Raw genomic sequence first — 112755 nt, forward strand, 5'->3', positions numbered from 1 at the left:
ACGTCAGACATCTCCACTAAGCCCGGAGGTCCTCCCTTCTCACAGCCGAATCGTCAACAACGTCCCTGCCGGGTACAACTAGCGGCGGGCCGGGTCCTTGTGCGCCTTGATCGGCGCCGCGCTCGGCGGCAACTTGAGCAGGTTGCCCCGCAGGCTGCCCCGCGCGGTGCGAACCGTCACCAGCAGCCAGGTGAACAGCAGCCCCGCGTAGGCGATGGCCGCCGCCAGCCTGAATGCCGGCAGATGGGTGTGCCCGGCGAGCTGGGAGGTCCCGGTCACGAAGGTCCCGACCGGGAAGGTCAGGCTCCACCAGGTCAGGGCGAACGGCATCCCCCGGCGCAGCGTGCGAACCGTCAACGCGGTGGCAAGCGCGATCCACAACACCGCGAAACCCCACACCGGCACCCCGTAGAGGATCGCGAACGCGTTCAGGTCCTCGGCCAGTTCCGGGTCGACGGCCAAGGCCGCGTTGGCTCCCAAAAGCCCCGCGGCCGTAATGGATTGGCCAAGCGGGCCCAACACGATCCACAGCGTCGGCACCCGCGCGGTACCCGAGGTGCCGTACAGGGTCAGGCGGCTCCAGATCATGGCGATGATGTTCAACGAGGCCACCAACGACAACCCGAACATCGCGTAGCAGCCGTACAGCATGGTCGCCCGCCCGGCGCCGGCCGAGATATGCGGAAGCAGTAGCGCCCCCGTCGCCGCGGTCACCATAGGCGGAACGACCGGCATCAGCCATCCACCGAACGCCGCGTCCGGCTCGACGTCGTGCTGGGTGAACATGAGGAACGGGATGCTGACGGCGGTGAACAGCCCGCCGAGCGTGCCGGCGGTCCACAGCACCCAATCCAGGTCGACGGCGATGCGCTCGCCGAGCAGGTCTCTGCCGACCAGCACGGCTCCCCCACCGACGGTCATCAGGGCCATCGGGGCGGCGCCGTAGAAGTGCGCCATCTGCGGATTGCGGGCGTGGGTGCGCGCCACGGTCGGATGGCGCAACCAATGGCCACCCACCAGCACGATCAGCGCCACCAGCAGCGCGGCCGCGATCACCCAAACCACTTGGGCGAACGCCCGCAACCCCACGATGTGGACGGGCAGGGTTGCGCCGGCGGTCGCGACGATCCCGGTGCCCATCACCGAGGCGAACCAGTTGGGTCCGATGTTGCCGAGTACCTCGACACGCGTGTGCACGGGGGATCGGTCGTGCGGGAGTGCGGTGGCCACAGCTGAAGAACCCTACTGCGCCGCGCGCCAAAATCGCTGGATCAGCCGCATACACTCCAACCGTGATACTTCCGGCGCAACAACGGTCGGCGCTGCACTGGATCCCGCTATTGGTCGGCATTGCCGTCGTGCTGCTGGCCATCCTCGCTATACCCATCAAGCAACGATGTGGTGCGCCGGGCTTTTCGTGCGCATCGACGGTGGACACCGGCGGCAACATCCACTACTACTACGAAGTCGAGCCGGTCGGCGTCTACCTCGCTGAGGTCGTCACCGGCACCAACATCACGCTCTTTTACACCTCGGGCGAGGACCTGGTCAGAGCCCGATAGCCGACGATGGTGGTTTGCTGGCCGATTTGATGCGGTGACGGCCCGCCGGGCCGTATCCGCCCGATAACAAGTTCGGCTCGATCCGGGCGGCGGTGCGGCCGGCCCGAGACCTGACGGAGACCATTGCGGGCGACACAGGGAAAAACATGCTGGTAGAGCACGGATGGCATGCAAGATTAGTGTGTGGTCGGTCCCGCGAATACGCTCCCACCGACCGTGTGACGGGTGCTCTCGATTGGGGGCTTCACAGCAAGCTAACGCATACTTGTCACCATGCTTGAAGCGACATCGCCGCAAAGCACCGTTGCGGTGCCTGGTGATGTGCTGGGCGTGGGCAGAGGTTTGTGATGGCCCGCTCGGGCGGCGCGCATCGCCGTCATCGAGCCGTCCGTCAACCCTCCCGTTTCCGTAAGGGGCTGACGCGCACCCTGGGCGCGCTCGTCTCCGTGGCCGCTGTGGGCCTGACCGGGGCGGGCTACTACGTCGCGCACGGCGCGCTGGGCGGCATAACCGTGTCGAACGCCTTGCAGCCCGACGATCCACGGTCCAGCGGCGACAACATGAACATCCTGCTGATCGGGCTGGATTCGCGGAAGGATCAGGACGGCAACGACCTGCCCAACTCGATCCTGAAGCATCTGCACGCCGGCGATTCCGACGACGGTGGCTACAACACCAACACGATGATCCTGGTGCACGTCAGCGCCGACAACAAAGTCGTCGCCTTCTCGATCCCCCGCGACGACTGGGTGCCCTTCACCGGGGTCCCGGGATACAACCACATCAAGATCAAAGAGGCCTACGGCCTGACCAAACAGTACGTCGCCCAAAAGCTGGCCAACCAGGGCAACAGCACTCAAAAGGAACTCGAGACCAAGGGCCGCGAAGCCGGCCGGGCGGCGACGCTGCGGGCGGTGCGAAGCCTGACCGGTGTTCCCATCGACTACTTCGCCGAGGTCAATCTGGCGGGTTTCTTCGACCTGGCGCAGACCCTCGGAGGCGTCGACGTGTGCCTCAATCACGCCGTCTACGACTCGTATTCCGGCGCCGACTTCCCGGCCGGCCGCCAGCGGCTGGACGCGTCGGAGGCGCTGTCGTTCGTCAGGCAGCGGCACGGCCTGGAGAACGGGGACCTGGACCGCACCCACCGGCAACAGGCGTTCATCTCGTCGGTCATGCAGGAGCTGCAGGCCTCGGGCACCTTCACCAACATCGACAAGCTCAAGAACCTGATGGCGGTGGCGCGCAAGGACGTGGTGCTCTCGGCGGGCTGGAACGACGACATGATCCAGCGGCTCGGCGGCCTGGCCGGCGGCAATGTCGAGTTCCGGACGCTGCCGGTGGTGCGCTACGACACCATCGACGGCCAGGACGTCAACATCGTCGATCCGGCAGCCATCAAGTCCGAGGTGGCGCAGGCCATCGGCTCGGACACACCGACGACCGCGCCGACCACCACCGCCGTGAAGCCCGATCCGTCCACGGTGGTCGACGTTGTGAATTCCGGCAGCATGAGCGGTCTGGCCACCGAGGTGTCGCGCGCGCTCAAGAAGAAGGGCTACACCCCGGGTCAGGTCCGCGACCGCGAATCCGGCGACCCGACGACCACCTCGGTGGAGTATGGCGCCGGCGCACAAACCGATGCGCTCAACCTGGCCAACCTGCTCGGCGTGGACGCGCCCAAGCAGCCCAGCGCCAGCGTCGCGGCCGGGCACATCCGGGTCACCGTGGACACCAATTTCACGATGCCCACAACCGACGAGACCCAGATGGACGACACGACGAGCACCAGCTCCAGCACCACGTCGACCAAGGCCAAGAGCTACTACTACAACGGCACGACGACGACCTACCCGACACCCGATCAGGGCAAGCCGATCGACGGCGGCGGCGTGCCCTGCGTCAACTAGCCATCAAGCGCAGCGGGTCGCCGCCATCAAGCGTGCGTGCCGCCGTCCATCCGAATTTCAGTGCCCGTGATCCAGGCGCCATCGTCGGAGACCAGCATGGCGATCACACCGGCGACCGCCTCGGGCCCGGCCATTCCCGCGCCGCTGGATTCCGTCGTGGTCGGCAGGATCGGCATCAGCCGGGGAAACAGCGACCAGTCGGCGTCCTTGGGGATGTATCCGCCGGTGGCATCGGTGATCCCGGACTTGATGCTGCCCGGGGCGACGCACGCGGCGCGCAGACCCTCCTTGGCGTATTCGAGCGCCAGCGAGTGGGTGAAGGCCTGGATGCCGCCCTTGCTGGCGGCGTAGGCGGCCATATAGGGATGGGCGAACGAGGCCGACGTGGAGCTGAAGTTCACGATCGCGCTGCGGGGATTGGTCAGCAGCGACGGTAGCGCTTCCCGGACCACCAGGAAGGTGCCGGTCAGGTTGACGGCGATGATCCGATTCCACTGCTCGAGGGTGGTCTCGTGGGTGTGCCAGGCGCGCAGGATGCCCGCCGCGTTGACCAGCGAATCCAGACCGCCGAGCTTCTCGACGGCCGAGCCCACGCCGTCGATCACCGAGTCCTCGTTGCCGACGTCCATCGGCAACGTGGTGAGCCGGTCGGCGGTACCGGCCTCGTCGGCATGGCGTTGCGTGGTGCTCAGACCGTCAGTCGATACGTCGGCGGCCACCACACCGGCGCCCTCGCTCAATAACCGCAATGCGGTGGCCTGCCCGATCCCCGACGCGGCGCCGGTGACCAGGATCCGTTTGCCCTCAAGCCTTTTCATCTACTTCTCCCCGGATCAGACCACTCCGCGTAGCGCGTCGGCACCGAAGGCCGGTTCCAGCATCGCCGAGAAATCCGGGCCGCGACGCAACAGCACCCCGCCGTCGACGTTGATGATCTGCCCGGTCACATAGCTGGAAGCATCGCTGAGCAGAAACATCGCCACATTCGCGATGTCTTCGACCTCGCCGGGTCGGGGCAGCGGCGTGATGGCGCGGTAGTCCGCGCTCAGCTCGGGCGAATCGAGGATGGGAGCAACCAGCTCGGTGCGGATCAGGCCGGGACGAATGCTGTTGACCCGCACCCAGGACGCTCCGAGTTCGTCGGCGGCCAGCTGCATCAAGTGGTCCAGCGCCGATTTGCCGACGCCGTAGGCGCCGAACCAGCGGTGGGTGTTGCTGGCCGCGATCGATGAGATGCCGACGAACGATCCGCCGCCGCCGCGCACCATTTCGCGCGCGGAGTGCTTGAGCACGTACATGGTTCCGTTGACGTTGAGGTCGATGGTCCGACGCCACAACTCCGAGTCGATCTGGGTGATCGGTCCGATGGTCTCCGACCCGCCGGCGCAGTGCACCACCCCGTGCAGCCGGCCATGCCAGGCCGTCACGGCGTCGACGGCGCGCGCCGCCTCGTCTTCGTTGGTGATGTCGGCGGGCTCGTAACGAATCGAGCCGTCGCCGGGGAGGGCTTCGATCTCCTTGACGGCGTCGGCGAGCCGATCGGCGTTGCGGCCGACAATCATGACGGAGGCGCCGGCCGCGACCAGCCCGGCGGCCACGCCCTTGCCGATCCCGCTGCCGCCGCCGGTGATCAGATAGGTCCGGTCTTCGAACGAAAGCTGCACGCGAGACCCTTTCAAACTGGAACAAGTTCTAGCTATAGAAGCATGTCCCCTCGGGGTGAATATCGCTACCCCCGGTCTCGTTAGGCCCGCTGCTGCGCGGCCTACGGGGTGTCGCGGCGCGCCACCTTTGTCGGCTTCGCGTCGCGCCAATCCTCGACGTGCGGAGGCTGGCCGACCGGCCACCGGTTCTCGTTGAACGCCGCCCAGTGGGCATGCCCCAGCAGGTGCACGTGGAACGCGTGCCGCAGCGCCTCGGTGTAACCCATCGCGTCGGAGGCGGCGTTGACCGAATCCTTGATCAGCAGCGACGCCATCGTGGGCCGTTCGGCGATGCGTCGCGCGAATTCGAGTGTCTTTTCTTCTAATTCGTCGACAGCGAAGACCTTGGACACCATCCCCAGCCGATGCGCCTCGTCCGCGTCGATCGAATCCCCGGTCAACAAAAGCTCTTTGGCCTTACGCGGCCCGAATTCCCAAGGGTGCGCATAGTATTCGACGCCCGGCATGCCCAGCCGAACCGCGACGACGTCGCTGAACTTCGCGTTGTCGGCCGCGACGATCAGGTCGCACGCCCAGATCAGCATCAGACCGGCCGAGATCGCGTTCCCCTGCACCTGGGCGATGGTGATCTTGCGCAGATCGCGCCAGCGGCAGGTGTTTTCGAAGAAATAGTGCCACTCCTGGTGGTACAGCTTCTCCATGATCGGTTCGAGCGTCGCCCCGCGTGAGCGGAAGCTCGGATGCTGCCCGGGCCCCGGTGCGCGCTCGGCCAGGGCCTGCTCGGAACCCAGGTCGTGGCCGGCGGAGAAGTTCCTACCGCGCGCCGCGAGGATCACCACGCGGACCGCGTCGTCGGCCTCGGCCCGGCCGAAGGCCTCGTCGAGCTGGACCAGCAGGCCGCGGCTCTGCGCGTTGTGGGCTTCGGGCCGGTTCAGCCAGATGCGGGCGATGCGGCCCTCGTCGAGGGTTTCGTAAGCCACCAGCTCCGGGGAGTTGGCGTCGGCCGCCCCGGCGTCGGCTTGCTGGGAGACTGTCATTCCGCCTACCTCGTTCGTCGTTGAATTGGCCTTCTTTACAGATTACGGCCAGTGTGTAACCGGGTCCGCGCTGGGGTGATCGGCCGCCCGACGGGTCCTCACCCGGCGTTCTCGGGCCGCCGGCCCAGCGGCAGCAGCCGATGGTCGCGGGTGAACACCAGCCGGATGATGCCCAGCGCGACGACCACGGTGGTGGCCGCGACCGAACCCAGGATCAAGAACATCACCACGGCCTGCACCAACACCGCCTGCAACGGCGGCACCCCGGCGAGGATGAGGCCGGTCATGGCGCCCGGCAGGAACACCAGCCCGGTGGCTTTGGTCGTCTCAATCTGTGGAGATATCGCCGAGCGCAAGGCGATTCGCAGATACGGCGACGCGGCCTGCCGCGACGGTTGCCCCAGGGCGAGACGGGCTTCGACCTCGTCCCGCTTGTCGCGCAGCTCGTCGACCAACCGCCGAGCCACCAGCACCATGGCGGTCATCGAGTTGCCGATCATCATCCCGGCGACGGGAACCAGGGTGCGCCCCTGCAACGGGAACACCCGCAGGCCGAAGATCACCCCCAGCGTCACCACCGCCGCGCCGGCGAACGCGGCCACGGCCAGCGGTGCAAACCGCGGCACCTCCGGCGCCCTGCGGCGTGCGACATCCCCGGCGTAGGCCACCATCCCGGCGACCCACGCCCACGACCACCACAGCGACCGGCCCGGCTCGAAGAGCAGAGTCAGCGCACCCCCCACGAGCAGCAACTGCACCAGCGCGCGGGCCGCGGCCCACAGCAGCTGCCGCTCCAGACCCAATCGCCGCCACAGCGAGATCCCGGCCGCGAACGCCACCAAAATCAGCGACGTCGCCAGGCCCGCCCAGCCGACTTGACCGTGCATCATGCCCCCGGGCCGTCGCCGGGCTGGGCGCCGACCGGGCCCAGCCCCAGGCTGCGGCCGCACTCCAGGCGCAGGACCCGGTCGGCGGCCCTCTCCACCTGCGCCGAGTCGTGGGTGACCCACAGGGCGGGGGTGCCGTCGGCGGCCAGGTCGCGCACCGCGCGCTCGATGACTTCGGCCGCCTTGGTGTCGACGGCGGAGGTGGGTTCGTCCAGCAGCAGCACCTGAGGCTGGGCCATCAGGGTGCGGGCCAGGCACACGCGCTGCGCCTCGCCACCCGAAAGCCCGGCCACGTCGCGGTCCAACCACGATCCGGTCAGCGCCACCCGGGCCAGCGTTTCCCGCATCCGCGCGTCGGACGCGTCCGGGTCCGCGGCGCGCAAGTTGTCGGCGACCGTGCCCGGAAATGGCGTCGGACGCTGGAAGCACATGCCCACCCTGCGCCGCAGCCACAGCGGATCGAGGCCGGCGATGTCCGACCCATGGAAGGTCGCCCGCCCGCTGGTCGGCAGCTCCAGGCGGTTGCACAACCGAAGCAGGGTCGATTTGCCCGAGCCCGACGGTCCGAACACCGCCGTCACACCGTGACCCGGAATGGCGGCCGTCAGCCCGTCCAGGGCCCGCCTTCCTTGCCGCTCGACGACGACATCGAAGAACTCGAACACCGTCTCGTCGGCGTTCTCATCGACCACCTGCTTATCCTGCACCACCGTGTCGACGGGCGATCGCGTCTTCGCGAGCGGCGCGGCGAACCGCTGCAAACCAGCCATAAATGCGGTCGGCACCCGTTAGCTGGTGAGACGGCCTGCGAGCGGTCACGAACGTCGCCTACAGTTAAGTCATGCCTACGAAATCTGATCCTGGCGAAATCGGCGACGTCGAGCCGGTGGCGGACAGCACCGCGAGCCAGGCCAGGCGGGTCGTCGCGGCGTACGCGAACGACGCCGACGAATGCCGGGTGTTTCTGTCCATGCTGGGTATTGGGCCGGCGAAACTCGACGCGTAAATGTCTCCCGGGGGAGGGCGCAGCTCGAAGGCAGCCAAGTACGGGAACTCCGACTTCGTCGTAGTCGCCAACCGGCTGCCGGTGGACCAGGAGCAGCTTCCCGACGGCACCACGGCGTGGAAGCGCAGCCCCGGGGGACTGGTCACGGCCCTCGAGCCACTGCTGCGCCGCCGCCGCGGCGCGTGGGTGGGCTGGCCCGGGGTCGTCGCCGAGGACACCGACGGCGAGGACGAGCCCATCCTCCAGGATGATTTGGAGATTCGGCCGGTCAGGCTGAGCGCCGACGACGTCGCCGAATACTACGAGGGCTTTTCCAACGCCACGCTGTGGCCGCTGTACCACGACGTCATCGTCAAACCGATGTACCACCGCGAATGGTGGGACCGGTACGTCGACGTCAACCGCCGCTTCGCCGAAGCCACCTCCCGTGCCGCCGCAAAAGGCGCGACGGTCTGGGTGCAGGACTACCAGCTGCAGCTGGTCCCCAAAATGCTGCGCGAACTGCGCCCCGACCTGACCATCGGCTTCTTCCTGCACATCCCGTTCCCGCCCGTCGAGCTGTTCATGCAGATGCCGTGGCGGACCGAGATCGTCGAGGGCCTGCTCGGTGCCGACCTCGTCGGCTTCCATCTGGCCGGCGGTGCGCAGAACTTCCTGTTCCTGGCCCGGCGGCTGACCGGTGCCAACACCTCGCGCGGCGCGGTGGGCGTGCGGTCGCGCTACGGCGAGGTAGAGCTCGACTCCCGCGTCGTCCGGGTGGGTGCGTTTCCGATCTCCATCGACTCCAGCTCGCTGGACCAGGCGGCCCGCCACCGCGACATCAAGCGCCGCGCCCGCGAGATCCGCGCCGAGCTGGGCAACCCCCGCAAGGTGCTGCTCGGCGTCGACCGGCTCGACTACACCAAGGGCATCGACGTTCGGCTGAAAGCCTTTTCGGAGCTGTTGGCCGAGGGCCGCGCCAAGCGCGACGACACGGTGCTGGTCCAGCTCGCGACACCGAGCCGCGAACGGGTGGACAGTTATCAGCAGCTGCGCAACGACATCGAACGCCAGGTCGGCCACATCAACGGTGAATACGGCGAAGTCGGGCATCCGGTGGTGCACTACCTGCACCGGCCGGTCCCCCGCAACGAGCTCATCGCGTTCTTCGTGGCCGCCGACGTCATGCTGGTCACCCCGCTGCGCGACGGGATGAACCTGGTCGCCAAGGAGTACGTCGCGTGCCGCAGCGATCTCGGCGGCGCGCTCGTCCTGTCCGAATTCACCGGCGCCGCCGCCGAACTCCGGCAGGCGTATCTGGTCAACCCGCACGACCTCGAAGGCGTCAAGGACACGATCGAGGCCGCGCTGAACCAATCCGTCGACGAGGGCCGCCGCCGGATGCGGTCCCTGCGCCGCCAGGTACTCGCCCACGACGTCGACCGCTGGGCGAGGTCGTTCCTCGATGCGCTCGCCGAATCCCGGCCCGGTGACGCCGATTAGCGCGCACGCGCACGACCCCATGGTGTTGGCGCCCGAACGCTGTGATACTCAGATGCAGCGTCGAACGTGAAGGAGGGGAACCGGATGAAGCTCCGTCACGGCATGGCCGCGGGTGCCGGCATAGTCACGGCCGTCGCGGTGGGGATCGCGCTGCAATCCGGTGAACCGGCCAAGGCCGTCGGGCCACCGGCGGACGGAACGTACAACTTCAACGAGGCGGGCGTCTCCGGGGTCACCTGGACCATCTCGGCGCTGTGCGATCAGCCCTCGGGCACCCGGAACATGAACGACTATTCCGACCCGATCGTGTTCGCGATGAACTGCGCGCTGAACATCGTGAGTTCGACGCCCGAGCAGATCAGCGCCGCGGACAAGCAGCAGAACTTCAGTGGCCGAGCCCGGATGTCCAGCATGCTGTGGACTTTCAAAGTCGACAAGCCCGACGGTGTGGCCTGCCCGGGCGGCGGCAGCGCGCCGTCGACGGACACCTTCGCGTTCAGCGACGAGACGATGAGCGGCACCCACACCACGTTGCACGGCGCCGTGTGTGGGATGCAGCCGGGAATGAAGAAGGAACCGTTCTCGCTGGCGATGACGGGGCCGCCGCCCAGCCCGATAAATCGTTACCCGTTGTACTGCAACGGCATTGCGATGTGCTACTGACCTAACGGTCGATGCCGGCGGGCTAGATCGGCGTGATGTAGGCGATCAGCCACTGCTTGCCGATCTTTTTGAAGTCCACCCGCAACCGGCTGCCGTCATACAGCGGCTGGCGCGACTTGTCGGTCACGGTCCGGTTCATGAAGACCATCACCGATGCCGATTCCCGCTTGGCCGACATCACCCCTACGCCAACGACATTGGCCTGCACCACGACTTCGCGCTTCTTGGCCTCGGGGATGATCTGGTTGTTTGCGCTCTTCTGGAACTCCGCGCGATAGTCGGGGGTCAACAGCGGATACGCCGCCGACAGGCTCCGCTCGACGGTTTGGTAGTCGTACGCGAAAACCTCGGGAACCTCCTTGGCCGCCAACCCCGGCAACACCGCACGCGCCGCCTGCTCGCCGCGGGTCTGCACCCTGTCCCAGTACATCCAGCCGGCCACCGCGGACAGCCCGACGAACGCCACGGCCAGGAGGTAACCCGCGACGATCAGCAGCCAACGCCGCCATCGCATCAATTGCCTCCGTCGGGATATTTCAGGTCGTAGCCGGTCATCTTCCCCGCGTCGTCCTCGTGCACGATGACACGCAGGCGATAGGGCATGGACGGCTTGTTGACCCCGTCGATGTCGGCGACCGTGACGCGCACCGACACCAGCACCGACGCGTTATCGGTAACGGCGTCAATGCCTTCCAGCGCGGCGCCGTTGATGACGGCCTCCGACGTCGCATTGGTGGAGCGGAACAGGCCCTTGAGGTTCTCGACGTTGTTGTTGGCGCCGAGCATGCCGCGCAGCGGGCCGCTGGTGCCGTTGACGAACCGGTTCACGCTTTCGTCGATGTTGTCCTGCTTGTAGCTGAACATGTTGACCACCGTCTGCGTGGCGGTGTCGACGAAACGCTGATCGCGCGCCTGGGTGGCGGTGGCGTGGCGCTGCGAAACGAGCAGCGCCGCCACACAACCGGCCAGCGCCCCAACCGCCAACAGTGCGGCCGCGAAGGAAATCCACGCGACCCGCACGCGGTGCGGCTGCCGTCGTGGCGGCGGCTTGATGGACTTGAGGGTCTTGACGGGTTTGGCCGGGCGCTGCGGCGCGGCCGGAACATCGGTCTGGACAGTGACGTCCCGGGGCGGCTCCCCCTTGGCCGGACCCGCCGCGCGCGAGGCTCGCCGACGAACGCGCGGCGTGATTGTCGGTTCGTCTGCCACGGCAGGTTCCATTACATCGGCCTTGGATCAAGCATGAGGTCCACCCAGTTCTCGGCGCCGGATGTGCCAGTGGCGCCGGCCGCGAAGATACCAGTGCCACCGGCCGGATCAACAAACGCGCCGGTCTTCTGGTCATAGGTGGCGTAGGCCGGGCCGCTGGCCTGCGGCTGCCCTCCGGGCGGCGGACCCCACGGCTTCTCCGGTCCCGGGCCCGCCGGCGGAGGATTGATCCCCTCCGGCGGTGCCGGCGGGGGCAGCCACTTCGGGTAGGGAAGCTGGGGCGGCACCGGCGGTACGCCGGGCGGCTGCCACGACGTGAACGGCGGCGGCGGCCCGTTGTCATTGGGCGGCGGCGGATCGAACGCCGGCTGCTTGTTGGGCAGCGGCCCCGGCCCGGGCACCACGCCCGGGGGCGGCGGGCCGACGATGGGTGTACCCGGATCGGGCTCGGCGCCCGGCGGAATGTACGGGAAGTGGTTGGGCGGCAACACGTTCAGGCCGTTGGTCACCGGGGTGTCGTACGGCACCGGCGGGCCGCGCCACGGGTTGCGCCCGATCGGCACATAGCCCTTCGGGTCGCGACACAATTGGATCGTCGGGGCGCGCTTTCCGGGGAACTCCTGGCACGGGTAGTTGCGGGCGCCGCGCACGGTGCTGGGGTCGTTTTGCGCGGTCTTGCAGTACATGTCCTTCGGCAGCTCACGCACCGTCTCGTCGGCCGGGGTGCGCATCAACGGCGGCGGCAGGAAGCCGACCGCGCACGGCGGCGGGTCGTTGAGGTCGAGCTTGAAGTCCAGCTTGGCGCCCTCGTCTTGCGGCCCACCCCCCGCGGCGGTGGTGATCGCGGCGAACAACGCCGGCAGGACGACCAGCAGCTGCTCGATCGACTTGTGGTAGATCACGCCGACCCGCCCGAGGTTGGCCAGGCTGGCGGCCAGGGCCGGGAAAGAGGGACGGATGCCGGAGAACGCGGTGCTCGCCTCGTCGGTGGCGCCGGGGGCGGTGGCCAGGGTGTCGCGCAGCTGCGGATCGGCCTGCCGCACCTCGGAGGTGAACCGCGCCAGCCCGTCGGACAACGACTTGATGTCACCGCCGGCGCGAATCTGCGCCTGCAGGAACGGGCCGGCCTGGTCGATCAATTGCGAGACTTGCGGATAGTTCGCGTTGGCCTCGTCCACCAGCAGCCGCGCGGACTCGAACAGCCGGGCCAGCTCGGGCCCGGAACCGTTTGCCGCGAGGAACGTCTCGTGCAGCAGCTCACGCAGCCGGGTATCGCCCAGGCTGTTGACCAACGTCTCCGAGCGCTTCAACAGGTCGGCGACGTCCTGGCCGATCCGGGTGTTCTTCCGCTCGATGCGAGATCCGTTGCTCAACTTGGTCGATGCCGGCGAGCTCGGCGGAACCAAATCTATGTACTGCTCGCCGACCGCCGACACACTCTTGACGGTGGCGGTGACGTTCGACGGGATGGCGGTCCCGCTGTTGAGCCGCATGCCGGCGATGACCCCGTTGGGGCTCAGCCCCACCGACTCGACGCGGCCGACGGCGACACCGCGGTAGGTGACGTTGGCGTTCTTGTACAGCCCGCCGCCGGCAACGAAATCGGCACTCACGCCGTAGGTTCCGATACCGAACGTCGCGGGCAGCCGCAGGTAGAAGATCGCCATCACGGTCAGGGTGATGGCAGTGATCACGGCGAAGATCCACAGCTGGATCTTGGTCAGTCTGTCATGCATGCGTCCGCCCCCTACTGTCCCGAAGCTGTGCCGGGCGGAATCTTGAACGGATCCGCGGCCTGTCCGGACAGGTTGGCCATCTCGCCGGTCAAGAAGTCCGGCGGGTTGAGGATCTCGTTCATGTGGGCCATGTTCGGGTCGAAATAGGCCGTGGTGAAGAACGTTTCACCGAGGCGGCGCAGGGTGAGGTCGAAGGTGGTGAACACGTTGAGGTAGTCGCCGCGCACCGCCTGCTTGATACCGAAGTTGGGGAACGGGAACGTCAGCAACAGCTGCAGCGAGGTGACGAAGTTCCGCCGGTTGTCGTTGAGCGCCTTGACGACCGAGTACAGGTCCTTCATGTCGGCGGCGAAGTCCACCTTGGTCTTGGAAAGGATGTGCGAGGTGACATTCGCCAGCTTGTGCAGCGCGGCGAAGGCCTCGACGATGTGCCCGCGGTTCTTGTTGAGCACCCCAATCGCCTCGGGCAGCGTGTCCAGCGCTCGGCCCAGGTTGTCCTTGTCGTGCGCCAGGGTCGCCGAGAACCGGTTCAGTCCGTCGACGGCATCGATGATGTCGTTGACCTGCCGGTTGAGTCCCGACGTGAGCTCGGCGAGCCTGGGGATCAGGTCGACGAACTGGTCCTGCCGGCCGGCGACGGCCCGGTAGGTCTCGTCGGTGATCTCTTCCAGGGCACCGACATTGCCCTTGTTGACCACCACGCCGAGCGCCGAAAGCACTTCTTCGGTGGTGGGGTAGCGACCCGTGTTGGCCTCCGCGATCTTCGACCCGTCCTTGAGCTTGCCGACGGCCGGCTTGTCCTTCGGGCGGGCCAAGTCGATGTGCATCGAGCCGAGCAGCGACGTCTGGGCGACCGTCGCGGTCGAGTTGGCGGGCAGCAAGACGTTGCGGTCCAACGCCAATTTCACTGCGGCATAGAACGATCCGTCGGCCCGTTGTTCGGCCGTGATGCCGGCGACACTGCCGACGGTGACGTCGTCGACCATGACCGGGGAGTTCTGCGGCAGGGTCGCGACGTCGGGCAGCTCGACGGTGATCGAGTAGGCGCCGCTGCCGTGACCGGCGGTGCCGGGCATCGCCACCGAGTTCAGCCCGTTGAATTGGCAGCCGGCCAGCAGCATGCCGCCCGTCGCCAATCCGCCGGCGCGCAACCACAATCGGTTCATCCGCCACCGCCCAGGTCGGCCGTCAGCCCGCCGGGCGCCTGGCCGGGAGGCGGCCCCGGCAGCGGACCGAACGCACTTCCGGGAGCGGGACCCGGTGCGGGGGCGGCGCCGGCCGGCGCCGGGCCCGGTGCGGGACCGGCCTGCGGTGCCGTCGGGACCAGCAGCGCCTGCAGATCCGCCGGGTTCTGCGCGGCGGGCGGCGTTTGGGCGCCCTTGGCCGGGATCCAGGTCAGCTGCGGCACCGGGGTGGCCGACTTGGCCTGGGTTTCCGGGGTGTCGTAGATGATCTGGCCCTTGTACGCCGTAATCGTGTTGAGCGGGTGGAACATCAGCGGCGGATAGTTCACGGTGAGCCGGCGCAGCACCGGGCCCAGCCGCTCACGGCAGAGTTCGGCGCGCTTGAAGTAATCCGGCGCCCGGGGTCCGCCGGCGGTTTCGAAGGATCCGCCGCAGATGAACTGCACGGGGTTGGCGAATTCCGGTATCGACAGCAGACCGTTGAGCGTGCCCTGCGCCGGGTCGTAGATGTTGTAGAAGTTGGCGATACCCGGACCCGCCACGTGCAGCACCTGCTCGATGTTGTCGCTCTGGTCGCTCAACGTCTTCGCGAAATCGTTGAGGTTGTTGACCGTGTCGACGATCGTCGAGTTGTTCTCGTGCAGGAACCCACGGATGTCGGACAGTGCTTTGTTCAGGGTGCCCAGCGTGGTGTCCAGGTGGCGCGAGCTGTCGGCGAGCACCTGCGACACCGAGGCGACGTTCCCGGCGAACTGGACGATCTGCTCGTTGCTCGACGACAACGCGTTGACCAATACCTGCAGGTTCTTCACCGTGCCGAAGATGTCGCCGCGCGAATCCCCCAGTCGCCCAGCGGCTTGCGAGAGCTCACGCAAGGCGTTGTGGAAGGACTCACCCTTGCCGTCGAAGGTGTCCGCGGCCTGGTTGATCGCCGCGCCCAGCGGTCCCTGCATCGATCCGGCCGTCGGGCCGAGTTGGACGGCCAGCTGGGTCAGCGACTCCTTGACCTCGTCCCATTCCACCGGAACGGCGGTGCGGCCCGGGCCGATGCTGGCGCCGTCGGCCATCTCCGGCCCGCCGGTGTACGCTGGCGTCAACTGAATGAACCTGGCCGCCACCAGGTTTGGCGACATGATGATGGCCTTGGCGTCCTTCGGGATCTTCACGTCCTTGGACACCGACATGGTGATCTTGACGTCGGACGGGCGCGGGTCGATCGTGTCGATGGTGCCGACCGGGACACCGAGGATGCGCACCTGATCACCGGGATACAGTCCGACCGCAGAGGTGAAATAGCCGACGATCTTTTTGTTATTCGCTTGCGACGAAAGAACATACACGCCACCCACCAACACCGCGACCAGCGCGATGACGGTGGCGTAGCGCAGCCCCCTGCTGCCACGGATCCGCTGCATCATGGTGACTTCGGCCTGATGATCCAGCGTTCCTGAATCAGCCCGCGCAGGTAGTCGGCGAGGCTGGCAGGCATCTTGCCGGGCTGGTAGAAGAAGTCGAACATGGTGGCCAGCAGGGGCGCCGGGATCACGCCGTAGACGTTGACGTTGAAGCCCGGACCGGAACCGACCACCTCACCGAGCTCGGTGGCGTAGGTGGGCAGGCGCTTGAGGGCCTCGGTGATGTAGTCGCGGCGCTCGTTGAGGTTGGACAGCACGTCGTTGAGCTTGTTCAGGGCCGGACCGAATTCCTTGCGGTTGTCCGCGACAAAGCCGGAAATCTGCGAAGAGAGGTCCTGAATCCCCGAGATCAGCTGGGCCAGGGCGCCGCGCCGTTCGTCGAGGGCGGCGAACAACTCGTTACCGTCGTCGACCAGTTTGTTGACCTGATCGGCCCGCTGCGACAGCACACCGGTGACCGACTTCGCATGCGCCAGCAGGCTTTGCAGCGCCTCGTCGCGGCGGTCCAGGGTGCGCGACAGCGACGTCACGCCGTCCAGCGCGCCGCGCAGCTGCGGGTTGGCGTCGTGCAGGGTGTCGGTGAGCACGTTCAACGCCTTCTCGAACTGAGGCTTGTCCAGGTTGTTGGCGTTCTGACCCAAATCCTCGAGCGCGCCGGCGAGCGTGTACGGCGTCGTCGTACGGCTGAGCGGGATGGTGGTCGCCTTGCCGCCACCGGCCGGGGTCACCGAGATGGAACGCTCACCGAGGATGGTGTCGGTGCGGATCGCGGCCAGCGACTGGTCCCCGACGCCGACGTGGCGGTCGACGCTGAAGCTGATCTTGGCGCTGTCGCCGGCCAGCCCCACCGAGGTCACCTTGCCGACCTTGAAACCCGAAACGTAAACGGCGTTACCGGGATTGATGCCTCCGGCGTCGGTGAAGTAGGCGTCGTAGATCTTGCCCTGCGGCCAGAACGGCAATCCGGCGTAGCCGAACGCGATGAGCACGACACACACCACCAGCACCACGCCGAAGATTCCGGTGCGCAGTGGATCGCGCTCACGCCTTGCGTTACTTGGCAAAAGCGCACCTCCCCTTGCTGGGATCCACCTGGCCACCGAGCGGCAGCAGGATGTCGCTACCGGCCGGGCCGTTGATCTTGATCGTCACGGAGCAGAAGTAGATGTTGAAGAACGAGCCGTAGGCGCCGAGCGCGGCCAGCCGCAGGTAGTCCTCGCCCAGCTGCTCGACGTCGTTGTTCACCTCGGCCTTGCGGTTGTCCAGCTCGGTGGCCAGCGGCCGGGTGTTCTCCAGGATGCCCTGCAGCGGACGGCGCGAATTCTTCAGCAGCTGAGTCAAATCCGTCGTCGTCGACGCCAGCGGCGGGATGGCACCGGCGATGTCGTCCTTGTGCTCGGCAAGCCCGGTGATGAGCTGCTGCAACTGGTCGACGCTGGCCGAAAACTGTGCGCTGCGTTGATCCACGGTGGTGAGCACCGTGTTGAGGTTGTTGATCACGTCGCCGATGAGCTGGTCACGCTGACCCAGCGCCGAGGAGAACGCGCTGGTGTCGGCCAGCACGTTCGACAACGCTCCGCCCTGGCCCTGCAGCAGCTGGATGACCGCGCTGCTGATCGTGTTGACCTTGTCGGCGTCAAGGCCCTTGAGGACCGGTCGCAGTCCGCCCAGCAGGGCGTCGAGATCCAGTGCGGGCTGGGTGTGTTGGCTGTTGATCGTCGCGCCGGCCGGCAGCTTGCGCAGCTCACCGGGGCCCGAGGTGATCTCCAGGTATCGGTCACCGACCAGGTTTTCGTAGCGGATCACCGCGCGCGTGGACGAATAGAGCGTGTAGCGCTTGTCCACCCCGAACTTCACGTCGATGGTGTTGTCGGGGTTGAGCTTGATGCCCGACACCGCGCCGACCGGCACCCCGGCGATGCGCACCTTCTGTCCCGACTTCAGCCGGGACACGTTGGTAAACGTTGCGTGGTAGGTGCTTTCGGGACCGAACCGGAAGTCACCGAAGACCACCACCAGCCCCGCCGACACCAGCAGCATGACCACCGCGAAGATGCTGACCTTGATCATCATCTCCCGGTGCGACGGCATTCCCGAACTCTCCGGCATCAGAAGTCGTCCCGTTCCGCGAAGGCGCCGTGGAACAGGAACTGCAGCGTCGAGGGCGCATCGAACTGCAGTTCGGTGAACGGCTCGTACGGGATGTTGGCGTTGTCGGTCACCAGGAACGGGGACCGGAAGAACGATCCGCCGGTCTGCTTGGTCGGGATGTCCGGCAATCCACGGCAGTTCGGGCCGCCGGAGGCATTCACGATCGGCAGCGATTCCGGATAGGTGTACGACGGCGCACCCAGCACGAAGCTCGACGACGTGAACAAGCCCGCCTTGCGAACACCGAGCAGCGGGGCGAATTCCTTGATACCGCGCTCGACGCCGGCGAACAGGCAGCCGAGCTCCGGCGAATAATCGGCGGCCACCTTCAGCGGGGCCCGCAACCGGTTGATGGTGTCGATGAAGTCCTGTTCGGCCGGCGCCAACGTTTCGTAGGCGTTGTTCGACAGGCCGATGGTGGCCAGCAGCGTGTCGTTCAGGTTCTTCTGCTGGTCCACGACCGTCTTGTTGATCGTCGGCAGGTTGTCGATCACCGTGGTCAGGTCGGGCGCGGCGTCGGCGTAGGTGTTGGCGACGACGGCGGTTTTGCGGAAGTCCTCCTGCAGCGCGGGCAGCTTTGGGTTTGCCTGGCGCGTCAGCGTATTCAAGCCGGACAGGATGCCGCCCAGGTCGTCGCCGTGACCGCGCAGGCCTTCCGCGAACGCGCTGAGCGTCCCGTTGAGTTCGACGGGGTCGATCTTGTGCAGCAGGTCCATCAGCGACTGGAACAAGGTATTGACTTCCAGCTGCACCGAAGAGGCCGCGACGTGCGCGTCGGGACGTAGGGACGTGGGCGAAGGCGCTTGCGGGGGAATGAATTCCACCGCCTTGGCACCGAAAATGGTGTTGCCCGCGATGTGCACCGTCGCATTGGACGGGATGAAATGCATGTCGTCGCTGTTGATGCCCAGGGTCAGCCGGGCCTGGTCGCCGGAATAGTCGATGGCCTCGACCTTGCCGATCTGGATGCCCCGGTACTTGACCTTGGCGCCCTGCTCCATCACCAGCCCCGCCCGCGGCGCCGACACCGTGACGGTGTCGATCGATGCGAAGGCCGCCGTGTAGGAAAGATAGGTCAGCACAGCGAAAGCCACCATCAGGCTGGCCAGCACTGCTGCTGCCAGCCGGACGGTGGTGCGTCGCGAGTCTGTTTCTGCCATGTCCCTTTTAAGCGATCCTCTTATCCGGAGAGGTTGAAGTTACCGGACGCCCCGTACACCGCGAGCGAGATGAACAAAGTGATGACGACCACGACGATCAGCGAGGTCCGCACGGCCTGGCCGACCGCGATGCCGACCCCGACCGGACCGCCGTGGGCGTTGTAGCCGTAATAGGTATGGACGAGCATCACCGCGATCGACATCACGATCGCCTGAAGGAACGACCACAGCAGGTCGGACGGAATCAGGAACGTGTTGAAGTAGTGGTCGTAGAGACCCTTTGACTGCCCATTGATGTACACCGTGGTGAAGCGGGCGGCGAAGAACGCGGCCAGCACCGACAGCGAGTACAGCGGGATGATCGCGATGAGGCCGGCGATGAGGCGGGTCGATACCAGGTAGGACACCGAGTGCACCGCCATACATTCGACGGCGTCGATCTCCTCGGACACCCGCATTGCTCCCAATTGGGCGGTCGCGCCGGCACCGATGGTGGCCGCCAGTGCGATGCCGGCGATCACCGGCGCGACGACCCGGACATTCAGGAACGCCGACAGGAACCCCGTCAGCGCCTCGATGCCGATGTTGCCCAGCGACGAATACCCCTGCACGGCAATGACACCGCCGGAGGCCAGGGTCAAAAAGGCCGCCACCCCGACCGTGCCGCCGATCATGACGAGGGCTCCCGCGCCCATCGTCATCTCGGCGATCAGCCGGACCGTCTCCTTGCGGTAGCGGGTGAGCGCGTTGGGGACGTAGCGCATGGTCTGCCCGTAGAACAGCGCCTGCTCGCCGAAGTCGTCGACCGGCTCCTGCAGCCGGGAGAAGAGCCGACGGAATCGCAGTGTGGCGTCGTAACTCATCGCGTGCTCACCCGTCCCGTCACTTCGCCGAGATTCGCACGCCGATGGCCGTCATGACCACGTTGATCACGAACAGACAGATGAAGGCGTAGACCACGGTTTCGTTGACGGCGTTGCCGACGCCCTTGGGCCCGCCCTTGACGGTCAGGCCGCGATAGCAGCCCACCATGCCGGCCATCACGCCGAACAGCAGCGCCTTGACTTCGGCCAACACCAGCTCGCGCAGCCCGGTCAGCACCGTCAGGCCGTTGATGAACGCGCCGGGGTTGACTCCCTGCAAAAAGACGGAGAACACGTAGCCGCCGGAAAGGCCGATGGCGCAGACCAATCCGTTGAGCAGCAGGGCCACCACCGTGGATGCCAGCACGCGGGGCACGACGAGCCGCTGGATCGGGTCGATGCCGAGCACCCGCATCGCGTCGATCTCCTCGCGGATGGTGCGGGCGCCGAGGTCGGCACAGATCGCGGTGGCGCCGGCGCCCGCGACGACGAGCACGGTCACCACCGGACCCAGCTGCGTGATGGTGCCGAAGGCCGTCCCGGCACCGGACAAGTCGGCGGCACCGATCTCACGCAACAGGATGTTGAGGGTGAAGGCCACCAGGACGGTGAAGGGGATGGACACCAGCAGCGTAGGGACCAGCGACACGCGCGCGATCATCCACGTCTGATCGAGAAACTCCCCGAATTGAAACGGCCGGCGAAATGCTGCCCGGCCGGTGTCCATCATCATTTCGAAAAATCCGCCGACGGCGCGGGCGGGGACCGCAAGTTGCTCAATCAACTCCGGTTCCCCCCTCGATTGGTCTCGGCGAAGTCTATGTCTGGCCTTTACGTCGTCTAAGGTCGCACGGGGCTCGGTGTGAGCCGGATCATATTAACCCAGAACAACTTCACCATGTCAATGAACAGCACTTCTTTATCCAAACCGTTAATTCGGCAGGTCAGAAGCACTTGGCACGTGTCAAACTGACACACGTTCTACCTGGCGATTTCCCCCTAATCAACCAGCCGTCAGTGGCTATTGCTCCATCAGTGCGCCAGCCGAAAAATTGTGCTCAGGATCACGGCCAGCAAAGTAATCCTGGAGCGTTGAACTCAGCTGTGCAGGGTCCCAAGCGGCACCCTCGGCGCTGAATTTGTGCTCCACGGTCGGCGCAGCGACCAACGTCACCTGTGGACCGTAGACGATGAACACCTGACCGTTCACCTCGGCGGCCGCCGGCGACGCCAGGAACTTGACCAGATTGACCACATGCTCGGGCGACAGCGGGTCGACGCCACCCGCCTCGACCTCCGGTGCCTCGCCGAAAACGTCGGCCGTCATGGCGGTGCGGGCGCGGGGGCAAATGGCGTTGGCGCACACGCCGTACCGGCCCAGCGCCCGTGCGGCCGTCAGGGTCAGCGAGATGATGCCCGCCTTGGCCGCGCCGTAGTTGGCCTGCCCGACCGGACCGACCAGGCCGGCCTCCGATGCGGTGTTGACGATCCGACCGAAGATCTGGCCGCCGGCGTCCTTGGCCTTAGAGCGCCAGTAGGTCGCCGCGTTGCGGGTCAGCAGGAAATGTCCGCGCAGGTGCACGGCGATGACCAGATCCCATTCCTCGTCGGACATGTTGAACAGCATCCGGTCGCGGGTGATCCCGGCGTTGTTGACCACGACGTCGAGGCCACCCAGCGAGTCGGCCTGGGCAACCAATTCGTCGGCGGTGGCGCGTTCGCTGATGTCGCCGGCCACGGCGACGGCCTTCGAGCCGGCGGAGTTGATTTCGTCGATGACGTCGGAGGCATCCAACGCCGCGGCGATGTCGTTGACGACGACGGTTGCGCCTTGGCGCGCCAGGCCGAGCGCCTCGGCGCGTCCCAGGCCCGCGGCCGCACCGGTCACCACCGCGACCTTTCCGGAGAGATCGGTCGCGTTCGTGCTGCTAGTCAATTTATGAATACCTCTAGTTTCGGGTTACGCGCTCGGGGCTCGGATTAGTCGCCGCGCAGGAGTGCGGCGCGCGGGCACTCGGCGATCGCCTGCTCGGCCAACTGCTCCTGATCGGCGGGAATCGGGTCGAGCTTCACCACCGCGTAGTCCTCGTCGTCCAGGTCGAAGATATCTGGGGCAATTCCCAAGCACACTGCGTTACCTTCGCACCGGTCACGGTCCACGATCACCCGCACAGCACCCTCCTTGAACCTGGCCTTCAGCTGAGTACACGCCTCATCAGTATGTAGGTCCACCATAGGACCCTGACACCTCTGGGGAAACGGTCGCTGGATTCCCAGACTAGAACGTGTTACAACCGGGAAGACGAACGGGTAGCCGTTGGTCGAGCTGCAGCCTGTGACGAGGCTGGTTCCTCCAAACGTCGTTAACTTCAAGGACGGCCGAAATGCGCATCAGTTACACCCCGGAACAAGAGGAGCTGCGTCGCGAGCTGCGGTCGTACTTCACCGCGCTGATGACCCCGGAGCGCCGCGAGGCGCTGACCTCGTCGGGCGGCGGCGAGGTCGGGACGGGCACCGCGTACCGCGACACCGTCGCGCAGATGGGCAAGGACGGGTGGCTCACCCTGAACTGGCCCAAGGAGTACGGCGGCCAGGACCGCTCCCCGATGGACTCGCTGATCTTCACCGACGAGGCCGCCATCGCCGGCGTGCCGGTGCCGTTCCTGACCATCAACAGCGTGGCGCCGACCATCATGGCGTTCGGCACCGAGGAACAGAAGAAGTTCTTCCTGCCCAAGATCGCGGCCGGTGAACTGCACTTCTCCATCGGCTATTCGGAGCCCGGCGCCGGCACCGACCTGGCGAACCTGCGCACCACCGCGGTCCGCGACGGTGACGACTACGTCATCAACGGGCAGAAGATGTGGACCAGCCTGATCGCCTACGCGGACTGGGTCTGGCTGGCGGTGCGCACCAACCCCGAGGCCAAGAAGCACCGCGGCATCTCGATGCTGGCCGTGCCGACCACGGCCGAGGGCTTCTCCTGGACGCCGGTGCACACCATGGCCGGGGTGGACACCAGCGCCACCTATTACTCCGACGTGCGCGTGCCGGTGACCAACCTGGTCGGCGAGGAGAACGGCGGCTGGAAACTGGTGACCAACCAGCTCAACCATGAGCGGGTCGCCCTGGTCTCGCCGCAACCGATCTTCCTGGCCCTGCGCGAGGTTCGCGAATGGGCGCAAAACACCAAGGATGCCGGCGGCGCCCGGCTGATCGATTCCGAGTGGGTGCAGATCAACCTGGCCCGAGTGCACGCCAAGGCCGAGGTTCTCAAGCTGATCAACTGGGAGTTGGCGTCGGCGGCGAACGAAGCCCTGTCGCCGGCCGACGCGTCGGCGGCCAAGGTGTACGGCACCGAACTGGCCACCGAGGCCTACCGGCTGCTGATGGAGGTGCTGGGTACCGCGGCGACGGTGCGTCAGAACTCGCCGGGCTCGTTGCTGCGCGGCCGGGTCGAGCGGATGCACCGGGCCTGCCTGATCCTCACCTTCGGCGGCGGCACCAACGAGGTGCAGCGCGACATCATCGGCATGGTCGCCCTCGGCCTGCCCCGAAACCGCTGAGCCGCTACGGAATAGAAGGACGGACGTTCATGGATTTCACCACAACCGAAGCGGCGCACGACCTCGGCAACCTGGTCGACACCATCGTGGACTCGGTATGCACCCCCGAACACCAACGTGAGCTCGACGGGCTCGATCAGCGGTTCGACCGCGACCTGTGGCGCAAGCTGATCGACGCGGGCATCCTGTCCAGCGCGTCGGCTTCGTCGCTGGGCGGCGACGGCTTCGGCGCGCTCGAGCAGATCGCGATCCTGGTCGCGCTGGGGCACCAGCTCGCCGCGGTGCCCTACCTGGAGTCGGTGGTGCTGGGCGCCGGAGCGCTGGCCCGGTTCGGTTCCGAAGAGCTGCAACAGAGTTGGGGCGTGCCGGCGGTCAACGGCGAGAAGACGCTGAGCGTCGCCCTCGACGGTGAGATGGGCGAGGGCCCGGTGCAGGCGACCGCCGCCGGCTCCGGCTACCGGCTGACCGGAACCCGCACCCAGGTCGGGTTCGGCCCAGTGGCCGACGCGTTCCTGGTCCCCGCCGAAACGGATTCCGGCACCGCGGTTTTCCTGGTCGCCGCCGACGCGCCCGGCGTCACGGTGACCGCACTGGAAACCACCGGCCTGGGCAGCATCGGGCACCTCGCACTGGAGGGGACCGAGGTGGACGACAGCCGCAAGGTCGGCGGCGCCGAGGTCGTGGCGTGGCTCGGCACGCTCGGCACCTTGGGCCGCAGCGCTTTCCAGCTCGGGGTGCTCGAGCGGGGTCTGCAGATGACGGCCGAATACGCGCGCGAACGTGAGCAGTTCGACCGTCCGATCGGCAGCTTTCAAGCGGTGTCGCAGCGACTGGCCGACGGCTACATCGACGTCAAGGGGCTGCGGCTCACGCTCACCCAGGCGGCCTGGCGAGTCTCGGAGGACATTCCGGCCGAAATCGACGTCGCCAGTGCGGCGTTCTGGGCGGCGGATGCCGGTCACCGGGTGGCGCACACCATCGTGCACGTGCACGGCGGCGTCGGCGTCGACACCGATCACCCCGCGCACCGCTACTTCCTGGCCGCCAAAGAGATCGAGTTCGCCCTCGGCGGCGCCACCGGACAGCTGCGCCGGATCGGCCGGGAGCTGGCCGAGACACCCGCTTAGGCGCAATGGAACTCACCGATGACCTGACGGTCACCAGGCTGCTGGAGCCGCTGACCGAGATCGACGATCGGGGTGTCTACTTCGAGGACTCGTTCACCAGCTGGCGCGAGCACCTGCGGCATGGTGCCGCGATCGCCGCGGCGCTGCGTGCGCGGCTCGACCCCGCCCGGCCGCCGCACGTCGGCGTGCTGTTGGAGAACACTCCCTTCTTCTCGGCGATGCTGGTGGCGGCGGGAATGTCGGGCATCGTGCCGGTGGGGCTGAACCCGGTACGCCGCGGTGAGGCGCTGCAGCGCGACATCGCCCACGCCGATTGCCAATTGGTGCTGGCGGATTCGAAATCGTGTGAGCCGCTGGGCGACATCGAGCATCTGAACGCCGACTCCCCGGAATGGGCCGCCGAGGTCGCCGCGCACCGCGACGCGCCGCTGTCTTTTCAATCCGCCTCGCCGGCGGATCTGTTCATGTTGATCTTCACGTCGGGCACCAGCGGTGAGCCCAAGGCGGTCAAGTGCAGCCACGGCAAGGTCGCGATCGCGGGCGTGACGATGTCACAGCGCTTCGGCCTCGGCAGCGGCGACGTCTGCTACGTGTCGATGCCGCTGTTCCATTCCAACGCGGTGCTGGTCGGCTGGGCGGTGGCGGCGGCCTGCGAGGGCTCAATGGTCCTGCGGCGCAAGTTCTCCGCCTCGAATTTCATCGTCGATGTGCGTCGGTACGGCGCCACCTACGCGAATTACGTGGGCAAGCCGCTGTCGTACGTGCTGGCCACGCCGGAGCAGCCCGACGATGCGGACAACCCGCTGCGGGCGGTCTACGGCAACGAGGGCGTGCCCGACGACATCGAGCGGTTCGCACGCAGGTTCGGATGCGTCGTGCAGGACGGGTTCGGTTCCACCGAGGGTGGCGTGGCCATCGCGCGCACCCCCGAGACACCGGCAGGTTCGTTGGGCCCGCTCCCGCAGGGAATCGACATCATCGATCCCGACACCGGCGCGTCATGCCCGCCGGGCGCGGTCGGCGAACTGGTCAACACCGCGGGGCCGGGCCGCTTCGAGGGTTACTACAACGACGAGGCCGCCGAAGCCGAACGGATGGCCGGCGGGGTGTATCACAGCGGCGATCTCGCCTACCGCGATGACGCCGGCTTCGCGTACTTCGCTGGGCGGCTGGGCGATTGGATGCGGGTCGACGGCGAAAACCTGGGCGCCGCGCCGATCGAGCGGGTGTTGCTGCGCCACCCCGACGTCGCCGAGGTCGCGGTATACCCGGTGCCGGACGCGATCGTCGGCGACCAGGTGATGGCGGCGTTGGTGCTGGCCCCGGGCACCGAATTCGACGACGAGGAGTTCCGCGCCTTCCTTTCCGAGCAACCGGACCTGGGACCCAAGCAGTGGCCGTCGTACGTGCGGATCAGCGCCGAGCTCCCGCGGACGGTGACCTTCAAAGTGCTGAAACGACAGTTGGCCGCTCAGGGTGTCGACTGCGGCGACCCGGTCTGGAAGATCCGCCGCTAGCCCGCCCCGGGCGGTCGTTGCCGCCGGATGCGCCGTCGTAGCAGTAAACTCGGCGCTTGATGAAAATCCGTGAAGTGATCGCCGGCTCGATCCTGGTCGGGTCGCTGGGTGGCGGCGCGCTCGGGCTGGGCGCCGGATTCGCCGCCGCCGAGCCGGCCCCGCCGCCTCCGCCTCCGCCGCCTCCACCGCCGCCGCCGCTGGTGTGGTCACCGCCGACGCCGGATACCCAACCGTGGGAAGCGCCGCCCCCGCAGGACCCGGGGTTGCCGCTGCCACCGCTCCCGCCGTCGGGCTGATGATTTTGCCCGGCACACGTTTTGGCTACCCGAACGCAAGGAGACGCGATGCTTGATGCGCCGGTCGCCCACTTCGGCGCCATCGTCACGCGCGCCGACGGCGAGACCGGCGCATGACCGCACGGCCTCTCGAACTCGCGCTGGAAGCGAGCTTTGACCAGCTCGCCGCCGCCGTCCCGGCCAACATCGGCGTCGCGATCGCCCGGCCGGACAGGACGTTCTCCCTGGGCAGCTGGTGGTCGGGCGTGGCATGGTCGACGATCAAGGTGCCGTTGGCGATTGCGGCATTGCGCAGCGATTGGCTGGGCGCACGCGATCTCGTCGTGAAAGCCATCACCGAATCCGACAATCGAGCGTCCGAACAGTTGTGGTCGCAACTGGGCGAGCCGGTGGAAGCGGCGCGGCGGGTTCAGGTCGTGGTGGCCGAGGGCGGTGACACCGCGACCGTGGTCGAGTCACGCCGGCTTCGGCGTGGTTTCACCGCTTTCGGTCAAACCGAGTGGAGTCTGCAGCGCCAGGCAAGGTTCGCCGCAGAGCTGTCGACAATCCCCGACGCCGTCGAAGTGATTGACCTGATGCAGCGGCTGGTCGCCGGTGACCAGTGGGGGCTTGCCGCCAAAGGCCTTGCGGCGAAGGGTGGTTGGGGGCCCGGTGTGCGCGGCGAGTACCTGGTCCGCCAATTCGGCATCGTCCCCACGCCCTCCGGGCAGTGGGGTGTGGCACTGGCGGCGGATGCGAACGACGGCGCGTTCGAAACGGGCGTCGACGTGATCAATACGCTGACGGACTGGCTGCTGAGCCGGCTGCCGACCCTAGCCCGTTATTGACGGCACCACGGCTTCGATCAAATGCGGCCCGGCTTCGGCGAACGCCGCGCGCAGCGCATCGACCAGTTCCTCGGCCGTGGTCACGCGCCGGGCGGGCACTCCCATGCCCTCGCTGATCTTGACGAAATCCATTGCCGGATCGGATAAATCGAGCAGGGAGAGCGCTTCGGGGCCGGGCGTCGACCCGGCACCGACGCGTTGCAGCTCAATCCGGAGGATGTCGTAGGCGCTGTTGTTGTACAGCACGGTGGTCACGTTGAGGTTCTCCCGCGCCTGGGTCCACAATCCCGAGATCGTGTACATCGCCGAGCCATCGGATTCCAGACACAGCACCGGACGATTCGGGGCGGCCACCGCGGCGCCGACGGCCGCCGGGATGCCGTAGCCGATCGCCCCACCGGTCAGGGTCAGCCAGTCGTGCGCCGGCGCCCCGGCGGTTGCCTGGGCGAGCAGCACGCCCGAGGTGTTCGACTCGTCGACCACGATCGCCCCCTCGGGCAGCAGCGCCCCGATCACGTCGGCGGCCGACGCGGAGGTCAGCGCACCCGTCGGCAGCGCAGGACGCGATGCGGCCGCCACCGGCGCCTCGGTGCCGGGCGCCACCCGATCGGCCAGGGCGATCAAAGCGTCTGCCGCACCGCTGTATTCGGCGAGCACATGCACCTCGCAGCCGGCCGGTACCAGGTCGCTGGGCATGCCGGGGTAGGCGAAGAACGACACCGGCGACTTAGCGCCGGCCAGCACCAGATGCTTGGCGCCGTCCAACTGAGCGGTGGCGGCTTCGGCGAAATATGCGAGCCGGTCGACCGCGGGGACGCCGGCGCCTCGCTCCAGCCGGGTGGGGAACGTTTCGCACAGCACGCGGGCGCCCGTCGCCGCCGCGATGCGGGTGGCCGCCGCCAGCCCGGCATGGCAGGTGGCGTCGCCGCCCACCATGATCACGGTCGGCTCTCCGGACTCGAGCACCTCGAGCACCTCGGGCGCCAGCAGCGGATCGGCACCGGCCGGTTGTGCCTCCAGGTTGGAGAACAGCTGGGCGCCGTCGGACCAGGACACGTCGGCGGGCAGGATCAATGTCGAGATCTGCGAACCCCATCGGCTGGCCGCGATGCCCTCGACGGCGTCGGCCGAAACCTGGGAGGCGTCACCGGTTCGCCGCACCCATCCCGAGACGGTGCCGGCGAGCGCGTCGATGTCGGATTCCAGTGGGGCGTCGTACTTTTTGTGGTACGTGGCGTGGTCGCCGACCACCACCACCATCGGCACCCGCGCGCGGCGCGCGTTGTGCAGGTTGGCCAGGCCGTTGCCCAGCCCGGGCCCCAGGTGCAGCAGCACGGCCGCCGGGCGATCGGCGATGCGGGCATAACCGTCGGCCGCGCCCGTGGCGACGCCCTCGAACAACGCCAGCACGCCGCGCATCCGCGGGACGGTGTCCAACGCCGCGACGAAATGCATCTCCGACGTGCCCGGGTTGGCGAAACACACGTCGACGCCGCCGTCGACCAGGGTGTTGATCAGGGCCTGGGCACCGTTCACTGCACTGCCTCCAGTCGGAAAACTCGCTTTGCGTTGCCGCGCAGGAAATCTCGGCGAGCCTCTTCGGACAGCCCGAGTTCGTCCAGCCCCGCCAACGCGTGCTCGTGGGTGATCATCGGATAATTGGTGCCGAACAACACCTTTCGCTGCCCGGTACCGGTCTTCATGAATCTGACGAGTTCTTCCGGCAACCGCTGGATCGTGTACGCCGAGGTGTCGATGTAGACGTTCTCATGCTTGCGCGCCACCGCGACCATCTCTTCGGTCCACGGGTAGCCGACGTGGCCGCAGACGATCACCAGCTCCGGGAAATCGAGCGCCACCTGATCGATGTAGGGAATCGGCCGGCCGGTCTCCGAGGGGCGCAACGGGCCGGTATGACCGACCTGGGTGCAGAACGGCACCCCGGACTCCACGCACTGCGCGAACAGCGGATAGTAGCGGCGATCGGTGGGCGGGGCATTCCAGAGCCACGGCACCACCCGCAGGCCGACGAATCCGCCGTCGGTTACCCGGCGCCGCAGCTCCCGGACGGCCTCCATCGGGCGATCCAGGTCGACGGCGGCCAGGGCGGCGAGCCGGTTCGGGTGTGCGGCAACCCATTGCGCCACCTCGTCGTTGGAGACCAGGTCCACGCCACCCGGCCCGCACCAGGCGCTGAGCAAACCCAATTCGACGCCGGCGGCGTCCATCGACGCCAGGGTCGCCTCGATCGGGATGTCGGTGTCGGGGATGGACCCGCCCGTCCACCGGCGCAGGGATGCCAGCATGTCGCTGCGCAGGAACCGCACAGTCGGATGCTGCATCCACACATCGATCGTCATGCGATTCGACTCTAGACCGGGGCCGGTTGCCCGCCGAGGTCAGCTGCTCAGCGCGGCGCGGGCACAGGCGTGCGTCTGCTGCGCGTATCCGCTGCCGAACAGGACGACGTGCGCCAGCAGCGGAAAGAGCTGATGCAGGCCGGTACGGTCGCGCCAGCCGGGCCGTAGCGGCCGCACCCGCTGGTAGCCGTCGATCACGGCGTCGTAGTGCGGACAACCGAACAGCGCGAGCATCGCCAGATCGGTCTCGCGGTGACCGGCGTGCGCGGCCGGGTCGATCAGCACCACACCGCCGGGCGTCCACATCACGTTCCCGCTCCACAAATCGCCGTGCAACCGCGCCGGCCGATCGTCGTCGTCGAAATCGCCCGCGCGGCAACGAGCCGCGACGGAGTCGACGGCGTCGCGCGTGGCGGCATCGAGCCGCGGGGCCGCGAGATCGGCCATCGGGACCAGCCGTTCCTCGGCGTAGAACTCCCCCAGCGCCGGTGCCGCCGCAGCGACATCGGCAAGGGCTGCGACAGCGGCCCGAAAAAGCCGGGCCCGTCCCAGCCGTCCGGCCCCGCGCCGAATGCCGGGGCGCCGGCGTCATGCGTGATCGCCAGTCGGCCGCCGAACTCGCGCGCCGCCTCGGGGGTCGGGCTCACCGATTCGAGGCGCCGCAGGGTCAGGGCAGCCTCGTCGACGGAGACGACCTCCGCACACGGCACGCCACCGTCGACGGCGGAAAGCCATTGCAGCCCCGCGGCTTCGGCCGCGAAGAAACCGGCGGGCGCGCCCGCCCGGTGCTTGACGAAGTCGGTCACACCGCGCGCGGCTAGCGCTGGAAACGCATCAGGCGGTCGCGTGTGCCGCGTGCACGTCGTCGGCCGGGCGGGCCTCGGTCTGCTCCTTGGCCCAGCGGTAGTCGGGTTTCCCCGCGGGCGACCGCTTCACCTCGTCGACCAACCACAGGCTGCGCGGCACCTTGTATCCCGCGATCTCGGAGCGCACGAAGCTGTCCAGCTCCGACAGCGCGGGCCGGGTTCCCGGACGGGGCTGTACGACGGCGGCGACGTGCTGGCCGTACCGGGCGTCCGGCACACCGACCACCAGGGCGTCGAAGACGTCGGGGTGACCCTTGAGCGCGGCCTCGACCTCCTCGGGGTAGATCTTCTCGCCGCCGCTGTTGATCGACACCGAGCCACGGCCCAGCATCGTGACGGTGCCGTCCTCCTCGACCGTCGCGTAGTCGCCGGGGATCGCGTAGCGCACGCCGTTGATGGTCTTGAACGTCTCGGCGGTCTTCTTCTCGTCCTTGTAGTAGCCGACCGGGATGTTGCCCTTCTTCGCGATGAAGCCGCGCACCCCGGAGCCGGGCTTGACCTCGTTGCCCTCCTCGTCGAGGACGACGGTGCGGTGGTCGATGGTCACGCGCGGGCCGCCGCTGTGCGGCGCGTCCTTGGCGACGATGCTGGTGCCCCCGAATCCGGTCTCCGAGGAGCCGATGGAGTCGGTGATCACCCGGTTGGGCAGCAGCTCGAGAAACTTCTCCTTGATGCTCGGCGAGAACAGCGCCGCGGTGGAGGCGAGCAGGAACAGCGACGACAGGTCGTACTCGTTGCCCTGCTCCTGCGCGGCCAGCAGCGCGTCCAGCAGCGGCCGCGCCATCGCGTCACCGGTGAAGAACAGCAGGTTCACCTTGTGCTCGTGAATCGTGCGCCACACCTCGTCGGCGTTGAATTCCGGTGCGAGCACGGTGGTTTGGCCCGAGAAGAGCGACATCCAGGTGGCCGACTGGGTGGCGCCGTGGATCATCGGCGGAATCGGGTGGCGGACCATCGGCGGGTTCTCCGCGGCGGCCTTGGCCAGGTCGTGCTCGTCCTTGACGAATTCGCCTGTGGCGAAGTCGGTTCCGCCGAATAGCACCCGGTAGATGTCCTCGTGGCGCCACATCACGCCCTTCGGGAACCCGGTGGTGCCGCCGGTGTACAGCAGGTAGATGTCGTCGGCGCTCCGCTCGCCGAAGTCGCGTTCGGGTGAGCTGTTCGCGATCGCCGAGTAGAACTCGACGCCGCCGTAGCGGCCGAAGTCGTTGTCGCTGCCGTCCTCGACGACCAGGATCGTCTTGACGTTGGGCGTCTCGGGCAGCACGTTGGCCACCCGGTCGGAGTACTGGCGTTCATGTACCAGCGCGACCATGTCGGAGTTGTCGAACAAGTAGCGCAGCTCGCCCTCGACGTAGCGGTAGTTGACGTTCACCAGGATGGCGCCCGCCTTGATGATGCCGAGCATCGCGATGACGATCTCGATGCGATTGCGGCAGTACAGCCCGACCTTGTCGTCCTTTTTCACCCCCTGCTCAATCAGGTAGTGAGCCAGGCGATTGGCCTTCTCCTCTAGCTGGGCATAGGTCAACTTCTCGTCGCCGCAGATCAGGGCGACACGCTCGGGCACAGCGTCGATGGCGTGCTCTGCAAGGTCGGCAATATTCAAGGCCACGGCCACCAAATTAGAACGTGTTACATTTCGAGGCAAGCTCGTGCCCATTGTCGAGGGAAAGGCGGTAGCCGTGACCGTGGAGAATGCCGGAACCCCAGCAAACACCGAGAACGGGGAAACCGGCCCCACTGAAGCCGACGCGCTGATCGAACAGCGTGGTCACACTCTCATCGTGACCATGAACCGGCCGCACCGCCGCAACGCGTTGAGCACGGAAATGATGGAAATCATGGTCCAAGCCTGGGACCGCGTCGACAACGACGACGACATCCGCTGCTGCATCCTGACCGGTGCTGGTGGCTACTTCTGCGCGGGCATGGACCTCAAGACAGCAACCCAGAAGCCGCCGGGTGAGTCCTTCAAGGACGGCAGCTACGACCCGTCGCGAATCGATGCCTTGCTCAAGGGCCGCCGGCTCAAAAAGCCGCTGATCGCCGCCGTCGAGGGCCCGGCGATCGCCGGGGGCACCGAGATCCTGCAGGGCACCGACATCCGGGTCGCCGGTGAGAGCGCCAAATTCGGCATCTCCGAGGCCAAGTGGAGCCTGTACCCGATGGGCGGATCCGCGGTCCGGCTGGTGCGCCAGATTCCCTACACCGTGGCCTGCGACCTGCTGCTGACCGGGCGGCACATCACCGCCGCCGAGGCCAAGGAGATCGGCCTGATCGGCCACGTCGTTCCCGACGGGCAGGCGCTGACGAAGGCGCTCGAGATCGCGGAGGTCATCGAGAACAACGGGCCATTGGCCGTGCAGGCGATCCTCAAGACGATCCGCGAGACCGAGGGCATGCACGAGGAAGAGGCCTTCAAGCCCGACACCGCCAACGGCATCCCGGTGTTCCTCTCCGAGGACTCCAAGGAAGGCCCCCGGGCGTTCGCCGAGAAGCGCAAGCCCAACTTCAAGAACCGCTAGGCGTCTTTTTCGGCGAGCGTAAGCCCACTGCGAAATCTTCCGCGATTTTCCGCAGTGGGCTTACGCTCGCGAACGCTCGGCGCAACGCTCGCGCCCGGGCGCACGAATCAGCCGAGCAGCGGTGCGCTCGGGGTGAACACCACCGGCATCGCCTCCAGGCCGCTGACGAAGTTCGCCGGCCGCAACGGCAGGGTCGAGTCATCCTCGGCCAGCCGGAGATCCGGCAGCCGCTTGAGCACCCGCTCGGTCATCATCGACAGCTCCAGCCGGGCGAGCTGGTTCCCCAGGCAGAAATGCGTCCCGAAGCCGAAAGCCATGTGGCTGTTGGGGTTACGTCGGATGTCGAACGTGTCCGGCTCATCGAACACCGACTCGTCGAAGTTGCCCGACTCGAACAGCAGCATGATCTTCTCGCCCTCACGCAGCGAGGTGCCGTGGAATTCGTTGTCGGCCGTCAAGATTCGGCACATGTTCTTCACCGGCGAGGTCCAGCGCAGCATCTCCTCGATGGCGCCCGGCAGCAACGAGGGGTCGCGCACCAGGGCGTCCCACTGGTCACGGTGGCGCACCAGCTGCTCGGTACCGCCGCTGAGCGTGTGCCTCGTGGTTTCGTCGCCGCCGATGAGGATGAGCAGCGTCTCCATGACGATCTCGTCGTCCGACATCCGCTGGCCCTCCACCTCGGCGTTCACCAGGATGGAGAACAGGTCGTCGTTGGGCTCGGCGCGCCGCTTGGCGATGATGTCCATGGTGAACGCGGTGTAGGCGGCGAAAGCGTTCATCACGCTCTGGGCGACCTCCGATTCCGGGTCGATGTGCGAGCTCAGCCCGCACACCAGGTCGTCGGACCACTTCAGCAGCATGCCGCGTTCGGAGGGCAGCACGCCCAGCATGTCGCCGATCACGGCCATCGGCAGCGGGGCGGCGATGTCGCGGACGAAGTCACACTCGCCGCGCTCACACACCGCGTCGATCAGGGTGTCGCACAGCTTGGCGATGGACGGCTCCTTCTCCTTCACCCGCTTGCGGGTGAAGCCGGCGTTGACCAGCTTGCGCCGCACCAGGTGTGCCGGATCGTCCATGTCGATCATGTAGGGCATGCCGGGCTGATCGGGACGGATGCCGCCCGTGCTGGAGAACAGTTCCGGGTTGCGCTCGGCGTCGAGGATGGCTTGATAGGTGGTGGCACCGGCCAATCCATTGCGATCACGAAACACCGGCTGGTTGGCCCGCATCCAGCGGTAGGCCTCGCGCGACGTGTGACGGTCGGCGTAGAAGTTGCCGTCGGTCAGGTCGATGTTCGAGATTGCTTCCGGGATGGTCGAAGTCATCTACAGCCTCCATATGTTGACGAACGGATTACAGTAACCGGCATGCCTGAGTCACAACACGTAGTTGCGGGGACAGTCCTCACCATGCCGGTGCGGATACGAAAAGCCGATGTGCACACCGCGATGTTTTCGGTGGATGCGCAAGCCGCACAACGCCTTATCGACTACAGCGGCCTGCAAGTCTGCCGGCACCGCCCCGGCCGGGCGGTGGTGAACCTGATGCTGGCGCGCTATATCGACGGCGATTTGGGGCAGTACAACGAATTCGGCACCTGCGTCATGGTCAACCCGCCCGGCTCGACGGCGCGCGGCTGGCGGGCACTCGGTGATGCGGCCGCGTTCATCCATCATCTGCCCGTCGACCAGAGCTTCACCCTGGAGGCCGGACGGTCGATCTGGGGATTCCCGAAGATCATGGCGGAGTTCACCGTTCGCGAGCACGGCCGGTTCGGATTCGACGTCAGCGCGGACGGCGCGCACATCGCCGGCATCGACTTCGCCCGCGGGTTGCCGGTGCCCTCGATGTTCACGTCCCGGCCGCAGGTTCTGAAGACCTACACCTTTGCCGACGGCACCACCCGGGAAGTGCCCTGGGAGATGCGGGTGCGCGGGCTGCGCGGTCAGCCCGGCGGGGCGACGTTGCGACTGGGCGATCACGCCTACGCCAAGGAGCTCGCGTCGCTGGGCCTGCCGAAGCGCGCGATGGTCTCTGGATCTGTCGGCCACGTCGAGATGACCTTCGGCGACGCCCACCCGCTCGGCTGACCGGCCGGGCCGGTGTCGAGTGCCCGGCTGCTCCTTCTCGCGCCGCGCGCTCCGCATCGTCGTCGGGCGGGTCATCCGGACAATCTAGAACGCGTTCTAGACCCCTGGCAAGAAAACTAGAACGCGTTCTAGTTTGTTGTGCGCGGGTGTCAGATCAGGGTCGCCAGCTCGCGGACCTGCTCCGTACTGCGGCCGGACACCACCATCATGGTCACTCCGGCGGCCTCCCAGGCCTTGATCTGCTTACGCACGTAGTCCATGTCGCCGACGATCGCCGCGTCGTCGATCACCTCGTCGGGGATGATTTCCGCGGCCTTGTCCTTCTGGTTGCTGCGGAACAGCTTGGTCACGTCGTCCACCACTTCGGCGTAACCCATCCGGCGGTACACGTCGGCGTGGAAGTTGGTGTCCTCGGCGCCCATCCCGCCCATGTAGAGCGCGATGTAGGGCTTCATGGCCGCGAACGCGGCGCTGCGATCCTCGGTGATGACGATGTTGGCCGTCGCGCAGATCTCGAAGTCCTCGCGGCTACGGCGTGCGCCCGGGCGGGCGAAGCCCTCGTCCAACCACTCGTTGTAGGTGTCGGCCATCCGCGGCGTGTAGAAGATCGGCAGCCAGCCGTCGCAGATCTCGGCGGCCAGCGCGACGTTTTTCGGCCCCTCGGCGCCCAGCATGATCGGGATGTCGGCCCGCAGCGGATGGGTGATGGGCTTGAGCGGCTTGCCCAGGCCCGTGGTGCCCTCTCCGGTGCGCGGCAGCGGATAGTGCGGGCCGTCGCTGGTCACCGGCGCCTCGCGCGCCCACACCTGGCGGATGATGTCGATGTATTCGCGGGTGCGGGCCAGCGGCTTGGGGAACGACTGGCCGTACCAGCCCTCGACCACCTGCGGGCCGGAGACGCCGAGGCCGAGGACGTGCCTGCCGCCGGACAGGTGGTCGAGCGTCAGGGCCGCCATCGCGCAGGCCGTCGGGGTGCGGGCGGACAGCTGGACCACCGAGGTACCCAGCCGCACCCGCGACGTCGACGAACCCAACCACGCCAGCGGTGTGTAGGCATCCGATCCCCACGCCTCGGCGGTGAAGACGGCGTCGTACCCGGCCTCCTCGGCCGCGGCGACGAGCTCGCCGTGGTTCTGCGGCGGCTGAGCGCCCCAATACCCCAGCTGCAATCCCAGCTTCATAGTCACTCAACCCTTCCGGCCGACCCGATGTTGAATCCGTTCTTAGAACCTGTTCTACTCGATGGCGTGACAGCCAGCTCGAGTAGCCCGCCCCTGATGGATCACCCTGAGCCACCGCTCTCCGCGCCACTGACGTTGTCCTTCGACTACACCCGTTCAGTCGGCCCCACGCTGAGCAAGTTCTTCACCGCACTGCGTGACCGCCACATCCTGGGTGTGCGCGGATCGGATGGCCGGGTGCACGTTCCGCCGGCGGAGTATGACCCGGTCACCTATGAGCCGCTGGGCGAGATGGTACCGGTGTCCAGTGTCGGCACCGTGGTCTCGTGGACGTGGCAGCCCGACCCCATCGAGGGCCAGCCACTGGACCGGCCGTTCGCGTGGGCGCTGATCAAGCTCGACGGCGCCGACACCCCGATGATCCACGCCGTGGACGCGGGCGAGCCCAAGGCCATCAAGACCGGCGCCCGGGTGCACGTGCACTGGGTCGACGAGCCGGTGGGCGCCATCACCGACATCGCGTATTTCAAGCCGGGCGACGAAGAAGAGCCAGCCGAAGCCGTGACGGAGGAACCGGACGGCGACAAAGAACCGGTGACCATGATCGTCACCCCGATCTCGCTGACCATTCAGCACACCGCCTCCCACGAGGAGAGCGCCTACCTGCGCGCCATCGCGCAGGGCAAGCTGCTGGGCGCGCGCACGGGCGAGAGCGGCAAGGTCTACTTCCCCCCGCACGGCGCCGACCCGGCCACCGGCCAGCCGACGACCGAGTTCGTCGAGTTGCCGGACAAGGGCACCGTCACGACGTTCGCGATCATCAACATCCCGTTCCAGGGTCAGCGAATCAAACCGCCCTATGTGGCGGCCTACGTTCTGCTCGACGGAGCCGACATCCCCTTCCTGCACCTGGTCGCCGACATCGACGCCCACGAAGTACGGATGGGCATGCGCGTCGAGGCGGTGTGGAAACCCCGCGAGGAGTGGGGATTTGGCATCGACAACATCGAGTACTTCCGGCCGACCGGGGAACCCGACGCCGAGTACGACACCTACAAGCACCACCTGTAAAGGGCTTACCTGCACATGAGCGCTCGCAACGTTGCGGTGGTCGGCTTTGCCCACGCGCCGCATGTCCGCCGCACCGACGGCACCACCAACGGTGTCGAGATGTTGATCCCGTGCTTCGCCGAGCTGTACGCGGAGCTGGGCATCAGCAGGACCGACATCGGCTTCTGGTGTTCCGGGTCATCCGATTACCTTGCCGGACGGGCATTTTCGTTCATCTCGGCGATCGACTCGATCGGTGCCGTCCCGCCGATCAACGAATCGCACGTCGAGATGGACGCGGCCTGGGCACTTTACGAGGCCTACATCAAAATCCTCACCGGCGAGGTCGACACCGCGCTGGTGTACGGCTTCGGCAAGTCCTCGGCCGGCATTCTGCGCCAGATCCTGACGCGGCAGACCGACCCGTACACCGTCGCGCCCTTGTGGCCGGATTCGATCTCCATGGCCGGGCTGCAGGCGCGCCTCGGGCTCGACAGCGGCAAGTGGAACGAGGAGCAGATGGCGCGCGTGGCCTTCGACTCCTTCGCCAACGCGCGCCGGGTGGACAACGTGGAGGGGTCGATCACCGTCGCCGAACTCCTCGAGCGGCCGTTCTTCGCCGAACCGCTACGCCGTCACGACATCGCTCCGATCACCGACGGCGCCGCGGCGATCGTGCTCGCGGCCGGTGACCGGGCACGCGAACTGCGCGAAAACCCCGCCTGGATAACCGGAATCGAACATCGCATCGAAACCCCGTCACTGGGCGCGCGCGACCTCACCGAGTCCCCGTCGACCAAGGCCGCGGCCCACGTGGCCACGGGCGGCAGGACCGACAACCTCGACGTGGCCGAGATCTGCGCCCCGTTCACCCACCAGCACCTGATCATCGAGGAAGCCATCCGGATACCGGGCCCGACCAAGGTCAACCCGTCCGGCGGCGCGCTGGCGGCCAACCCCATGTTCGTCGCCGGCCTCGAACGCATCGGCTTTGCGGCACAACACATCTGGAACGGCTCGGCTGAGCGGGTGCTGGCGCACGCCACCAGCGGGCCTGCGCTACAACAGAACCTGGTCGCGGTGATGGAAGGAAAGAACTGATGGCCGGTGCAGGGCCGAACGTTGCTGCGGTACTAGGTACCGGGCAGACGAAGTACGTCGCCAAGCGCAAAGACGTTTCGATGAACGGCCTGGTGCGCGAGGCGATCGACCGCGCTCTGGAAGACTCCGGGTCCACCTTCGACGACATCGACGCCGTCGTCGTCGGCAAGGCACCGGACTTCTTCGAGGGCGTCATGATGCCCGAGCTGTTCATGGCCGACGCCATGGGCGCCACCGGCAAGCCGATGATCCGGGTGCACACAGCGGGTTCGGTCGGCGGATCCACCGCGGTGGTGGCCGCCAGCCTGGTGCAGTCGGGCAAGTACCGGCGGGTGCTCGCGATGGCCTGGGAGAAACAATCCGAGTCAAACGCCATGTGGGCGTTGTCGATTCCGATCCCCTTCATCAAGCCGGTCGGCGCCGGCGCGGGCGGGTACTTCGCGCCGCACGTGCGGTCGTACATCCGCCGCTCGGGGGCACCGTTGAACATCGGCGCCATGGTGGCGGTCAAGGACCGGCTCAACGGCGCCCGTAATCCGTTGGCGCATCTGCATCAGCCGGACATCACCGTCGAGAAGGTGATGGAATCCCCGATGCTGTGGGATCCGATCCGGTACGACGAGACCTGCCCCTCCTCCGACGGTGCCGCCGCCGTCGTGATCGGCAATGAGGAAGCCGCGGAAGCCCGCTTGGCGCAAGGACATCCGGTCGCCTGGATCCATGCCACGGCGTTGCGCACCGAGCCGCTGCAGTTCGCCGGTCGCGACCAGGTCAGCCCGCAGGCCGGCCGCGACGCGGCCGCGGCGCTATGGAAGGCCGCCGGCATCGAAAGCCCCATCGACGAGATCGACGCCGCGGAAATCTACGTGCCGTTCTCCTGGTTCGAGCCGATGTGGTTGGAAAACCTCGGGTTTGCCGCCGAGGGCGAAGGCTGGAAACTCACCGAAGCCGGCGAGACCAAGATCGGCGGCCGGTTGCCGGTGAACCCGTCGGGCGGCGTGCTGTCGTCGAACCCGATCGGCGCCTCGGGCCTGATCCGCTTTGCCGAAGCGGCCATCCAGGTGATGGGCAAGGGCGGCGACCACCAGGTGCCGAATGCGCGAAAGGCCTTGGGGCACGCCTACGGCGGCGGCTCGCAGTACTACTCGATGTGGGTGGTGGGCGCCGACAAGCCCGCGGCCCAGAAGGTAGATGCGTGACTGAGCATCCCGCGCACGAAGCCGGCCGCCGCTCCCGCGAGGCGGTGGCGGCCCGGGACAAGGACGCCTGGCTGGCGGTGTTCGCCGACGACGCCATCGTCGAAGACCCGATCGGGCCGTCGGTGTTCGACCCCGAGGGCGTCGGGCACCGCGGCCGCGACGCGATCTCGGCCTTCTGGGACAAGGCGATTGCCCCCACCACGAAGATCGAGTTCTTCTTCCGCGACACCTACCAGTGCGGCAACGAGGAAGCCAACGTCGGGCACATTCTCATCACGACGGGTGAGTACCAGACGACCGCCGAAGGCGTGTTCACGTACAAAGTCGACGCCGAGGGCAAGATGGTGGCCCTGCGCGCTTATTGGGAGATGGAGCGCGCGGCGGCCAACACGCGCAAGATCTAAAGCGGTTCCAGCCCGGCCAGATGCCGTTGGGCGAGGTCGCGGTAGGCCTGCGGATTGGCCTTGACCCACATCTCGGCGCCGGTCCCGGCGACCGGGCCCCGGATTTGAGCGGGCGCGCCGACCGCCAGCATCCCGGCCGGAATCTGGGTACCGGCCGTCACCAGTGAGTGCGCGGCGACCAGGCTGCGCGCGCCGATCACGGCGCCGTCCAGAACCGTGGCGTGGTTCGCGATCAGCGCCTCGGGCCCGACGTGGACCCCGTGAATGACGCACAGATGCGCGACCGTCGCGCCCGGACCGATGTCGACCGGGATACCGGGCGGCGCGTGCAACACCGATCCGTCCTGGACATTGGCGCCCTCGCGCACCACGACGGGCCCGTAGTCGCCGCGCAATACGGCGTTGAACCAGACCGACGCCCCGGCCTCAACCACGACCTCGCCGATCAGGGTGGCCGTCGGGGCCACAAAAGCGGTGGGATCGACCCGTGGCGCGCGGCCCTCGAACGCAAACAGCGGCATCGTTTAGATATACCCCGCTCCCGCATGCATCGCCCGGTGCCCCGGCCAGGCTCGCCTTCGTTGCGCGCCCCCGTCGCAAAACTGTAACGTGTTCTAGTTAGAGGCGTAGTGAGTTGGAGGTGACAGGGTGAGTACCGACACCAAGGCGGTCGGCATCCGGGAAATCGATCCCGGCGCATTGCCGACCAGGTACGCCCGCGGTTGGCACTGCCTGGGCGTCGCAAAGGACTTCCAGGACGGCAAGCCGCATGCGATCGAGGCTTTCGGCACCAAGCTGGTGGTTTTTGCCGACTCGCAGGGCGACCTGAAGGTCCTCGACGGCTACTGCCGCCACATGGGCGGCGACCTGTCGGAGGGCACCATCAAGGGCGACGAGGTCGCCTGCCCGTTCCACGACTGGCGCTGGGGCGGTGACGGCCGCTGCAAGCTGGTCCCCTACGCCAAGCGCACCCCCAAGACGGCCCGCACCCGGTCGTGGACGACGGACGTGCGCGGCGGCCTGCTGTTCGTCTGGCACGACCACGAAAACAACCCGCCGGACCCCGCCGTGCGCATTCCCGACATCCCGGAGTCGCACAGCGACGAGTGGACGGAGTGGCGGTGGAACCGCATCCTCATCGAGGGGTCCAACTGCCGCGACATCATCGACAACGTCACCGACATGGCGCACTTCTTCTACATCCATTTCGGGTTGCCGACGTACTTCAAGAACGTCTTCGAGGGTCACATCGCGTCGCAGTACCTGCACAACGTGGGCCGGCCCGACGTCAATGATCTGGGCACGTCCTACGGTGAGGCGCATCTGGATTCCGAGGCGTCCTACTTCGGGCCGTCGTTCATGATCAACTGGCTGCACAACAGCTATGGCGGCTATAAAGCCGAGTCGATCCTGATCAACTGCCACTACCCGGTGACCCAGAACTCCTTCGTGCTGCAGTGGGGCGTCATCGTCGAAAAGCCCAAGGGCATGGACGAAAAGATGACCGACAAGCTTTCGAAGGTGTTCACCGAGGGCGTCAGCAAGGGCTTCCTGCAGGACGTCGAGATCTGGAAGCACAAGACCCGCATCGACAACCCGCTGCTGGTCGAAGAGGACGGTGCGGTCTACCAGTTGCGCCGTTGGTATCAGCAGTTCTACGTCGACGTCGCCGACATCGAGCCGGAAATGGTGGAGCGCTTCGAGATCGAGGTGGACACCACCCGCGCCAACGAGTACTGGAATGCCGAGGTCGAGGAAAACCTGAAGGCCGCCAAGGACCCCGACGCGGACGAGGCGGTTCCCGACGACGTGCCGGCCAAGCAACACTAAAAATCATGGGCGACGATCAGCCGGCGGTACCTGACGTCGATCAGCTTGCGCGGTCGATGTTGTTGCTGCACGGCGATCATCATGATCACGATGAGCAGCATCCGGCCCGCCCGGAACGCAAGGGCGGTGCGCGTTCCGGTTTAGCGTCGAAATCAAGAGATTTCGCCGATGACCCGCAGCGCGCCGCGGCCGTTGCCGAGTCCAGTCGCGCCGACCGCGAGCGGTACCTCAACTCGGGTCTGTTGCCGGTGGACTGCCGGTTCTGCCACGTGCGGGTCACCGTCCGCAGGCTCGGGCCGGGGCACACCGCGGTGCAATGGAACACCGAGGCCTGGCAGCGCTGTGCGCACTTCACCGAGATACGCGAGTCCGGCGGCAACACCGCGCGCACCCGGTCGTGTCCCAAATTGGCTGACAGCATTGAGCATGCGGTCGCCGAGGGCTACCTCGACGCCGACGACGACCCGGACGAGGACTGACTCCGCGAGACTGCAACTACCAACGGCGACACTCGGGAAATGTGTCTCCAGTTGCAGTCTCGCGACGGGTCACAGCCCGGCGAATCGCTCCTTGACCGTCTCAGTGCTGAGGCCGTAGTCGGCCAGCGAATAGGTGTGCTTCGGCGCTCGCGCTCCGGACTGGCTGTCGGCGTGCGTCTTCTCCATCGCCGCCTTGGCCTCTTCGGTCAACGTCAAGCCGAAGTGCCGGTAGATGTCGGCGACCGTGCCCATCGGGTCGGCGATCAATTCTTTGTAGTCGACGTCGTAGAACTGGGAGGGGCTGTATTTGGCCCGCGCGGTGTTGAACCGCTCCAGCCCCCGCGACCAGGTTTCCATTGCGTCAGCGCCGATTTGGGCACCGGTGAACGACGTCGACCATCCCTCGGCGGTGTGCTGCGCCAGCGAGCACATCGAGGCCATGATCGTTTCGACGGGACGATGAGTCTGAATCACCAACGCGTCGGGATAGGTCGCCATCAATGCGTCCAGCGCGAACAGGTGGCTGGGATTCTTGAGCACCCACCGCTTGTCGGCGTCGTTGAGGCCGATCAGCTGGAGGTTGCGGCGGTGCCGCTGATACGACGGCGTCCAGTCCTGCCGGGACAGCCACTGCGAGTAGGTGGGCAGGTGCGCCAGGGTTTCGTAGGACGCCGAATGCAGCGACTGCCGCAGCAGCTGCCAGCACTCCTCCAGCTCGTATGCGGCCATGAAATGCAGACCCGTGTAGTCGGGGTTTTCGGCATGGTGCTTGTTGAACTGCTCGTTCAGTTGGCTGTAAAACGGGTTGGATTCCCAGGTTTCACGCGGCGGGCGTGGCTGCGGAAATTCGGCCAACCACAGATGCAGGCCCTGGTGCGCGGGATCGGCGCCAAGAAGCCGGTGCAAGGCAGTGGTGCCGGTGCGCACCAGACCGGTGACGAAGATGGGGCGTTCGATGGCGACGTCGGCGTACTGCGGGTACTGCTTCCAGGCGGCCTCGGACAGCAGTCGCGCCACCAGCGCACCGCGCAGGAAGAACCGATTCATCTTGCTGCCCAACGGCGTCAAGTCGGCGTCGCGTCGGTAGGAGTCCAGCAGCACTTCCAGCGCCTCGAGGTAGTTGTCGTCGTTGCTACCGAAATCGTTCAGCCCGATCATCTTGCTGGCCGACGCCTTCAGGTCGTCAACGGTGCCGACATCGGTGCGCTCACTCATCGTCGCGCCGCCTCCTCATCGCTTCGCTCTGCATCGTCAGCGCCGGCATTAGGTGTGGTACTCCCCGCAATTGACGTCCAGGGTCTGCCCGGTGATGCCGCTGGACAGGTCGCTGGCCATGAACAGGATCGCCGAGGCCACCTCGTCCTCGGTCGGCAGCCGCTTCAGGTCGGAGCCGGCCGCGGTGGCCTCGTAGATCTGCTCGGCGGTGGTGCCGTACTTGCCGGCCTGGTGGTTGAAGTAGCCCTGCAGTGTCTCGCCCCAGATATAGCCGGGTGCAACGGAATTGACCCGGATCCCCTGCTCGCCAAGCTCTGTGGCCAGGGAGTGCGACATGGACAGCAGCGCGGACTTGGCCATCTTGTAGGCACCGTACTTCGCCTGCGAGTGCCGCAGCACCATGGAGTTGACATTGACGATCGAGCCCTTCGACTCGGCCAGCGCCGGCGTGAACCCCTGGATGAGCCGCAGTGCGCCGAGCGCGCTGAGTTCGATGGCGTCGCGGATATGCTGGAAGCTGGTACCCGAGAACGGTTTCAGCGACGGCACCCGGAACGCGTTGTTGATCAGCACGTCGACCTTGCCGTAGGCCTCAAGGGTGGCATCGACCAGGTTGCTCACCTGGTCGTCCTCGGTGATGTCGGTGCGCACCGTTGTCGCACGGCCTCCGAGGTCGGCGATCTGCTTGGCGACGTCGTCCAGGCGTTCGACCGTGCGGGCCGCCAGCACCAGGTCGGCGCCCTCTCGCGTGCATCGGTGCGCCAGCGTCGTGCCCAGACCCGGGCCGACGCCGCTGATCACCACTACCTTGCCGTCGAGCAACTTCGTCATCCCAGCATCCTCGCCTGAATCTGTTGGTGACGCAGCGCAATTCGGGCGCGCCAGTCGTCCTCTGAAATCTTGTTGTGCTCGAAGTACGGCAACGCGGCCGGAACCTTGTCGATGTCGACCACCTCGACGGTCGGACCGTCTGCGTCGGTGAGCTGACGTGACACCCGCTGCCAGCGGAACTGTAGGAAGCCGCGCCGGTGGCCGACCGTCTCGGCCCAGTTCGTCACCCCCGGGTTCTGCTCGGCGACGACGATGCGCACCTTGCCGTCCGGATCCGCTTGCGCCTGAGTGTTGTTCAGGGAGGTCTGGTGGTTGATGTAGTCCAGCGAGATGTACCAGAGGCTGCCCAGTTGGAAACCAAGGTAGGGCGCGTCGGTGACCGGAATGGTGATCACCATCGCCTGGTCCGGCCGCAGGTCGAAGTGCCCGACCGACGAGTATTGAGTGGCCAGGCCGCCCGGAGTCAGTCTCGGCGGCACCATGGTGTTAACCGGCAGGTCGAGATAAAACCATTGCGGGAATTGCAGCCAGGTCTTCACCCGCTGGACAAGCTGCTTTCCAGCTGTGGCGTAACGCTTTTCGATGAGCTCGCGGGTCAACGGCGGCGGCGCGGTGCCCGCGGTGTCGAGCCGGGAGATGGCCAGCGTGCCGCGCTGCGCCGACCAGTCGCCGTACACCTCGCGGATCACCAGTTGCCCCGGACTCGTCGGGCGCACCCGCCACTCGAAGCTGCCGTCGGGGGCGATCTCGAGCTCGCGGTCGTCGAAAGCGGCCTGACTGACGGGCACGAAGTCGTCGGTGTACTCCCCGCCGAGTAGCTGGAAACTCAGGTCGGTGGTGGTGCCGCGCCGGCCGGTGACCACGTAGTCGTGATCGGCGTGCACCCGGGTGCCGAAATAGAGGGTGTCGGGATTGTCTAGGCCCATCTTGGTGAACGGCCCGGTGCCCGACTGCAGGAAGGGATGGTCTCGGTCGTAGTCCACGGCTAGATGGATGCAGCCCGAGATACAGCCGGCGAGATACTGCAACCCTTCGAGCAGGTCGGCGTCTGTCTCGATGAACGGTGCATCGGCCACCAACTGCTCGGCCTCTGCGATCGCGGCGGTGAGGGGATCAGAGAACACGCATAGACGCTAGAACGTGTTCTACTTTTTCGTCAATGGCGAACATTCCCGCGCGTCGTCCGCGGCGTTCAAGGACGAGGCCGACTCACTAGGGAGGGCACGCGTGGGAAAGGTCGATCAGGTGCTGGCGGACGTCGGGATGCCGATTGAGGTAGTCGATGACGTTGCCGTTGCCGCCCTCTGCCTGCGACTTGGCCTGCAGTTGCTGGTGGAGGTCGGGATGCCGCTCCAGGTACGAGTTGATGGATGAACCCACGTCCTGATTGCACGGTTGGGCATTAGCCACTGGCAGCGCGATCATGGTCGCAGCGGTAGCGGTTAGCAGCCCCCCGGCGAGCAGGCCGACTTTCTTCGATGTCGTGCTCATGCCACCTCAGCGTACTCGCGATCGCTATGCGGGACCTGTGTGGCGTGCCGCCAAAACCGCAGGCTATGTAGTAGCCGCGGCGCCGCTTTCTCGTTCGCGCTTGATTTCCAGCGCGATGTCGATCAGTTGGTCCTCCTGACCGCCGATGAGTTTGCGCTGGCCGGCGCGGTGCAACAGCTCATGCGGTGGGACGCCGTAGCGCTCACCCTGCCGGATGGCGTGCTTGAGGAAGCTCGAATAGACGCCGGAGTAGCCCATGATCAGCGCGTTGCGGTCGAGCAGGCACTCGGCGGGCATGGCTGGGGCGACCACCTCTTCGGCGGCGTCGGCGATGTCGAAGAAGTCGATCCCGGTCTTGACGCCGATCTTGTCGAACACCCCGATCAGCGCCTCCACGGGCGCGTTACCCGCCCCGGCTCCAAACCGGCGACAGGAACCGTCGATCTGCTTGGCGCCCGCGCGGACGGCCTCAACGCTGTTGGCCACGCCCAGCCCGAGGTTCTCGTGGCCGTGGAAACCGACCTGGGCGTCGTCGCCGAGTTCGTCGACCAGCGCGGCGACCCGGTCGCGCACGCCTTCGAGGACCAGCGCTCCGGCCGAGTCGACCACGTAGACGCACTGGCAGCCGGCGTCGGCCATGATGCGGGCCTGGGCGGCCAGTTTCTCGGGCGCGATGGTGTGGCTCATCATCAGGAACCCGACGGTTTCCAGGCCCAGTTCGCGGGCCAACCCGAAGTGCTGGATCGACACGTCGGCCTCGGTGCAGTGGGTGGCGATCCGGCAGATCGACCCGCCGTTGTTCTGGGCCTCTTTGATGTCTTCTTTGGTGCCCACGCCGGGCAGCATCAAAAAGGCGATCTTGGCCTCTTTGGCGGTCTCGGCGGCGAGCTTGATCAGCTCCTGCTCGGGGGTCTTGGAGAACCCGTAGTTGAAGCTCGACCCACCCAGGCCGTCGCCGTGGGTGACCTCGATGACGGGCACGCCCGCGGCGTCCAGGGCGGCCACGATCGCTTGCACTTCGTCGGCCGTGAACTGGTGACGCTTGTGGTGCGAGCCGTCCCGCAACGACGTGTCGGTCATCCGGACGTCCCAGATCGGGTTGAAGAAAATCTCACCGGTCATGGCGCCGCTCCTCCTCATCGCTTCGCTCTGCATCGTCGACGGCGCGCGTGCTCATGATTGCGCTCCTCCGGCCGTCGCGCTCAAGGACTCCTTGGCGATCTCCTCGCCGACCTTGGTCGCCGCGGCGGTCATGATGTCCAGGTTGCCCGCATAGGGCGGCAGGTAATCGCCGGCGCCCTCGACCTCAACGAACGTGGTGACCAGCGCCTGGCCCCCGGAATTGATCGACGGGTCGTCGAACTGGGGCTCGTTGAGCAGCCGGTAGCCCGGCACGTACGTCTGGACCTCGGCCACCACGTCGTGGATCGACTTGGCGATCGCATCCCGATCGGCGTCCTCGGGGATGGCGCAAAAGATCGTGTCGCGCATGATCATCGGCGGGTCGGCCGGGTTGAGGATGATGATCGCCTTGCCGCGCTTGGCGCCGCCGATGGTCTCCACACCCCTGCTGGTCGTCTTGGTGAACTCGTCGATGTTGGCCCGGGTGCCCGGCCCGGCCGACAGCGAGGCGACCGAGGCGACGATTTCGGCATACGGCACGCCACCGAGGTCGGCGACCGCACGCGACACCGCATACACGATCGGAATGGTCGCCTGCCCGCCGCAGGTGATCATGTTGACGTTGGGTGCGTCCAGGTGCTGGCGCAGGTTGGCCGGCGGGATCACCGCCGGACCCACCGCTGCCGGCGTCAGATCGATGGCCCGGATCCCGGCGGCCTCGTACTTGGGTGCGGCGTCGCGGTGCACGTAGGCACTGGTCGCCTCGAACACCAGATCGGGCTTCTCGGACTGCGCCAACAGCCAGTCCACCCCCTCGTGGGTGGTCTCCAAACCCAGCTTGCGGGCCCGGGCCAAGCCCTCGCTTTCCGGGTCGATACCCACCATCCAGCGCGGTTCCAGCCACTCCGATCGCAACAGCTTGTAGAGCAGGTCAGTGCTGATGTTCCCCGACCCGACAATGGCCACGGTCGCCTTAGTCGGCATGATGCCCCTTTTCGAAGCGTTCGAGATTTAAGTTAAACGATTTAATTGGAGCCTATTCGAACGATAATCGCACCGAACCGAGGCCCGCGAAGTCGGCGACGAAGTTGTCGCCGGGGTGTGCGTCGATCGCTCGCGTGCAGGATCCGGGCAGCACCACGTCGCCCTTGCGCAGCCGCACGCCGAACCCGTCCACCTTGCGGGCCAGCCAGGCCACCGCGGTGACCGGGTTGCCCAGGACGGCGTCGGTGCGGCCTTCGGCGACGACCGCATCGTTGCAGCGCAACACGGCGTCGATCCCCTTGATGTCGATGTCGCTCGGGGAAACGCGGGCCTCACCGAGCACGAAGCCCGCCGACGAAGCGTTGTCGGCGATGGTGTCGCACAACCCGATCTTCCAGTCGGTGATCCGGGTATCGATCAACTCGATGGACGGCACCAGCGCCTCGGTCGCCGCCAGCACGTCGTCCTCGGTGCAGCGCGCACCCGGCAGGTCCGCGTTCAGGATGAAACCGACTTCCACCTCGACCCGTGGGTACAGATAGCGGTTCGCCTTGACCGGGGTGTTTTCGAACAGCTGCATCTCGTCGAGCAGATGTCCGTAGTCCGGCTCGTCGACGCCCATCATTTGCTGGATTGCCAACGACGACAGGCCGACCTTGTGGCCCAGCACCCGGGCACCCTCCGCGACTCTCTGGCGGATATTGATCAGCTGAATCTCGTAGGCGTCGACGACGTCGATGTCCGGGTAGGCCGCGGTTAGCGGCGCGATCGGCTCTCCGCTCCGCTCGGCTTGCGCCAAGTCGGCAGCCAGCTCGTCGCGGGTTGCAACACTGAGCATTTTTCCAAGTCTCCTCGTACGGTCGACCGGGCCAGTAGCGGTCGCCCCGGGCAATTCTATAACGTGTTCTACATGTCAGCGCAGGAGTACGACGTCGTCGTGGTCGGGAGCGGCGCAGCCGGGATGGTAGCCGCCCTTACCGCCGCTCACCGGGGTCTTTCCACCATAGTCATCGAGAAGGCCCCGCATTTCGGCGGCTCGACAGCACGGTCGGGCGGCGGCGTTTGGATCCCAAATAACGAAGTGCTCAAGCGTGACGGGGTCCGCGATACCGCCGAGGCCGCCCGCACCTATCTGCACGGGATCGTCGGCAGCGTCGTCGAGCCGGAACGCATCGACACCTACCTCGAGCGCGGACCCGAAATGCTGTCCTTCGTGCTGAAGCACACACCGCTGAAGATGTGCTGGGTGCCGAAGTACTCCGACTACTACCCCGAGTCGCCGGGCGGGCGCGCGGAGGGCCGATCGATCGAACCGAAACCGTTCAACGCCCGCAAGCTCGGCGCCGACGAATCGGGTCTGGAGCCGGCGTACGGCAAGGTTCCGCTGAACGTCGTGGTGATGCAACAGGATTACGTGCGGCTGAACCAGCTGAAGCGCCACCCCCGCGGCGTGCTGCGCAGCCTGAAGGTCGGTGCCCGCACCATGTGGGCCAAGGCGACCGGCAAGAACCTGGTCGGCATGGGCCGGGCGCTGATCGGGCCGCTGCGGATCGGGTTGCAGCAGGCCGGGGTTCCGGTGGTGCTCAACACCGCGCTCACCGACCTCTACGTCGAAGACGGTGTGGTGCGCGGTGTCTACGTGCGTGGTGCCGAGGACGCCGAATCGGGTGAGCCCCGGCTGATCCGGGCCCGGCGCGGCGTGATCCTGGCCTCGGGTGGGTTCGAGCACAACGAACAGATGCGGGTGAAGTACCAGCGCGCGCCGATCACCACCGAGTGGACCGTCGGCGCGGTGGCCAACACCGGCGACGGAATTCTGGCGGGCGAAAAGCTCGGCGCCGCACTGGATATCATGGAAGACGCCTGGTGGGGGCCGACCGTTCCGCTGGTGGGTGCACCGTGGTTCGCGTTGTCCGAGCGCAACTCGCCGGGGTCGATCATCGTCAACATGTCGGGCAAGCGGTTCATGAATGAATCGATGCCCTACGTCGAAGCGTGCCATCACATGTACGGCGGCGAATACGGTCAAGGACCGGGACCCGGCGAGAACATTCCCGCCTGGCTGGTGTTCGACCAGCAGTACCGGGACCGCTACATCTTCGCGGGATTGCAACCCGGACAGCGCATTCCGCGTAAGTGGTTGGAGTCCGGCGTCATCATCCAGGCCGACACCCTGGCGGAACTGGCGCAGAAGGCCGGGCTCCCGGTAGACGAATTCAGCGCGACCGTGGAACGTTTCAACGGATTCGCGCGCTCCGGCATCGACGCCGACTTCCAGCGCGGCGAGAGCGCCTACGACAAGTACTACGGTGACCCGACCAACAAGCCAAACCCCAACCTCGGCGAGATCAGTCACGCGCCGTATTACGCGGCCAAGATGGTGCCCGGGGACCTGGGCACCAAGGGCGGTATCCGCACTGACGTGCACGCCCGGGCGCTGCGCGATGACGGCAGTATCATCGAGGGCCTTTATGCCGCGGGCAATGTCAGCGCTCCGGTAATGGGCCACACGTACCCCGGCCCGGGCGGCACCATCGGTCCGGCCATGACGTTCGGCTACCTGGCGGCGTTGCACATCGCGGAGGAGTGCTGAGATGCCCATCGACGTAGGCGTTGCGCTGAGCGCTGAGCTGGATCCCATCGAATTCTCCTGGAACAGCAGCGATGTCCAGCTCTACCACCTCGGCCTGGGCGCGGGCGCCGATCCAATGGACCCGCGTGAGCTGCGCTACCTGATCGATGACAGCCCGCAGGTGCTACCGACGTTCGGCAATGTGGCCGCTACCTTCCACGCCACCAAACCGCCGACCGTGAAGTTCCCCGGCATCGACATCGAACTGGGCAAGGTGTTGCACGCCAGCGAGCGGGTCGAGGTGCCCGCTCCGCTCCCGCCGTCCGGCTCGGCCAAGGCCGTCACGCGGTTCACCGACATCTGGGACAAGGGCAAGGCCGCGGTCATCTGGAGCGAGACGACGGTGACCGCACCCGACGGCACGCTGTTGTGGACCCAGCGCCGGTCGATCTTCGCCCGCGGCGAGGGCGGCTTCGGCGGCGAGCGTGGCCCGTCGACCTCGGACGGCGCGCCGGACCGTGCTCCCGATCTCGAGGTCGACGTGCCGATCCTGCCGCAGCAGGCGCTGCTCTACCGGCTGTGCGGCGACCGCAACCCGTTGCACTCCGATCCCGAATTCGCCGCTGCCGCAGGCTTTTCGCAGCCCATCCTGCACGGGCTGTGCACCTACGGCATGACCTGCAAGGCGATCACCGATGCACTGCTCGACGGCGACGCCGGCGCGGTGGGGGCGTACGGCGCGCGTTTCGCCGGGGTGGCCTTCCCCGGCGAGACGCTCAAGGTCGGCATCTGGAAGGACTCGACGTCTTCTGAAGGCCGCTTCCTGGCCAGCGTTGTCGCGCCCTCGCGCGACAACGCCGTCGTGCTCTCCGGCGTCGAACTGGTGCCCGCGTAAGGAGCCTTTTCGCCCGTTCTTCGCCGAGTGTGCGGCCAGCCGCACACTGGATGCCGAATGTGCGGCTAGCCGCACATTCGGCGGGTCAAGGCGTTACGCACACGGCGAATGATCTCGGCGGGCCGGTCCCCTGCGACTACCCGCACGACGATCCAGCCGAGCCGTTCAACCATCTCCAGCCGCCGCACATCCCAGGTGTATTGCCGTCGATCGCTGCGGTGCTGCTCACCGTCGTATTCGACGGCCACCTTGACGTTCTCCCAACCCATGTCCAGATATGCGACCGCATTGCCGAATTCGTCGAGCACCGGCATTTGTGTTTGCGGTTTCGGCAACCCGGCCTGGATTAATACGACGCGCAGCCACGACTCCTTGGGCGACTGGGCCCCGGCATCGAACAGGTCCACGGCCTGGCGTGCTTGAGCAACGCCACGGCGCCCCAGGTATCTGCGAGCCAGCAACTCAACATCGGCGGCTTTGATCTCCGTAGCCCTGGCGAGTGCGTCAATCGCCGCTACCGCCGACACGACGGGATACCAACAACCCAGGTCCAGCGCCGTCCTGATCGGCGAAGTGACTGGCATGCCGGCCACCAGCTCGATCTCGTCGTCCTCGATGCGGTCTCGATGGGTCTGAATTCCCGGTGGACCCCGCCGATTGTCATGCACCAAGTCCACTACCTGCCAATCATCGACCCACTTGCTTCCGTGCAGCCCTGCCGCGGCGAACCCGGCGACCACACCTCGACGTCCGGTCCAGAGCCACCCCGCCTTCGCGCGTAGTTCGGCAGTGACGTCGACGTCACGCTCCAGATAGACGTCCGGAAATAGGCGGCGAAACCGCGTAGCCAATTGTGACTTGGTCAATACCCCTGCAGCGATGGCTTCGCTGCCTATCAAAGGCCCACCCATGACCACGCAGCGTCGCATGGGGAGCCGCGGGCGTCACTTCAGCCGCCGAGTGTGCGGCCAGCCGCACGTTGGACGCCGAGTGTGCGGCCAGCCGCACGCTCGGCGGGAAAGGGGCGCAAGAGAAGGCCCGCTAGCCCAGGATGAGGCCCGACGTGGGAACACCCGTGCCCGCGGTGACCAGGACGTGCTCGACGTCGGGCACCGGGTTCACCGAGGTGCCCCGCAGTTGCCGCACACCCTCGGCGATGCCGTTCATGCCGTGGATGTAGGCCTCACCTAGCTGACCGCCATGCGTATTGATCGGCAGCCGGCCGCCGATTTCGATGGCGCCGTCGGCGATGAAGTCCTTCGCCTCGCCCTTGCCACAGAATCCCAACTCTTCCAACTGAATCAGCGTGAAGGGGGTGAAGTGGTCGTAGAGCACCGCGGTCTGGATGTCGGTTGGCTTGAGACCGGATTGCTGCCACAGCTGCCGACCCACCACACCCATCTCGGGCAGGCCGAGCTCGGGCCGGTAGTAGCTGACCATCGTGTACTGGTCGGGGCTGGAGCCCTGCGCCGCCGCCTCGATGATCGCCGGTCGCTGCTTGAGGTCCTTCGCACGCTCCGGCGACGTCACCACGATCGCGACCGCTCCGTCGGTCTCCTGGCAGCAGTCCAGCAGCCGCAGCGGCTCGGCGATCCACCGCGAATTCTGGTGGTCCTCAATGGTTATCGGCTTCTCGTAGAAATACGCCTTCGGATTCTTGGCCGCGTGTTTGCGGTCGGCCACCGAGATCGCACCGAAGTCGCGGCTGGTCGCACCGGACAGGTGCATGTAGCGCTGGGCGATCATCGCGACCTGCGCGGCCGGGGTCGACAACCCATGCGGATACGAGAAGGAGTTGTCGGCTGCTGTCGAATCCGCTTGCACCCCGGCATTTCCCACCAGCCGGGTCTGCACCTGACCGAACCGCATGCCCGAGCGCTCGTTGAACGCCCGGTATGCGACGACGACGTCGGCCACCCCGGTGGCCACGGCGATCGCCGCCTGCTGAACGGTCGCGCACGCGGCGCCACCGCCGTAACCGATCTGCGAGAAGAACTTCAGGTCACCGATACCGGCCGCGCGCGCGACGGCGGTCTCGTTGTTGGTGTCCATCGTGAAGGTGGTCAGCCCGTCGACATCGGACGGCGAAAGACCCGCGTCGTCCAACGCATCCAGAACCGCCTCAGCCGCCAGCCGCAGCTCGCTGCGCCCGGAGTCCTTGGAGAAGTCGGTGGCGCCGATACCGACGATCGCGGCTTTACCCGATAACATCAGGCACCCCCGATCGTCAGCGTCACGTTCGCGATGACGTGGTCGCCAAGGCTGTTGCGGCCGAACACCTTCAGCGTGATCAGGCCGTCATCAACAGCAGTCACCTCACCGGAGAACGTGACGGTGTCATAGGCGTACCACGGCACGCCGAGCCGCAGCCCGATCGATTTGATGAGCGCCGTCGGACCCGCCCAGTCGGTGACGTAGCGCTGCACCAGGCCGGTGTCGGTGAGGATGTTGACGAAGATGTCCTTGGAACCCTTGGCCTGAGCCAGGTCGCGGTCGTGGTGCACGTCCTGGAAGTCCCTGGTGGCCAAGGCCGTTGAGATGATGAACGTCGGCGTCCCGTGCAGCTTGAGTTCGGGCAGGGTGGTGCCCACTTCGACGACGGGTGCGCTCATGCTTGATCTCCCAAGGGTTCCCAGGCGTAGAGGCTCCATTCCGGGCCGGACTCGCCGGCCGGGAAGTCGATATAGGTTGCGCGCACCGGCATTCCGATCTTGATCTCGGCGTGGTCGACGTTGCGCAGCTCGCCGAGCATCCGAACACCCTCTTCCAGTTCGATCAGTGCGATCACGAACGGCAGCGTGCGGCCGGGCACCTTCGGCGCGTGGTGCACCACGAAACTGAACACCGTGCCGCGTCCGCTGGCCACCGCATAGTCGATGGGCTCGGCCTTGTCCTGCCACACCGCCGGCACCGGCGGATGCTGCAGGGTGCCATCGGCAAGACGCTGGATGCGCAGCTCGTGCGCCTTGACGCCCTCCCAGAAAAAGGCGGTGTCGCGCGACACCGCCGGACGCATCATGGCGTCGGCGTCCAGGTCCTGCGGGACGGAGCCGGTGGCGCCGGAATCCTCGCGAGGTCTGAATTTCAGGATGCGCCAGGCCATCTCGGCGACGTCCTCGTCACCGACGCGCCAGGTGATGTGCTGGTTGATGAACCAGCCCTCACCGAGCCCGGTCTGCTTGGGGCCGACCACGTCGCGCATCTCGGAGTGGACGGTGACCTGCTCGCCCGGACGCAGGTACCGGTGGTAGGTCTGCTCGCAGTTGGTCGCAACCACCCCGATGTAGCCGGCCTCGTCGAACAGCTGCATGATCGGGCCCATGGGGTCGTCGGTCGGGCGCTCCCCACCCAGACCGAACATCGTCCACACCTGAATCATGGCCGGCGGCGCGACAATCCCCGGGTGTCCCGCCGCACGGGCGGCGGCCTCGTCGACGTAGATCGGGTTGCGGTCGCCGAGCGCCTCGACCCAGTTGTTGATCGTCGGCTGGTTCACCGGATCCCGGGCATCGCGCGGCGCAGCGACGACGGTGGCGGTGATCTCCGCGACCGCTTCCTTGATATCGGTCATCGAGGCACCCTCGGCACCTTGAGGCCGGCGGCGGCGATCATCTCGCGCATGACTTCGTTGACGCCGCCACCGAAGGTGATGACGAGGTTGCGCTTGGTTTGGGAGTCCAGCCAGTTGAGCAGGTCGGCGGTATCCGAGTCGGCGGGGTTGCCGTACTTGCCGACGATCTCCTCGGCCAGTCGGCCGATGTACTGGATACGCTCCGTGCCAAAGACTTTCGTCGACGCCGCATCGGCGACGTTGATGTCCTCACCCGCGGCGGCCACCTGCCAGTTGAGCAGCTCGTTGATCCGCCACATCGCATGGATCTCACCGAGGGCCCGTTTGACGTCCTGGTGGTCGATCGGCGTGACGCCGTCGCTGCCCGGCTTGGACGCCCAGGCGTGCACCCGATCGTAGATGCCGGCGGTGCGGCCCGCAGGGCCCAGCATGACCCGCTCGTTGTTGAGCTGGGTGGTGATCAGCCGCCACCCGCCGTTCTCCTCGCCGACCAGCATGTCGGCGGGCACCCGCACATCGTTGTAGTACGTGGCGTTGGTGTGGTGGGCGCCGTCGGACAGGATGATCGGCGTCCAGGAGTAGCCGGGATCCTTGGTGTCGACGATCAGGATCGAAATGCCCTTGTGCTTCACGGCTTCCGGGTCGGTGCGGCAGGCCAGCCAGATGTAGTCCGCGTCATGGGCACCGGTGGTGAAGATCTTCTGACCGTTGACGATGTACTCGTCGCCCTGACGAACGGCGGTGGTCCGCAGGGACGCCAGGTCGGTCCCCGCCTCGGGCTCGGTGTAGCCGATCGCGAAGTGCACCTCCCCGGCCAGGATCGCCGGCAGGAACTTCTTCTTCTGCGCCTCGCTGCCGAACTGCTGCAGGACCGGGCCGACCGTCTGCAACGTCACCGCGGGCAGCGGCACGTCGGCACGGTGCGCCTCGTTGACGAAGATCGACTGCTCGATCGGGCCGAAACCCAAGCCGCCGAACTCCTTTGGCCATCCGACCCCGAGCTTGCCGTCCTGACCCATCCGCCGGATCACCGCACGGTAGGCCGCGTTGTGCCGGTCCTGCTCCATCGCCTTCATCTCGTCGGACGAGATCAGGTTCGAAAAGTATTCCCGCAGTTCCGCTTGGAGCTGTCGCTGCTCCGGAGTCAGGTCTATGAACATTGCGCTCCCACCAGATCGAGACGATGAGAAGGACCGCCCAGCAGCCGGGACAGGTCCTTGATCGTGGAGTAGTACCGGTGCATCGGATAGGTGATGTCCATCCCCATCCCGCCGTGCAGGTGATGGCAGATCTGCATCACCGGCGGCGCCTGCGAGGTGATCCAGTAGCCGAGGACGTCCAGGTCGTCTTGTACTTGAGGGGCGGATCCGCCCCTTTCGGACAGCCCCCAGGCGACCGACTTGGCCACCAAATCGATGGTGCGCGAGACGATGTAGACCTCGGCGAGCTGGGCGGCCACGGTCTGGAACGTCGACAGCGGCTTGCCGAACTGCTTGCGGTTGGCCACGTAGTCGGCGGTCAGACGCAGCGCCCCGGCCACCAGCCCGTCGGCGTAGGCGCCGATGGCCGCCAGCACCAACTGGTTGACCCGGGGCGCCCCGGCACCCGCCAAAACGGCCGATTCTTCGATCGTGACGTCGGCGAACGTGACCGTGTACTCCTCGGAGTCGTTCGAGGTCGGGGTCCGAACCACCTCAACCCCGGTTGCCTTCGACGACACCACCACCACCGCGCTGTCGGCGGTGACGAGGATCCAATCCGCCGACGCGGCATACGCCACACCGACTTTGGTGCCCGACAATTTGCCGTTGGCGAACGTGGTGGCGGGCCGGTCGGGCAGCGCCGTACCGGGCTCGTTGAGCGCCGCGGTCAGCACACCGCCCTTGGGGACGGCCGCCAGATACCGGTCCTGCTGTTCCTCGGAGGCCAGGTCCAGCAGCGGCAGCACACCGAAACCCAGTGTGGCCAAAGCCGGGGTGATGGCACCGTGGCGACCGATCTCGGTCAGCACGGTGGCGACCTCGGGCAGACCCACGCCGTCGCCGCCGAGACGTTCGGGCACCGGCAGCGCCGTCACGCCGCCGCTGACCAAAGCGTCCCAACTCAAGTCACGCTCGAAGACCGACGTCACCACATCGGCGACGGCCTGTTGCGTCGCGGTGAGATCGAAGTCCATCAGGACGTCACCGCGGGCTTCCCGGCGTAATCGACCTGCCAATGCTTGATGCCGTTGAGCCAGCCGGACCGCAGCCGCTCGGGCTCACCGATCGGCCTGAGATCGGGCATGTGGTCGGCGACCGCGTTGAAGATCAGGTTGATCGTCATGCGCGCCAGGTTCGCACCGATGCAGTAGTGGGCCCCGGTGCCGCCGAATCCGACGTGCGGGTTCGGGTCGCGCAGGATGTTGAAGCTGTGCGGGTCGTCGAAGACCTCTTCGTCGAAGTTGGCCGACCGGTACGACATCACCACCCGCTGACCCTTTTTGATCTGCACGCCGCCCAGCTCGGTGTCCTCGTTGGCGGTGCGCTGGAAGGCCGAGACCGGGGTGGCCCACCGGATGATCTCGTCGGCCGTGGTCACCGGGCGCTCCTTCTTGAAGAGCTCCCACTGATCGGGGTTGTTCGCCATCGCGATCATGCCGTGGGTGATCGAGTTACGCGTCGTCTCGTTGCCCGCCACGGCCAGCATGACCACGAAGAAACCGAACTCGTCGTCGGAGAGCTTCTCCCCGTCGATGTCGGCCTGGATCAGCGTGGTGACGATGTCGTCGGTGGGGTTCTTGTTGCGCTCGGCCGCCATCGCCATGGCGTAGGTGATCAGCTCCATGGACGACTGCGCGGGATCGACGTGGGCGTACTCGGGGTCGGTGCCACCGGTCATCTCATTCGACCAGCGGAACAGCTTGTCGCGATCCTCCTGGGGAACGCCCAGCAGACCCGCGATGGCTTGCAGCGGCAACTCGCACGAGACCTGCTCGACGAAGTCGCCGCTGCCCTCCTTCGCGGCGGTCTCGGCGATGTTCTGGGCACGCTGGGCCAGTTCGGCTTCCAGCCGTCCGATGGCCCGCGGCGTGAACCCGCGGGAGATGATCTTGCGCAGCCGGGTGTGGTGCGGAGCGTCCATGTTGAGCATGACGCTGCGCTGCAGCTCGACCTGCTCACGCTTCATCTCCGGCGGCCAGGTGGGAATGGCGCCGTTCATCCAGCTCGAGAAGATGTCGCTGCGCTTCGACACCTCCTTGACGTCGGCGTGCTTGGTGACGATCCAATATCCGTGGTCCTCGAACCCACCCGCGCCATCCGGGATGTCGACCCAGTGGATCGGCTCTGCCTTGCGCAGCTGGGCGAGTTCCTCGACCGGCAACCCTGCAAGGTTGACGTCCGGGTCGAGAAAGTCGAAGTCGGCGGGAATGTTGGGGGGTGCCATGTGTATGCGCTCCTCAATTGCAACGTGTTCTAGTGCCAGTAAAACACGGCTCCTGCGCAGATAAAAGGCAGGTCACCATCCTCGCTTGTCAGAGTAATGAAACGTGTTCTAGCCTGACGGAATGGGTAACCCTGTCATCGTTGAAGCCACTCGTAGCCCCATCGGTAAGCGGAACGGATGGCTGTCCGGTCTGCACGCCACCGAACTGTTGGGCGCGGTCCAGAAGGCGCTGGTCGAGAAGGCCGGCATCGACGCCGGCGACGTTGAGCAGGTAATCGGCGGCTGCGTGACACAGTACGGCGAGCAGTCCAACAACATCAGCCGGGTCAGCTGGCTGGTGGCCGGGCTGCCGGAACACGTCGGCGCGATGACCGTGGACTGCCAGTGCGGCAGCGGCCAGCAGGCCAACGGCCTGGTCGCCGGTCTGATCGCGGCGGGTGCCATCGACATCGGCATCGCGTGCGGAATCGAGGCCATGAGCCGCGTCGGGCTCGGCGCCAACGCCGGTCCCGACCGCACCATCCTGCGGCCCGCGTCGTGGGACATCGATCTGCCCGACCAGTTCACCGCGGCCGAGCGGATTGCCAAGCGGCGCGGCATCACCCGTGACGACATCGACGAGTTCGGCCTGGCGTCCCAGAACAAGGCCAAGCAGGCCTGGGAAGAAGGCCGCTTCGACCGCGAGATCTCCCCCATCGAAGCGCCGGCGCTCGACGAGAACAAGCAACCGACGTCCGAGCGGGTCACAATCAGCCGCGACCAGGGCCTGCGCGAAACCACGCTGTCGGGCCTGTCCGCGCTGAAGCCGGTCCTCGAGGGCGGAATCCACACGGCGGGAACGTCATCGCAGATCTCCGACGGCGCCGCGGCCGTGCTGTGGATGGACGAGGACAAGGCCAAGGCGCTCGGCCTGAAGCCACGCGCCCGCATCGTCAGCCAGGCGCTGGTCGGGGCCGAACCGTACTACCACCTGGACGGGCCGGTGCAGTCGACGGCGAAGGTGCTGGAGAAGGCCGGGATGAAGATGGGCGACATCGACATCACCGAAATCAACGAGGCATTCGCGTCGGTGGTGCTGTCTTGGGCACGGGTGCACAACCCGGACATGGCCAAGGTCAACGTCAACGGCGGGGCCATCGCGCTGGGCCACCCGGTGGGCAGCACCGGCAGCCGGCTGATCACCACCGCGCTGCACGAACTGGAGCGCACCGACCAGAGCACCGCGCTGATCACCATGTGCGCGGGCGGCGCCCTGTCGACCGGCACCATCATCGAGCGCATCTAGCGCGGTCCTTGTCAGCTTCCCGGTGAGCGTCTCCGACGAAAGCCGCATCGCTGCGGCGCAGTCCTACATCGACGCGTTGGTCAACCATGACGGTGACACCGTTCCGTTCGCTGCCCACTGCATCCGCATCGAGCAGGGAATCAAGAACGGTTTCTCCGGGAATCACCTGCGGCGCAGCCTCAATCGCGGGCTCCAGTACCGGTTACTCGCGGGCACGACGCCACCGCACTACCGCATCGACGGCGACCGGGTGCGCGCGGTGTACACCGTGCTGACCAAGGCGGCCTTCGGCGGCCGGCGACTCGCCGCGCACGTCAACGAGACCTTCGTGATTCCGGCCGAAAGCGCAAGCGCGAAAGCCGAAATCCACCACATCACGGTTCGCTTCCATCCTTTTATCCAGCGGCGCCGGTAACGACGCAGCCCGCCCAACCGGGCTGCGGAGGAGCCGGCCAGATCGAGCACAGAGGAGCATCATGCCCAAACCGAAGCCACGCTCACTGAACGCCCCCTGGGTCGGCTTCATCATCAAATGGATGGCCAAGGGCAATGCGTGGATCTATAAGCGCAGCAACGGAAAATGGGGTGGCACCTTCCAGAAGGCCCCCGTCGCGCTGCTCACCACCACGGGCCGCAAGACCGGCGAACCGCGGGTGAGCCCGCTGCTCTACCTGCGCGAGGGAAACCGCGTCATCCTGGTCGCCTCCAAGGGTGGCAGCGACAAAAACCCGCTGTGGTACCTCAACCTCAAGGCCAATCCAGAAGTCTCCGTCCAGATCAAGGACGAGGTGCTGCAGCTGCAGGCGCGCGATGCCACCGAGGCGGAACGCGCCGAGTACTGGCCGAAGTTGGACGCCATGTATCCCTCGTTCGACGACTACCGGGCGTGGACCGATCGGGTCATCCCCGTCGTCATCTGCGACCCCGTGGCCTAAACCGGCAGCGGCGCACGCAGTCTAGGCGCCGTAGACCGGGACCGGCCGTCGCGCCTTGGCGAGCAGGTCGGCGACGACACGACCCAGTTCGGCGGGATCCCACCTCGCGCCCTTGTCGATCTCCGGCCCGTGCGCCCAGCCCTCGGCGACCCGGATCTTGCCGCCCTCGAGTTCGAACACCTTGCCGGTGACGTCGCGCGATTCGGCGCTGCCCAGCCAAACCACCAGCGGGGAAATGTTTTCCGGGGCCATGGCGTCGAAGTCCTGGTCCTGCGTCGCCATCATCTCGGCGAACACGGTCTCGGTCATCCGGGTGCGCGCCGAGGGCGCGATGGCGTTGACGGTGACGCCGTAGCGTCCCATCTCGGCGGCGGCGACCAAGGTCAGCGCCGCGATGCCGGCCTTGGCGGCGCTGTAGTTGCCCTGCCCGACGCTGCCCTGCAGGCCGGCACCCGAACTCGTGTTGATGATCCGGGCGTCAACGGTTTTGCCCTCCTTGGACAGCCCGCGCCAGTACGATGCGGCGTGGCGCATCGTGGCGAAGTGCCCCTTGAGGTGCACGGCGATGACGGCGTCGAACTCCTCTTCGCTGGTGTTGGCCATCATCCGGTCGCGCACGATGCCGGCGTTGTTCACCAACACGTCCAGCCCGCCGAAGTTTTCGACGGCGGTCTGGATCAGGCTCGCCGCCTGGTCCCAATCCGCGATGTTGGATCCGTTGGCGACGGCTTCGCCACCGGCGGCGGTGATTTCGTCGACGACGCTCTGGGCGGCGCTGCCGCCGCCGGCCGGTGAGCCGTCCAGGCCCACCCCGATGTCGTTGACCACCACGCGCGCGCCCTCTTCGGCGAAGGCCAGCGCGTGCGCGCGACCGATGCCGCCGCCCGCTCCGGTGACGATGACGACGCGGCCGTCAACCACTCCCATAGTCCTTGTCTCCTCTACTGGATCGCGCTGGCGTTCGTGGTGGCCAGATAGTGCGGCGGCTCGCCGCCGCCGTGCACCTCTAACGAGGCTCCGCTGATGTAGGACGCCGTGTCGGACGCCAGAAATGCTGCGGCCCACCCGATGTCGTCAGGTTTGGCCAGCCGCCCGAGCGGCACGTTCTTCGAGATCGCGGCGATGGAGTCGGCATCGCCGTAGAACAGTTCGGACTGCTCGGTTTCCACCATGCCGACCACGCAGGCGTTCACCCGGACCTTCGGACCCCACTCCACCGCCAGCGTCTGGGTGAGGCTTTCCAGGCCCGCCTTGGCTGCCCCGTAGGCGCCGGTGCCCGGGCTCGGCCGCCGGCCGGACAGGCTGCAGATGTTGATGATCGAACCACCCCGCTGCTGGCTTTGCATGTGAGCGTTCGCGTGCTGCGAAACCGACAGCGCGCCAATCAGATTGAGTTCGATGATCTTGCGGTTGAACTTGGCGCTGGACTCCGCGGTCAGCACGTAGGGCGATCCCCCGGCGTTGTTGACGACGACGTCGAGCCGGCCGTGCCGGTCCACGATGGTGTCGATCAATCCCTTGACGGCGTCGTCGTCGCGGATATCGCAGGAGTGGAATTCATAGGGCAGGCCCTCGACCTCGCGCCGCGCGCAGGTGACGACGGTGGCGCCCTGCCCGGCGAAAACGGAGCTGATCCCGGCCCCCACCCCGCGGACACCGCCGGTGACGAGAACCACCCGCCCGGCCAGCCCCAAGTTGATGGCGTCGGATGCTTCGGCGCGAGTCACTGTGCTAGCGTACCAAGCAAGTGCTTGCTTAGGTAGTTACCCCCCCAAGCCCCACAAGGAAGTGGCACCTTGCCCATCACATCCACAATCACCGAACCGGGCATCGTCGCGGTTACCGTCGACTTCCCGCCCGTGAACGCCATCCCGTCGCGCGGCTGGTTCGAGCTGGCCGACACCATCACCGCGGCCGGCCATGATCCCGAGACCCACGTGGTGATCCTGCGCGCCGAGGGCCGCGGCTTCAACGCCGGGGTCGACATCAAGGAGATGCAGCGCACCGAGGGATTCACCGCGCTGATCGATGCAAACCGCGGCTGCTTCGCCGCGTTCCGCGCGGTCTACGAGTGCGCGGTGCCCGTCGTCGCCGCCGTGAACGGGTTCTGCGTCGGCGGCGGCATCGGGCTGGTCGGCAACTCCGACGTCATCGTGGCCTCCGACGACGCCACCTTCGGGCTGCCGGAGGTGGAACGCGGCGCGCTCGGCGCGGCGACGCACCTGTCGCGACTCGTTCCGCAGCACCTGATGCGGCGGCTGTTCTTCACCGCGGCCACCGTGGACGCCGCCACCCTGCACCACTTCGGTTCGGTGCACGAGGTGGTGCCGCGTGACGAACTGGACGAGGCCGCGCTGCGGGTCGCCCGCGACATCGCCGTCAAGGACACCCGCGTCATCCGCGCGGCAAAAGAGGCGCTTAACCTGATCGACGTGCAACGCGTCAACTCGAGTTACCGCATGGAGCAAGGGTTTACGTTCGAGCTCAATCTGGCCGGGGTCGCCGACGAGCACCGCGACGCCTTCGCCGGCACGACGAAGGGCGAGAACTCGTGAGCGACAAGAGAACCACTCTGGACGAGGCCGTGGCGCAGTTGCGCAGCGGCATGACGATCGGCATCGGCGGCTGGGGATCGCGGCGCAAACCCATGGCGTTCGTGCGCGCCCTGCTGCGCACCGACATCACCGACCTGACGGTGGTCACCTACGGCGGACCGGATCTGGGGCTGCTGTGCTCGGCCGGCAAGGTCAAGCGCGTCTACTACGGCTTCGTCTCGCTGGACTCCCCACCCTTCTACGACCCCTGGTTCGCCAAGGCGCGCACCGGCGGCGCCATCGAGGCCCGGGAGATGGACGAGGGCATGCTGCGCTGTGGCCTGCAGGCCGCCGCGCAACGCCTGCCGTTCCTGCCGATCCGGGCCGGGCTGGGCAGTTCGGTCCCGGACTTCTGGGAGGGCGAGCTGCAGACGGTGACCAGCCCGTATCCGGCACCCGGAGGCGGGTACGAGACGCTGATCGCGATGCCGGCGCTGCGCCTGGACGCCGCGTTCGCACACCTCAATCTCGGTGACGCGCAAGGCAATGCGGCCTACACCGGGATCGACCCCTACTTCGACGACCTGTTCCTGATGGCCGCCGACAAGCGCTTCCTGTCGCTGGAGCGCATCGTCTCCACCGAGGAGTTGGTCAAGGCGGTTCCCCCGCAGGCGCTGCTGGTGAACCGGATGATGGTCGACTCCGTGGTGGAGGCGCCGGGAGGCGCCCACTTCACCACCGCCGCACCGGATTACGGCCGCGACGAGAAATTCCAGCGGCATTACGCCGAGGCCGCCTCGACCGAACAGGGGTGGCAGCGGTTCGTCGCGACCTATTTGTCGGGCACCGAGGACGACTACCAGGCCGCGGTTCGCGCGTTCGCAGAGGAGGCCGCCAAGTGAGCAGCACCCGCGCCGAAGTGTGCGCAGTCGCCTGCGCCGAACTGTTCCGGGATGCGGGCGAGATCATGGTCAGCCCGATGACGAACATGGCGTCGGTCGGTGCGCGACTGGCGCGGTTGACCTTCTCGCCGGACATCCTGTTGACCGACGGCGAGGCGCAGCTGCTGGCCGACACCCCGGCCCTGGGGCAAGCCGGGGACCCAAAGAGGATCGAGGGCTGGATGCCGTTCGGCCGGGTCTTCGAAACGCTGGCCTGGGGGCGGCGGCACGTGGTGATGGGCGCCAATCAGGTTGACCGCTTTGGCAATCAGAACATCTCGGCGTTCGGTCCGCTGCAACACCCGACCAGGCAGATGTTCGGCCTGCGGGGTGCGCCGGGCAACGCGATCAATCACGCGACCAGCTACTGGGTGGGCAACCACTCCAAGCGGGTGTTCTGCGAAAAGGTCGACATCGTATGCGGAGTCGGCTGGGACAACGTGGACCCCGACAACCCGGCGTTCCGGTTCGCCAACACGTACCGGGTCGTCTCCAACCTCGGGGTGTTCGACTTCGGCGGGCCCGAGCGCACCATGCGTGCCGTGTCCCTGCATCCCGGGGTGTCGCCCGACGACGTCCGCGAGGCCACGTCATTCGAGGTGCACGGCGTTGACGAGGCCGGCGAGACCAGGCTGCCGACCGACGAAGAGCTCCGCATCATCCGCGAGGTGATCGACCCGAAGTCCCTGCGCGACCGAGAGATACGTTCATGAAGTTGCGCACGCCGCTGACCGAGCTGGTCGGTGTCGAGCACCCGGTGGTGCAGACCGGGATGGGATGGGTGGCCGGCGCCCGGCTGGTCGCCGCCACGGCCAACGCGGGCGGGCTGGGCATCCTGGCTTCGGCCACCATGACGCTCGACGAGCTGGCGACGGCCATCAGCAAGGTCAAGTCCGCCACCGACAAACCGTTCGGGGTGAACATCCGCGCCGACGCCGCCGACGCCGGCGACCGCGTCGACCTGATGATCCGCGAGGGCGTGAAGGTGGCGTCGTTCGCGTTGGCGCCCAAGCAGGAGCTGATCGCTCGCCTGAAAGACGCCGGCGCCGTGGTGATTCCGTCGATCGGTGCGGCCAAGCACGCGCGCAAGGTCGCGGCCTGGGGCGCCGACGCGATGATCGTGCAGGGCGGCGAGGGCGGCGGCCACACCGGACCGGTCGCCACGACCCTGCTGCTGCCGTCGGTGCTGGACGCCGTGCGGGGGACCGGAATCCCGGTGATCGCGGCGGGGGGATTCTTCGACGGGCGCGGGCTCGCGGCCGCGCTGAGCTACGGTGCCGCCGGCGTGGCGATGGGCACACGCTTCCTGCTGACCTCGGATTCGACCGTGCCCGACGCGGTCAAGCGGCGCTACCTGGAGGCGGCGCTGGACGGCACCGTCGTCACGACGCGTGTCGACGGCATGCCCCACCGGGTGCTGCGCACCGGCCTGGTCGAGAAGCTCGAGGGCGGTTCGCCGGTACGGGGTCTGACCGCGGCCGTGCGCAACGCCGCCAAGTTCAAGCACATGTCGCAGATGACCTGGCGGTCGATGATCAGCGACGGCCTGGCGATGCGCCACGGCAAGGAGCTGACCTGGTCGCAGGTGGTCATGGCGGCCAACACCCCGATGCTGTTGAAGGCGGGGCTGGTTGACGGCAACACCGATGCCGGGGTGCTGGCCTCGGGTCAGGTGGCAGGCATCCTCGAGGACCTGCCGTCGTGCGCCGAGCTGATCGACTCGATCGTGCGCGACGCCGTCAAGCACCTGCAGTCGGCGGTCGCATTGGTGGAGGACTGACCAAGGCCCAATGCGTTTGGGCGCCTGATTCCACCGAGACACGTAATCGCTGGCGCACCAACAGGTTCCGCTTCGTCGACGTGGATGAGCTTCGGCCGAAGTGCTGGGACCGGTTTTATGCGATGCGTTGTTCGACCGAGGACCCATCCGCTCGATGGTCGGCGACATGCGCCAATGCAGTGCGCAGCCGATGCCTGCCCCGTGACACCCGCGACATCACAGTTCCAAATGGGATATCCAGGATCGCGGCGGTCTCCGCGTAGGTGTATCCCTCGACATCGGCGTAGTACACCGCTGTCCGGAAGCCGTCCGGCAAAGACTCCATTGCGGCCTTGACTTCGTTGTCGGGCAACGCATCCAGGGCCTCCTCCTCAGCGGAGCGCAGCCCCGCGGGAACGCGTGCCGCACTCAAGGCCAGCTCCCGCTCAGTGATGTCGTCGACTGAAACCTCCGAGGGGCGGCGCTGTCTACAGCGGTACGTGCTGACCCAGCGGTTGTAGAGAATCCGGAAAATCCAGGCCTTGAGATTGGTGCCCTCCTGGAAAGTATGAAATCCCGCGTATGCGTAGAGGAGGGTGTCTTGCAGCAGATCTTCCGCGTCGGCGTCGCAGCGCGTCAGGCGCCGCGCTCCGCGGGAGAGAACATCCAACAAAGGCGTCGTTTCACGGCCGAAACGCGCGGCGAGATTCTCGTCCGGCTCGGACGTGCACCGTTCGGAAGTGATTGCCATGATCAAAGTCCCTCGATCGCCGGTGATACCGCCCGCAGCGGGCTGCCTAAATCAGACTGGCGGCTGCGAAGGCAGAGCGAACCCTTGGAAGTCCGTAGTCCGCAGTTGGTGGTATCAGGGAGGCGCAACGGCTAGCTGGCCCACGACACGGCGCGCAGCTGCCTACGCGAGGTGATGCCGAGCTTGACGAAGACCTTTCTGAGATGCCATTCGACGGTATGCACGCTGATGAACAGCTGCGCGCCGATCTCTTGATTCGTCAGTCCTTCCGCGGCCAGGCGTGCGATCTGCGCCTCTTGGCTGGTCAGCCGATCCCCCGAGCCATCCGATTGTTTGCGCACCTTTTTCCCCGCGGCCACGAGTTCTCGACGAGCACGCTCCGCGAATGCCTGTGCACCCATGCGGGTGAACATTGAGTGCGCCTCGGTGATCTGCCGACGCGCATCGAGTCGCCGGTTCACCCGGCGAAGCCACTCGCCGTACCGCAGATGGGCGCGGGCCAGGTGTACGACGATGCGGGTCCTCTCTAAGCGTTCGATGCTTTCGATGAAGAGGCTTTCGGCAAGATCGTTGTCGGCCAATAGAGCTCGCGCACTCGCCAGCACACCGAGGCCCCAGTCGCTGGCGCTAGCGCCAACGCGTTCTTCGAGTCGCCGCAGAGCGATTGCGGCGGTTTCCTGCTCGCCAAGGTGTGTCGCACCTTCGATCAGTTCGATCAGGCACCACCCGTAGAAACCGAGATCCATGTGTTCACACGCCTCGCGAGCGGCTGCGAAAGCCTCCTCGTATCGGCCGAGACCGTTGTTGAGCACAGCTTTGGCATATCCAGCCAGGCCGAGGAGCCGGCCTTCGCCTCTGGCTGTTCCTTCCGCGGCGGCTGCCTCGATCAACCCGACCGCGTCGGCAGGAATCCCGCGCCAGGCAGCCAGTAGCAATGCGTCGTATTTCAGTGGCGTGTGGCCCGTCGCTGCCGTGATCGAGGCTGCCTCCTCGACAAGTGTTGCCGCCGCGGCGAATTCGCCTGCCAGCACATGCGCCCTGGCCTGGTAGGCGAGCGCTCGTGGCAGGACTGCCAGTGCACCGGCGTCACGCGCGTGACGGACGATGTCGGAGGCCAACTGAAGGTACATTGCGTCGTCCCAGAGTTCGGCGGCGGCGGATTCGTGCACGATCGGAAAGGCCATCGATATCGAACTCAGCACCTGGCTGTCATTTCGTTTCATCTCGTCGCAGACGCGCTGCAGTGCCGTCCGCAGGACGTCGTGGCCGCCGTTCGCATAATCGATGATCCGGTCGGCTATGCCGCTCAAGAGGTCATGAGTCTGCCGCTGCGGCTTCGGTACCCGGCCGACCGCACCGCACGCAGCTTCGGCAGCATTCACAAGTGCGTCGGGTTCGTCGAGTCGTCCAACGGACATGGCCGCCGCGACCGCCTCAAGATAGGTCTCTCCCGCTAACCGGCTGTCGAGGCTTTCCAGACACTTGGCGGCGCTGAGCAGCTGCGAGGCGGGCTTGGCAAGCCGGGGCGCGCTGGTATCACCGCCACGGCTGCGCGCAAAGTCCATCTGGGCGCGCAATCGGGCCACTTGCGCGCGCTGAAGGTCTGATAGCGGGCCCAGTTCGGCGATCGCGAGGAGTTTGTATGCAGCCTCAGGGGCTGCCGCATCTCCTTTTGCATGTGCGGCAGCGATCGCCCTGGAGCCGCGCCGGGCAGGGTCCGATGTCAAAGCGGTCGCGCGCTCCAAGAAAGCCGCCGCCGCGGCAATACCGCCCCGGTTCTGGGCACGGACCGCCGAGACTTCCAGCTCCGCGGCCACCGCCTCGTCGGGTCCCGCTGCGGCGTTGGCGGCGTGCCACGCCCGACGGTCGGGATCCGATTGCGGATCGGTTGCGTCGGCCAGGGCCTGATGTATTGCCCTCCGGTCGGCCAGATCCGCGGCGCGATAGGCGGCCGAGCGCATCAACGGATGGTGGAAGCGCATGCGTGGCCCGAATTCGATCACTCCATCAGCCTCCGCGGGCGCCAGAGCATCGACCGCGATGCCCAGCCGCGCAGCGGCGCGCAGGAACAGTGCGGCATCACCGACCGGCTCGGCGGCCGCGACAAGCAACAACAATTGAGTGTCGGCCGGAAGCGACCTGATGCGACGCACGAAGCTGTCTTCGAGCTGTCCCGCCGATGAGCGCACACCCGAATTCCCGAATCCGCTGACAAGCTCGGCAGCGGAAATGTTTCGAGGTACTTCCAGCAACGCCAGTGGAATGCCGCGCGTCTCGGCGATGATGCGATCACGCACCCGCTCGTCGATGCGCCCCAACAGGACCGAGCTCAACAATTCGCGGGCGTCGCCGTCCGATAGCCCAGTGACCATCAGTTCCGGCAGCCCGCCTAGCGCGTCGGCGCCGCTGTCGCGCGCCGCGAAGACCAACGCGACGGGCTCGGCTAAGAGACGCCGCGCTACGAAGGCAAGTGTCTGCACCGACACCTGGTCGAGCCACTGCGCGTCATCGATGACGAAAAGCAGTGGTTGCTCCTGAGCGGCTGCGGCCATCAGGCTCAGCACTGCCAATCCGACAAGGAAACGATCGGGTGTCGGTCCGACACCGCGGCCAAAGGCTACATTCAGCGCCTCGCGCTGAGGTACCGGCAGTTGATCAAAGTGATCCATCAGCGGCGCGCACAGCTGCTGCAGCCCGGCGAATGCCAGCTCCATGTCCGACTCCACGCCGGCGACCTGGATGCAGCGGAAACCAGAAGCCAGCTCTGACGCGTACCCAAGTAGGGCAGTCTTGCCGACACCTGGCTCCCCACGGAGCACCAAGACCTGACAGGTACCCGACTGGACCGTCGAAATCAGCCCGCGCAGCGTTTCGCATTCGCCGGCGCGGCCGCGCAGACCTTTACCACGACCCTGCATCGACATAGACACTTCGTCGTCTGTCCAGTGGTTCTCAGCGGTTTGGTGTGCGCGGATGGCACCTGATCCGACTTGGATCGTAGCTGAGCACCTTCACCCCTGCAGCGCGGGCACGATAGGCCGGATTGGGCGGGGTTTGCCGCGTCGCATCCGCCAGCGCTGATTAACCAGGACGACTCACGCACAGATGGCGTGCCGGGCCTAGTCCTGGACGAACGTGACGGTTTCGTCGAGCGGCGCGCGGCCCGTACGCGCGTATTTCACCGCGGCGTCTTCGTACCCGATCGACATGCCGCAGAACAGGATCAGCCCGTCCGGGGGCGACAGGACCTCCGCAACCGTCTGGCGAACCTGCGACCACGCCATCTGCGGGCAGCTGTGCAGCCCTTCGGCGCGCAACAACAGCATCACGGTCTGCAGGTACATCCCGACGTCGGCCCATTGGGGGCGGCCGAGGTCGCCGTCGATGTAGCAGAACAGCGCGGCAGGCGCGCCGAAACAGTTCCAGTTCGCGATAGCTGCCCGCTGGCGCGCCTCCCAGTCATCGCGCGCAATGCCGAGCGCGCTGTAGCGTTCCTTGCCGAAGGCGGATCGGCGTTCGCCGTACGGCGACTTCATCTCGGGCGGATACATTTCATACTGCCGCGTGTCCCACGGGTCGCCGTGGGCCACGCGTTCGACTGCGCGTGTCTTGAGTTCGGCCAGCGGCGTGCCGGTGAGGACATAGGTGTTCCACGGCTGAACGTTGGATCCGGACGGCGACCACGCCGCGGCGGACAGCACCCGCTCCAACACCTCCCTGCGGACCGGCTTGTCGGTGAATCCGCGCACCGCCCGCCGACTGGTAACCGCCTCATAGACATCCATTACCGCCTACCTCCCTTCTCATACGTGCGCAGGCACCCCCCGCTTGTCGCGCAGCTCGTGAAGCCCGCATGACCCCGGCTATCACCGCGCTCGGTGTCTCGACGACAACCTAGGACTTGGCTGCCGTTTCGAGAATCCAGTCTTCAAACCGAGTTGCGAACAGAGTCGCGCCTTCCTCCGGAACGAGGGTCCGCTCTTCGATTTCGGCGCCCCAGTACCGGGCGGCGGCGTCGGCGAGAACTTCGCGGGAATCACCGCGCGCGGTCAGCGCCGTCCGGATGAGGTCGGGAAGCTGATAGGCCTGGGGCCCGCCCACTTCCGTGATGCCGTTGACCGGCGCGCCGACCGTCGCGATGGCCACCCCTTCAGCCACGTCAGCAGAAGCCATCGGTTGGATAAGTGCCGACGGCAGACGCACTGTGTTGCCCTCGGTCGCGGAGTCGGCAATGAAATTGAGGAACTCGAAGAACTGCGTTGCGTGGACTATCGAATACGGAATTGGTCCCGCACTGATCAGGTTCTCCTGCGCCAACTTTGCGCGAAAATAGCCGCTCTGCGGGGCCAGCCGGTCGGTGCCCACGACCGACAGCGCGACATGGTGGCCGACACCCGCATCGGCCTCGGCTATCAGCAAATTCGTCGTCGCCTTCGTGAAGAATTCGGTCGCGGAAGCTTCCTCGAACGAAGGCGAGTTCGACACGTCGACCACCACGGCGGCGCCTGCCACGACGTCGGACAAGCCTTCGCCGGTAACGGTGTTCACACCTGTCGAGGGAGCCGCGGCGACCGCGTCATGGCCACGTTCGGTCAAGTCGTGCAACAACTTTGAGCCCACCAGGCCGGTTCCTCCGATTACGACGATTCTCACGGTCAGCCCTCCTAGATTGCGTGGCGGCCCGCGTCAGCCGGCCTCCTGCGGTGATGACCGGGCAGCCTCTCGATTGACGACAGCTGTCCAGCGGCAAGAACGGATGAGTCAGCGCAAATTCATCCCGGCGCCAGAGAACTCTTCGAAGAGCCACGCGGCACATGCGGCGGACCAAGAGACTCGGCGGGCGACCACGAATCGGACTACGGACTTCCAAGGTGCGCTTCACCGTGCGGGGCCGGAGTGTGGTCTGCGACAGGAAGTTGAAGGCCGCGGCGGCACTGATGGAAGAACCGCCAGCGGTGGACTAACGGCCCTGGCGGTGGCCGGTGGCTCGGCGTCACCCTGGATGGATGATGAAGCTGGCTCCGGGATCTTGGCCCACTCCGCTGTTGAACGCGATTCGCACTTCCAACAGATATTTGCTCAACCCGCTGATGTTGCGGCTGGCCGGCCGCAGGAACTGGTACGCGGCGGCGATTCAGCACACCGGGCGGCGGTCGGGCAAGCAGTACAGCACACCGGTCGTGGCCGAGCGCATCGCTGACGGCTTCCTGATACCACTGCCCTACGGCGCCGGCGTCGATTGGCTGCGGAACGTCCTTGCGGCGGGGCGAGCGGTCATCCGGTCCGAGGGCGACGACTACGAGGTGGCGCAGCCCGAGATCATCGATTCCGGGTCAGCCCTGCCGTTGCTGTCGGCCCGACGGCGACGCACATTCGAGCGGGTCGGCATCGAGCAGTACCTCAAGGTCAAGGTCTGACCGGTAAGCACCGCCCGGGCGCGCGCATTAAGTCATTTGCTGAATTCGGCATGGATGAAGCTATAATCTTCATATGGCTAAGGTGAAGCCCCAGTCTTCACTGCGTGCGACAGTGATCGGGGACGTGGTGGGCTCCCGGCGCGTCGGCGACCGGCCGGCCTTGCATCGGCACGTCGCCGCCGCCCTGCGCCAGATCGCCGAGGGTGCGATCGACCCGCCGGGGTTCACCGTCGGCGACGAGTTTCAGGGCAGCTATCCGACCGTGGGCGCCGCGATCGATGCCGCCCTGTCGCTGCGGCTTGCCGTGGGCTCCGAAGTCGATGTCCGGTTCGGCATCGGCTGGGGCGCGGTCACCATCCTCGATGCCGACGCGGGAATCCAGGACGGGCCGGGCTGGTGGAGCGCACGAGAGGCCATCCAGCACACCGCCGAGGCGCAGCGGCAGCCCGGCTTCACGCTGGTACGCACGACGTTCCGGGCGGACGGCGACACACGCAGCGACGCCGCCGCGGTCAACGCGGCCCTGATCTGTCGGGACCATCTGCTTGGATCGCTCGATGAGAGATCGTTGCGCATTGTGAGGGGGTTGATGACGGGCCGGACCAAAAAGGAGTTGGCCGCCGACGAGGGCATCAGCCCGTCGGCGGTGTCGCAGCGCGCGAGTCGTGACGGCCTGGATCTGATTGTGCTTGCCAGCCAATATCTTCGGAGCCTGCCGTGAGCGCCATCGCCGCGTTGCTCATCGCACTCGGAGTCGCCGACCTCTGCCGGCGGGCGACCCGCGCGTTCTGGCCGCCACTGCTGATCGGACCCCTCGTGGTACTGGCGTGTGCGGGGCTGGGCGCCCTGTGGCACGCCCGCGACATCCCGCTGCTGATGCTGTCGGCCGCGGCGGTAGCCGCCTGGGAATGGCTGTGCGCGCGCAGCGAGCGCAGCGGCAGCCGGCAAGCCGCGCCCTTGGCCGTCGTCGGCTCCGCGCTGGCGCTGCTGGGGGTGTCGTCCGGCTGGTCCTCGCCGGCCGGTGGCCTCGTCGCGCGGTGGTCGGCCTGGGTTCACCTGCCGCTCAGCCACGTCACGCCGACCCAGCTGCTGATGCTCGTCGGTGTGGTCCTGGTCCAGTTCGCGACCGCAAATCAATTGGTGCGCCTGGTGCTTGGCTCCGTGGGCGCGGTGCGTCCGGCCGGTGAGCCACAGCCGTCGGACCGACTCAAGGGCGGCAGGCTGCTCGGACCGATGGAACGCCTGTTGATCCTGAGCCTGGGCGTCGGCGGACAGGTCGCCGCGGCCAGCGCCGTCGTCGCCGCCAAGGGCATCATCCGGTTTCCGGAATTGAACGCTCAAACGAACCGCAACGGCGACGTCGGCATCGACGAGGTGACCGAGTACTTCCTAGTCGGCAGCTTCACCAGCTGGCTGATCGCCCTGGGCGGCATCGGTCTCGTTGTGGCGACCCGCTAACCGGTGCAACGGGTTACAGCCGCTCGATGATCGTGACGTTGGCCGTGCCGCCGCCTTCGCACATCGTCTGCAGGCCGTAGCGGCCGCCGATGCGCTCCAGCTCGTTGAGCATGGTGGTGAACAGCTTGGCGCCGGTGGCACCCAGCGGATGGCCCAGCGCGATCGCGCCACCGTTGGGGTTGACCTTCTCCGGGTCCGCCTTGATTTCCTTGAGCCAGGCCAACACTACCGGCGCGAACGCCTCGTTGATCTCGACGGTGTCGATGTCGTCGATGGACAGCCCGGTCTTGTCCAGCGCGTAGCGCGTCGCCGGGATGGGACCGGTCAGCATGAAGACCGGGTCGGCGGCGCGCGCGCTGATGTGGTGGATGCGGGCCCGCGGCGTCAGATTGTGCTCCTTGACGGCCTTTTCGGACGCGAGCAGCACGGCACTGGCGCCGTCGGAAATCTGGCTGGCCATGGCCGCCGTCAGCCGGCCACCCTCGACCAGCGGCTTGAGTCCGGCCATCTTCTCCAGCGACGACTCGCGCGGCCCCTCGTCAACCCGGAACGGCCCGGATTCCGTTTCGACGGTGATGATCTCGTTGTCGAAATGGCCACCCCGGATGGCCGCGAACGCGCGCTCGTGACTGGTCAGCGCGTAGCGCTCCATCTCCTCGCGCGACAGGTTCCACTTCTCGGCGATCAGCTCCGAACCGCGGAACTGCGAGATCTCCTGGTCGCCGTAGCGGTGCAGCCACTGCTTGGATTCGTTGGTCGGTGAGGTGAATCCGAATTGTTCGCCCACCGTCATGGCCGACGAAATCGGGATCTGGCTCATGTTCTGCACGCCACCGGCGACGATCAGATCGGCCGTACCGGACAAGACCGCTTGGGCGCCAAAGGAAATGGCCTGCTGACTGGAACCGCACTGCCGGTCGACGGTCACGCCGGGAACCTCTTCGGGATAACCGGCGGCCAGCCACGAGAGCCGGGCGATGTTGCCCGCCTGCGCGCCGATGGCGTCGACACAGCCGGCGATCACGTCCTCGACGGCGGCGGGATCGACGTCAACCCGGTCGAGCAGTCCGCGCCAACCCAGAGCGCCCAGATCGACCGGATGAATTCCGGACAGCGACCCGCCGCGCTTGCCGACCGCGGTACGCACAGCGTCGATGACGTACGCCTCAGGCATTTTCAGACTCCTTCTTCGATCTTCTTTGATTCCGCAGTAATCCCGCCAAGGACGATGGCGAGGTATTGCTGACCGACTTGCTCGGCGGTGAGCGGCCCGCCCGGCTGATACCAGCGCACCGACACCCACGTGGTGTCCCGGATGAAGCGATAGATCAGGTCGACATCGAGGTCGGGCCGAAAGCAGCCCTGCTCGACGCCCTGATTCAGCAACTCGAGCCACATCTTGCGCTGTTGCCGGTTCATGTCCTCGATGTAGGAGAACCGGGGCTGGGACAACAGCCGTTGGGCTTCGTCCTGGTAGATGACAACCTGCGCGTGCCGGTGCTCGATCGCCTCGAACGACGCCATGAACAGTCCCTTGAGCCGTTCCAGCGGGTTGGCCTCGCTGTCCACGATCTCGCGGTAGCGCGCGAACAACCAGTCCAGGAAACTGCGCAACAACTCGTCGACCATCTCCTCTTTGGAGGAGAAGTGGTGATACAGGCTGCCGGACAGGATGCCGGCGCTGTCGGCGATGTCGCGCACCGTGGTGGCGCGCAATCCGCGCTCGGCGAACATGGTCGCGGCAAGCTCCAGTAGCTCGTCTCGCCGGCTGTTGGCCTGACCGGGCACTCGGTCCACCCGATCAGAGTATCAACCAAGCGCTTGCTTGGCCACTGAGGCGGGGTTTTCCGCCCCGGGCGTCGCCACAAGCGTCAGCGCAGCGAGACCGCCGGTGGGTTCTGCGACTCGTCGGCGTTGCCGGACACGAACGCGTTCACCACGCTCGTCTTGGTGCCGCCCGACCGGGTCTGGGCCGTCAGCGGGAAGTTGACCGAACCGGAGAAGGACGCCTCGAGACGGAAGGGGTCGAAGAGGTTGATCTTGAGGCCACCGATGTCCGGGTTGCCCCACGCCGCGGTCCCGTCCACCAGGTCGTAGTCGAAGGCGTGCTGGGGGCAGTCGGCCGGTCGAAGTTGGTTCGAATTCGCGCAATTCGCCAGCGCCGCCGAGATCGCGGAGCTGGTCGCCGACAACCCCTTGTCGCTGAGTTTGAAGTCCAGGTCGTTGAAGTACGCCCCCGATGCCGTCAGATTGTCAAGCAGGAAGGGCTTTTTGGGGTTGACGGCCAAATTCGGGTTGCTGCTGCCGACGTCCAGCCAGCCGGGAAAGACGTACACCGGCGCGGTGCCGACGGGCTTGCCGAAGAACGTCGCGGTTTTGACGGCGGCCTGCTCGATGCCCGCGTTCAGCGTGTCCACCTTGATCGCGGCGTGGTCGAGCTTCCAGTCGTGGCCGGCCTTCTTGATCGACATGGTCACGTCGGAGGTGTTGTCGCCGAACTTCGCCGAAACGTGCACCTGCCCGAAACCAAAGCTGTGAGCGGAATTGTCGTCGAGGATCTTGATGTCGGTGATCGGCCACCGCGCGATCTGCCGTTTGAGGATGTCGTCGGTCAGAAACTCTTTCGACGCCGGCTGGTCGGTGCTGTAGGTCAGCGCGGCCTGCGCGTCCCCGCGGGCGAGCGCTTCCAGGTAGCCCTTGGCGGCGTCACCGGCGCTACCCGATCCGCCGCCGCTGCTGACCGCGATCACGGTGATGACGATCACGACGAGCACGGCGGCGGCCACGCTCAGCCCGATGATCAACGGCTTGCGATTGCGCCGACCGGGACCACCGTGCGGCCCGTTGAAGTGGGCGACGGTGACCGGCGGCGGCGAGGACCACGGCCCGTACGCGGGCTGCTCGAACGGGGTGGCCTGGCCTGGTTGCCCCCACTGCTGCGGCCATCCCGCGTCGGATTGCCAGGGGGCGCCCGGAGGCTGGCCGGGTGTGCTTGCGGGAGTCGGGTTCTCACCCCACGGCCGGTGACCCGGTCCTTCGCTCACAGCGCCCTCCCACCTGCCTCAACCGCGTTGGTCGACAATTGTAAACACGTCGCGGCCGTGCGCTAGTCAGCGAGATCGCAGCTCACGGGTGTTGGCTGGAGACCGAGATGACCTCGCCGGTGAGGTAGCTGGAGTAGTCGCTGGCGAGGAACGCGATGGTGGCCGCCACCTCCCACGGCTCGGCGGCCCGCCCGAAGGCTTCGCCGGCCGACAGCCGGTCGAGCAACTCCGACGACGACGTCTTCTCCAGGAACTTGTGCCGCGCGATGCTCGGCGACACCGCGTTGATCCGGACGTCGTACTCGGCGGCTTCGATTGCGCTGCAACGGGTCAGCGCCATCACCCCGGCTTTGGCGGCGGCATAGTGCGACTGCGAGTGCTGGGCACGCCAGCCCAGGACGCTGGCGTTGTTGACGATCACCCCGCCGTGCGGCGCGTCGCGGAAGTAGCGCAGGGCCGCGCGGGTGGCACGAAACACCGACGTGAGGGTGACGTCCAGGACGCGGTCCCATTCCTCGTCGGTCATGTCGACCACCGGCGTCTGTCCGCCCAGCCCGGCGTTGTTGACCAGGACGTCGATGCGTCCCATCCGCGCGGTGGCGGACGCGAACAGCGCGTCGATCTGCGCGGTGGACGTCACGTCGCACAGCACGCTTTCGACCCGGCCCTGCCCGAGTGCGGCGAGCTCTTGGGCGGTCTCCCCCAGCCGGCGTTCGTGGTGATCCGAGATCACCACGTCGGCCCCCTCGGCCAGCATCCGCCGCGCCGTCGACGCGCCGATGCCGGTGCCCGCGGCAGCGGTCACAACCACCACCTTGCCCTGCAGAAGTCCGTGTCCGGCAATCTCTTTGGGGGCTACGGACAGACTCATCCTTTGACCTCTCGAGGTAGGCCGAGCACCCGCTCGGCGATGATGTTGCGCTGGATCTCGTTGGACCCGCCGTAGATGGTGTCGGCGCGGGTGAACAGGAACAGCCGCTGCCATTCGTCGAATTCGCCGTCGGACAGCGTCAGTCCCGGCTTGCCGATCACGTCCATGGCCAGCTCGCCCAGATCGCGATGCCAGTTGGCCCACAACAACTTCGACACGTTGTCCTGGCCAGGCTGCTCGACGTCCATGGTGGCCAACGCGTAGCTGCGCATGGCTCGCAGGCCGGTCCACGCCCGGGTCAGCCGCTCGCGGATGAACGGGTCGTCGGCGGCACCGGTGCGCTGGGCGAGCTCGGCCAGGTCGGAAAGCTCACGCGCGTAACGGATCTGCTGCCCGAGTGTCGACACGCCACGCTCGAAGGTCAGCGTGCCCATGGCAACCCGCCAACCGTCCCCGGGCTCGCCGACCACCAGGTCGGCCGCGGTGCGGGCGTCGTCGAAGAACACCTCGTTGAATTCCGAGTCGCCGGTCAGCTGGATGATCGGTCGCACTTCGACGCCCGGTTGGTCCAGCGGCACCAACAGATACGACAGGCCGGCGTGCCGCTTGGAGCCCTTCTCGGTGCGCGCGACGACGAAGCACCACTGCGCCCAGTGCGCCAGCGACGTCCACACCTTCTGGCCGTTGATGACCCACTCGTCGCCGTCGAGTTCGGCGGTGGTCGCCACGTTGGCCAGGTCGCTCCCGGCGCCGGGCTCCGAATAGCCTTGGCACCACAGCTCGGTGACATCGAGGATCTTCGGCAGGAAACGCCGCTGCTGCTCGGGCGTTCCGAAGGCGATCAGCGTCGGGCCGAGCAGCTCCTCGCCGAAGTGGTTGACCTTGTCCGGGGCGTCGGCCTTGGCGTACTCCTCGTAGAAGGCCACCCGGTGCGCGGTCGACAGACCCCGTCCGCCGTGCTCCACCGGCCAGCCCAGGCAGGTCAGGCCGGCCTTGGCCAGGTGCTGATTCCATGCCCGGCGCTCTTCGAACGCCTCGTGCTCGCGTCCGGGCCCACCGAGACCCTTGAGAGCTGCGAATTCGCCGACCAGATTGTCGGCGAGCCACTGCCGGACCTCCGCCCGGAACTCCTCGACGTCCTGCATGCCCTGTAGGCTAACCTACCAAGCACTTGCTTTGTTAGGCCGTCGCCGACTGCAGGCCGCGGACCGAAGTTCGAGGAGCATCCGATGACCGACGATCCGCGCACGGTGCCCGCGGCGCTGGATCGTTTTGCGGGCCAACTCCCCGACCACGACGCGTTGATCACCGACGACCGGTCCTTCACCGCCGCCGCGCTGCGCGACGAGGTGCACCGGGCCGCCGCCGCCCTCATCGACCTCGGCGTGCGTGCGGGCGACCGGGTGGCCATCTGGTCCCCTAACACCTGGCACTGGGTGGTGGCCTGCCTGGCAATCCACCACGCCGGGGCCGCGATGGTGCCGCTGAACACGCGCTACACCGCCGACGAAGCCAGCGACATCCTGGCCCGCACCGCCGCGCCGGCGCTGTTCGGGATGGGTCGATTCCTGGGCCACGACCGCGTCGCCGACCTGAACCGTGCGGCGCTGCCCGCGCTGCGGCACATCGTGCGGATCCCGGTCGACGCCACTGACAGCGGCGCCGGAAGTTGGGACGAATTCATCGCCCGCGGCGGCGACCTCGACGCGGTCGCCGCCCGTGCGTCGGCCGTCGAACCCGACGATGTCAGCGACATCCTGTTCACGTCCGGTACCACCGGCCGCAGCAAAGGCGTGCTGTGCGCGCACCGGCAGTCGCTGTCGGCCTCGGCGGCGTGGGCGGCGAACGGCAAGATCACCAGCGACGACCGCTACCTGTGCATCAACCCGTTCTTCCACAACTTCGGCTACAAGGCCGGCATCCTGGCCTGTCTGCAGACCGGTGCGACGCTGATCCCCCACCTGACCTTCGACCCGCTGCGCGCGCTACAGGCCATCGAGCAGCACCGCATCACCGTGCTGCCCGGGCCGCCCACCATCTACCAGACCCTGCTGGACCACCCGGCACGCAACGACTACGACCTGAGCTCGCTGCGATTCGCGGTGACCGGGGCCGCGACCGTGCCGGTCGTGCTGGTCGAACGCATGCAATCCGAACTCGACATCGACATCGTCCTGACGGCCTACGGGCTGACCGAGGCCAACGGCATGGGAACCATGTGCCGCGCCGACGACGACGCGGTCACCGTCGCCACCACCTGCGGACGCCCGTTCGCCGACTTCGAATTACGCATCGACGCAAGCACTCCCGGCGAAGAAGGTGAGGTCCTGCTGCGTGGGCCGAACGTGATGCTGGGCTACCTCGAAGACCCGGAGGCCACCGCGGCCGCCATCGACACCGACGGGTGGCTGCACACGGGGGACATCGGCGCCGTCGACGCCGCCGGCAACCTGCGCATCACCGACCGGCTGAAAGACATGTACATCTGCGGTGGCTTCAACGTCTACCCCGCCGAGGTCGAGCAGGTACTGACCCGGATGGACGGCGTGGCCGACGCCGCGGTGATCGGGGTGCCCGACGAACGGCTCGGCGAAGTCGGTCGGGCGTACCTGGTCACCCGGCCCGGCGCCGAACTCGACGAACAATCCGTGATCGATTACACCCGTGAGCACTTGGCGAACTTCAAGGCACCTCGGTCGGTGCGGTTCGTCGACGCGTTGCCGCGCAATGCGGGCGGCAAGGTGCTCAAACCACAACTGCGAGAGCAAGGCTGATGGACCTGGAACTGGACGAAGACACCTTGGCCTTCCAGGCGGAGGTGCGGGAATTCCTGTCGGCCAACGCCGATTCGATCCCGACGAAGTCGTATGACAACGCCGAAGGCTTTGACCAGCACCGGCATTGGGACCGCGTGTTGTTCGACGCCGGCCTGTCGGTGATCACCTGGCCGAAGAAGTACGGGGGCCGCGACGCGCCCCTGCTGCACTGGGTGGTGTTCGAGGAGGAGTACTTCCGGGCCGGGGCGCCGGGCCGGGCCAGCGCCAACGGCACCTCGATGCTGGCGCCGACGCTCTTCGCGCACGGCACCGAAGAACAGCGCGACCGGATCCTGCCGAAAATGGCCAGCGGGGAGGAGATCTGGGCACAGGCGTGGTCGGAGCCCGAATCCGGCAGCGACCTGGCGTCGCTGCGGTCCACCGCCACCCAGACCGACGGCGGCTGGCTGCTCAACGGGCAGAAGATCTGGAGCTCGCGAGCGCCGTTCGCCGAGCGCGGTTTTGGGCTCTTTCGCTCCGACCCCGGCGCCGAGCGGCACAACGGCCTGACGTATTTCATGTTCGATATGAAGGCCAACGGCGTCACGGTCCGGCCCATCGTCCAACTGGGCGGCGACACCGGCTTCGGCGAGATCTTCCTCGACGACGTCTTCGTGCCCGACGAGGACGTGATCGGCACCCCGCATGAGGGCTGGCGGGCGGCCATGAGCACGTCGAGCAACGAGCGCGGCATGTCGCTGCGCAGCCCGGCCCGTTTCCTGGCCACCGCCGAGCGGCTGGTGCAGCTGTGGAAGGACAGCGGCTCGCCGGACGCATTCGCCGACCGGGTCGCCGACGGCTGGATCAAGGCGCAGGCCTACCGGCTGCAGACCTTCGGGACGGTGACCCGGCTGGCCCTGGGCGGCGAGTTGGGCGCCGAATCGTCGGTGACCAAGGTGTTCTGGTCCGACCTCGACGTCGAATTGCACCAGACCGCCCTCGATCTGCTCGCCGCCGACGGCGAGCTCGCGAGCCGGTGGACCGAGGGTCTGCTGTTCGCGCTCGGCGGCCCGATCTACGCCGGCACCAACGAGATTCAGCGCAACATCATCTCCGAGCGGCTGCTGGGACTGCCGCGCGAAAAGTCCGGGGGCAAGAAGTGAAATTTGCGCTAGACGAACAGCAGCGCGACTTCGCGGCCAGCATCGACGCGGCGCTCGGCGCGGCGGATCTGCCGAACGCGGTGCGCGCCTGGTCCGCCGGCGATACCGCACCGGGCCGCAAGGTGTGGGAGCAGTTGGCCAACCTCGGCGTCACCGCCCTGGCCGTGCCGGAGAAATTCGACGGCATCGGGGCCGATCCGGTCGACCTGGTCGTGGCCGTCGAACGCCTCGGGCGCTGGTGCGTGCCGGGCCCGGTGGCCGAATCCATCGCTGTGGCACCGGTGTTGCTCGCCTCCGACGATCATGCCGAGCGGTGCGCCGCATTGGCGTCCGGTGAGCTGATCGCGACCGTCGCGCTGCCGCCGCAGACACCGCGCGCCGTCTCCGCCGAGGTGGCCGGTCTGGTGCTGCTGGCCACCGAGGAGGGCATCACCGAGGCGACACCGGGTGACGTCCACGAGTCCGTCGACCCCAGCCGCAAGCTCTCCGACGTGACCGCGACCGGCAGAAGCTGGCAGGTTCCGGAAGGAATAGTCAAGCGCGCCTGCCAGTTCGGCGCATTGGCGACCGCGGCGCAGCTGATCGGGGCGGCCGAGGCGCTGCGCGACGGCGCGGTCGACTACGCCAAGCAACGCACCCAGTTCGGCCGGGTGATCGGCTCGTACCAGGCGATCAAGCACAAGCTCGCCGACGTGCACATCGCCGTCGAGCTGGCCCGGCCGCTGGTGTACGGCGCGGCGCTGACGATGGACCCGCGCGACGTCAGCGCGGCCAAGGCGGCGGCGTCCGAGGCGGGCCTGCTGGCGGCGCGCTCGGCGCTGCAGACCCACGGCGCAATCGGTTTCACCCAGGAGCACGACCTGTCGCTGTTGCTGCTACGGGTGCAGGCACTGCGATCCGCGTGGGGAACGCCGGAGGAACATCGGCGGCGAGTGCTGGAGGCTTTGTGAGTACTACCGAAGAACGCGAGCTGCTCCGCGAGACCGTCGCCGCCCTGGTCGCCAAGCACGCCGGACCGGCGGCGGTGCGCGCGGCCATGGAATCCGACCGCGGCTACGACGAATCGCTGTGGCAGCTGCTGTGCGAACAGGTCGGCGCAGCGGCGCTGGTGATACCCGAGGAGTTGGGCGGCGCGGGCGGCGAATTGGCCGATGCCGCAGCCGTTTTGCAGGAGCTCGGCCGCGCCCTGGTGCCCTCCCCGCTGCTGGGCACCACGCTGGCCGAGCTGGCGCTGCTGAGCGCGACCGAGCCGGACGCCGCGACGCTGGAAGGCCTGGCCGAGGGCACCTCGATCGGCGCGCTGGTGCTCGACGCCGCCTACGTGGTCAACGGTGACATCGCCGACGTCGTGGTCGCCGTCGACGACGGACAGCTGAGCAGGTGGACCCGATTCGCCGCGCAGCCCGTCACCACCATGGACCCGACCCGGCGCCTGGCACGCCTGGCAGCCGAGGAGACCCAGCCGATCGGCACCGACCCGGGCCTGGCGGACAAGGCGGCCGTCCTGCTGGCTGCCGAGCAGATCGGCGCCGCCGAACGCTGCCTGGAACTGACCGTCGAATACGCCAAGGAGCGAGTGCAATTCGGCCGGCCGATCGGCAGTTTCCAGGCGCTCAAGCACCGGATGGCCGACCTGTACGTCACCGTCGCCGCGGCGAAGGCCGTCGTCGCGGATGCCTGCGCTGACCCCACTCCCACCAACGCCGCCGCCGCCCGGCTGGCGGCCACCGAGGCGCTGAACACCGTGGCCGCCGAAGGCATCCAGCTGCACGGCGGCATCGCGATCACCTGGGAACACGACATGCACCTGTACTTCAAGCGTGCCCACGGCAGCGCACACCTGCTCGATTCGTCGCAAGAACTGCTTAAGCGACTGGAATCCGAGGTACTCAACACGCCGTGACCGACCGTGTCTCGCTGCGCGCCGGCATCCCACCGTTTTATGTGATGGATGTCTGGCTGGCGGCCGCGGAACGGCAGCGCAGCCACGGCGACCTGGTCAACCTGTCGGCGGGCCAGCCCAGCGTGGGAGCGCCCGAGCCGGTGCGGGCGGCCGCGGCCGCCGCCGTGCGTTCCAACGAGTTGGGCTACTCGGTGTCGTTGGGCACCCCCGAGCTGCGTGCCGCGATCGCCGCGGATTACCAGCGCCAACACGGGCTCGACGTCGAACCCGACGCGGTGGTGATCACCACGGGATCCTCGGGTGGCTTCCTGCTCACCTTTCTGGCCTGCTTCGACGTCGGTGATCGGGTGGCGCTGGCCAGCCCCGGCTACCCGTGTTACCGAAACATCCTGTCGGCGTTGGGATGCGAGGTGGTGGAAATTCCGTGCGGACCAGAGACCCGCTTTCAGCCGACCGCGCAGATGCTCGCCGAACTCGATCCCCCGGTGCAGGGTGTCATCGTCGCCAGCCCGGCCAATCCCACCGGCACGGTCATCGAGCCGGCCGAGCTGGCCGCCATCGCGTCCTGGTGCGACGCGTCCGGGGCGCGGCTGATCAGCGATGAGGTCTACCACGGTTTGGTCTACGAGGGGGCCCCAAAGACCAGCTGCGCGTGGCAGACATCGCGAAACGCCGTGGTGGTCAACAGCTTTTCGAAGTACTACGCGATGACCGGCTGGCGGCTGGGCTGGCTGCTGGTGCCATCCGAGTTGCGCCGCGCGGTGGAATGCCTCACCGGGAACTTCACCATCTGTCCGCCGGTGCTGTCGCAACTCGCCGCGGTGGCGGCCTTCACCCCGGAGGCGACCGCCGAGGCCGACGGCCACCTGCACCACTACGCGACCAACCGCTCCTTGGTGCTGGACGGCCTGCGCGGCATCGGCGTCGAGCGGCTGGCCCCGACCGACGGCGCGTTCTATGTGTATGCCGACGTCTCGGATTTCACCGACGACTCTTTCGAGTTCTGTTCGAAGTTGTTGGAACAGACCGGCGTTGCGATCGCACCGGGAATCGACTTCGACACCACGCGCGGAAATTCGTTCGTGCGGCTTTCGTTCGCGGGCCCGACGAACGACATCGAGGAGGCGGTGCGCCGCCTCGGTCCCTGGCTTTCGTCCCGCTAGCGACGGCGGACGGCACGCCTACGCGTCGAGCACCCGCTCGATGTGCGCCTCGAGCGCACCGCGGTCGCCGATGCCCGCGACGTCGATGCCGAACCGCTCACCGAGGACGTCGACGACCGCCGCCGCGTCGTCGAGGCGGATCTTCTCGCTGCCGTCGGCGCGGTGGATGGTCAGGGTCCGGCCGGCCAGGTTGTAGCGGGCGTCTCCGGTGGTCCGCGCCACCATCAGGCCGGTCACGAACATCGACGACGGGTGCGTGGAGACGTACCAGCTGCCCACCTTCAGATCGACCTGCGGCACGGTCTGGATGCCGAACACGTACAGCGGTTGCCATTCGCCCCGGACCAGCGCTTGCAGGATCAGGCCGTCACCGCGGTCGTTGAGCCGGTACGGCTCGTGGGTGGTCTGCTGGGCGTTCCCGGTCTGCAGGCGAATGGGAGAGGTCAGCGTCTGGCCACCGAAGCCGACGTCGACCAGGAACGAGCCCAGCGAGCCCGGGAAGGTCACCGCCAGCACCGTGTGCGTCTGGGCTCCCGGCGGCGTGTCGGGCGGCAGCATCCACACCACCCGGCCGGCCAACCGCCGCACCCGGAACCCGATCTCCGCGAGCGCGTACCCCATCAGCCCGTTCTGCTCGTAGCAGTATCCCCCACGGCGCCGGTGGACCAGCTTGTCGGTCAGGGCTTCCGGGCTCAGGTCGTGGACCGGCACTCCCATCAGCGGATCGAGGTTCTCGAACGGGATCGAGCCGGTGTGCGCGGTCATCAGATCCTGCAGCACCTCTAGGGTCGGCTCGGCGGCCCCGCGGTAGTTGATGCGGTCGAAGTACGCGTTGAGGTCCAGCGTCATGCAACCATTCTGGCCCGCGGTGTCGGGCCGAAGTAAGCGAGTCGGCGAGGGTTTCAATCCCGCCGAATGCGGCAACCCGCCGAAATGGGGCTTAGTGCCCCCCTACCGACAACGGAGCCCATCATGAACACCGTCTGGATCGTCATCGCCGCAGTTGTGGCCGTCCTCGTGATCGCCGCGGTCGTCATCGCGGCCCGCGCCGCGACCAGGCGCCGCCGCCAGCGGGAGGCCGAGAAACTTCGCGAACAGGCCAAGCTGGAAACCGCCAAGGTCGAGCGCCGCGAGGCGCTGGCCGCGGAGACGGCCGCGAAAGCCCGTGCCGCGCAGGCGGAAGCCGAGGCCAAGGCGGCAGAAGCCGCCCGGCTACAGGATCGGGCGTCGGCGCATCAGACGGAAGCGGCGTCCTCGCGCGAAGAGCTGGACGAGCAGTGGCAACGTGCCGACAGCCTCGACCCGAGGGTAAAGGCCGAAAAGGACGCGGCTGCCGGCGACGCCGGCACCGACCGCGACGCCGCATGGAGCCAGGAGCAGCCGACCCCGGACAACTCCCCCACGGTGAACCTGTCGGGCAAACACCGCGACGCCGGGACCCAGCGCGGCGCGACCACATAGCGAGCCGCTACAGCCAGGTGTCCTGGGTGGTGGTCGTCAGGAACGCTTCCAGGTCGTCGCGCCACTGCGCCGGTGTCGTCTTGTCCGGTTCGATGCCGGTGTACTCACCGCGATAGAACAACAGCGGCCGCGGTTTGATCTTGGGGGCCTCCGAAAGCGATTGCACCGCACCGAAAACGACGAAATGATCGCCGCCGTCATGCGCGGAAGCGACCGTGCAGTCGATGTAGGCCAGCGAACCGTCGATGATCGGTGATCCGAGTTCGGAAGGGTGCCAGTCGATCCCGGCGAACTTGTCGGGCTCCTTGGAGCCGAACCGGGCCGAGACGTGTTTCTGCCCCTCGGTCAGCATGTTGACGCAGAACCGGCCGCTGGCCTCGATGGCCTTCCACGACCGCGACACCTTGGTGGGGCAGAACAGCACCAGCGGCGGATCGAGCGACAGCGCCGCGAAGGATTGGCAGGCGAAGCCGACCGGAACGTCCTGGTGCACGGTGGTGATGATGGTGATCCCGGTGCAGAACTGGCCGAGCACGCTGCGGAACGTGCGCGGATCGATCGGCGCGGCAGTCATACCCCGAATTTAGCCCTTGAAGCCGACGCTGAAGTCATGGCCCCACAGGCTGATCGCGGTGCTCTCCCGGGCGATCCAGTCGTCGTCTGCGACTTTTCTTCCCTCACAACCGAATTCGACGTCAAATCCACTTGGCGTCTTCATGTAGAAGGACAGCATCAGGTCGTTGACGTGGCGACCCAGGGTCGCCGACATCGGCACCTTCTTACGCAGCGCCCGGTCCAGGCACAGCCCGACATCGTCGGAATTCTCGACCTCGACCATCAGGTGGACGATGCCGCTTGGGGTCTGTCCGGGCATGAAGGCCAGGCTGTGGTGGCGAGGGTTGCAGCCCAGGAACCGCAGCCAGGCCGGCGGTCCGTCGGCGGGACGCCCGACCACCTGGGGCGGCAGCCGCATCGAGTCACGCAGCTTGAAGTCCAGCACGTCGCGGTAGAAGTGCAGCGTCTCCTCGTCGTCGCGGGTGGTCAGCACCACGTGCCCCAGACCCTGCTCCTCGGTGACGAACTTGTGCCCGTACGGGCTGACCACCCGGCGGTGTTCGAGGGCCGCGCCGTGGAAGACCTCCAGGCAGTTGCCGGACGGGTCGGCGAACCGGATCATCTCGTCCACCCGGCGATCGGCCAGCTCGGCGGCGGTGGCCTCCTTGTAAGGCGTGCCCTCGATGTCGAGCCGGTTCCGGATCTCTTGCAGCCCAGCGGCGTTCGCGCATTCCCAGCCGGCCTCGATGAGCCGGTCCTGCTCGCCGGGCACGATCACCAGCCGGGCGGGAAAGTCGTCCATCCGCAGATACAGCGCGCCCTCTTCTGAACCCTTGCCCTCGACCATGCCGAGGACCTTCAGGCCGTACTCGCGCCAGGCCGCCATGTCGGTGGCCTCGATACGCAGATAGCCCAGAGAACGGATGCTCATCGCGCACCTCCCAGGAAATCGATGGTGAGCCTGTTGAACTCGTCGAATTTCTCCACCTGCGCCCAGTGCCCACATTGCCCGAAAACGTGAAGCTGTGCGCGCGGAATGGTTTTCAGTGCGACCAACGCACCGTCCAGCGGGTTGACCCGGTCCTCGCGGCCCCAGATCAGCAGCACCGGCTGACGCAGCCGGTGCACCTCGCGCCACATCATGCCGAGCTCGAAATCGGCTCCGGCGAACGACATTCCCATCGCCCGCGTCGCGGTCAGCGATTCGGGCGTGCTGGCCAGTTCGAAACGCTGGTCGATCAATTCGTCGGTAATCAGTTTCTGGTCGTAGACCATCACCCGCAGAAACGCCTCGAGGTTTTCGCGGGTGGGTTCGGCGGAGAACTTGCCCAGCCGTTTGACGCCCTCGGTCGGGTCGGGCGCGAACAGGTTGACGCTCACCCCGCCGGGCCCCATCAGCACCAGGCGTCCGGCGTGGTCGGGGTAGTCGAGGGCGAACCGCACCGCGGTGCCACCCCCGAGAGAATTGCCTACCAGCGGAACACGTCCCAGTCCCAGCTGGTCGAAGAGAGCCTTGAGCGCCCGCGCCGCGTAGTGGTTGAACTGGCCGTGCTCGGCGCGCTTGTCGGAGTGGCCGTACCCGGGCTGGTCGACGGCCAGCACATGGAACTGCTTGGCCAGCACCGGGATGTTGCGCGAGAAGTTCGTCCAACTCGCCGCGCCCGGGCCGCCGCCGTGCAGCAGCACCACCGTCTGCTCGTTACCTTCGCCCGCCTCGTGGTAGTGCAGCTTGAGCGGACCGTCGACGTCAACCTCGGCGTACCGCGAAGTCGATTCGAAGGTGATCTCTTCGGTTGCCGAGGTCATCAGACCATCGTGTCGCCCGGGGGCAACCCGAACTCGTTGTTCCCGAAGATCTGGTAGGCCCGCTCGGGGTCATTGGCGGCGTGCACCCGGCCGGCGTGGGCGTCGCGCCAGAACCGTTGCACCGGTTGGTCATTGCCCAGTGCGGTGGCACCGGAGGCCTCGAACAGCCGGTCGATGGAGGCGATCGCACGCCCGGTGGCGCGCACCTGGTCGCGGCGGGCGCGGGCACGCAGCTCGAACGGAATCTCCTTGCCGGCGGACAGCAGCGCGTACTCGTCGGCGACGTTGCCGCTCAGCTGGCGCCACGCCGCGTCGATGTCGCTGGCCGCCTCGGCGATGCGAACCTTGGCGAACGGGTCGTCCTTGGCCTTCTCACCGGCGAACGCCGCCCGCACCCGCTTGCCCTGATGCTCGACGTGCGCGTCGTATGCCCCGTAGGCCATGCCCACGATCGGCGCCGAGATGGTGGTGGGATGCATTGTGCCCCAGGGCATCTTGTAAACGGCGGCGGTGTTGGTCTGATATCCGCCCGCGGTGCCGTCGTTCATCGCCTTGTAGGACAAGAACCGGTGCCGCGGCACGAAGACGTCCTTGACGACGACGGTGTTGCTGCCGGTGCCCCGCAGGCCGACGACATGCCACACGTCGTCGATGCGGTACTCGTTGCGCGGGATCAGGAATGAGCCGAAGTCGACCGGGCGGCCGTCCTTGATCACCGGTCCGCCGAGGAACGCCCACGTGGCGTGGTCGCAGCCCGATGACCAGTTCCACGATCCGTTGACCAGGTAGCCGCCGTCGGTCACCACGCCCGCGCCCATCGGGGCGTAGGACGACGAGACCCGGGTGGCGGGGTCCTCGCCCCAGACCTCCTCCTGCGCCTGCTGGTCGAACAGGGCCAGGTGCCAGTTGTGCACGCCGATGATCGAGCTCACCCAGCCGGTGGATCCGCACGCGCTGGCCAGCCGCCGCACCGCTTCGTAGAACAGCGCCGGGTCGCACTGCAGCCCGCCCCACTGCTCGGGCTGCAACAGGGTGAAGAAGCCCACCTCCTGCAGATCCTGGACGGTCTCGTCGGGGAGCCGTCGCAGATCTTCCGTCGCCTGAGCGCGTTCCCGGATCCGCGGGAGCAGATCATCGATGCCAGCCAAAACCGACTGCGCATCACGCTGTTGAATGGACGTCACTTACGTTTGCCTCCTGCGCCAGACTTACTCAGCGGACTTACACCAGAGACTAGAACACGTTCCGATTCGTGTCGAGCAGGGTATTCCTGCGGCTGGTAGCGATACGAATCCACTTTTCTGTAACATGTTCTAGTTGCGACGAAAGGAAGGGACGGGCCTTGACCGAGGCGATTCCCGACGAGCCACTCGGTGACCACGTCCTTGAACTGCAGGTCGCCGAGGTCATCGACGAGACCGACGACGCGCGGTCGCTGGTGTTCGCGGTACCGGACGACGCGGGGGACCCCGACATCCCGCCCGAGCGGCTCCGGTACGCGCCGGGCCAGTTCTTGACGCTGCGCGTTCCCAGCGAGCGCACCGGGTCGGTGGCCCGCTGCTATTCGTTGTGCAGCTCGCCGTTCACCGGCGATGCGCTCACGGTCACGGTCAAACGCACGGCGGACGGTTACGCGTCCAACTGGCTGTGCGACCACGCGCACAAGGGCATGCGGATCCACGTGCTGGCCCCCTCCGGCAACTTCGTGCCCAAAACGCTGGGCGATGACTTCCTGCTGATGGCCGCCGGCAGCGGGATCACCCCGATCATGTCGATTTGCAAGTCCGCCCTGGCCGAGGGCGGCGGGCAGGTGACGCTGGTCTACGCCAACCGCGACGACCGCTCGGTGATCTTCGCCGACGCCCTGCGCGAGCTGTCCGCCAAATATCCCGACCGGCTGACGGTGCTGCACTGGCTGGAATCGCTGCAGGGCCTGCCCAGCGTGACCGCGCTGGCCAAGCTGGCCGCCCCCTACACCGATCGGCCCGTCTACATCTGCGGCCCCGGCGCCTTCATGGATTCGGCCAAAGAAGCGCTGGAAACGCTGAAAGTTCCTGCGCCGCAGGTACATATCGAAGTGTTCAAGTCGCTGGAGTCCGATCCGTTCGCGGCGGTGAAGATCGAGGACACCCCCGAGGGTGACGAACCGCCGGCGACCGCGGTGGTCGAACTCGACGGCGAAACCCACACCGTGTCGTGGCCGCGCAACGCCAAGTTGCTCGACGTGCTGCTGGCCAAGGGCCTCGACGCGCCCTTCTCCTGCCGCGAGGGTCACTGCGGCGCGTGTGCCTGCACGCTGCGCGGCGGCAAGGTGAGCATGGAGGTCAACGACGTGCTCGAGCAGCAGGATCTGGACGAGGGCCTGATCCTGGCCTGTCAATCTCACCCCGAATCTGATTCGGTAGAAGTCACCTACGACGAGTAGTCGCGGGGTTAAGTTCACCCTGGGGTCAGAGCGAAGGGGAGCATCGATGATGCGGCTGGTATCGGGATTCGCGGTCGTCGCAGTGCTGCCGATGTTCCTGCCGGCCGCTGTGTGCGCGGCGGCGAGCAACACCGCCACCACGCTATTCCCCTTGGACGGACCCAACCAGCTGGAGACGCGGGCCATCCTCAACTGCTTCAAGGCCGACGGGCATTGCGACTTCACCGCCGGGGCCGACATGCTGACGCCCGACGGGGTGACCGGCTTCCCGCCCGGACTGTGGGCCCGGCAAACCACCGAGATCCGGTCCTCGAACCGGTTGGCCTACCTCGACGCGCACGCCGACGGCCAGTACGAGCGGGTGCACAAGTCGATGGGTTCCGACGAGATCACCACGATCTACATGGGCGAGGGCCCGCCGGAGAAGTACCAGACCCACGGGCGCATCGACTCCACCGATTGGCAGACGGGCCAGCCCAAGACGGACAACAACGTCATCGCGTGCACCCACATCCAGGTGGTCTACTCCGGGGTCAACATCACGTCCCCGAGCACCTGCGCGGTGACCACGTTCTCCTGACCCCTCACTCGGGGTAGTCGCCGGTCTCCAGGTCTTCGAGCAGGCGTGGACCGGTCGGCTTCCAGTTGAATCGTTGGCGAGTCAGCGCGCTGGACGAGGGCTGGTCGGCGGCGAAGATGGGGCCGAGCGGACCGAAGCTCTCGGCCGGGGCGGGCTCGACGGGTAGACCGAGGCGGCGGCCGATCACCTCGGCGATCGCCCGCATCGGATCCCCCTCGTCGCCCACCGCGTGCAGTACCGAGCCGGGCGGGGCCTGTTCGAGGGCGAGCCGGAACAACGTCGCGGCGTCGTCCCGATGCACGGCGGGCCAGCGTTGGGCGCCGTCGCCGACATAGCCCGACACACCGCGCTGTCGCGCGGCCTGGATCAGCATGCCGGCGAAACCGTAGCGCCCGCCGGCGTCATGGACCGACCGTGGCAGCCGCACCACGGCCGACCGGACGCCACGCTCGGCGAGCTCGACGACGGCCTGTCCGGTGCGGCCGCGGCCGGCCATCGGCCCCTCGACGTTGAACGGATCGTCCTCGGTGCTCGGCCGTCCGGGCACCGCGGGGGTGCCGTTCGCGAGCACCAGCGGCTTGCCGGTGCCGACCAGCGCGGCGCCCAGCGCGGCCACCGCCCGGGCTTCGTCGCCGATCGCGTCCCCGGCACGGGTGAAATCGTGCGAGAAGGCCAGGTACACAACGCCGTCCGTTTTCTCGGCCGCCTCCTGCAGGACGTCGAAGTCGGCGATGTCGCCGGGCAGCGGCTCGGCGCCGAGACCGCTGATGGTCGCGGCCGAGGCCTCGGAGCGGGCCAGGCCCACGACGTGATGACCCGCGGCGAGCAGTTGTGAGACGACGGCCGAGCCGATACCTCCGCTGGCGCCGGTGACGAATACGCGCACGAGCAGCTCCTTCATGTGATGGGACTATTGTCTCATCACCATACACCCGTGACGGGACTATGGTCCCATCACTAGGGTGGGGCCATGGCTCGTTGGCAACCCGACGCGCGCGCACGCTTGGTCGCCGCGGCACTCGACCTGTTCAACGAACACGGATACGACCAGACGACGGTCGCGCAGATCGTCGAGCGCGCCGGGCTGACGAAAAGCACGTTCTTTCGGCACTTCCCAGACAAACGGGACGTGCTGGCGGCCGGGCAGGACGCGATCGCGCAGCTACTCCGCGAGGGGATCGCCGCGGCGCCCCCCGACGCGACGCCCCTGGCCGCCGTGTGCTCGGGCCTGAAGTCGGCGGCGTCGGCGTTCACCTCGTTCAACCGGGAGCTCGCACCCCGGCTCAAGGCCGCGATCGCCGCCAGCGCCGAACTTCAAGAACGCAACGCGCTCAAGCAGATTGGGCTGGCGCAGGCGATGGTCGGCGCGCTGCAGGCCCGCGGCGTGCCCGAGCCGACGGCCCTATTGGCCGCCGAGCTCGGTGCGCTGGCTTTCAAATCGGCCTACGCCCGCTGGGCCGAACCGGGCGAAAGCGGAGACCTGGGCGCCATGGCATGCGAGGCGCTACACGAATTGCGTTCTGCTGCAGCGGATCTCGGCTAGCGCGGCAAACCGAGAAGCCGCTCGGCGGCGACGGTGAGCAGGATCTGCTCGGTGCCGCCGGCGATGGTGAGGCAGCGGGTGTTGAGGAAGTCGAACACCGCCTGGTTGTGCACCAGGCCGCCGCCCTCGGACACGTCCATCGTGTATTCGGCCAGGGCCTGGCGGTAGCGGACCCCGATGAGCTTGCGCACGCTGGACTGCGCCCCGGGATCCTGGCCGCCCACGGCCAGCTGAGCGATCCGCTGATCCAGCAGCGCGCCGGTCTGCGCGGCGATGATCAACCGCCCCAACCGGTCTTGCTCCGCGGCGTCGAGGTCGAGCTCGGCCAGCAGCTTGAGCAGCTCCTCCATCGGGTTGCCCAACGCCGTTCCGTTGGCCATCGCGACACGCTCGTTGGCCAGCGTGGTGCGGGCCAGCCGCCAGCCGTCGTTCACCTCTCCGACGACCAGTTCGTCGGGAACGAACACGTTGTCCAGGAAGACCTCGTTGAACAGGGAGTCACCGGTGATCTCGCGCAGCGGGCGGATCTCGATGCCCGGCGAGCTCATCTCCACCAGGAAGTAGGTGATGCCTTTGTGTTTCGGCGCGTCCGGATCGGTGCGGGCAAGGCACACGCCCCAGCGCGCCTTGTGCGCCGCCGACGTCCACACCTTCTGCCCGGTCAGGTTCCAGCCGCCCTCGGTCCGGACCGCCTTGGTGCGCAGCGACGCCAGGTCCGATCCGGCCCCCGGCTCGGAAAACAACTGACACCAGAGGAATTCGCCGCGCGTGGTGCCCGGCACGAAGCGCTCGACCTGTTCCGGCGTGCCGTGCTCGAGGATGGTCGGCGCCGCCCACCAGCCGATCACCAGATCGGGCCGGGCCACCCCGGCCGCCGCAAGCTCCTGGTCGATCAGCAGCTGCTCGGCCGGGCCCGCGCCGCGCCCGTAAGGCGCCGGCCAGTGCGGCGCCTGCAGGCCCGCCTCAGCCAGTGCGGCCTGCCGCTCCTGCTCGGGCAGGTCCACGATCTTGGCGACGGCGGCGGCGATCTCCGGCCGCTGATCCTCGACCTCGGTCAGGTCGATACCCAACCGGCGTCGCACCCCGCCCTGAGTCAGCGCGGTGATGCGGCGCAGCCAGGTCTCGGCCCCACCCAGGAATCGGCCGATGGCGTGCGCCCGGCGCAGGTACAGGTGCGCGTCGTGCTCCCACGTGCAGCCAATACCGCCGAGCACCTGGATGCAGTCCTTGACGTTGGCCTTCACGGCGGCGATGGCGGTACCCGCGGCCAGGGCCGCGGCGATGGAGAACTGGGATTCGTCGCCCTCGGCGGCGGCACGCGCGGCATCGGCGGCGGCCACCTCGGCCTGCTCGGCACGGCACAGCATCTCGGCGCAGATGTGCTTGATGGCCTGGAAGCTGCCGATCGGCTTGCCGAACTGCTCGCGGACCTTGGCATAGTCGACGGCGGTCTGAAGCGACCATCGGGTGATGCCGGCCGCCTCGGCCGCCAGCACCGTCGCGGCCAGCTCCTCGACGCGGTCGCGGGTGTCCGACACGACCGTGGCGGGGGCCGAGTCCAGCACCACCCGGGCCAACGGCCGGGAGAAGTCGGTGGCCTGCAGGGGTTCGATCTGCGCACCCTCGCCGTCGGTGTCGATCAGCAGCCACTTCCCGTCGGCCGGCGCCAACAGGACGGCGCCGTCGGCGACCCCCAGCGCGAAGGGCAGGCAACCCGAGGCCTTCGACGTCGCGCCGTCGAACCGGATGTCACCCTGCAGCGCCAGCCCGGCGAAGCGCTCTCCGGAGGCGAGGGAGCCCAACAACTCGGGATCGGAGACAACCAGCGTTGCCAGCGCGGTGGTGGCGACCGGGCCGGGAACCAGCGCTTTGGCCGCCTCCTCGACCATCGCGCACAGGTCTTCGATGCTGCCGCCCGCCCCGCCTGACTCTTCCGGGATCGCGACACCGAAGATCCCCAGCTCGGCCAGCCGGGAGAACACCGGCCGCCAGGCGTCGGACTTGCCCTGCTCCACGTCGCGGATCGCCGCGGTGCCGCCCGGCCCCGACGTCGCATTGCGGGCCCAGTCGCGCACCAGGGCGCGCGCGGCAAACTGCTCGTCGGTGACGGTCGCTACCACCTGAGAGGACCTCCGCGTCCTTGACTCGACGGGGCCCGTGGACCCCTGTCTTGATTGTGCGATCACCCGCAAGCGGGTACCTCTTCCACCACGGATTGGCACGCAACCCGCTCCCCGCAGACTAGAACGTGTTCTAATAGTGCCAGTGATCGACCGTCAAGTCGAACGGTATTACAGCAGCACATGCGCTTGTCCGCGGCGGTGTGGAGGTGGGAAATTAACACGCAGAATGCGTATCGTTTGCAAACGAAGCGCGCGGAACAGGAGCAAACCGTCACATGCCAGCCAACGCAAATTCGAGCCGAGTTTCTGACTCGCAGCCGCGCGAGGTCATAAACGTGGCGGTACTGGCGGAGTCCGAACTGGGGTCGGAGGCGCAGCGGGAACGCCGCAAGCGCATCTTGGATGCCACCATGGCCATCGCCTCCAAAGGCGGCTACGAGGCGGTTCAGATGCGGGCGGTGGCCGATCGCGCCGATGTCGCGGTCGGGACGCTGTATCGGTATTTCCCGTCGAAGGTGCACCTGCTGGTGTCGGCGTTGGGCCGCGAGTTCAGCCGCATCGACGCCAAGACCGACCGCTCGGCGATGGCCGGGGGCACGCCCTTCCAGCGGCTCAACTTCATGGTGGGCAAGCTCAACCGCGCGATGCAACGCAATCCCCTGCTGACCGAGGCGATGACGCGTGCCTACGTGTTCGCCGACGCGTCGGCGGCCAGCGAGGTCGATCAGGTCGAGAAGCTCATCGATTCGATGTTCGCGCGCGCGATGGCCGACGGCGAACCGACCGAGGACCAATACCACATCGCCCGGGTGATCTCGGACGTGTGGCTGTCGAACCTGCTGGCGTGGCTGACCAGGCGGGCCTCGGCCACCGACGTCAGCAAGCGGCTGGACCTGGCCGTGCGGTTGCTGATCGGCGACCAGGACTCCGCGTAGCCCGGCTCAGGCGGGCGGCCCGGCGGTGCGGCCCCGGACGAGCTCGGTGTCCAGGAGCTCGACGGCCGGCAGGCCTGTCCGTGGCGGCTTCAACAACAGCTCGCCCGCCCGGCGGCCCTTCTGCAGGCTGGGCTGCGACACCGTGGTCAGGCCGCGGTTGATCGCGTCGGGCACGCCGTCAAATCCGGTGACGGTCATCTGACCGGGCACGTAAATGCCATGTGCCCGTAGGTAATCCATCGCAGACAGCGCCAGGATGTCCGCGGTGCACATGAGCGCGGTGATCCGCGGATTGGCCTCCAGCGCCACCTTGGCTGCCGCGCCGCCCGATTCGGGTAGGTGCTCGTAGCTTTCCACCACGGTCAGCGAGTCGGGGTCGACGCCGGCGGCCGTCATCGCATCCCACACGCCGATGATGCGTTCGCGTTGCACGTCGAAGGCGGGCGAGCGCAGCCGGTCGGTGTCCACCAGGCCCTGGCGCCGGTCGCGGCCCAGCCGCATGGTCAGCAGCCCGATCTCGCGATGCCCCAACCCCAGCACATAGTCGGCGAGCTCGCGCATCGCCGCCCGGTCGTCGATGCCCACCCGAGAGACCCCGGCGAGCCCCTTGGGCTGGTCGACCACCACGACCGGCAGCCGGCGCTGCAGCACCACTTGCAGGTAGGGATCCTCGTCGCACACCGAATACACCACGAAGCCGTCCACCCCGGCCGAAAGCACCGCGGCGGAACCGTCTTTGAGGCTGCGGCTGGGCCCGACTGCCACCAGCAGCAGCCCCTGCCCCAGCGCTTCGCACGACTGCGCCACCCCGGTGACGAAGTCCCGCGCGGCGGGGTCGCTGAAGAAGTAGGTCAGCGGTTCGGCCATCACCAGACCCACCGCGCCGGCCTTGCGGGTCCGCAACGACCGCGCCACCGGGTCGGGCCCGGCGTACCCCAGCCGCTTGGCCGTCGCAAGCACGCGCTCACGCAGGTCCGGGGAGAGCTGATCGGGCCGGTTGAAGGCATTCGAGATCGTCGTGCGCGAAACGTTGAGCTCGTCCGCCAGCGACGCCAGAGTCGCACGCCGGCGTGGTGTGGGACTCACGTTCGGTGAGGCTACAGCGGATCGGGGCCCGCGCGTACGCGCTTCCCACTTGCCGCTTTGTAATGGAAACGATTTTCATTAGTATGTAGGATCGGCCGACTGGCCGGCAGGAGGAAATCGGGCGTGCGCACTGCACCGACGCGGCATCGAACGGCTAGGGCCAGAACTGCCGATGCGACGCGATGGCTGGCGGCCGCGCTGGTGTTGGCCGGCGGGACGGTGCTCACCGGCTGCGACGGCGCCGCGCACCCACGCGCGCTTTCCGTCGTTGCCTCCACCGACGTGTGGGGCAGCGTGGCGCGTGCCGTCGCGGGCCCCCACGTCGCCGTGCATTGCATTCTCAGCGGGGCGGACGTCGACCCGCACTCATACGAGGTCAGCCCCGCGGATGCGGCCGCGATCGCCGACGCCCCGCTGGTCGTGTTCAACGGCGGCGGGTACGACGGATGGGTCGACGACGTGCTGGCCCACCACCCCGAGGCCAAGCCGGTCGATGCCTACTCGTTCCTGGCGAACGACGGACAGACGCGCAACGAGCACGTCTTCTACGACCTGGGCGTCGCCAAGTCGGTCGCGGCCACCATCGCCGAGCGCCTCGCGACGATCGACCCGGGCAACGCCGCCGACTATCGGGCCAACGCCGCCGCGTTCGGCCGCGACGCCGACTCCATCGCCGGCGCCGAACACGCGATGGCGACCACCAATCACAACACCCCGGTGGTCGCGACCGAACCGGTCGCCTTCTACCTGCTGAAGGCGTCGGGCCTGGTGAACCTGACCCCGCCCACGTTCGAGGCGGCCATCGAAAACGAGACCGATCCCGCACCGGCCGACATGGCGAGGGTCCTCGACCTGGTAGACCGGCGTCAGGTGGCGGCGGTGGTGGTCAATCCGCAGACCTCCACGACCGCGATCAACGGCCTGCGCGATGCGGCGCGGCGCGCGGGCGTCCCGGTCACCGACGTGTCCGAGACGCTGCCCGACGGCGCGGATTACCTTGCTTGGCAACGCAATACGGTCAACCAGCTGCAGTCCGCCGTGCACTCGAGCCGGCCCCTGCCGTCATGAGCCTCGAACCCGTCGCGGCCATCGAAAACCCCGCAGAAACCGTTTCGCTGCGCGGCGCCCGGCTGTCGTTCGGTGACCGGGTGCTGTGGGACCACCTCGACCTGTCGGTGTCGCGCGGCGAGTTCATCGCGGTGCTGGGCCCCAACGGCAGCGGCAAGACGTCACTACTCAAGGTGCTGCTCGGGCAGCTGGCGCTGAGCGCCGGCGCCGGGCTGGTGGACGGCAAGCCGATCACCTCGGGCAGCGGGCGCATCGGCTATGTGCCCCAACACCGTCCGATGGACGCCGACGTGATGCTGCGCGGCCGCGACCTGGTTCGGCTGGGCCTCGACGGGCCGCGCTGGGGCGCCGTCCCGCTGCGGTCCGCCGACCGGGCCCGCCGGCGCGCGGCCGTGCGGCAGGCGCTGCGGCAGGTCAACGGCGAACACCTGGCCGACGTCCGGGTCGGAACGATGTCCGGCGGCGAGTTGCAGCGGGTGCGCATCGCCCAGGCCCTGGTCAGCGATCCGCTGTTGCTGTTGTGCGACGAACCGCTGCTGACGCTGGACCCGGCCAACGCCAAGCTGGTGTCGGCGCTGATCGAACGGCGCCGCCAGGACGCCGCGACCACGGTCATCGTCGTCACCCACGAGATCAACCCGATCCTGCCGTACGTGGACCGGCTGCTCTATCTGGTCGACGGCCGGTTCGAGATCGGCACCGTCGAGCAGGTGATGACCAGTCAGACACTCTCGGCGCTGTACCAATCCGACATTCAGGTGTTGAAGGTCAAGGACGGCTACGTGGTGGCCGGCGTGCGCGATGACGGGCACTGCTGATGGAGCATCGGCTCGCCGGCCTGCTGGACCATCTGTTTGCCTTCGACATCACCGCGCACCTGCTCGGCCATGACTTCGTGCAGCAAGCGCTGGCGGCGGCGGCCCTGCTGGGACTGGTCGCCGGGCTGATCGGGCCGTTCATCGTGATGCGTCAGATGTCGTTCGCCGTGCACGGCTCCAGCGAATTATCGCTGACCGGAGCTGCATTCGCGCTGTTGGTCGGGTTCGGAGTGGGTCTGGGCGCGCTGATCGGCAGCGCCCTGGCCGCGGCGCTGTTCGGGGTCCTCGGGCGGCGCGACCGGGAGCGCGATTCGGTGATCGGCGTGGTGCTGGCGTTCGGGTTGGGCCTGGCGGTGTTGTTCATCCATCTCTACCCGGGCCGCACCTCGACCAGTTTCGCCCTGCTGACCGGTCAGATCGTCGGGGTCGGCTACACGGGCCTGACAATGCTGGCGCTGGTCTGCGGGCTCGTCATCGCCGTGCTGGCAACGTGTTACCGCCCGCTGCTGTTCGCAACCGCCGATCCCGACGTCGCCGCGGCCCGCGGTGTGCCGGTCTACGCGCTGGGCATCGTGTTCGCCGCGCTGGTCGGCGTCGTCGCGGCCCAGGCGGTGCAGATCGTCGGGGCGCTGCTGGTGATGTCGCTGCTGATCACACCGGCGGCCGCGGCGGCCCGGGTGGTCGCCTCGCCGGCGGCGGCCATGGTGACCTCCGTGGTGTTCGCGGAGGTGTCGGCCGTCGGCGGCCTGGTGCTGTCCCTGGCGCCCGGCGTGCCGGTGTCGGTCTTCGTCGCGAGCATCTCGTTCCTGATCTATCTGGTCTGCTGGCTGATCGGGCGCCGGCGCGGGGCTGCCGCATAAGCTGGGTGGGTGGCCGTCATCGACCTCAACGCCGACCTGGGCGAGGGCTTCGGCGTCTGGCGCCTGGGTGACGACGACGCCATGCTCGGCATCGTCACGAGCGCCAACGTGGCGTGCGGTTTCCATGCCGGCGACCCCGTGGGCCTGCTGCGGGTGTGCCGAGCGGCCGCCGAGCGCGGAGTCCGCATCGGGGCGCAGGTGAGCTATCGCGACCTGGCCGGGTTCGGCAGACGCTTCATCGACGTCACCGCCGAGGACCTCATCGCGGATGTGGTGTATCAGATCGGCGGCCTGCAGGCCATGGCACGCGCGGCCGGCGCGACGGTGTCCTACGTCAAACCGCATGGCGCGCTGTACAACGCGATCGTGACGCACACCGAACAGGCCGCCGCCGTGGCCGAGGCGGTGCGCCTGGTGGATGCCGGGTTACCGGTGCTGGGCATGGCGGGCTCGGCGTTCTTCGATGAAGCCGCCCGCCGCGATTTACGCACGGTCGCAGAGGCTTTCGCCGACCGCGCCTACCACCCCGACGGCCTGCTGATGTCCCGAGGTGAGCCGGGCGCGGTACTGGACGACCCGGCGGTGATCGCCGATCGGGTGGCGGCCATGGTCACCTCGGGGCAGGTCACCGCGATCGACGGCACCCAGATCACCGTGAAGGCGGAATCGGTTTGCGTGCACGGCGATTCGCCGGGTGCGGTGCAGATCGCCACCGCCGTTCGCGAGCGACTCGCCACGGCCGGCGCCGAGATCAGGCCCTTCTGCTGATGCGCCTCAAGCTCGGGCGTCCCGACATCGCGCGGTACGCGCACCGGTTCGACGCGCCCGCCGCCGAACCCGACGGGCTCTCGGTGACCTGGATGGGCGTGTCGACCCTGCTGATCGACGACGGCTCGTCGGCGCTGCTGACCGACGGCTACTTCTCCCGGCCGAGCCTGGCCAGGGTCGCGGCCGGCAAGGTGGCGCCCTCGGCCGCACGTGTCGACGGATGCCTTGCCCGGGCCAAGGTTTCGCGGCTGGCGGCGGTCATTCCGGTGCACACCCACATCGACCACGTCCTGGACTCCGCGCTGGTCGCCGACCGCACCGGCGCCCAGTTGGTCGGCGGGCAGTCGGCGGCCAACGTCGGGCGCGGGTACGGGCTGCCGGAGGAGCGGATCGTCGTCGCGGTCGACGGCGAACCGATGCGGTTGGGCGCCTACGACGTCACCCTGATCGAATCGCGCCACTGCCCGCCCGACCGCTTTCCCGGCGTCATCGACGAACCGGTGAGGCCGCCCGTAAAGGCGTCGGCGTATCGCTGCGGGGAATCCTGGTCGACGCTGGTGCACCACCGGCCGACCGACCGGCGGCTGCTGATCCAGGGCAGCGCCGGCTTCGTCAATGGCGCCCTTTCCGGCCACCGCGCCGACGCCGTGTACCTGTCCGTCGGGCAGCTGGGCCTGCAGCCGCGGTCATACCTGGTCGACTATTGGACGGAGACCGTCCGCGCGGTCGGGGCCCGCCGGGTGATCCTCATCCACTGGGACGACTTCTTCCGCCCGCTGACAAAGCCGTTGCGCGCGTTGCCCTATGCCGGCGACGACTTGGATGTCTCCATCCGTCTCCTCGACGAGCTGGCCGCACAGGACGGTGTGTCGGTGCACCTGCCCACGGTGTGGCGCCGCGAGAACCCTTGCACATGAACGCGCGCGAAGCGGTCTAGACGTTGGCCCTGACGCTTGCGCTGTTGCTGCTTGCTGTTGTCCTCGCGTTCGCCGTCGCGCGCCCCAAGGGCTGGCCCGAGGCGCTGGCGGCGGTCCCGGCGGCCCTGATCCTGATCGCGATCGGCGCGATCTCGGTCCATCAGGCGGCCAAACAGGTCGCCGACCTGTCCGGGGTGGTCGCATTCCTGGGCGCGGTGCTGGTGCTGGCCAAGCTGTGCGACGACGAGGGCTTGTTCGAGGCCGCGGGCGCGGCGATCACCCGCGGGCGCGTCGGCTCGGGCGGGCTGCTGCGGCGGGTGTTCGTCATCTCTTCGGTGATCACCGCGGTGCTGAGCCTTGACGCCGCGGTGGTGCTGCTGACCCCGGTGGTGCTGGCCGCCGTCCGCCGTGAGCGCACCCGGGTGCGGCCCTACGCCTACGCCACCGCCCATCTGGCCAACGGCGCCTCGCTGTTGCTGCCGGTGTCGAACCTGACCAACCTGCTGGCCTTTCACACCGCCAACATCTCGTTCACCAAGTTCACGTTGGTGATGGCAGCGCCGTGGCTGGGCGCAGTGGCCATCCTCTACGTGATCTTCCGCTGGTTCTTCGCCAAGGACCTGCGCGTGCAACCCGACCCGGAGCAGCAGGGCGCGCCGCCCCGCCCGCCGGTGTTCGTGTTGGTGGTCGTCGCGCTCACGCTGGCCGGGTTCGCCGTCGCCCAGTCGGCGGGCATCGCACCGGCCTGGGTGGCGCTGTGCGGCGCCGCGGTGCTGGCGGTGCGCAGCCTGCGCCATCGGCACACCTCGGTGTCCGACATCGTGCGGTCGGTGAACGTGTCGTTCCTGGTGTTCGTGCTGGCGCTGGGCGTCGTGGTGCAGGCGGTCATGCTCAACGGGATGGACAGGGCGATGTCGGCGGTGCTGCCGTCGGGTTCGGCCCTGCCCGCGCTGCTCGCCATCGCCGCGATAGCCGCCGTGCTGGCGAACGTGGTCAACAATCTCCCCGCCACGCTGGTGCTGCTGCCGCTGGTCGCGCCGAGCGGGCCGGTGGCGATTCTGGCGGTGCTGATCGGGGTGAACATCGGCCCCAACCTCACCTACGTCGGTTCGCTGTCGAACCTGTTGTGGCGGCGCGTGTTACGGCAGCACGACGTCGACGCCGGGGTCGGCGAATACACCCGCCTCGGCGTATGCACCGTGCCCGCCTCGCTGACGGTGGCGGTGCTCGCGCTGTGGGCCTCGGCCCGGATGCTGGGGCTCTAGGGCGTGCGGGGCGCGCAGGGGCCCGATCGGATGATCGAGGCCAGCTCCTCGCGTGACTGCGCCCCCACCCGCTGGCAGGCCCGGTACACGTGGCCCTCCACGGTGCGCACCGACATCACCAACTTCTCGGCGATCTCGCGGTTGGACAGGCCGGCCACCACGAGTTCGACGACATCGCGCTGCCGGCCGGACAGCTTCAGGCCCGTCGGAGTGTGCAGCGCCGGCGTGTGCAGGCCGCCGCACTCGTCGGCCAGCTCCCTGGCCAACGCCGCGGCGTAGAGCCCGCGGCGATGGTGTTGGTGTTCGTCGAACACCACCGACGCCTGTGCCGCCGCATCGGCGGCGGCGACCCGATCGCCGATCCGCCGGTACGCCGCCGAGGCCGCCAGCAGGCCCTCGGCGTCGCGGGCCGACAACGCCTCCGCGTGCGACGCGACGGCGTCGGCCAGCGGCAGCGACAACGCCTCGGCGAGCTCCCGCGCCCGCGCCGCCTGTGCGGCATCGCCCCACTGCGCGGCCGCCTGGATGCAGGCCAGCTCGTGCGTGGGCTGGCCGCGGTCGCGGGCAAGCCGCGCCGCTCCCCCGACGCAGGCCACGGCCTCACTCAACCGGCCGCCGGCCGCCATCGCCCACCCGTCGGCCAGTGACAGGCCGGTATGCATGAACAGAAATTCGGCCGGCACGCACGACCGCGCGCCGACCACCGCCTCGTTGGCCTCGGCGGCATCTCCGAGCTTGGCGTGCGCCTCGGCCAGGGCGAAGTAGCTCGCCGGGCGCAAACCGGTTGTGACGGCGTGCCTTTCAACTCCGGCCACGGCCTCGTGCACCAGCCGTGCCGCCTCGGCGACGGCGCCGCGGGCCAACTCGGCGTTGCCCGAAAGCAAGGCCAGGTTCGCATACGCCAGGCCCGGGATGTCACGGGACGAGTCGGCCAATTGTTTGGCCGTGTCGACGAATTCATCGATCCGACCGGTCAACCGGCAGGCGCGTCCGTAGACGGCGCCGAACCAGAACCGCATGTGCGATGCCTGAAACGACGTCGGAGCGCGCCGCAGCGCCTGCTCGGCCACGCCGGGGAGCTCGTCGACCCGACCCAGCGCCCCCATCGCCATGATCAACGCCAGCGAGGCCATCATCGCGTGGAAGCCGGGCAGTTCCGGGAAACCCAATGCGGCCCGGGCCTTTTCGGCCGCCAACTCGCAGCGCGCCGCCGCCGCATCCAGGCACGCCTGCACCGCCAACCGCTCCGCCCGTTGGGCCGGGGTTTCGGAATCGAGCGAGGCGAGACCGTCGAGGATCGCGGCCGCTTCCTTGGGGTTGAAGAGGTTCCACGTCAAGTTGGCCGCCCGCACGGTCGCCCAGTGGTGGCCGTCGGGCAGGTCGGTGCCGGCCAGCGCGCGCAGCGCCGACTCGGCCGGTTCGCCGCGCCCCAGCAGCACCAGGTTCATGGCCCGCACCCCCGCCGCCCCGGGCGCACCGGCTTGGGTGGCGGCGGTGGCGAACCGGTCGGCCAGGTCCAGATCCAGCAGCGTCATCGCGTGCCGCGCCGCTTCCAGGTACAGCGCTGGGTCGGGATCGAGGTCCGACTCGAGACGCAGCAGCGCGCGGCGCACCGTGGCCTGCATGTCGGCGTCGCCGTCCTCGCCCAGGCGCACCGCCAACCTGCCCCGGATTTCCGACAGATACAGCTCACCGGCGCTCGCCCGGCGCAGCTCACCGAACAGCGGGTGGGCCAGCCGGGCCGTCAACCCGGCGCCGGTGCGTTCGATGCTCACCAGACCCATCCGCTCGGCGGCCGCCAGGTCGCTGCGCCGGGCCAGCTCGCACAGCACCTCTACGGCCAGCGGCTCACACTGTGACAGCGTGTCGACCACCATCGCCATTTCCGGGCTGAGTCGACCCATCTGACGGCCCACCGTGTCGGACAGGCTCGCCGAGACCGCGACATCGCCGTCCCACATCCATACCCCGGCCGTTTTGCGCATCCTCCCGGCGGCCACCTGGTCGGCCAGCAGCTGCCGCAGGAACAGCGCGTTGCCACCGGTCAGCTTCTGAAACCGTGTTGCGCTGCGCGCGTCGACCGGACCCTCCAGCGTGCCCTCGATGACCTCGCGCGTCGCGGCGGCCGTAAACGGTTCGAGATCAAGCCTTTCCAACAGCCCGTCCTTCCAGAGGGCCGTCACGGCATCCGGTTCGTCGCTGCCGGTACGCACGGTGACCACCAGCCGGATGCCACCCGACTGCGCCAGCTGGTGGACGACCAGCGCGGAGAGTCCGTCGAGCAGATGCGCGTCGTCGACCCCGACCAGCACGCGGCGCTGACGTTGTTGTGCGACAAACGAATTGATCACGCGTCGCACGTCGGCCAAAGGATCCGACCGTGCCTCGTTCATGGCCTCGGTCATCGCGCCGATGAACGCGCCCAGCGGCAGCGCCTGTGCCGAGTCGGTGCCGACGATCCACCGGGTCCGCTCGCCCGACGCCTCGGCGCGCCGCAGCACTTCGTGGGCGAGCCACGTCTTACCCACGCCGGCGGGTCCGGCGATCAGAACGCCCGTGTGGTTGCCGCCCGCATTCAGGGCGCGGCGAATGCTTCCCAATTCCCTGTCACGCCCGGCTAGCGGCTCGGCGCCGATCACTCGGCGACTATAACTTTGCGCGAGCGTCGTTCGGGTTGCTTTGTGCGGCGTTAGGTGGCCCGGCGTGCGGTCGCATCGTGGCAATGACGTAGTCGACTACGCTGTCGGCCCCCGTTTCGGGCCGTGAGCATGGTTTTTGTCAGGTAGGCGCTCAACACAGGTGGTGGGCTATGGCAAAGATCGGTAATCACGCGCTGGTAATGGGAGCGAGCATGGCCGGGCTCGTGGCCGCGCGATCGCTCAGCGAGTTCTTCGGCACGGTCACGGTGCTGGAGCGCGATCCGCTGCCCGACATCCCTCCCGAAACCGCCACCGCCCGCCGGGGCGTGCCGCAGGGTCGCCACCTCCACGGCCTGTTGCCCCGCGGCGCCATGGCACTCGAGCAGTTGTTCCCCGGCGTCCTCGATCAGCTGGTGATCGACGGCGCGCATCACCTGGATGGCCGTGATCTCTCGCAGCTGTACTACCGCATGGGCGAGCATCTGATGGTCCGCTCGGGCGGCGCCCCCTCGTTCGACATCTATCTGGCCACCCGGCCGTTCCTGGAAGAACACGTCCGGGCGCGACTCCGTCGCATACCCAACGTCACGTTGCTCGACGAGCACGACATCGTGGACCTGACCACGACACCGGATCGCCGCCGGGTGACCGGCGCCCGGGCGGTCAACCGCCGCACCCGCGAGGACGTCACGTTGAGCGCGGACCTGGTGCTCGATGCCACCGGGCGCGGCGCCCGCACCCCGGCGTGGCTGACCGCCTTGGGCTACGAGCGCCCAGCCGAGGTTCACGTACCGGTGCACCTGACTTACGTGAGCCAACACCTGCGGATGGCCCCGGACGCGCTGCACGAATTCGGCGTCATCGTCGGAGTGGTGCCGGGCCGTCCGTACGGGCTTGGGCTGCTGCGCTCGGAGCACGACACCTGCATGTTGACCGTCTTCGGCATAGCCGGCCATGGGCCGCGGCCGGACCTGGCGTCGATGTGCGAGTTCGTCGAGGATTGCGCGCCGGCCCATCTGCTGGCCGCGGTCCGGGCCGCCGAACCCATCGGCGAGACCACCCGGCACTGTCAGCCGTCGAGTCAGTGGCGCCGCTACGACAGGTTGCAACGCTTCCCGGACGGCCTGCTGGTGATGGGCGACGCGATCTGCAGCTTCAACCCGATCTACGGCCAGGGCATGACGGTCGCCGCGCTGGAGGCGTTGGCGCTGCGCGACTGCTTGTCCGGCGGCACAGCGGATCTGGCGCGGCGATTCTTCCGTGCCGCCGCGGTGCCGATCCGCCAGGCGTGGGAGCTGTCGGCCAACCCGGACCTGTGCCTGCCCGAAATCGAGGGCACGCCGCCGCTGCTCACCAGACTGCTCAACGCATACATCGAGCGCATACTCACCGCGACCGAATACGACCCCGTCGCGGTCGATCGGTTCGTCAGGGTCACGGCGCTGATCGATCCCGCCACCCGGCTGCTGCACCCGGGCATGATGTGGCGGGCCGCCCTGGCCAACCGCCGCCGGCCGCGACGCGGCGCCGGGCAGCCGGCCGACGCGACCGGCGACCTGGTCGGCAGCGTGCCCCGCTAGGGCCGCCGGTACGCGGGCGGCAGCGGCATCGACAGGTCGGCGAGCACGCCGCGCAACAGCGTCGGGTAGTCGGTGATGATGCCGTCGACCCCGAGGCCGATCTGCCGACGCATGGCGGCGGCGTCGTCCACCGTCCACGGGATCACCTTGAACCCCAAGGCATGTGCGCGGTCGACGTAGGGCTCACCGGTGACCAGCCGGTATTCGGGTGAGACGATGTCGGCGCCGACGATCCGCGCGCCGACCAGAGGATCGCCGATGAGCGCGGGGTTTTCACCGGCCAGCCATGGCGAGTCCGGGACCCAGGTCTGCTCGTCGTACAGGGCCACCAACGGGATCGACGGTTCGGCGCGCCGCACCAGCGGCAGGGTGCGCCAGTCGAAGCTCTGGATCTCCACCCGGCCGGCCTTGCCCGCGGACCTGACCGCGGCCAGTATCACGTCGACGAACTCTTGCGGCCCGGCCGATTCGCCGGGCCGGTCGGCCTCCACCTTGGTTTCGATGTTGTAGCGCATCGTGGCGGCGCGGTAGGAGTCGGCGAGCGCGAAAACCTGCGGCAGCGTCGCTATCCTGTTGCCGCGCACCACTTCGGCGTTCGGGAACTCGTCGAGCCGCTTGCCACAGTCCAAGGTCTCGAGCTGCGCCAGGGTGAGCTCGTGCACGAGCTTGCCGACGTACGGGTACTGCGGGTCGCCGGCGAATACGGGAGCGGTGTCGGCGCACTTCTCGGCCTGGATCGTCGGGTCGTGCCACACCAGCGGTTTGGAGTCCCGGGTCAGGACGATGTCGAGTTCCAGTGTGCTGACGCCCAATTCGAGCGCCTTGGCGAACGCACGCAGGGATTCCTCGGTGGTCTCCCCGCGTCCACCGCGGTGGGCCTGAAGGTCGAAGTCGGGCGTTTGCGCCCGGGCAACGCCAACCGGCAGCACCGCGACGGCCAGCAGCACCGCCAGCGCGACGCGAAGGCGCGCGGGCCGGCCGGGCACCGAGGTCAACTCCTGCGCTGGCGCGTGATTTCGGCGAGTACCACCCCGGCGGCCACCGATGCGTTCAGCGATTCGGTGTCCCCCGCCATCGGGATGGACACGACTTCGTCGCAATTCTGCCGCACCAACCGCGACAGCCCCTTGCCTTCGGACCCCACCACGACCACCAGCGGATCGGTGCCGTCTATGTCGTCGACCGTGGTGTCACCGCCGGCATCCAGCCCGATCACCCGCAGCCCGCGCCCGGCCCAATCCGTCAGTGTCCTGGTCAGATTGGTGGCGCGCGCCACCGGGATGCGGGCCGCGGCCCCGGCGCTGGTGCGCCAGGCCACCGCCGTCACCGACGCCGACCGTCGCTGCGGGATCACCACGCCGTGGCCGCCGAATGCGGCCACCGAACGGACGATGGCACCCAGGTTGCGGGGATCGGAGATGTTGTCCAGCGCGACCAGCAGCGCCGGCGGCGCGGCGATCGCGGCGGCCAGCAGGTCGTCGGGGTGGGCGTAGTTGTACGGCGGCACCTGCAACGCGATCCCCTGATGCAGGTGGTTGCTGGTCATCCGGTCCAGGTCGGTGCGCGGTACCTCCAGGATGGAGATGCCCAAATCCGCGGCGCGGGTGACGGATTCGGTGAGCCGTTCGTCGGCCTCGGTGCCCAGCGCCACATAGAGCGCGGTGGCCGGCACCCCGGCCCGCAGGCACTCGAGCACCGGGTTGCGGCCCAGCACCGTCTCGGCTTCGTCGGTGCGGCCCCGTGCCGGCCGGCGGCTCTGGGCCTTGGCGCGCTTGGCCGCCGGATGGTTGGGGCGCAGATGCGCGGGCGGGGTGGGGCCACGGCCTTCCAGGCCGCGGCGGCGCTGGCCGCCCGAACCTACGGTCGGGCCCTTCTTGGTGCCCTCTTTGCGTATCGCCCCACGGCGACGCGAGTTTCCGGCCATCTACTCGGCCCTACTTGTCGCGTTTTTCTTCGTGGGCCAAAAGCTCCCACTGCGGCCCGTCGGCGGTCTCGGTGACCTCGATGCCGGCGTGCTTGAGCCGGTCGCGAATCTCGTCGGCGAGCGCCCAATTGCGTTCGTCGCGGGCCTTCTGCCGATTCTCCAGCTCCGCCCGGACCAGCACGTCGACCGCCGCCAGCGCCGCCGACGTCTCGTCGCGGGTTTCCCAGCGCTCGTCGAGGGGGTCGCAACCCAAGATGCCCATCATCGCCCGGATCGCGCGAGCATGTTGCAGCGCGCCTTCGTGATCGCCGGAGTCGAGCGCCCGGTTGCCTTCGGCGCGGGCCTGGTGTACTTCGGCGAGCGCGGCCGGCACGGCCAGGTCGTCGTTGAGGGCCTCGGCGAAGCGCGGCGTCCATTGCCCGGGCTCGACGCCACCGACCCGTACCCGCACGCGGTGCAGGAATTCCTCAACGCCGACATAGGCTTTCACCGCGTCCTGCAGGGCGTTGTCGGAGAATTCCAGCATCGACCGGTAGTGGGCGCTGCCCAGGTAGTAGCGCAGCTCGGCGGCGCGCACGCGCTGCAGCAACGCCGGTATGGCCAGCACGTTGCCCAGCGATTTGCTCATCTTCTCGCCGCCCATGGTCACCCAGCCGTTGTGCAGCCAGTAGCGGGCGAACCCGTCGCCGGCGGCGCGGCTCTGGGCGATCTCGTTCTCGTGGTGCGGGAAGACCAAATCCATTCCGCCGCAATGAATGTCGAACTCGGGACCCAGATAGGTGCGGGCCATCGCGGAGCATTCCAGGTGCCAGCCCGGGCGTCCCCGGCCCCACGGGGTGGGCCAGGACGGTTCACCGGGTTTGGCGGCCTTCCACAGGGTGAAGTCGCGCTGATCGCGCTTGCAGGTGGCCACGCCCTCGCCCTGATGGACGTCGTCGATCTTGTGACCGGACAGCTGCCCGTACTCCGGGTAGCTGAGCACGTTGAAGTAGACGTCGCCGCCGGCGGCGTACGCGTGCTCGGTTTCGATCAGCCGTCCCATTAATTCGACCATCTGGGTGATGTGCCCGGTGGCGCGCGGCTCGGCCGACGGCGGCATGACGTCCAGGGCGTCGTAGGCGGCGCTGAAGGCGCGCTCGTAGGTGGCCGCCCATTCCCACCACGGCCTGCCCGCCGCGGCGGCCTTGTTGAGGATCTTGTCGTCGATGTCGGTGACGTTGCGGATGAACGCGACGTCGCAGCCGCGCGCGATGAGCCAGCGGCGCAGGATGTCGAAGGCCACCCCGCTGCGGACATGGCCGATGTGCGGCAAGCCCTGGACGGTGGCGCCACACAGGTAGATCGAGACCTGGCCCTCGCGCAGCGGAACGAAATCACGCACGGCGCCGGCTGCCGTGTCGTGTAGCCGCAAACGGGCGTGATCGGTCACGACGTGCCAGCTTACCGGGTAGTTCCCCGGCGCCCGGCGCTGCGCGGGCTTACCCGGTGGGGACCACCAGCGCGGTGGCGATCGCGGCGAGGCCCTCACCGCGTCCGGTCAGCCCCAACCCGTCGGTCGTCGTCGCCGACACCGAGACCGGCGCGCCGAGCAATTCCGAGAGCAGCCGCTGCGCCTCATCGCGGTGTGGACCGATTTTCGGCCGGTTCCCGACGACCTGAACGGCGGCGTTGCCGACCCGGAAGCCCTGGTGCGACGTCAGCTCCGCGACGTGGCGCAGCATGTCGGCGCCGCTGACCCCTTTCCAGCGCGGATCGTCGACCCCGAATACCGCACCCACGTCACCCAGCCCGGCCGCCGACAGCACCGCGTCGCACAGCGCGTGCGCGGCGACGTCCCCGTCGGAATGGCCGGCACAGCCGTCGGCGTCGGCGAAGAGCAGACCCAGCAGCCAGCACGGCCTTCCGGGTTCGATGGGGTGCACGTCGACGCCCAGGCCGACCCGGGGCAGGGGAAGCGGCGCGTTCACCGGCGCACGACGGTCTCGGCCAGCAACAAATCGAGCTGGGTGGTGATCTTGAAGGCCAACGGGTCGCCGTCGACCACCTGGACCTGCCCGCCGACATGCTCGATCAGCGACGCGTCGTCGGTGAAGCCGGCCATGCCGGCGCCGGCGCGATAGGCGCGCAACAGCAGATCGGTCGCGAAGCCCTGCGGCGTCTGCACGGCGCGCAGCCCGGCGCGTTCCGGCGTCCCCAGGACCACCCCGTTGGCGTCCACGGCCTTGATCGTGTCATGCAGGCGCAGCGCGGGCACGACGGCCTGGTGGCCGGCCCGCAGCGCGTCCACCACGCGGGTGATCAGCGCCGGGGGCGTCAACGCGCGGGCGGCGTCGTGCACCAGCACGAACTCGGGCGCCGCCGCCGATAAGGACGCCAGGGCCGCCAGGGCCAGGTTGACGGATTCGGTGCGGTCGGGCCCGCCGGCGACGACGGCCGCCCGCCCGGCGCCGACGTGGTCGCCCAGCACCTGCGTGGCCTCGTCGATCCGGTCGGCGGGGACCGCCACCACGACGTGATCGACGGCCCCGGATTCCAGCAGGCCGGTGACCGCACGCTGCAGCAGCGTGCGGCCGTCGACCACACAGAATGCTTTGGGGATTCCCGCGGCCAGTCGTTCGCCCGACCCTGCGGCGGGGACGACTGCGACTACTTTGCCTGAGGTGCCCTTCTCCGGGGCCACCGAAGTGTCAGGGCCTTCAGGAAGCGGCGGCCAGAACCTCGTCGAGGATGGTCTCCGCCTTGGCGTCGTCGGTGCTCTCGGCCAGCGCCAATTCACCGACCAGAATCTGACGGGCCTTGGCCAGCATCCGCTTCTCGCCGGCCGACAAACCACGCTCCTGGTCGCGACGCCACAGGTCGCGGACTACCTCGGCGACCTTGTTGACATCGCCGGAAGCAAGCTTTTCGAGATTGGCCTTGTAGCGGCGCGACCAGTTCGTCGGCTCTTCGGTGTGCGGGGCGCGCAGCACCTGGAAAACCTTGTCGAGACCTTCTTGTCCGACGACGTCGCGCACACCGACGTACTCAGCGTTCTCGGCGGGAACTCGAACCGTCAGGTCTCCCTGCGCCACCTTCAGGACGAGATATTCTTTTTGTTCCCCTTTGATCGTCCGGGTTTCGATCGCCTCGACTAACGCAGCACCGTGATGTGGGTAAACAACGGTGTCGCCGACCTTGAAGATCATCTGATTCGAGCCCCTTTCGTTACTTCATCCTAACACGGCCGCCTAACTACGCGCGAAGCAACGATGCAGGTCAGGGGCACAACACGCGCAGACTAGGGGTTGACATGGGGACCAAGTCGTGCAGTGCAGCACATTACCAACGCCATCGAAGCGGCCCGGCGGCGGCCTATTTGAGGCCCATTTTCGCGCTCCTGCGCTGGTCTGGCGCCCCGCGGTATCGCGCGTGAGACGTTCCTACTACTGTGCATAGTTGCATCAGTCGAATCGGCTCAGCAGGAGGCCTGAGAGAGTGAACCGCTTCAAGATCCGCCTCGGCCTGCCCGCGTTCGCCGTCGCCGGCGTGCTTGCCGTTCTGGTCACTCTGCTCAGCGGTTGCGGAGCCGGCCAGGTCTCGCAGATGGCGGTCCAGGAGCCGGCCATCAACGGCAACAAGGTCACGTTCAAAAACGTGGCGCTGCGCGACATCCGGATCCAGGCCAACCAGACGGGCGACTACCTGCAGCCGGGCCGGACCGTGGACCTGGTGCTGGTTGCGATCAACCAGTCGCCGAGTTCGGCCGACCGCCTGGTCGGCATCACCAGCGACATCGGCACGGTGACGGTCAGCGGCGACCCCCGGCTGCCCGCCGGCGGATCGCTGTTCATCGGCACGCCGGACGGCCAGAAGGTGGCGCCGGGCCCGGTGGGCGCCAACACCGCGGCGGCCAAGGCCACCGTCAATTTGGCCAAGCCCATCTCGAACGGCCTCACCTACAACTTCACCTTCAATTTCGA

113 protein-coding genes (1 of these 113 only partly in view) are annotated in these 112755 nt (G+C 67.5%); 48 read left to right on the top strand and 65 right to left on the bottom strand.

Going from position 1 to position 112755, the window contains the following annotated elements; all coding sequences use genetic code 11:
• Nucleotides 1-78: 78 nt before the first annotated feature.
• Nucleotides 79-1230, bottom strand: a complete 1152-nt coding sequence (locus A5688_RS17440; protein ID WP_067911307.1) for a TDT family transporter — start codon at nt 1228-1230, stop codon at nt 79-81.
• Between the two features lie 92 nt (nt 1231-1322).
• Between A5688_RS17440 and A5688_RS17445 the strand changes: the two genes are divergently transcribed.
• Nucleotides 1323-1562 carry a hypothetical protein gene (locus tag A5688_RS17445; RefSeq protein ID WP_067828232.1) on the top strand — a complete coding sequence of 80 codons (240 nt, stop codon included), beginning with the start codon at nt 1323-1325 and terminating at the stop codon, nt 1560-1562.
• A 347-nt stretch (nt 1563-1909) separates the two neighbouring features.
• On the top strand, nt 1910-3472 hold the full coding sequence (locus A5688_RS17450) for an LCP family protein (RefSeq protein WP_120312359.1): 1563 nt from the start codon (nt 1910-1912) through the stop codon (nt 3470-3472).
• A 26-nt stretch (nt 3473-3498) separates the two neighbouring features.
• Here the strand turns inward: A5688_RS17450 and A5688_RS17455 are convergent, their stop codons facing one another.
• The 5 genes from A5688_RS17455 to A5688_RS17475 all read right to left on the bottom strand — a co-directional run bounded on the left by A5688_RS17455 (nt 3499) and on the right by A5688_RS17475 (nt 7821).
• A complete protein-coding gene (locus tag A5688_RS17455; RefSeq protein ID WP_067828187.1) occupies nt 3499-4290 on the bottom strand; it encodes an SDR family NAD(P)-dependent oxidoreductase in 792 nt (263 codons plus the stop codon).
• Between the two features lie 15 nt (nt 4291-4305).
• Nucleotides 4306-5136 carry an SDR family oxidoreductase gene (locus A5688_RS17460; RefSeq protein ID WP_067828190.1) on the bottom strand — a complete coding sequence of 277 codons (831 nt, stop codon included), beginning with the start codon at nt 5134-5136 and terminating at the stop codon, nt 4306-4308.
• Between the two features lie 101 nt (nt 5137-5237).
• The gene (locus A5688_RS17465) at nt 5238-6173 is read right to left on the bottom strand and encodes an enoyl-CoA hydratase (RefSeq protein ID WP_067911310.1); all 936 of its coding nucleotides are present in this window, start codon (nt 6171-6173) and stop codon (nt 5238-5240) included.
• Between the two features lie 98 nt (nt 6174-6271).
• Nucleotides 6272-7060 carry an ABC transporter permease gene (locus tag A5688_RS17470; RefSeq protein WP_067828196.1) on the bottom strand — a complete coding sequence of 263 codons (789 nt, stop codon included), beginning with the start codon at nt 7058-7060 and terminating at the stop codon, nt 6272-6274.
• Nucleotides 7060-7821: an ABC transporter ATP-binding protein gene (locus tag A5688_RS17475; RefSeq protein WP_242660299.1), complete on the bottom strand. Its 762-nt coding sequence runs from the start codon at nt 7819-7821 to the stop codon at nt 7060-7062. Before A5688_RS17475 ends, A5688_RS17470 begins: the two co-directional genes overlap by 1 nt.
• Before the next feature lie 80 nt (nt 7822-7901).
• Between A5688_RS17475 and A5688_RS27400 the strand changes: the two genes are divergently transcribed.
• The 3 genes from A5688_RS27400 (at nt 7902) to A5688_RS17485 (ending at nt 10211) form a co-directional block, all read left to right on the top strand.
• Nucleotides 7902-8066 carry a hypothetical protein gene (locus tag A5688_RS27400; RefSeq protein ID WP_008263763.1) on the top strand — a complete coding sequence of 55 codons (165 nt, stop codon included), beginning with the start codon at nt 7902-7904 and terminating at the stop codon, nt 8064-8066.
• On the top strand, nt 8067-9548 hold the full coding sequence (locus tag A5688_RS17480; protein WP_067828200.1) for an alpha,alpha-trehalose-phosphate synthase (UDP-forming): 1482 nt from the start codon (nt 8067-8069) through the stop codon (nt 9546-9548). It begins immediately after the preceding gene.
• A gap of 84 nt (nt 9549-9632) precedes the next feature.
• A complete protein-coding gene (locus A5688_RS17485) occupies nt 9633-10211 on the top strand; it encodes a hypothetical protein (protein WP_067828203.1) in 579 nt (192 codons plus the stop codon).
• A gap of 22 nt (nt 10212-10233) precedes the next feature.
• Here the strand turns inward: A5688_RS17485 and A5688_RS17490 are convergent, their stop codons facing one another.
• From A5688_RS17490 to A5688_RS17545, 12 genes are all read right to left on the bottom strand, one after another.
• Entirely contained in the window at nt 10234-10725 is a 492-nt protein-coding gene (locus tag A5688_RS17490) for a mammalian cell entry protein (protein ID WP_067911314.1), read from the bottom strand.
• A complete protein-coding gene (locus A5688_RS17495; RefSeq protein WP_067911317.1) occupies nt 10725-11432 on the bottom strand; it encodes a mammalian cell entry protein in 708 nt (235 codons plus the stop codon). Before A5688_RS17495 ends, A5688_RS17490 begins: the two co-directional genes overlap by 1 nt.
• The gene (locus tag A5688_RS17500; RefSeq protein WP_067828212.1) at nt 11432-13156 is read right to left on the bottom strand and encodes a virulence factor Mce family protein; all 1725 of its coding nucleotides are present in this window, start codon (nt 13154-13156) and stop codon (nt 11432-11434) included. The genes A5688_RS17495 and A5688_RS17500 overlap by 1 nt, the downstream gene beginning before the upstream one ends.
• Before the next feature lie 11 nt (nt 13157-13167).
• Nucleotides 13168-14322, bottom strand: coding sequence for an MCE family protein (locus A5688_RS17505; protein WP_067911320.1), 1155 nt, complete (start codon nt 14320-14322; stop codon nt 13168-13170).
• Nucleotides 14319-15758, bottom strand: a complete 1440-nt coding sequence (locus A5688_RS17510) for a virulence factor Mce family protein (protein WP_067911323.1) — start codon at nt 15756-15758, stop codon at nt 14319-14321. The genes A5688_RS17505 and A5688_RS17510 overlap by 4 nt, the downstream gene beginning before the upstream one ends.
• Nucleotides 15755-16819 carry a virulence factor Mce family protein gene (locus tag A5688_RS17515; RefSeq protein WP_067911326.1) on the bottom strand — a complete coding sequence of 355 codons (1065 nt, stop codon included), beginning with the start codon at nt 16817-16819 and terminating at the stop codon, nt 15755-15757. Before A5688_RS17515 ends, A5688_RS17510 begins: the two co-directional genes overlap by 4 nt.
• The gene (locus A5688_RS17520; protein WP_067828224.1) at nt 16809-17864 is read right to left on the bottom strand and encodes a virulence factor Mce family protein; all 1056 of its coding nucleotides are present in this window, start codon (nt 17862-17864) and stop codon (nt 16809-16811) included. Before A5688_RS17520 ends, A5688_RS17515 begins: the two co-directional genes overlap by 11 nt.
• The gene (locus A5688_RS17525; RefSeq protein WP_068268227.1) at nt 17864-19066 is read right to left on the bottom strand and encodes a virulence factor Mce family protein; all 1203 of its coding nucleotides are present in this window, start codon (nt 19064-19066) and stop codon (nt 17864-17866) included. Before A5688_RS17525 ends, A5688_RS17520 begins: the two co-directional genes overlap by 1 nt.
• A gap of 20 nt (nt 19067-19086) precedes the next feature.
• On the bottom strand, nt 19087-19929 hold the full coding sequence (locus tag A5688_RS17530) for an MlaE family ABC transporter permease (RefSeq protein ID WP_067832887.1): 843 nt from the start codon (nt 19927-19929) through the stop codon (nt 19087-19089).
• A gap of 19 nt (nt 19930-19948) precedes the next feature.
• A complete protein-coding gene (locus A5688_RS17535) occupies nt 19949-20713 on the bottom strand; it encodes an MlaE family ABC transporter permease (protein ID WP_067832884.1) in 765 nt (254 codons plus the stop codon).
• A gap of 237 nt (nt 20714-20950) precedes the next feature.
• The gene (locus tag A5688_RS17540) at nt 20951-21865 is read right to left on the bottom strand and encodes a 3-oxoacyl-ACP reductase (protein WP_067832881.1); all 915 of its coding nucleotides are present in this window, start codon (nt 21863-21865) and stop codon (nt 20951-20953) included.
• 44 nt (nt 21866-21909) lie between these two features.
• The gene (locus A5688_RS17545; RefSeq protein ID WP_064951960.1) at nt 21910-22101 is read right to left on the bottom strand and encodes a ferredoxin; all 192 of its coding nucleotides are present in this window, start codon (nt 22099-22101) and stop codon (nt 21910-21912) included.
• A gap of 212 nt (nt 22102-22313) precedes the next feature.
• Here A5688_RS17545 and A5688_RS17550 point away from each other — a divergent pair, with 212 nt between their 5' ends.
• The 5 genes from A5688_RS17550 (at nt 22314) to A5688_RS17570 (ending at nt 27262) form a co-directional block, all read left to right on the top strand.
• Entirely contained in the window at nt 22314-23495 is a 1182-nt protein-coding gene (locus A5688_RS17550; protein WP_067832878.1) for an acyl-CoA dehydrogenase, read from the top strand.
• A gap of 29 nt (nt 23496-23524) precedes the next feature.
• On the top strand, nt 23525-24622 hold the full coding sequence (locus tag A5688_RS17555) for an acyl-CoA dehydrogenase family protein (RefSeq protein WP_067832875.1): 1098 nt from the start codon (nt 23525-23527) through the stop codon (nt 24620-24622).
• 5 nt (nt 24623-24627) lie between these two features.
• Nucleotides 24628-26139 carry a long-chain-fatty-acid--CoA ligase FadD17 gene (gene fadD17, locus A5688_RS17560; RefSeq protein WP_067907923.1) on the top strand — a complete coding sequence of 504 codons (1512 nt, stop codon included), beginning with the start codon at nt 24628-24630 and terminating at the stop codon, nt 26137-26139.
• A 59-nt stretch (nt 26140-26198) separates the two neighbouring features.
• On the top strand, nt 26199-26435 hold the full coding sequence (locus tag A5688_RS17565) for a hypothetical protein (RefSeq protein WP_067907920.1): 237 nt from the start codon (nt 26199-26201) through the stop codon (nt 26433-26435).
• Between the two features lie 113 nt (nt 26436-26548).
• Nucleotides 26549-27262, top strand: a complete 714-nt coding sequence (locus A5688_RS17570; RefSeq protein ID WP_067907917.1) for a hypothetical protein — start codon at nt 26549-26551, stop codon at nt 27260-27262.
• On the opposite strand, the gene A5688_RS17575 is transcribed toward A5688_RS17570, so the two are convergent.
• The 4 genes from A5688_RS17575 to A5688_RS17590 all read right to left on the bottom strand — a co-directional run bounded on the left by A5688_RS17575 (nt 27248) and on the right by A5688_RS17590 (nt 32109).
• On the bottom strand, nt 27248-28798 hold the full coding sequence (locus A5688_RS17575) for an acetolactate synthase large subunit (protein WP_067907915.1): 1551 nt from the start codon (nt 28796-28798) through the stop codon (nt 27248-27250). The two genes, A5688_RS17570 and A5688_RS17575, sit on opposite strands and share 15 nt — an antisense overlap.
• A complete protein-coding gene (locus tag A5688_RS17580; RefSeq protein WP_067907912.1) occupies nt 28795-29622 on the bottom strand; it encodes an amidohydrolase family protein in 828 nt (275 codons plus the stop codon). Before A5688_RS17580 ends, A5688_RS17575 begins: the two co-directional genes overlap by 4 nt.
• Nucleotides 29623-29661: 39 nt before the next feature.
• Nucleotides 29662-30195: a fructosamine kinase family protein gene (locus tag A5688_RS17585; protein WP_347559124.1), complete on the bottom strand. Its 534-nt coding sequence runs from the start codon at nt 30193-30195 to the stop codon at nt 29662-29664.
• A gap of 261 nt (nt 30196-30456) precedes the next feature.
• The gene (locus A5688_RS17590; protein WP_067832855.1) at nt 30457-32109 is read right to left on the bottom strand and encodes an acyl-CoA synthetase; all 1653 of its coding nucleotides are present in this window, start codon (nt 32107-32109) and stop codon (nt 30457-30459) included.
• 70 nt (nt 32110-32179) lie between these two features.
• On the opposite strand from A5688_RS17590, the gene A5688_RS17595 reads away from it, so the two are divergent.
• Complete coding sequence (locus A5688_RS17595) at nt 32180-33016, top strand: crotonase/enoyl-CoA hydratase family protein (RefSeq protein WP_165606912.1); 837 nt, start codon at nt 32180-32182, stop codon at nt 33014-33016.
• Nucleotides 33017-33123: 107 nt separating this feature from the next.
• On the opposite strand, the gene A5688_RS17600 is transcribed toward A5688_RS17595, so the two are convergent.
• Nucleotides 33124-34347: a cytochrome P450 gene (locus A5688_RS17600; RefSeq protein WP_067907911.1), complete on the bottom strand. Its 1224-nt coding sequence runs from the start codon at nt 34345-34347 to the stop codon at nt 33124-33126.
• Between the two features lie 42 nt (nt 34348-34389).
• On the opposite strand from A5688_RS17600, the gene A5688_RS17605 reads away from it, so the two are divergent.
• The gene (locus A5688_RS17605; protein ID WP_067907908.1) at nt 34390-35112 is read left to right on the top strand and encodes an acetoacetate decarboxylase family protein; all 723 of its coding nucleotides are present in this window, start codon (nt 34390-34392) and stop codon (nt 35110-35112) included.
• A 149-nt stretch (nt 35113-35261) separates the two neighbouring features.
• Here A5688_RS17605 and A5688_RS17610 read toward each other — a convergent pair whose 3' ends face one another.
• The gene (locus tag A5688_RS17610) at nt 35262-36293 is read right to left on the bottom strand and encodes an LLM class F420-dependent oxidoreductase (protein WP_067832846.1); all 1032 of its coding nucleotides are present in this window, start codon (nt 36291-36293) and stop codon (nt 35262-35264) included.
• A 66-nt stretch (nt 36294-36359) separates the two neighbouring features.
• Between A5688_RS17610 and A5688_RS17615 the strand changes: the two genes are divergently transcribed.
• The 4 genes from A5688_RS17615 to A5688_RS17630 are packed head-to-tail and all read left to right on the top strand — an operon-like array spanning nt 36360 to nt 40047.
• Nucleotides 36360-37364: a Zn-ribbon domain-containing OB-fold protein gene (locus A5688_RS17615; RefSeq protein ID WP_207546690.1), complete on the top strand. Its 1005-nt coding sequence runs from the start codon at nt 36360-36362 to the stop codon at nt 37362-37364.
• 15 nt (nt 37365-37379) lie between these two features.
• A complete protein-coding gene (locus tag A5688_RS17620; protein WP_067832840.1) occupies nt 37380-38444 on the top strand; it encodes a thiolase domain-containing protein in 1065 nt (354 codons plus the stop codon).
• The gene (locus A5688_RS17625) at nt 38444-39643 is read left to right on the top strand and encodes a thiolase domain-containing protein (protein WP_067832837.1); all 1200 of its coding nucleotides are present in this window, start codon (nt 38444-38446) and stop codon (nt 39641-39643) included. Before A5688_RS17620 ends, A5688_RS17625 begins: the two co-directional genes overlap by 1 nt.
• Entirely contained in the window at nt 39640-40047 is a 408-nt protein-coding gene (locus A5688_RS17630) for a nuclear transport factor 2 family protein (protein WP_067832834.1), read from the top strand. Before A5688_RS17625 ends, A5688_RS17630 begins: the two co-directional genes overlap by 4 nt.
• On the opposite strand, the gene A5688_RS17635 is transcribed toward A5688_RS17630, so the two are convergent.
• Nucleotides 40044-40568, bottom strand: a complete 525-nt coding sequence (locus tag A5688_RS17635; protein WP_067907905.1) for a gamma carbonic anhydrase family protein — start codon at nt 40566-40568, stop codon at nt 40044-40046. The two genes, A5688_RS17630 and A5688_RS17635, sit on opposite strands and share 4 nt — an antisense overlap.
• A 127-nt stretch (nt 40569-40695) precedes the next feature.
• Here A5688_RS17635 and A5688_RS17640 point away from each other — a divergent pair, with 127 nt between their 5' ends.
• Together A5688_RS17640 and A5688_RS17645 are read left to right on the top strand one after the other, a co-directional pair.
• Nucleotides 40696-41877, top strand: a complete 1182-nt coding sequence (locus tag A5688_RS17640; protein ID WP_067832828.1) for a Rieske 2Fe-2S domain-containing protein — start codon at nt 40696-40698, stop codon at nt 41875-41877.
• A 5-nt stretch (nt 41878-41882) separates the two neighbouring features.
• Entirely contained in the window at nt 41883-42356 is a 474-nt protein-coding gene (locus tag A5688_RS17645) for a hypothetical protein (RefSeq protein ID WP_067832825.1), read from the top strand.
• 69 nt (nt 42357-42425) lie between these two features.
• On the opposite strand, the gene A5688_RS17650 is transcribed toward A5688_RS17645, so the two are convergent.
• The 7 genes from A5688_RS17650 to A5688_RS17680 all read right to left on the bottom strand — a co-directional run bounded on the left by A5688_RS17650 (nt 42426) and on the right by A5688_RS17680 (nt 48837).
• Entirely contained in the window at nt 42426-43571 is a 1146-nt protein-coding gene (locus tag A5688_RS17650) for a sulfotransferase family protein (RefSeq protein WP_067832822.1), read from the bottom strand.
• Nucleotides 43572-43619: 48 nt separating this feature from the next.
• The gene (locus A5688_RS17655) at nt 43620-44402 is read right to left on the bottom strand and encodes an SDR family oxidoreductase (RefSeq protein WP_067832819.1); all 783 of its coding nucleotides are present in this window, start codon (nt 44400-44402) and stop codon (nt 43620-43622) included.
• The gene (locus A5688_RS17660) at nt 44399-45526 is read right to left on the bottom strand and encodes a hypothetical protein (RefSeq protein WP_067832815.1); all 1128 of its coding nucleotides are present in this window, start codon (nt 45524-45526) and stop codon (nt 44399-44401) included. The genes A5688_RS17655 and A5688_RS17660 overlap by 4 nt, the downstream gene beginning before the upstream one ends.
• A gap of 88 nt (nt 45527-45614) precedes the next feature.
• Nucleotides 45615-45893: a hypothetical protein gene (locus tag A5688_RS17665; protein WP_067832810.1), complete on the bottom strand. Its 279-nt coding sequence runs from the start codon at nt 45891-45893 to the stop codon at nt 45615-45617.
• 63 nt (nt 45894-45956) lie between these two features.
• Nucleotides 45957-47015, bottom strand: a complete 1059-nt coding sequence (gene dmpG, locus A5688_RS17670; protein WP_067907902.1) for a 4-hydroxy-2-oxovalerate aldolase — start codon at nt 47013-47015, stop codon at nt 45957-45959.
• A gap of 51 nt (nt 47016-47066) precedes the next feature.
• The gene (locus A5688_RS17675; RefSeq protein WP_065028549.1) at nt 47067-47999 is read right to left on the bottom strand and encodes an acetaldehyde dehydrogenase (acetylating); all 933 of its coding nucleotides are present in this window, start codon (nt 47997-47999) and stop codon (nt 47067-47069) included.
• Between the two features lie 52 nt (nt 48000-48051).
• Nucleotides 48052-48837, bottom strand: a complete 786-nt coding sequence (locus A5688_RS17680) for a 2-keto-4-pentenoate hydratase (RefSeq protein ID WP_067907899.1) — start codon at nt 48835-48837, stop codon at nt 48052-48054.
• Nucleotides 48838-48909: 72 nt separating this feature from the next.
• On the opposite strand from A5688_RS17680, the gene kstD reads away from it, so the two are divergent.
• Both kstD and A5688_RS17690 read left to right on the top strand, forming a co-directional pair.
• A complete protein-coding gene (kstD, locus tag A5688_RS17685) occupies nt 48910-50592 on the top strand; it encodes a 3-oxosteroid 1-dehydrogenase (RefSeq protein ID WP_067832892.1) in 1683 nt (560 codons plus the stop codon).
• Between the two features lies 1 nt (nt 50593).
• Entirely contained in the window at nt 50594-51466 is an 873-nt protein-coding gene (locus tag A5688_RS17690; protein ID WP_067907896.1) for a MaoC family dehydratase, read from the top strand.
• 65 nt (nt 51467-51531) lie between these two features.
• On the opposite strand, the gene A5688_RS17695 is transcribed toward A5688_RS17690, so the two are convergent.
• From A5688_RS17695 to A5688_RS17725, 7 genes are all read right to left on the bottom strand, one after another.
• Nucleotides 51532-52377 (bottom strand): hypothetical protein, encoded by an 846-nt coding sequence (locus A5688_RS17695; protein ID WP_067907893.1) that lies wholly within the window; start codon nt 52375-52377, stop codon nt 51532-51534.
• Nucleotides 52378-52507: 130 nt separating this feature from the next.
• Entirely contained in the window at nt 52508-53677 is a 1170-nt protein-coding gene (locus A5688_RS17700) for a lipid-transfer protein (RefSeq protein ID WP_067832772.1), read from the bottom strand.
• Entirely contained in the window at nt 53677-54078 is a 402-nt protein-coding gene (locus A5688_RS17705; RefSeq protein WP_008263666.1) for a MaoC family dehydratase, read from the bottom strand. Before A5688_RS17705 ends, A5688_RS17700 begins: the two co-directional genes overlap by 1 nt.
• Entirely contained in the window at nt 54075-55037 is a 963-nt protein-coding gene (locus A5688_RS17710) for a bifunctional MaoC family dehydratase N-terminal/OB-fold nucleic acid binding domain-containing protein (RefSeq protein ID WP_067907890.1), read from the bottom strand. Before A5688_RS17710 ends, A5688_RS17705 begins: the two co-directional genes overlap by 4 nt.
• Nucleotides 55034-56197 carry an acyl-CoA dehydrogenase FadE29 gene (gene fadE29, locus A5688_RS17715; RefSeq protein WP_067832760.1) on the bottom strand — a complete coding sequence of 388 codons (1164 nt, stop codon included), beginning with the start codon at nt 56195-56197 and terminating at the stop codon, nt 55034-55036. The genes A5688_RS17710 and fadE29 overlap by 4 nt, the downstream gene beginning before the upstream one ends.
• Nucleotides 56188-57213: an acyl-CoA dehydrogenase family protein gene (locus A5688_RS17720; protein ID WP_067907887.1), complete on the bottom strand. Its 1026-nt coding sequence runs from the start codon at nt 57211-57213 to the stop codon at nt 56188-56190. Before A5688_RS17720 ends, fadE29 begins: the two co-directional genes overlap by 10 nt.
• On the bottom strand, nt 57213-58463 hold the full coding sequence (locus tag A5688_RS17725; RefSeq protein ID WP_067832744.1) for a cytochrome P450: 1251 nt from the start codon (nt 58461-58463) through the stop codon (nt 57213-57215). The genes A5688_RS17720 and A5688_RS17725 overlap by 1 nt, the downstream gene beginning before the upstream one ends.
• A gap of 121 nt (nt 58464-58584) precedes the next feature.
• Between A5688_RS17725 and A5688_RS17730 the strand changes: the two genes are divergently transcribed.
• From A5688_RS17730 to A5688_RS17740, 3 genes are all read left to right on the top strand, one after another.
• A complete protein-coding gene (locus A5688_RS17730) occupies nt 58585-59748 on the top strand; it encodes a steroid 3-ketoacyl-CoA thiolase (RefSeq protein WP_067832733.1) in 1164 nt (387 codons plus the stop codon).
• 22 nt (nt 59749-59770) lie between these two features.
• Nucleotides 59771-60163, top strand: coding sequence for a hypothetical protein (locus A5688_RS17735; RefSeq protein WP_067832716.1), 393 nt, complete (start codon nt 59771-59773; stop codon nt 60161-60163).
• A gap of 61 nt (nt 60164-60224) precedes the next feature.
• Nucleotides 60225-60683: a nitroreductase family deazaflavin-dependent oxidoreductase gene (locus A5688_RS17740; protein WP_067832702.1), complete on the top strand. Its 459-nt coding sequence runs from the start codon at nt 60225-60227 to the stop codon at nt 60681-60683.
• A 21-nt stretch (nt 60684-60704) separates the two neighbouring features.
• Here A5688_RS17740 and A5688_RS17745 read toward each other — a convergent pair whose 3' ends face one another.
• Nucleotides 60705-61610, bottom strand: coding sequence for an SDR family oxidoreductase (locus A5688_RS17745; protein WP_067832689.1), 906 nt, complete (start codon nt 61608-61610; stop codon nt 60705-60707).
• A 14-nt stretch (nt 61611-61624) separates the two neighbouring features.
• Nucleotides 61625-62410 (bottom strand): SDR family oxidoreductase, encoded by a 786-nt coding sequence (locus A5688_RS17750; protein WP_165607484.1) that lies wholly within the window; start codon nt 62408-62410, stop codon nt 61625-61627.
• 69 nt (nt 62411-62479) lie between these two features.
• Here A5688_RS17750 and echA20 point away from each other — a divergent pair, with 69 nt between their 5' ends.
• The 4 genes from echA20 to ipdC are packed head-to-tail and all read left to right on the top strand — an operon-like array spanning nt 62480 to nt 65938.
• A complete protein-coding gene (gene echA20, locus A5688_RS17755) occupies nt 62480-63238 on the top strand; it encodes a (7aS)-7a-methyl-1,5-dioxo-2,3,5,6,7,7a-hexahydro-1H-indene-carboxyl-CoA hydrolase (RefSeq protein WP_067832676.1) in 759 nt (252 codons plus the stop codon).
• Nucleotides 63235-64119: a cholesterol ring-cleaving hydrolase subunit IpdA gene (gene ipdA, locus A5688_RS17760; protein ID WP_067907883.1), complete on the top strand. Its 885-nt coding sequence runs from the start codon at nt 63235-63237 to the stop codon at nt 64117-64119. Before echA20 ends, ipdA begins: the two co-directional genes overlap by 4 nt.
• Nucleotides 64116-64871: a cholesterol ring-cleaving hydrolase subunit IpdB gene (gene ipdB / locus A5688_RS17765; RefSeq protein WP_067832658.1), complete on the top strand. Its 756-nt coding sequence runs from the start codon at nt 64116-64118 to the stop codon at nt 64869-64871. Before ipdA ends, ipdB begins: the two co-directional genes overlap by 4 nt.
• The gene (ipdC, locus tag A5688_RS17770) at nt 64868-65938 is read left to right on the top strand and encodes a (3aS,4S,5R,7aS)-5-hydroxy-7a-methyl-1-oxo-octahydro-1H-indene-4-carboxyl-CoA dehydrogenase (protein ID WP_067907880.1); all 1071 of its coding nucleotides are present in this window, start codon (nt 64868-64870) and stop codon (nt 65936-65938) included. The genes ipdB and ipdC overlap by 4 nt, the downstream gene beginning before the upstream one ends.
• 115 nt (nt 65939-66053) lie before the next feature.
• On the opposite strand, the gene A5688_RS17775 is transcribed toward ipdC, so the two are convergent.
• The 4 genes from A5688_RS17775 to A5688_RS17790 form a co-directional block, all read right to left on the bottom strand.
• Nucleotides 66054-66668 carry a sigma-70 family RNA polymerase sigma factor gene (locus A5688_RS17775; protein ID WP_067907877.1) on the bottom strand — a complete coding sequence of 205 codons (615 nt, stop codon included), beginning with the start codon at nt 66666-66668 and terminating at the stop codon, nt 66054-66056.
• A gap of 131 nt (nt 66669-66799) precedes the next feature.
• On the bottom strand, nt 66800-69592 hold the full coding sequence (locus A5688_RS17780; RefSeq protein ID WP_067907874.1) for a helix-turn-helix transcriptional regulator: 2793 nt from the start codon (nt 69590-69592) through the stop codon (nt 66800-66802).
• A gap of 195 nt (nt 69593-69787) precedes the next feature.
• Entirely contained in the window at nt 69788-70453 is a 666-nt protein-coding gene (locus A5688_RS17785) for a nitroreductase (RefSeq protein WP_067831095.1), read from the bottom strand.
• Nucleotides 70454-70562: 109 nt separating this feature from the next.
• The gene (locus tag A5688_RS17790) at nt 70563-71321 is read right to left on the bottom strand and encodes an SDR family oxidoreductase (RefSeq protein ID WP_067907871.1); all 759 of its coding nucleotides are present in this window, start codon (nt 71319-71321) and stop codon (nt 70563-70565) included.
• Between the two features lie 353 nt (nt 71322-71674).
• Here A5688_RS17790 and A5688_RS17795 point away from each other — a divergent pair, with 353 nt between their 5' ends.
• The 3 genes from A5688_RS17795 to A5688_RS17805 all read left to right on the top strand — a co-directional run bounded on the left by A5688_RS17795 (nt 71675) and on the right by A5688_RS17805 (nt 73543).
• Nucleotides 71675-72085 (top strand): nitroreductase, encoded by a 411-nt coding sequence (locus A5688_RS17795; RefSeq protein WP_082951117.1) that lies wholly within the window; start codon nt 71675-71677, stop codon nt 72083-72085.
• Nucleotides 72086-72158: 73 nt separating this feature from the next.
• Nucleotides 72159-72806 carry a SatD family protein gene (locus A5688_RS17800; RefSeq protein WP_067907868.1) on the top strand — a complete coding sequence of 216 codons (648 nt, stop codon included), beginning with the start codon at nt 72159-72161 and terminating at the stop codon, nt 72804-72806.
• On the top strand, nt 72803-73543 hold the full coding sequence (locus A5688_RS17805; RefSeq protein ID WP_067907865.1) for a hypothetical protein: 741 nt from the start codon (nt 72803-72805) through the stop codon (nt 73541-73543). Before A5688_RS17800 ends, A5688_RS17805 begins: the two co-directional genes overlap by 4 nt.
• A gap of 13 nt (nt 73544-73556) precedes the next feature.
• On the opposite strand, the gene fadA6 is transcribed toward A5688_RS17805, so the two are convergent.
• The 5 genes from fadA6 to ipdE1 all read right to left on the bottom strand — a co-directional run bounded on the left by fadA6 (nt 73557) and on the right by ipdE1 (nt 78603).
• Complete coding sequence (gene fadA6, locus A5688_RS17810) at nt 73557-74717, bottom strand: steroid 3-ketoacyl-CoA thiolase FadA6 (RefSeq protein ID WP_067831110.1); 1161 nt, start codon at nt 74715-74717, stop codon at nt 73557-73559.
• A 2-nt stretch (nt 74718-74719) separates the two neighbouring features.
• Nucleotides 74720-75340 carry a TetR family transcriptional regulator KstR2 gene (gene kstR2 / locus A5688_RS17815; protein ID WP_082951118.1) on the bottom strand — a complete coding sequence of 207 codons (621 nt, stop codon included), beginning with the start codon at nt 75338-75340 and terminating at the stop codon, nt 74720-74722.
• Between the two features lie 74 nt (nt 75341-75414).
• Complete coding sequence (locus A5688_RS17820; RefSeq protein WP_067907862.1) at nt 75415-76587, bottom strand: DUF4878 domain-containing protein; 1173 nt, start codon at nt 76585-76587, stop codon at nt 75415-75417.
• Between the two features lie 82 nt (nt 76588-76669).
• Nucleotides 76670-77458, bottom strand: coding sequence for a (5R,7aS)-5-hydroxy-7a-methyl-1-oxo-2,3,5,6,7,7a-hexahydro-1H-indene-carboxyl-CoA reductase (ipdF, locus tag A5688_RS17825; protein ID WP_067907859.1), 789 nt, complete (start codon nt 77456-77458; stop codon nt 76670-76672).
• A complete protein-coding gene (gene ipdE1 / locus A5688_RS17830; RefSeq protein WP_067907856.1) occupies nt 77455-78603 on the bottom strand; it encodes an acyl-CoA dehydrogenase IpdE1 in 1149 nt (382 codons plus the stop codon). The genes ipdF and ipdE1 overlap by 4 nt, the downstream gene beginning before the upstream one ends.
• Before the next feature lie 84 nt (nt 78604-78687).
• On the opposite strand from ipdE1, the gene fadD3 reads away from it, so the two are divergent.
• Genes fadD3 through A5688_RS17855 form a run of 5 tightly spaced genes read left to right on the top strand, consistent with a single transcriptional unit; the run spans nt 78688 to nt 84443 of the window.
• A complete protein-coding gene (gene fadD3 / locus A5688_RS17835) occupies nt 78688-80232 on the top strand; it encodes a 3-((3aS,4S,7aS)-7a-methyl-1,5-dioxo-octahydro-1H-inden-4-yl)propanoate--CoA ligase FadD3 (protein WP_067831129.1) in 1545 nt (514 codons plus the stop codon).
• Entirely contained in the window at nt 80232-81377 is a 1146-nt protein-coding gene (locus A5688_RS17840) for an acyl-CoA dehydrogenase family protein (protein WP_067907853.1), read from the top strand. The genes fadD3 and A5688_RS17840 overlap by 1 nt, the downstream gene beginning before the upstream one ends.
• Nucleotides 81374-82327 carry an acyl-CoA dehydrogenase family protein gene (locus tag A5688_RS17845; RefSeq protein WP_067907850.1) on the top strand — a complete coding sequence of 318 codons (954 nt, stop codon included), beginning with the start codon at nt 81374-81376 and terminating at the stop codon, nt 82325-82327. Before A5688_RS17840 ends, A5688_RS17845 begins: the two co-directional genes overlap by 4 nt.
• Nucleotides 82324-83280 (top strand): acyl-CoA dehydrogenase IpdE2, encoded by a 957-nt coding sequence (gene ipdE2, locus A5688_RS17850; protein ID WP_067831137.1) that lies wholly within the window; start codon nt 82324-82326, stop codon nt 83278-83280. The genes A5688_RS17845 and ipdE2 overlap by 4 nt, the downstream gene beginning before the upstream one ends.
• Nucleotides 83277-84443 (top strand): pyridoxal phosphate-dependent aminotransferase, encoded by a 1167-nt coding sequence (locus A5688_RS17855; RefSeq protein ID WP_067907847.1) that lies wholly within the window; start codon nt 83277-83279, stop codon nt 84441-84443. The genes ipdE2 and A5688_RS17855 overlap by 4 nt, the downstream gene beginning before the upstream one ends.
• An 18-nt stretch (nt 84444-84461) precedes the next feature.
• Here the strand turns inward: A5688_RS17855 and A5688_RS17860 are convergent, their stop codons facing one another.
• Nucleotides 84462-85292, bottom strand: a complete 831-nt coding sequence (locus A5688_RS17860; protein WP_067907844.1) for an arylamine N-acetyltransferase family protein — start codon at nt 85290-85292, stop codon at nt 84462-84464.
• A 123-nt stretch (nt 85293-85415) separates the two neighbouring features.
• Here A5688_RS17860 and A5688_RS17865 point away from each other — a divergent pair, with 123 nt between their 5' ends.
• Complete coding sequence (locus A5688_RS17865; RefSeq protein ID WP_067907841.1) at nt 85416-85904, top strand: hypothetical protein; 489 nt, start codon at nt 85416-85418, stop codon at nt 85902-85904.
• A 7-nt stretch (nt 85905-85911) separates the two neighbouring features.
• Here A5688_RS17865 and hsaB read toward each other — a convergent pair whose 3' ends face one another.
• Genes hsaB through hsaA form a run of 4 tightly spaced genes read right to left on the bottom strand, consistent with a single transcriptional unit; the run spans nt 85912 to nt 89449 of the window.
• The gene (hsaB, locus tag A5688_RS17870; protein ID WP_067907838.1) at nt 85912-86478 is read right to left on the bottom strand and encodes a 3-hydroxy-9,10-secoandrosta-1,3,5(10)-triene-9,17-dione monooxygenase reductase subunit; all 567 of its coding nucleotides are present in this window, start codon (nt 86476-86478) and stop codon (nt 85912-85914) included.
• A gap of 9 nt (nt 86479-86487) precedes the next feature.
• A complete protein-coding gene (gene hsaC / locus A5688_RS17875; RefSeq protein ID WP_067907835.1) occupies nt 86488-87390 on the bottom strand; it encodes an iron-dependent extradiol dioxygenase HsaC in 903 nt (300 codons plus the stop codon).
• Nucleotides 87387-88265, bottom strand: a complete 879-nt coding sequence (gene hsaD, locus A5688_RS17880; protein ID WP_067831159.1) for a 4,5:9,10-diseco-3-hydroxy-5,9,17-trioxoandrosta-1(10),2-diene-4-oate hydrolase — start codon at nt 88263-88265, stop codon at nt 87387-87389. Before hsaD ends, hsaC begins: the two co-directional genes overlap by 4 nt.
• Nucleotides 88265-89449, bottom strand: a complete 1185-nt coding sequence (gene hsaA, locus A5688_RS17885; protein WP_067831162.1) for a 3-hydroxy-9,10-secoandrosta-1,3,5(10)-triene-9,17-dione monooxygenase oxygenase subunit — start codon at nt 89447-89449, stop codon at nt 88265-88267. The genes hsaD and hsaA overlap by 1 nt, the downstream gene beginning before the upstream one ends.
• A gap of 158 nt (nt 89450-89607) precedes the next feature.
• Between hsaA and A5688_RS17890 the strand changes: the two genes are divergently transcribed.
• The gene (locus tag A5688_RS17890; protein WP_067831167.1) at nt 89608-90690 is read left to right on the top strand and encodes a ferredoxin--NADP reductase; all 1083 of its coding nucleotides are present in this window, start codon (nt 89608-89610) and stop codon (nt 90688-90690) included.
• A gap of 46 nt (nt 90691-90736) precedes the next feature.
• Entirely contained in the window at nt 90737-91270 is a 534-nt protein-coding gene (locus A5688_RS17895; protein WP_067831172.1) for a hypothetical protein, read from the top strand.
• Nucleotides 91271-91274: 4 nt separating this feature from the next.
• Here A5688_RS17895 and A5688_RS17900 read toward each other — a convergent pair whose 3' ends face one another.
• Nucleotides 91275-92156: an SDR family oxidoreductase gene (locus A5688_RS17900; protein ID WP_067907929.1), complete on the bottom strand. Its 882-nt coding sequence runs from the start codon at nt 92154-92156 to the stop codon at nt 91275-91277.
• Between the two features lie 84 nt (nt 92157-92240).
• Between A5688_RS17900 and A5688_RS17905 the strand changes: the two genes are divergently transcribed.
• Complete coding sequence (locus A5688_RS17905) at nt 92241-92813, top strand: TetR/AcrR family transcriptional regulator (protein ID WP_067907833.1); 573 nt, start codon at nt 92241-92243, stop codon at nt 92811-92813.
• Here the strand turns inward: A5688_RS17905 and A5688_RS17910 are convergent.
• Nucleotides 92810-94933: an acyl-CoA dehydrogenase gene (locus A5688_RS17910; protein ID WP_067907830.1), complete on the bottom strand. Its 2124-nt coding sequence runs from the start codon at nt 94931-94933 to the stop codon at nt 92810-92812. The two genes, A5688_RS17905 and A5688_RS17910, sit on opposite strands and share 4 nt — an antisense overlap.
• A gap of 338 nt (nt 94934-95271) precedes the next feature.
• On the opposite strand from A5688_RS17910, the gene kstR reads away from it, so the two are divergent.
• Nucleotides 95272-95871, top strand: a complete 600-nt coding sequence (gene kstR, locus A5688_RS17915; RefSeq protein ID WP_067831182.1) for a cholesterol catabolism transcriptional regulator KstR — start codon at nt 95272-95274, stop codon at nt 95869-95871.
• Between the two features lie 6 nt (nt 95872-95877).
• Here the strand turns inward: kstR and A5688_RS17920 are convergent, their stop codons facing one another.
• Entirely contained in the window at nt 95878-96957 is a 1080-nt protein-coding gene (locus A5688_RS17920; protein WP_067907827.1) for a LacI family DNA-binding transcriptional regulator, read from the bottom strand.
• Nucleotides 96958-97080: 123 nt separating this feature from the next.
• Between A5688_RS17920 and A5688_RS17925 the strand changes: the two genes are divergently transcribed.
• The 6 genes from A5688_RS17925 to A5688_RS17950 are packed head-to-tail and all read left to right on the top strand — an operon-like array spanning nt 97081 to nt 102653.
• Nucleotides 97081-98025, top strand: coding sequence for a metal ABC transporter solute-binding protein, Zn/Mn family (locus A5688_RS17925; protein WP_067907824.1), 945 nt, complete (start codon nt 97081-97083; stop codon nt 98023-98025).
• Nucleotides 98022-98843 carry a metal ABC transporter ATP-binding protein gene (locus A5688_RS17930; protein WP_067907821.1) on the top strand — a complete coding sequence of 274 codons (822 nt, stop codon included), beginning with the start codon at nt 98022-98024 and terminating at the stop codon, nt 98841-98843. The genes A5688_RS17925 and A5688_RS17930 overlap by 4 nt, the downstream gene beginning before the upstream one ends.
• Nucleotides 98843-99703: a metal ABC transporter permease gene (locus A5688_RS17935; protein WP_067907818.1), complete on the top strand. Its 861-nt coding sequence runs from the start codon at nt 98843-98845 to the stop codon at nt 99701-99703. The genes A5688_RS17930 and A5688_RS17935 overlap by 1 nt, the downstream gene beginning before the upstream one ends.
• Nucleotides 99704-99712: 9 nt before the next feature.
• Nucleotides 99713-100471, top strand: coding sequence for a LamB/YcsF family protein (locus tag A5688_RS17940; RefSeq protein ID WP_067907815.1), 759 nt, complete (start codon nt 99713-99715; stop codon nt 100469-100471).
• Entirely contained in the window at nt 100471-101388 is a 918-nt protein-coding gene (locus A5688_RS17945; protein ID WP_067907812.1) for an MBL fold metallo-hydrolase, read from the top strand. Before A5688_RS17940 ends, A5688_RS17945 begins: the two co-directional genes overlap by 1 nt.
• Before the next feature lie 23 nt (nt 101389-101411).
• Complete coding sequence (locus tag A5688_RS17950; protein WP_067907809.1) at nt 101412-102653, top strand: SLC13 family permease; 1242 nt, start codon at nt 101412-101414, stop codon at nt 102651-102653.
• Here the strand turns inward: A5688_RS17950 and A5688_RS17955 are convergent.
• Entirely contained in the window at nt 102650-105292 is a 2643-nt protein-coding gene (locus tag A5688_RS17955) for a LuxR C-terminal-related transcriptional regulator (protein ID WP_067907806.1), read from the bottom strand. The genes A5688_RS17950 and A5688_RS17955 overlap by 4 nt on opposite strands.
• 212 nt (nt 105293-105504) lie before the next feature.
• On the opposite strand from A5688_RS17955, the gene A5688_RS17960 reads away from it, so the two are divergent.
• Entirely contained in the window at nt 105505-106872 is a 1368-nt protein-coding gene (locus A5688_RS17960; RefSeq protein WP_242660178.1) for an FAD-dependent oxidoreductase, read from the top strand.
• Here the strand turns inward: A5688_RS17960 and A5688_RS17965 are convergent.
• Genes A5688_RS17965 through carD form a run of 6 tightly spaced genes read right to left on the bottom strand, consistent with a single transcriptional unit; the run spans nt 106869 to nt 111981 of the window.
• Nucleotides 106869-107825, bottom strand: a complete 957-nt coding sequence (locus A5688_RS17965; protein WP_067907926.1) for a glycerophosphodiester phosphodiesterase — start codon at nt 107823-107825, stop codon at nt 106869-106871. The genes A5688_RS17960 and A5688_RS17965 overlap by 4 nt on opposite strands.
• A 38-nt stretch (nt 107826-107863) precedes the next feature.
• Nucleotides 107864-108796, bottom strand: a complete 933-nt coding sequence (gene rlmB / locus A5688_RS17970) for a 23S rRNA (guanosine(2251)-2'-O)-methyltransferase RlmB (RefSeq protein WP_067907800.1) — start codon at nt 108794-108796, stop codon at nt 107864-107866.
• Nucleotides 108797-108806: 10 nt separating this feature from the next.
• The gene (gene cysS, locus A5688_RS17975; RefSeq protein ID WP_068268229.1) at nt 108807-110225 is read right to left on the bottom strand and encodes a cysteine--tRNA ligase; all 1419 of its coding nucleotides are present in this window, start codon (nt 110223-110225) and stop codon (nt 108807-108809) included.
• A 49-nt stretch (nt 110226-110274) separates the two neighbouring features.
• A complete protein-coding gene (gene ispF, locus A5688_RS17980; RefSeq protein WP_067831232.1) occupies nt 110275-110763 on the bottom strand; it encodes a 2-C-methyl-D-erythritol 2,4-cyclodiphosphate synthase in 489 nt (162 codons plus the stop codon).
• Nucleotides 110760-111476, bottom strand: coding sequence for a 2-C-methyl-D-erythritol 4-phosphate cytidylyltransferase (gene ispD, locus A5688_RS17985; protein WP_067907797.1), 717 nt, complete (start codon nt 111474-111476; stop codon nt 110760-110762). Before ispD ends, ispF begins: the two co-directional genes overlap by 4 nt.
• Nucleotides 111477-111492: 16 nt before the next feature.
• Nucleotides 111493-111981, bottom strand: a complete 489-nt coding sequence (gene carD / locus A5688_RS17990; protein WP_003419482.1) for an RNA polymerase-binding transcription factor CarD — start codon at nt 111979-111981, stop codon at nt 111493-111495.
• Between the two features lie 289 nt (nt 111982-112270).
• On the opposite strand from carD, the gene A5688_RS17995 reads away from it, so the two are divergent.
• Nucleotides 112271-112755, top strand: the 5' portion of a protein-coding gene (locus A5688_RS17995) for a hypothetical protein (RefSeq protein WP_067831242.1). It continues 76 nt past the right edge of the window; only the first 485 of its 561 coding nucleotides appear in the window; the start codon lies at nt 112271-112273; the stop codon falls past the right edge of the window.

This window comes from Mycobacterium mantenii (assembly GCF_001667865.1).
Classification (GTDB): domain Bacteria; phylum Actinomycetota; class Actinomycetes; order Mycobacteriales; family Mycobacteriaceae; genus Mycobacterium; species Mycobacterium mantenii_A.

Coding starts and splice junctions, on each gene's coding strand:
- A5688_RS17450 (WP_120312359.1), top strand. CDS start 1,910: ATGGCCCGCTCGGGCGGCGCGCATCGCCGTCATCGAGCCGTCCGTCAA.
- A5688_RS17455 (WP_067828187.1), bottom strand. CDS start 4,290: ATGAAAAGGCTTGAGGGCAAACGGATCCTGGTCACCGGCGCCGCGTCG.
- A5688_RS17465 (WP_067911310.1), bottom strand. CDS start 6,173: ATGACAGTCTCCCAGCAAGCCGACGCCGGGGCGGCCGACGCCAACTCC.
- A5688_RS17470 (WP_067828196.1), bottom strand. CDS start 7,060: ATGCACGGTCAAGTCGGCTGGGCGGGCCTGGCGACGTCGCTGATTTTG.
- A5688_RS27400 (WP_008263763.1), top strand. CDS start 7,902: ATGCCTACGAAATCTGATCCTGGCGAAATCGGCGACGTCGAGCCGGTG.
- A5688_RS17480 (WP_067828200.1), top strand. CDS start 8,067: ATGTCTCCCGGGGGAGGGCGCAGCTCGAAGGCAGCCAAGTACGGGAAC.
- A5688_RS17485 (WP_067828203.1), top strand. CDS start 9,633: ATGAAGCTCCGTCACGGCATGGCCGCGGGTGCCGGCATAGTCACGGCC.
- A5688_RS17490 (WP_067911314.1), bottom strand. CDS start 10,725: ATGCGATGGCGGCGTTGGCTGCTGATCGTCGCGGGTTACCTCCTGGCC.
- A5688_RS17495 (WP_067911317.1), bottom strand. CDS start 11,432: ATGGAACCTGCCGTGGCAGACGAACCGACAATCACGCCGCGCGTTCGT.
- A5688_RS17500 (WP_067828212.1), bottom strand. CDS start 13,156: ATGCATGACAGACTGACCAAGATCCAGCTGTGGATCTTCGCCGTGATC.
- A5688_RS17505 (WP_067911320.1), bottom strand. CDS start 14,322: ATGAACCGATTGTGGTTGCGCGCCGGCGGATTGGCGACGGGCGGCATG.
- A5688_RS17510 (WP_067911323.1), bottom strand. CDS start 15,758: ATGATGCAGCGGATCCGTGGCAGCAGGGGGCTGCGCTACGCCACCGTC.
- A5688_RS17520 (WP_067828224.1), bottom strand. CDS start 17,864: ATGCCGGAGAGTTCGGGAATGCCGTCGCACCGGGAGATGATGATCAAG.
- A5688_RS17525 (WP_068268227.1), bottom strand. CDS start 19,066: ATGGCAGAAACAGACTCGCGACGCACCACCGTCCGGCTGGCAGCAGCA.
- A5688_RS17530 (WP_067832887.1), bottom strand. CDS start 19,929: ATGAGTTACGACGCCACACTGCGATTCCGTCGGCTCTTCTCCCGGCTG.
- A5688_RS17550 (WP_067832878.1), top strand. CDS start 22,314: ATGCGCATCAGTTACACCCCGGAACAAGAGGAGCTGCGTCGCGAGCTG.
- A5688_RS17555 (WP_067832875.1), top strand. CDS start 23,525: ATGGATTTCACCACAACCGAAGCGGCGCACGACCTCGGCAACCTGGTC.
- fadD17 (WP_067907923.1), top strand. CDS start 24,628: ATGGAACTCACCGATGACCTGACGGTCACCAGGCTGCTGGAGCCGCTG.
- A5688_RS17565 (WP_067907920.1), top strand. CDS start 26,199: ATGAAAATCCGTGAAGTGATCGCCGGCTCGATCCTGGTCGGGTCGCTG.
- A5688_RS17570 (WP_067907917.1), top strand. CDS start 26,549: ATGACCGCACGGCCTCTCGAACTCGCGCTGGAAGCGAGCTTTGACCAG.
- A5688_RS17580 (WP_067907912.1), bottom strand. CDS start 29,622: ATGACGATCGATGTGTGGATGCAGCATCCGACTGTGCGGTTCCTGCGC.
- A5688_RS17600 (WP_067907911.1), bottom strand. CDS start 34,347: ATGACTTCGACCATCCCGGAAGCAATCTCGAACATCGACCTGACCGAC.
- A5688_RS17605 (WP_067907908.1), top strand. CDS start 34,390: ATGCCTGAGTCACAACACGTAGTTGCGGGGACAGTCCTCACCATGCCG.
- A5688_RS17610 (WP_067832846.1), bottom strand. CDS start 36,293: ATGAAGCTGGGATTGCAGCTGGGGTATTGGGGCGCTCAGCCGCCGCAG.
- A5688_RS17620 (WP_067832840.1), top strand. CDS start 37,380: ATGAGCGCTCGCAACGTTGCGGTGGTCGGCTTTGCCCACGCGCCGCAT.
- A5688_RS17625 (WP_067832837.1), top strand. CDS start 38,444: ATGGCCGGTGCAGGGCCGAACGTTGCTGCGGTACTAGGTACCGGGCAG.
- A5688_RS17635 (WP_067907905.1), bottom strand. CDS start 40,568: ATGCCGCTGTTTGCGTTCGAGGGCCGCGCGCCACGGGTCGATCCCACC.
- A5688_RS17645 (WP_067832825.1), top strand. CDS start 41,883: ATGGGCGACGATCAGCCGGCGGTACCTGACGTCGATCAGCTTGCGCGG.
- A5688_RS17650 (WP_067832822.1), bottom strand. CDS start 43,571: ATGAGTGAGCGCACCGATGTCGGCACCGTTGACGACCTGAAGGCGTCG.
- A5688_RS17655 (WP_067832819.1), bottom strand. CDS start 44,402: ATGACGAAGTTGCTCGACGGCAAGGTAGTGGTGATCAGCGGCGTCGGC.
- A5688_RS17665 (WP_067832810.1), bottom strand. CDS start 45,893: ATGAGCACGACATCGAAGAAAGTCGGCCTGCTCGCCGGGGGGCTGCTA.
- dmpG (WP_067907902.1), bottom strand. CDS start 47,015: ATGACCGGTGAGATTTTCTTCAACCCGATCTGGGACGTCCGGATGACC.
- A5688_RS17675 (WP_065028549.1), bottom strand. CDS start 47,999: ATGCCGACTAAGGCGACCGTGGCCATTGTCGGGTCGGGGAACATCAGC.
- A5688_RS17680 (WP_067907899.1), bottom strand. CDS start 48,837: ATGCTCAGTGTTGCAACCCGCGACGAGCTGGCTGCCGACTTGGCGCAA.
- kstD (WP_067832892.1), top strand. CDS start 48,910: ATGTCAGCGCAGGAGTACGACGTCGTCGTGGTCGGGAGCGGCGCAGCC.
- A5688_RS17690 (WP_067907896.1), top strand. CDS start 50,594: ATGCCCATCGACGTAGGCGTTGCGCTGAGCGCTGAGCTGGATCCCATC.
- A5688_RS17695 (WP_067907893.1), bottom strand. CDS start 52,377: ATGGGTGGGCCTTTGATAGGCAGCGAAGCCATCGCTGCAGGGGTATTG.
- A5688_RS17700 (WP_067832772.1), bottom strand. CDS start 53,677: ATGTTATCGGGTAAAGCCGCGATCGTCGGTATCGGCGCCACCGACTTC.
- A5688_RS17705 (WP_008263666.1), bottom strand. CDS start 54,078: ATGAGCGCACCCGTCGTCGAAGTGGGCACCACCCTGCCCGAACTCAAG.
- A5688_RS17710 (WP_067907890.1), bottom strand. CDS start 55,037: ATGACCGATATCAAGGAAGCGGTCGCGGAGATCACCGCCACCGTCGTC.
- fadE29 (WP_067832760.1), bottom strand. CDS start 56,197: ATGTTCATAGACCTGACTCCGGAGCAGCGACAGCTCCAAGCGGAACTG.
- A5688_RS17720 (WP_067907887.1), bottom strand. CDS start 57,213: ATGGACTTCGATCTCACCGCGACGCAACAGGCCGTCGCCGATGTGGTG.
- A5688_RS17725 (WP_067832744.1), bottom strand. CDS start 58,463: ATGGCACCCCCCAACATTCCCGCCGACTTCGACTTTCTCGACCCGGAC.
- A5688_RS17730 (WP_067832733.1), top strand. CDS start 58,585: ATGGGTAACCCTGTCATCGTTGAAGCCACTCGTAGCCCCATCGGTAAG.
- A5688_RS17740 (WP_067832702.1), top strand. CDS start 60,225: ATGCCCAAACCGAAGCCACGCTCACTGAACGCCCCCTGGGTCGGCTTC.
- A5688_RS17745 (WP_067832689.1), bottom strand. CDS start 61,610: ATGGGAGTGGTTGACGGCCGCGTCGTCATCGTCACCGGAGCGGGCGGC.
- ipdC (WP_067907880.1), top strand. CDS start 64,868: ATGAAGTTGCGCACGCCGCTGACCGAGCTGGTCGGTGTCGAGCACCCG.
- A5688_RS17775 (WP_067907877.1), bottom strand. CDS start 66,668: ATGGCAATCACTTCCGAACGGTGCACGTCCGAGCCGGACGAGAATCTC.
- A5688_RS17780 (WP_067907874.1), bottom strand. CDS start 69,592: ATGTCGATGCAGGGTCGTGGTAAAGGTCTGCGCGGCCGCGCCGGCGAA.
- A5688_RS17785 (WP_067831095.1), bottom strand. CDS start 70,453: ATGGATGTCTATGAGGCGGTTACCAGTCGGCGGGCGGTGCGCGGATTC.
- A5688_RS17795 (WP_082951117.1), top strand. CDS start 71,675: ATGATGAAGCTGGCTCCGGGATCTTGGCCCACTCCGCTGTTGAACGCG.
- A5688_RS17800 (WP_067907868.1), top strand. CDS start 72,159: ATGGCTAAGGTGAAGCCCCAGTCTTCACTGCGTGCGACAGTGATCGGG.
- fadA6 (WP_067831110.1), bottom strand. CDS start 74,717: ATGCCTGAGGCGTACGTCATCGACGCTGTGCGTACCGCGGTCGGCAAG.
- ipdF (WP_067907859.1), bottom strand. CDS start 77,458: ATGAGTCTGTCCGTAGCCCCCAAAGAGATTGCCGGACACGGACTTCTG.
- ipdE1 (WP_067907856.1), bottom strand. CDS start 78,603: ATGCAGGACGTCGAGGAGTTCCGGGCGGAGGTCCGGCAGTGGCTCGCC.
- fadD3 (WP_067831129.1), top strand. CDS start 78,688: ATGACCGACGATCCGCGCACGGTGCCCGCGGCGCTGGATCGTTTTGCG.
- A5688_RS17840 (WP_067907853.1), top strand. CDS start 80,232: ATGGACCTGGAACTGGACGAAGACACCTTGGCCTTCCAGGCGGAGGTG.
- A5688_RS17860 (WP_067907844.1), bottom strand. CDS start 85,292: ATGACGCTGGACCTCAACGCGTACTTCGACCGCATCAACTACCGCGGG.
- A5688_RS17865 (WP_067907841.1), top strand. CDS start 85,416: ATGAACACCGTCTGGATCGTCATCGCCGCAGTTGTGGCCGTCCTCGTG.
- hsaB (WP_067907838.1), bottom strand. CDS start 86,478: ATGACTGCCGCGCCGATCGATCCGCGCACGTTCCGCAGCGTGCTCGGC.
- hsaC (WP_067907835.1), bottom strand. CDS start 87,390: ATGAGCATCCGTTCTCTGGGCTATCTGCGTATCGAGGCCACCGACATG.
- hsaD (WP_067831159.1), bottom strand. CDS start 88,265: ATGACCTCGGCAACCGAAGAGATCACCTTCGAATCGACTTCGCGGTAC.
- A5688_RS17895 (WP_067831172.1), top strand. CDS start 90,737: ATGATGCGGCTGGTATCGGGATTCGCGGTCGTCGCAGTGCTGCCGATG.
- A5688_RS17905 (WP_067907833.1), top strand. CDS start 92,241: ATGGCTCGTTGGCAACCCGACGCGCGCGCACGCTTGGTCGCCGCGGCA.
- A5688_RS17930 (WP_067907821.1), top strand. CDS start 98,022: ATGAGCCTCGAACCCGTCGCGGCCATCGAAAACCCCGCAGAAACCGTT.
- A5688_RS17935 (WP_067907818.1), top strand. CDS start 98,843: ATGGAGCATCGGCTCGCCGGCCTGCTGGACCATCTGTTTGCCTTCGAC.
- A5688_RS17945 (WP_067907812.1), top strand. CDS start 100,471: ATGCGCCTCAAGCTCGGGCGTCCCGACATCGCGCGGTACGCGCACCGG.
- A5688_RS17960 (WP_242660178.1), top strand. CDS start 105,505: ATGGCCGGGCTCGTGGCCGCGCGATCGCTCAGCGAGTTCTTCGGCACG.
- rlmB (WP_067907800.1), bottom strand. CDS start 108,796: ATGGCCGGAAACTCGCGTCGCCGTGGGGCGATACGCAAAGAGGGCACC.
- carD (WP_003419482.1), bottom strand. CDS start 111,981: ATGATCTTCAAGGTCGGCGACACCGTTGTTTACCCACATCACGGTGCT.